General features: G+C 28.9%; 74 protein-coding genes, 1 pseudogene and 2 riboswitches (1 of these 77 running past the window's edge). Of the genes and pseudogenes, 38 read left to right on the forward strand and 37 right to left on the reverse strand.

The window, feature by feature from the left end:
- Nucleotides 1-486: the 3' end of a methyl-accepting chemotaxis protein gene (locus OIO11_RS03145; RefSeq protein WP_268069905.1), read on the forward strand. It extends 897 nt beyond the left edge of the window; 486 of the gene's 1,383 nt are visible here — the last part of the coding sequence; the start codon falls outside the window, past its left edge; the stop codon is at nucleotides 484-486.
- 61 nt (nucleotides 487-547) lie between these two features.
- Here OIO11_RS03145 and OIO11_RS03150 read toward each other — a convergent pair whose 3' ends face one another.
- A complete protein-coding gene (locus tag OIO11_RS03150) occupies nucleotides 548-1,228 on the reverse strand; it encodes a FusB/FusC family EF-G-binding protein (RefSeq protein WP_268069906.1) in 681 nt (226 codons plus the stop codon).
- A gap of 279 nt (nucleotides 1,229-1,507) precedes the next feature.
- A complete protein-coding gene (locus OIO11_RS03155) occupies nucleotides 1,508-1,786 on the reverse strand; it encodes a CD3324 family protein (protein ID WP_268069907.1) in 279 nt (92 codons plus the stop codon).
- A 336-nt stretch (nucleotides 1,787-2,122) separates the two neighbouring features.
- Between OIO11_RS03155 and OIO11_RS03160 the strand changes: the two genes are divergently transcribed.
- The gene (locus tag OIO11_RS03160) at nucleotides 2,123-4,042 is read left to right on the forward strand and encodes an OPT family oligopeptide transporter (protein WP_268069908.1); all 1,920 of its coding nucleotides are present in this window, start codon (nucleotides 2,123-2,125) and stop codon (nucleotides 4,040-4,042) included.
- Nucleotides 4,043-4,216: 174 nt separating this feature from the next.
- Here the strand turns inward: OIO11_RS03160 and OIO11_RS03165 are convergent, their stop codons facing one another.
- Complete coding sequence (locus OIO11_RS03165; RefSeq protein ID WP_268069909.1) at nucleotides 4,217-5,761, reverse strand: thiol-activated cytolysin family protein; 1,545 nt, start codon at nucleotides 5,759-5,761, stop codon at nucleotides 4,217-4,219.
- Nucleotides 5,762-6,309: 548 nt separating this feature from the next.
- Here OIO11_RS03165 and OIO11_RS03170 point away from each other — a divergent pair.
- Nucleotides 6,310-8,424 (forward strand): methyl-accepting chemotaxis protein, encoded by a 2,115-nt coding sequence (locus OIO11_RS03170; protein WP_268069910.1) that lies wholly within the window; start codon nucleotides 6,310-6,312, stop codon nucleotides 8,422-8,424.
- Between the two features lie 451 nt (nucleotides 8,425-8,875).
- Nucleotides 8,876-9,967 carry a fascin domain-containing protein gene (locus tag OIO11_RS03175; protein WP_268069911.1) on the forward strand — a complete coding sequence of 364 codons (1,092 nt, stop codon included), beginning with the start codon at nucleotides 8,876-8,878 and terminating at the stop codon, nucleotides 9,965-9,967.
- Nucleotides 9,968-10,019: 52 nt separating this feature from the next.
- Here the strand turns inward: OIO11_RS03175 and OIO11_RS03180 are convergent, their stop codons facing one another.
- Together OIO11_RS03180 and OIO11_RS03185 are read right to left on the reverse strand one after the other, a co-directional pair.
- Nucleotides 10,020-11,618: a sensor domain-containing diguanylate cyclase gene (locus OIO11_RS03180; protein WP_268069912.1), complete on the reverse strand. Its 1,599-nt coding sequence runs from the start codon at nucleotides 11,616-11,618 to the stop codon at nucleotides 10,020-10,022.
- A 203-nt stretch (nucleotides 11,619-11,821) separates the two neighbouring features.
- Nucleotides 11,822-12,418 (reverse strand): TlpA family protein disulfide reductase, encoded by a 597-nt coding sequence (locus OIO11_RS03185; protein WP_268069913.1) that lies wholly within the window; start codon nucleotides 12,416-12,418, stop codon nucleotides 11,822-11,824.
- 405 nt (nucleotides 12,419-12,823) lie between these two features.
- On the opposite strand from OIO11_RS03185, the gene OIO11_RS03190 reads away from it, so the two are divergent.
- The 3 genes from OIO11_RS03190 to OIO11_RS03200 all read left to right on the forward strand — a co-directional run bounded on the left by OIO11_RS03190 (nucleotide 12,824) and on the right by OIO11_RS03200 (nucleotide 17,435).
- On the forward strand, nucleotides 12,824-14,287 hold the full coding sequence (locus OIO11_RS03190) for a SulP family inorganic anion transporter (RefSeq protein WP_268069914.1): 1,464 nt from the start codon (nucleotides 12,824-12,826) through the stop codon (nucleotides 14,285-14,287).
- Between the two features lie 272 nt (nucleotides 14,288-14,559).
- Complete coding sequence (locus OIO11_RS03195; RefSeq protein ID WP_268069915.1) at nucleotides 14,560-15,465, forward strand: MBL fold metallo-hydrolase; 906 nt, start codon at nucleotides 14,560-14,562, stop codon at nucleotides 15,463-15,465.
- A gap of 38 nt (nucleotides 15,466-15,503) precedes the next feature.
- Nucleotides 15,504-17,435 carry an FUSC family protein gene (locus tag OIO11_RS03200; protein WP_268069916.1) on the forward strand — a complete coding sequence of 644 codons (1,932 nt, stop codon included), beginning with the start codon at nucleotides 15,504-15,506 and terminating at the stop codon, nucleotides 17,433-17,435.
- A gap of 352 nt (nucleotides 17,436-17,787) precedes the next feature.
- Here OIO11_RS03200 and OIO11_RS03205 read toward each other — a convergent pair whose 3' ends face one another.
- Together OIO11_RS03205 and OIO11_RS03210 are read right to left on the reverse strand one after the other, a co-directional pair.
- On the reverse strand, nucleotides 17,788-18,150 hold the full coding sequence (locus tag OIO11_RS03205; RefSeq protein WP_326497911.1) for a P-II family nitrogen regulator: 363 nt from the start codon (nucleotides 18,148-18,150) through the stop codon (nucleotides 17,788-17,790).
- A 204-nt stretch (nucleotides 18,151-18,354) separates the two neighbouring features.
- On the reverse strand, nucleotides 18,355-19,599 hold the full coding sequence (locus OIO11_RS03210; RefSeq protein WP_268069917.1) for an ammonium transporter: 1,245 nt from the start codon (nucleotides 19,597-19,599) through the stop codon (nucleotides 18,355-18,357).
- Between the two features lie 346 nt (nucleotides 19,600-19,945).
- Here OIO11_RS03210 and OIO11_RS03215 point away from each other — a divergent pair, with 346 nt between their 5' ends.
- Nucleotides 19,946-21,112 (forward strand): amidohydrolase, encoded by a 1,167-nt coding sequence (locus tag OIO11_RS03215; protein WP_268069918.1) that lies wholly within the window; start codon nucleotides 19,946-19,948, stop codon nucleotides 21,110-21,112.
- Between the two features lie 41 nt (nucleotides 21,113-21,153).
- Here the strand turns inward: OIO11_RS03215 and OIO11_RS03220 are convergent, their stop codons facing one another.
- Together OIO11_RS03220 and OIO11_RS03225 are read right to left on the reverse strand one after the other, a co-directional pair.
- Nucleotides 21,154-24,036, reverse strand: coding sequence for an alpha-amylase family glycosyl hydrolase (locus tag OIO11_RS03220; protein ID WP_268069919.1), 2,883 nt, complete (start codon nucleotides 24,034-24,036; stop codon nucleotides 21,154-21,156).
- A gap of 124 nt (nucleotides 24,037-24,160) precedes the next feature.
- A complete protein-coding gene (locus OIO11_RS03225; RefSeq protein ID WP_268069920.1) occupies nucleotides 24,161-24,352 on the reverse strand; it encodes a LysM peptidoglycan-binding domain-containing protein in 192 nt (63 codons plus the stop codon).
- Nucleotides 24,353-24,618: 266 nt separating this feature from the next.
- On the opposite strand from OIO11_RS03225, the gene OIO11_RS03230 reads away from it, so the two are divergent.
- The 4 genes from OIO11_RS03230 (at nucleotide 24,619) to OIO11_RS03245 (ending at nucleotide 28,742) form a co-directional block, all read left to right on the forward strand.
- A complete protein-coding gene (locus OIO11_RS03230; protein WP_268069921.1) occupies nucleotides 24,619-25,086 on the forward strand; it encodes a PilZ domain-containing protein in 468 nt (155 codons plus the stop codon).
- Nucleotides 25,087-25,232: 146 nt separating this feature from the next.
- A complete protein-coding gene (locus OIO11_RS03235; RefSeq protein ID WP_268069922.1) occupies nucleotides 25,233-25,583 on the forward strand; it encodes a hypothetical protein in 351 nt (116 codons plus the stop codon).
- 207 nt (nucleotides 25,584-25,790) lie between these two features.
- Complete coding sequence (locus OIO11_RS03240) at nucleotides 25,791-27,524, forward strand: methyl-accepting chemotaxis protein (protein WP_268069923.1); 1,734 nt, start codon at nucleotides 25,791-25,793, stop codon at nucleotides 27,522-27,524.
- Nucleotides 27,525-27,902: 378 nt separating this feature from the next.
- Nucleotides 27,903-28,742 (forward strand): BglG family transcription antiterminator, encoded by an 840-nt coding sequence (locus OIO11_RS03245; protein WP_268069924.1) that lies wholly within the window; start codon nucleotides 27,903-27,905, stop codon nucleotides 28,740-28,742.
- Between the two features lie 374 nt (nucleotides 28,743-29,116).
- On the opposite strand, the gene OIO11_RS03250 is transcribed toward OIO11_RS03245, so the two are convergent.
- Complete coding sequence (locus OIO11_RS03250) at nucleotides 29,117-29,617, reverse strand: trimeric intracellular cation channel family protein (RefSeq protein WP_268069925.1); 501 nt, start codon at nucleotides 29,615-29,617, stop codon at nucleotides 29,117-29,119.
- Nucleotides 29,618-29,723: 106 nt separating this feature from the next.
- A riboswitch (glycine riboswitch) is annotated at nucleotides 29,724-29,829 on the reverse strand.
- Nucleotides 29,830-30,444: 615 nt separating this feature from the next.
- Here OIO11_RS03250 and OIO11_RS03255 point away from each other — a divergent pair.
- Nucleotides 30,445-30,714, forward strand: a complete 270-nt coding sequence (locus OIO11_RS03255) for a hypothetical protein (RefSeq protein WP_268069926.1) — start codon at nucleotides 30,445-30,447, stop codon at nucleotides 30,712-30,714.
- A gap of 216 nt (nucleotides 30,715-30,930) precedes the next feature.
- Nucleotides 30,931-31,611 (forward strand): pseudouridine synthase, encoded by a 681-nt coding sequence (locus OIO11_RS03260; protein ID WP_268069927.1) that lies wholly within the window; start codon nucleotides 30,931-30,933, stop codon nucleotides 31,609-31,611.
- A 157-nt stretch (nucleotides 31,612-31,768) separates the two neighbouring features.
- Here the strand turns inward: OIO11_RS03260 and OIO11_RS03265 are convergent, their stop codons facing one another.
- Nucleotides 31,769-31,981, reverse strand: a complete 213-nt coding sequence (locus OIO11_RS03265) for a TOBE domain-containing protein (protein ID WP_268069928.1) — start codon at nucleotides 31,979-31,981, stop codon at nucleotides 31,769-31,771.
- A gap of 276 nt (nucleotides 31,982-32,257) precedes the next feature.
- Between OIO11_RS03265 and OIO11_RS03270 the strand changes: the two genes are divergently transcribed.
- Nucleotides 32,258-33,184 (forward strand): vgrg protein, encoded by a 927-nt coding sequence (locus tag OIO11_RS03270; RefSeq protein ID WP_268069929.1) that lies wholly within the window; start codon nucleotides 32,258-32,260, stop codon nucleotides 33,182-33,184.
- A gap of 112 nt (nucleotides 33,185-33,296) precedes the next feature.
- Here the strand turns inward: OIO11_RS03270 and OIO11_RS03275 are convergent, their stop codons facing one another.
- Nucleotides 33,297-34,733 carry a family 14 glycosylhydrolase gene (locus OIO11_RS03275; RefSeq protein WP_268069930.1) on the reverse strand — a complete coding sequence of 479 codons (1,437 nt, stop codon included), beginning with the start codon at nucleotides 34,731-34,733 and terminating at the stop codon, nucleotides 33,297-33,299.
- A 310-nt stretch (nucleotides 34,734-35,043) separates the two neighbouring features.
- Nucleotides 35,044-36,264, reverse strand: a complete 1,221-nt coding sequence (locus OIO11_RS03280) for an alanyl-tRNA editing protein (protein WP_268069931.1) — start codon at nucleotides 36,262-36,264, stop codon at nucleotides 35,044-35,046.
- Nucleotides 36,265-37,053: 789 nt separating this feature from the next.
- On the opposite strand from OIO11_RS03280, the gene OIO11_RS03285 reads away from it, so the two are divergent.
- Complete coding sequence (locus tag OIO11_RS03285; RefSeq protein ID WP_268069932.1) at nucleotides 37,054-38,718, forward strand: ribonuclease J; 1,665 nt, start codon at nucleotides 37,054-37,056, stop codon at nucleotides 38,716-38,718.
- Nucleotides 38,719-38,864: 146 nt separating this feature from the next.
- Here the strand turns inward: OIO11_RS03285 and OIO11_RS03290 are convergent, their stop codons facing one another.
- From OIO11_RS03290 to OIO11_RS03300, 3 genes are all read right to left on the reverse strand, one after another.
- A complete protein-coding gene (locus OIO11_RS03290) occupies nucleotides 38,865-39,656 on the reverse strand; it encodes a CAP domain-containing protein (RefSeq protein WP_268069933.1) in 792 nt (263 codons plus the stop codon).
- A gap of 521 nt (nucleotides 39,657-40,177) precedes the next feature.
- A complete protein-coding gene (locus OIO11_RS03295) occupies nucleotides 40,178-40,666 on the reverse strand; it encodes a hypothetical protein (RefSeq protein WP_268069934.1) in 489 nt (162 codons plus the stop codon).
- Nucleotides 40,667-40,870: 204 nt separating this feature from the next.
- Nucleotides 40,871-42,175, reverse strand: a complete 1,305-nt coding sequence (locus OIO11_RS03300) for an MFS transporter (protein WP_268069935.1) — start codon at nucleotides 42,173-42,175, stop codon at nucleotides 40,871-40,873.
- Nucleotides 42,176-42,549: 374 nt separating this feature from the next.
- Between OIO11_RS03300 and OIO11_RS03305 the strand changes: the two genes are divergently transcribed.
- The 4 genes from OIO11_RS03305 to OIO11_RS03320 all read left to right on the forward strand — a co-directional run bounded on the left by OIO11_RS03305 (nucleotide 42,550) and on the right by OIO11_RS03320 (nucleotide 50,706).
- The gene (locus OIO11_RS03305; RefSeq protein WP_268069936.1) at nucleotides 42,550-45,930 is read left to right on the forward strand and encodes an insulinase family protein; all 3,381 of its coding nucleotides are present in this window, start codon (nucleotides 42,550-42,552) and stop codon (nucleotides 45,928-45,930) included.
- A 265-nt stretch (nucleotides 45,931-46,195) separates the two neighbouring features.
- Nucleotides 46,196-47,233, forward strand: coding sequence for a ketoacyl-ACP synthase III (locus OIO11_RS03310; RefSeq protein WP_268069937.1), 1,038 nt, complete (start codon nucleotides 46,196-46,198; stop codon nucleotides 47,231-47,233).
- Between the two features lie 22 nt (nucleotides 47,234-47,255).
- Complete coding sequence (locus OIO11_RS03315) at nucleotides 47,256-48,788, forward strand: methyl-accepting chemotaxis protein (protein WP_268069938.1); 1,533 nt, start codon at nucleotides 47,256-47,258, stop codon at nucleotides 48,786-48,788.
- A 253-nt stretch (nucleotides 48,789-49,041) separates the two neighbouring features.
- Nucleotides 49,042-50,706 (forward strand): glycoside hydrolase family 13 protein, encoded by a 1,665-nt coding sequence (locus OIO11_RS03320; RefSeq protein WP_268069939.1) that lies wholly within the window; start codon nucleotides 49,042-49,044, stop codon nucleotides 50,704-50,706.
- Nucleotides 50,707-50,794: 88 nt separating this feature from the next.
- On the opposite strand, the gene OIO11_RS03325 is transcribed toward OIO11_RS03320, so the two are convergent.
- Complete coding sequence (locus OIO11_RS03325; RefSeq protein WP_268069940.1) at nucleotides 50,795-51,121, reverse strand: hypothetical protein; 327 nt, start codon at nucleotides 51,119-51,121, stop codon at nucleotides 50,795-50,797.
- A 515-nt stretch (nucleotides 51,122-51,636) separates the two neighbouring features.
- Between OIO11_RS03325 and OIO11_RS03330 the strand changes: the two genes are divergently transcribed.
- A complete protein-coding gene (locus tag OIO11_RS03330) occupies nucleotides 51,637-52,539 on the forward strand; it encodes a PDC sensor domain-containing protein (protein ID WP_268069941.1) in 903 nt (300 codons plus the stop codon).
- Nucleotides 52,469-53,617: a methyl-accepting chemotaxis protein gene (locus OIO11_RS03335; RefSeq protein WP_268069942.1), complete on the forward strand. Its 1,149-nt coding sequence runs from the start codon at nucleotides 52,469-52,471 to the stop codon at nucleotides 53,615-53,617. Before OIO11_RS03330 ends, OIO11_RS03335 begins: the two co-directional genes overlap by 71 nt.
- 114 nt (nucleotides 53,618-53,731) lie before the next feature.
- On the opposite strand, the gene OIO11_RS03340 is transcribed toward OIO11_RS03335, so the two are convergent.
- The 7 genes from OIO11_RS03340 to OIO11_RS03370 all read right to left on the reverse strand — a co-directional run bounded on the left by OIO11_RS03340 (nucleotide 53,732) and on the right by OIO11_RS03370 (nucleotide 60,887).
- Nucleotides 53,732-54,562: a carbohydrate ABC transporter permease gene (locus OIO11_RS03340; protein ID WP_268069943.1), complete on the reverse strand. Its 831-nt coding sequence runs from the start codon at nucleotides 54,560-54,562 to the stop codon at nucleotides 53,732-53,734.
- Entirely contained in the window at nucleotides 54,562-55,425 is an 864-nt protein-coding gene (locus tag OIO11_RS03345) for a carbohydrate ABC transporter permease (protein WP_268069944.1), read from the reverse strand. The genes OIO11_RS03340 and OIO11_RS03345 overlap by 1 nt, the downstream gene beginning before the upstream one ends.
- 118 nt (nucleotides 55,426-55,543) lie before the next feature.
- Nucleotides 55,544-56,863, reverse strand: a complete 1,320-nt coding sequence (locus OIO11_RS03350; protein WP_268069945.1) for an ABC transporter substrate-binding protein — start codon at nucleotides 56,861-56,863, stop codon at nucleotides 55,544-55,546.
- A 380-nt stretch (nucleotides 56,864-57,243) separates the two neighbouring features.
- Nucleotides 57,244-58,503 carry a glutamate 2,3-aminomutase gene (eam, locus tag OIO11_RS03355; protein WP_268069946.1) on the reverse strand — a complete coding sequence of 420 codons (1,260 nt, stop codon included), beginning with the start codon at nucleotides 58,501-58,503 and terminating at the stop codon, nucleotides 57,244-57,246.
- 414 nt (nucleotides 58,504-58,917) lie between these two features.
- Nucleotides 58,918-59,298, reverse strand: coding sequence for a L,D-transpeptidase (locus OIO11_RS03360; RefSeq protein ID WP_268069947.1), 381 nt, complete (start codon nucleotides 59,296-59,298; stop codon nucleotides 58,918-58,920).
- 128 nt (nucleotides 59,299-59,426) lie between these two features.
- Nucleotides 59,427-60,353 (reverse strand): L,D-transpeptidase family protein, encoded by a 927-nt coding sequence (locus OIO11_RS03365; RefSeq protein ID WP_268069948.1) that lies wholly within the window; start codon nucleotides 60,351-60,353, stop codon nucleotides 59,427-59,429.
- Nucleotides 60,354-60,563: 210 nt separating this feature from the next.
- Nucleotides 60,564-60,887, reverse strand: coding sequence for a hypothetical protein (locus tag OIO11_RS03370; protein WP_268069949.1), 324 nt, complete (start codon nucleotides 60,885-60,887; stop codon nucleotides 60,564-60,566).
- 381 nt (nucleotides 60,888-61,268) lie between these two features.
- On the opposite strand from OIO11_RS03370, the pseudogene OIO11_RS03375 reads away from it, so the two are divergent.
- The 4 genes and pseudogenes from OIO11_RS03375 to add all read left to right on the forward strand — a co-directional run.
- Nucleotides 61,269-61,884, forward strand: a pseudogene (locus tag OIO11_RS03375) (ABC transporter ATP-binding protein); the annotation flags it as partial.
- 4 nt (nucleotides 61,885-61,888) lie between these two features.
- Nucleotides 61,889-62,611: a hypothetical protein gene (locus OIO11_RS03380; protein WP_268069950.1), complete on the forward strand. Its 723-nt coding sequence runs from the start codon at nucleotides 61,889-61,891 to the stop codon at nucleotides 62,609-62,611.
- 252 nt (nucleotides 62,612-62,863) lie between these two features.
- Nucleotides 62,864-64,045, forward strand: coding sequence for a pyridoxal phosphate-dependent aminotransferase (locus OIO11_RS03385; protein WP_268069951.1), 1,182 nt, complete (start codon nucleotides 62,864-62,866; stop codon nucleotides 64,043-64,045).
- Nucleotides 64,046-64,164: 119 nt separating this feature from the next.
- A riboswitch (purine riboswitch) is annotated at nucleotides 64,165-64,264 on the forward strand.
- Nucleotides 64,265-64,337: 73 nt separating this feature from the next.
- A complete protein-coding gene (gene add / locus OIO11_RS03390) occupies nucleotides 64,338-65,333 on the forward strand; it encodes an adenosine deaminase (RefSeq protein ID WP_268069952.1) in 996 nt (331 codons plus the stop codon).
- Between the two features lie 76 nt (nucleotides 65,334-65,409).
- Here the strand turns inward: add and OIO11_RS03395 are convergent, their stop codons facing one another.
- A complete protein-coding gene (locus OIO11_RS03395; protein ID WP_268069953.1) occupies nucleotides 65,410-67,101 on the reverse strand; it encodes a BCCT family transporter in 1,692 nt (563 codons plus the stop codon).
- Between the two features lie 576 nt (nucleotides 67,102-67,677).
- Here OIO11_RS03395 and OIO11_RS03400 point away from each other — a divergent pair.
- The gene (locus OIO11_RS03400) at nucleotides 67,678-68,562 is read left to right on the forward strand and encodes a diacylglycerol/lipid kinase family protein (protein ID WP_268069954.1); all 885 of its coding nucleotides are present in this window, start codon (nucleotides 67,678-67,680) and stop codon (nucleotides 68,560-68,562) included.
- Between the two features lie 38 nt (nucleotides 68,563-68,600).
- Nucleotides 68,601-69,311, forward strand: coding sequence for a lysophospholipid acyltransferase family protein (locus OIO11_RS03405; RefSeq protein ID WP_268069955.1), 711 nt, complete (start codon nucleotides 68,601-68,603; stop codon nucleotides 69,309-69,311).
- 27 nt (nucleotides 69,312-69,338) lie between these two features.
- Here the strand turns inward: OIO11_RS03405 and OIO11_RS03410 are convergent, their stop codons facing one another.
- Nucleotides 69,339-70,127 carry an endonuclease/exonuclease/phosphatase family protein gene (locus OIO11_RS03410; protein ID WP_268069956.1) on the reverse strand — a complete coding sequence of 263 codons (789 nt, stop codon included), beginning with the start codon at nucleotides 70,125-70,127 and terminating at the stop codon, nucleotides 69,339-69,341.
- A 3-nt stretch (nucleotides 70,128-70,130) separates the two neighbouring features.
- Nucleotides 70,131-71,804, reverse strand: coding sequence for a PTS transporter subunit IIBC (locus OIO11_RS03415; RefSeq protein ID WP_268069957.1), 1,674 nt, complete (start codon nucleotides 71,802-71,804; stop codon nucleotides 70,131-70,133).
- Between the two features lie 660 nt (nucleotides 71,805-72,464).
- On the opposite strand from OIO11_RS03415, the gene OIO11_RS03420 reads away from it, so the two are divergent.
- Complete coding sequence (locus OIO11_RS03420; RefSeq protein ID WP_268069958.1) at nucleotides 72,465-74,210, forward strand: sensor domain-containing diguanylate cyclase; 1,746 nt, start codon at nucleotides 72,465-72,467, stop codon at nucleotides 74,208-74,210.
- A 176-nt stretch (nucleotides 74,211-74,386) separates the two neighbouring features.
- Here OIO11_RS03420 and OIO11_RS03425 read toward each other — a convergent pair whose 3' ends face one another.
- The 3 genes from OIO11_RS03425 to OIO11_RS03435 form a co-directional block, all read right to left on the reverse strand.
- On the reverse strand, nucleotides 74,387-76,162 hold the full coding sequence (locus tag OIO11_RS03425) for a methyl-accepting chemotaxis protein (RefSeq protein WP_268069959.1): 1,776 nt from the start codon (nucleotides 76,160-76,162) through the stop codon (nucleotides 74,387-74,389).
- A gap of 63 nt (nucleotides 76,163-76,225) precedes the next feature.
- Nucleotides 76,226-76,558, reverse strand: a complete 333-nt coding sequence (locus OIO11_RS03430) for a LapA family protein (protein WP_268069960.1) — start codon at nucleotides 76,556-76,558, stop codon at nucleotides 76,226-76,228.
- 209 nt (nucleotides 76,559-76,767) lie between these two features.
- Entirely contained in the window at nucleotides 76,768-77,205 is a 438-nt protein-coding gene (locus OIO11_RS03435) for a DMT family transporter (RefSeq protein WP_268069961.1), read from the reverse strand.
- A gap of 285 nt (nucleotides 77,206-77,490) precedes the next feature.
- On the opposite strand from OIO11_RS03435, the gene OIO11_RS03440 reads away from it, so the two are divergent.
- From OIO11_RS03440 to OIO11_RS03455, 4 genes are all read left to right on the forward strand, one after another.
- Entirely contained in the window at nucleotides 77,491-78,978 is a 1,488-nt protein-coding gene (locus OIO11_RS03440; RefSeq protein ID WP_268069962.1) for a LexA family protein, read from the forward strand.
- A 252-nt stretch (nucleotides 78,979-79,230) separates the two neighbouring features.
- Entirely contained in the window at nucleotides 79,231-79,695 is a 465-nt protein-coding gene (locus tag OIO11_RS03445) for a DUF4342 domain-containing protein (RefSeq protein ID WP_268069963.1), read from the forward strand.
- A 145-nt stretch (nucleotides 79,696-79,840) separates the two neighbouring features.
- Entirely contained in the window at nucleotides 79,841-80,524 is a 684-nt protein-coding gene (locus OIO11_RS03450; protein WP_268069964.1) for a response regulator transcription factor, read from the forward strand.
- On the forward strand, nucleotides 80,517-81,743 hold the full coding sequence (locus tag OIO11_RS03455; RefSeq protein ID WP_268069965.1) for a sensor histidine kinase: 1,227 nt from the start codon (nucleotides 80,517-80,519) through the stop codon (nucleotides 81,741-81,743). The genes OIO11_RS03450 and OIO11_RS03455 overlap by 8 nt, the downstream gene beginning before the upstream one ends.
- 76 nt (nucleotides 81,744-81,819) lie before the next feature.
- Here the strand turns inward: OIO11_RS03455 and OIO11_RS03460 are convergent, their stop codons facing one another.
- Nucleotides 81,820-82,710: a sensor domain-containing diguanylate cyclase gene (locus tag OIO11_RS03460; RefSeq protein WP_268069966.1), complete on the reverse strand. Its 891-nt coding sequence runs from the start codon at nucleotides 82,708-82,710 to the stop codon at nucleotides 81,820-81,822.
- Nucleotides 82,711-83,124: 414 nt separating this feature from the next.
- On the opposite strand from OIO11_RS03460, the gene hypF reads away from it, so the two are divergent.
- Nucleotides 83,125-85,389 (forward strand): carbamoyltransferase HypF, encoded by a 2,265-nt coding sequence (gene hypF, locus OIO11_RS03465; protein WP_268069967.1) that lies wholly within the window; start codon nucleotides 83,125-83,127, stop codon nucleotides 85,387-85,389.
- Between the two features lie 127 nt (nucleotides 85,390-85,516).
- Here the strand turns inward: hypF and panD are convergent, their stop codons facing one another.
- The 5 genes from panD to modA all read right to left on the reverse strand — a co-directional run bounded on the left by panD (nucleotide 85,517) and on the right by modA (nucleotide 89,854).
- Entirely contained in the window at nucleotides 85,517-85,900 is a 384-nt protein-coding gene (panD, locus tag OIO11_RS03470) for an aspartate 1-decarboxylase (protein WP_268069968.1), read from the reverse strand.
- Nucleotides 85,900-86,763, reverse strand: a complete 864-nt coding sequence (gene panC / locus OIO11_RS03475) for a pantoate--beta-alanine ligase (RefSeq protein ID WP_268069969.1) — start codon at nucleotides 86,761-86,763, stop codon at nucleotides 85,900-85,902. Before panC ends, panD begins: the two co-directional genes overlap by 1 nt.
- 891 nt (nucleotides 86,764-87,654) lie before the next feature.
- Nucleotides 87,655-88,320, reverse strand: coding sequence for an ATP-binding cassette domain-containing protein (locus OIO11_RS03480; protein WP_268069970.1), 666 nt, complete (start codon nucleotides 88,318-88,320; stop codon nucleotides 87,655-87,657).
- A gap of 47 nt (nucleotides 88,321-88,367) precedes the next feature.
- Entirely contained in the window at nucleotides 88,368-89,042 is a 675-nt protein-coding gene (gene modB / locus OIO11_RS03485; protein WP_268069971.1) for a molybdate ABC transporter permease subunit, read from the reverse strand.
- 8 nt (nucleotides 89,043-89,050) lie between these two features.
- Nucleotides 89,051-89,854 carry a molybdate ABC transporter substrate-binding protein gene (gene modA, locus OIO11_RS03490; RefSeq protein WP_268069972.1) on the reverse strand — a complete coding sequence of 268 codons (804 nt, stop codon included), beginning with the start codon at nucleotides 89,852-89,854 and terminating at the stop codon, nucleotides 89,051-89,053.
- 353 nt (nucleotides 89,855-90,207) lie between these two features.
- On the opposite strand from modA, the gene nadA reads away from it, so the two are divergent.
- The 3 genes from nadA to nadC are packed head-to-tail and all read left to right on the forward strand — an operon-like array spanning nucleotide 90,208 to nucleotide 93,239.
- Nucleotides 90,208-91,113, forward strand: coding sequence for a quinolinate synthase NadA (gene nadA, locus OIO11_RS03495; RefSeq protein ID WP_442781210.1), 906 nt, complete (start codon nucleotides 90,208-90,210; stop codon nucleotides 91,111-91,113).
- A 4-nt stretch (nucleotides 91,114-91,117) separates the two neighbouring features.
- The gene (locus OIO11_RS03500) at nucleotides 91,118-92,419 is read left to right on the forward strand and encodes an L-aspartate oxidase (RefSeq protein WP_268069973.1); all 1,302 of its coding nucleotides are present in this window, start codon (nucleotides 91,118-91,120) and stop codon (nucleotides 92,417-92,419) included.
- A complete protein-coding gene (nadC, locus tag OIO11_RS03505) occupies nucleotides 92,400-93,239 on the forward strand; it encodes a carboxylating nicotinate-nucleotide diphosphorylase (protein ID WP_268069974.1) in 840 nt (279 codons plus the stop codon). Before OIO11_RS03500 ends, nadC begins: the two co-directional genes overlap by 20 nt.
- A 47-nt stretch (nucleotides 93,240-93,286) precedes the next feature.
- Here nadC and OIO11_RS03510 read toward each other — a convergent pair whose 3' ends face one another.
- Nucleotides 93,287-95,623 (reverse strand): EAL domain-containing protein, encoded by a 2,337-nt coding sequence (locus OIO11_RS03510; RefSeq protein WP_268069975.1) that lies wholly within the window; start codon nucleotides 95,621-95,623, stop codon nucleotides 93,287-93,289.
- A 165-nt stretch (nucleotides 95,624-95,788) separates the two neighbouring features.
- Here OIO11_RS03510 and OIO11_RS03515 point away from each other — a divergent pair.
- Nucleotides 95,789-96,372, forward strand: a 584-nt coding sequence (locus OIO11_RS03515) for a transposase (RefSeq protein ID WP_268069976.1), incomplete at its 3' end; no start/stop codon positions are given.

Consider the following 96,372-nt stretch of genomic DNA (forward strand, 5'->3'; position numbering starts at 1 on the left):
ATTACAAGAGAAATTACTAATTTAAGTGGGCGTACAGATAATTTACTAAATGAATGTGACAGGACTGGAAGAGCTATTTTTGATGTTAGTAAAATTGTGAATGATTTAAGGTTAAGCATTATTGACAATGGATTATGTTTTGAAGATAAAGAATTATTAGAAATTTGTATTGCAGATCATTTAATATGGAAGTGGCGTGTATATAATATGATTTTAGGGTATGACACAATTGATATTAACAGGATTGGAACTCATAAGGAGTGTCGTTTAGGTAGATGGTATTATGGTGAAGATAGTAAACATTATAAAAATGATAGAAATTTTATAGCTCTTGAAGAAGACCATATAAAATTGCATGAATTAGCAAAAGAAGCTGCAGTTGCCTATAGTGAAAATAATATTGATAGAGCTGAAAGAGCTTTAGAAGAAATGGGTAAGTGTTCAGAACAAGTCATAAAAGGTTTAAGAGGTTTGAAAAATAAGTAAAATTAGAGTTAATTGAGAGTGTAAGTAGATTTGTGTAAAAGCAAATATACTTACACTCTCTTTACTTTATATTGTTAACATCCTTTAAAATTTTCTCAAGCTTTTCCACAGATACAATTCGCTCATTACACTTCGCGCTATCTAAGCATATATCAAAGCCTATTGATCTATAGCCGTCCTTAGTATTACCTGTTTTACAGATAGGTGAAACAAAGGCTACTTCATTTTGCTGACCTACATGATTGCAAAGTGCACATATATGAGTACTGTTGGAATTATAATTTTGAATTCTACATGCCATACCTATGAGTTTATCATTCATATTATAAACTACAAATAATTTTCTAATAGATTCATCAATCCAACCTAAATATACATTCTTTGAATCCTGTGCATTTGGAGTCGGTAATTTAAGTTTCTTTTCCTTTTTAAACAATTTACTAATTTGTGCATTTGTAATCTCTGGCATTCCATATACATATTCATTTAATGCAGATAAATAATTATCAATTTGCAAGGGGTCATTTATTTTACTAATATCAAGAAGTTCTTTTTCTTCCTCAGATAAATTTGTAAAAAGACGTAATATTTTCTCGTATAGATATGCTTTAGTTGCTTCAATAATATTAATATCTACACAATTTCTGAAAGTATTATTTAAATCCTTTAAACATTTTTTTATATAATTATACTCATGTTTTTTTATATAATTATACTCATGTTTTTTTATAAAAGCATTCATAAAATCTAGCACCTCTTTTCTAAATATGTTGTTTTTATATATTATATGACCTTGCTTACAGATTTATTTTACAATTAGCCACTAACAAAAAGATGATTATTATTACTCCAACTGAAAGTAACAATAATCATCCTGATTTAAAACATACTATATATTCATAATCATTTTACTTCTGAATCTTGTCTTAAATTAGAAATGATAACTCTCATTGGATTGCTACAATGAAATCATAACATGGTTTAAAATAAGGATTCAATCTAATAAATAATTCTGTAATGATTATGAGCATAGAAGTTTTTCTTTACGTATTATTCTTCTTATACTTTTTTCTGACAGGTAATACTCTTGAGTTAGTTCACTAATAGTAGCACCATCAATGTATTTTTTATAAATCTCATTATTTCTTACCTTAAGGCTGTTTTTTATACCACTCTTTTCTCCCCAGGCTTTATGATTTTTATTTTTTCTGGGTACATAAAGATAATCACCGTCTACATATTCTTGTATTATTTTAACAATTTCCTCTGGTAACACATCTAGTGCTTTTATATATTTCATTTCCTTACTCCTCCACTCTAATTATAGTATTAAAGCAAAGAATACTAAAAAGCTATGTGTTATAGAGCCTAAAACATGTACGCATTTCAGCTAATTTAACAGCTTAGGCTCCAAACAAAGCATAGCTGACTTTGTTGTAGTCTTTGCAAGGAGCAAGCTGATTTGGAGCTGAATGTATCAATGACCTTCATAAAAACACCTCCAATACATTACTCTTATTATATCATATATAATCACCCCTGTTATTCCTTCCATTTTAAAAAAATAAAAAAAATGTAGTTTTTTTGAATTTTGTGTTATTATTAGAATTATGACATAAAAAAGGGAGGAAATATTATGGATAAAAAGTTATCTAAAGATGCATATGGTGGCGTAGCAGGTAAAGACTATGATCCTTACATTTCCAGTGGTTCCAAATCTGGTGGAAACGTTGCTGTATTAATAATTGGTATTATTTTAGCTGTGTTATTCGCAGCATCTACTGCCTATTCAGGTATGAAATCAGGACTTACGGTTGCTGCTGGTATACCTGGATCTATAATAGGTTCAGCATTTATAGCTGCATTTGCTAAGTCAAAAGGTATACTTGGTAAAAACTTAGTACAAGGTATGGCAAGTGGTGGAGAGTCTGTTGCTAGTGGTATAATATTTGTTTTACCAGCAATTCTTTTAGTAGGTTCTAAAATTACTTTCGTAGAAGGGCTTGTTGTTGGTGTAGGTGGGGTTTTATTTGGTATAGGAATAGCCTCTCTTGTTCATAATTACTTAATTGTTGAAGAACATGGTAAATTAATCTACCCTGAGTCAATGGCCATATCTGAAACACTTGTTGCTTCAGAAGGTGCTGGAGATTCAATGAAGTACATGGGAATTGGATTCGGAATAGGCGGTATTATAACAGTTATAACTAGTTCGTTTTTAAATGTAGCTAATAATGTTATAAGCTATGTAAATGAATCTTTCTATAAGTGGAAATTTGAAGTTGAAGTTAATCCTCTATTATTAGGTATAGGATTTATAGTTGGTATAGATGTTTCTTTAACTATGTTCGCTGGTTCTATATTATCTAACTTTGCTATTACGCCTTTAATAGGTTATTTTGTTACGCTTGGAAAAGATGGTGCAACTGTATGGAATAATCCGAATGTTGCTATAAATGCCATGCAAGTTAAACATATAGCTGGTAGTTATGTAAAATATATCGGAGCTGGTATGATGCTTTCTGGTGGTTTAATAGGTGCTATAAAGCTTATACCTACTATAATATCTTCTATAAAAGAAACTCTTAATGCTAAATCTTCAAATGACGTGGGTGATTCATCTACTGGAAATATGATATTATTTGCTGGTATAGTAATAGGTTTTATAGCAGGTTTCGTGGCATCTGGGGGCAATATAGTTATGGCAATAACTGCTTCTATTTTGTCATTATTTTTATCACTATTATTTGTTATAGTTTCTGGTCGCTTAACTGGTACTATAGGAACTTCAAACCTTCCTGTATCTGGTATGACTATAGCTTCTATAGTTATAGTAACATTATTATTTGTTGTAATGGGATGGAAAAATCCTGACAGTAACAAATCATTACTTTTATTTGGTACATTTATAGTTACTGCTATATCTGTAGCTGGCGGTTACGCTCAATCACAAAAGGTTACTTTCATAATAGGTGGTAATAAAAGTGAAATGCAAAAATATTTTACAATAGCTGGTACAGTGGGTGTTGTAGTAGTTGTTGCTACTATATTATTACTTTCTAATAAGCTTGCAATGACTGGTGATAATGTTCCATTTGCATTACCACAAGCTAATTTAATCGCAACATTAACTGCTGGTATAATGTCAGGTAAATTACCTTGGGTTATGATAATTGTTGGGACTGTTATGGGAGTTGTTTTATTCTTATTAAATCTTCCGGTAATGACAATTGCTATAGGGTTCTATTTACCAATATCTACAACTTCTATAATATTAATAGGTGCATTAGTTCGTGAATTTATAGAAAAAACTTCTAAATCTGAAAAAGAAAAAGAAGCTAAAATTTCTAATGGTATAAGCTTATCTTCTGGCCTTGTTGCTGGTGGTTCTATATTGGGACTTGTAGGGATAATACTTCAAGTATCAGGTGTTATAAAAGGAATTCAACCAAGTGGATTTGCTGCTTCTAATGGAATGGCATTTATAATATTATTAGGTTTAATAATAGCTACTATAATACCTATACTGAACAGTAAGGTAAAACATGCTAAATAATAACGAAGAGGTTTTAAATATAATATTTAAAATCTCTAACAATTTAGAATATAAAGTAGATAAAGGAAATATTGTGACTATAATAAGCTGGTGTTTTTATTTATGTCCGCCTAGGCGCACATAAAAAGACTGTAGACTAGTGTGTCTACAGTCTACAGCTATTTAAATGAGAGTTTATTTACAGGTAATACTACCTGATGGATATAGAGTAGTTCCTCCAATAGATACCTTTATTTCACCTGCTAAAGGAACATTATATTCATTTATAACATCTCTCCACCATTCCCAAGCAAGCCCTGTACATTCTTTTGCATAGATTCTTATATTTTTTGCATTAGGTGGAAGTGGTATTGTTGTAGAGTAGTGAGCTGTCTTATCTTTCCAACTTCCATTCCATGTTTTATGTGTTAGTATTTCTTTTCCATTTTTATCATATGAAAACTCATCCCATGATATTTCAAATTGAGCTACATAAGCACCAGTATGATCAATTACTATCTTGCCTTTAGAATATTCTGTAGATTTTGTTTCAATATATTCTGTTCTGTTTTTTACAGAAGCAATTGAATTATCTTTTAAGAAAACACTTGTATATGAAATAGGGTAACCAGGATTTTTACTGCTAAACTCTGAATTTTCTTTAATTATATTACGAATTTCATCAAAATCTTTTGTGATTACTTTATTATGTTCTTTTGAGTCGCCTCCTAGTACAACAGCTGTAAATGAACTTTCGTCAAAAATATGTTTGTATTTAGCACTAGCACTTGCATCTGCATTTTTTAATAGAGCTTTAAAGGCAGCTTGTACATCTGCACTATTAGAATTGGTTTCTAACTTTACATAAATTGTTCTACCGTATGATACATTAGATACCATAAGCGGTGGGTTTTCATCATTAATCCCTTTACGAGATAACTCTTCAAAAGTAACACTTTCATCAAAGAGGTCTGATGGGTTATTTGGAAGTTCAGCACTTACTGTATAAAAAATTTGCTTATATGCTGCAATCATAACTTTTTTCTCACCATTTTTTATGGCATTAAAGTCTATGCCTAGTGAACCATCTAGCATTTTAGCATTCACATTAAGTGCCGCTGCTATTTGAGATTTGCTATAAACCATAGACTCTGAATATTGCGTTCTTGTTGGTAATGTATGTGTTGATGAATATTTTGAGTTCCAATCAGATACTAAGGAATCTATTGCACCTGATATATTACTATATGTGGGGTTGTCCACTGTAATGGTATTTTCATTTCTCATTCCTGGTAAATCAATACTAATATTTAAAGGTTTCCTTTTGCACATCAATATATCAGGATGATTTTCAACAAAAGCATCGTTTGCCAGTTGTAATGCACCTGGATATGTGCGGTCGGTAATAGAATCAATAATAGAAATGTCTACAGGAGACGTAGTAAGTGATTTTTTTTCATGTTCAACAACTATAAATTTATCTCCTGAGTTTGTACCTTGCTTTGGAACAAAGTTTTCTATCATATCACCATTTGTTGCTAAGATTTCATGTCGATTATAGTTTAAATTACCTATACCATAATCAATACTATTAATATTCCTACTTTCAATAGGGGGTTCACTTGTTGTATCAATTGTAGTTGGTGCCGCCAAAACACTGAGTGTTTGCGAAGTCATACATAAACTGATACCTAAACTTACGAGTAACTTTGAGACTTTTAGATTTTTAAAATTTTTCATGAAAACAACTCCTTCTATTATATTTTAATATAAACTATTGGAGGATATTTAATGATTTTTAAAATAAAATCAAATAAAATACTTAAATGGTATGTTTAGTATATTATACTATGAATTTACATAAATTGCACGTTGTTTTGCCGCTAGGAGTTTTAAACTTATACCATTGTAATGTTGTTGTTAGAAAGAAATTTATGGAAGAATAAAAGAAGTTAAAATGAGTTGTAAGATTAAGCGAGGATAAAAATTAGATATTTATAATTCGATATGTTTTACCACCAAATATTATAATTATATAAAAAATGTCAATTATAATAATTATTTGACAATATAGTAATTTAAAGGTATAATATAGGTGTGACGGATAGAATGCTCTTGATAGAAATAAAAAGCTATTAGAGAAACCGTTTAATTTATGATGAAAATTAAATATAACGGTCTGATAAGACTTCAAAGAAAATTTTAAAAATTAAGCTTTGAAGAAGTCAGTATAAAAAAAATGAGTTTTTTTGTGCTGACTTCTTTTTATTTTGAAGGAGGAAGATAAAATGAAAATTAAGTTTAAAAGTTTTTCATTTAAAGTAATGATGGTAGTATCCATTGTAATACTCATATTTTCTATTAGTGTAAGCGTTTTTATAAGTGATGAAATAAGTAAAATAACTGAAGATAAGGCTTACGCGGAAGCATCAAACTTAGCTTATAAATATGTTACGTTTATTAAACAAAGAATGGAAAGTACATTACAAACTACAGCTACATTAGCATCAGCAATAGATGGAATTATGGATTATGGTAATGTAGATAGAACTCAATTAGATGATGTACAGATAGCTGCTTTAAAAGGAAATAAAGATGTAAATAGTATATATGTAACTGCTGATAATAACGGTATTGATGAAAATGATGCTAAATTTGCTAGAAAAAAAGGTGAAATGAATGATGGAAGATATGTAACTTTTTTTGTAAGAAATGCAGAAAAAATTATTGATGAACCAATTGAACCAGATTTTGTACCAGGGAAACATATGGATATTATGAGAAGAGACAAGCAACCGATACTGTTTAATCCTTATTTTGATACTGTAGCTGGAAAAAAGATTTTATTTACAAGTGTATTATCACCTATAGTGCATAAAGGTAAATTTTGTGGATTAATAGGAGCAGACATAGCATTGGAATCATTTCAAAACTATATTATGGAGCTTACAAAAGATAATCCAGATATAAGTGTTAGGTTAGTTGCTTATAATGGGACTTATATTACAAATCCTAATACGGAGTTGTTAGGAAAACCAGTGTTTAAGGATAATAGTAAAGAAAAAGAACGTATTATGAGCATAATTCAACAAGGGGAAAAAAAAGAGGAATTTGTGTATTCTGAATATTTGAATGAAGAGGCATATAGAATTTATGCACCTGTTTTTGTTGGAAATGTTAAGACACCATGGTCTCTTATTGTAGATACTCCAGTATCTAAAATTAAAAAAGAAACAAACACAGTGAAAAAATATACTGTAATTATTACGATAATTTTATTAGTATTCCTTTTAACACTTATATATATTGTTTTAAATAAAGTAACTAAGCCGTTAATGAAAGTTGCTGATCATTTAAAATGTTTATCAACAGGTAATTTTACGGAAGAAATACCTGAAGAAATTATAAAAAGAAATGATGAGTTTAAAGTTTTAGGAGAATCTATTAGCAAGATGCAGTGCAATATAAAAAATATTTTAATTAAGATAAATACATCCTTTAAGGAAGTAGACGAAGCTTTTGAAGGGGTAGCACATATGGCTGAGCAATCAAATAAAACTGTGTGCGAAGTATCAAAAAATATAGATGAAATTTCAAGCAGTATAGTGGATGAATCTAAGAGTATTGAAAGTATATCAGAAAAAGCGAATAGTTTGGGAGATAAAATTAATGATTCTAATGAGCTAGTTTTTGATGTGGTTAATATTTCTTCTGACACAAGCCAATTAACTAAAGATGGAATAGAAATTATGAAATTACTAGATGTTAGAACCCAAGAAAGTAATGAAAAAACTTTAGAAATAGCAAGTGTGATACAAGATACTAATGAATATGCCAATAGTGCAGGAGAGATTATAGGATTAATTAATAGTATAGCTACACAAACTAATTTATTAGCTTTAAATGCAAGTATTGAAGCAGCTAGAGCTGGAAATGCAGGAAAAGGCTTTGCTGTTGTTGCGGAGGAAATAAGAAAATTATCAGAAGAAACATCTAAAGCAACAAATGATATAAAAGTTTTACTTGATAATATACAAGGAAAATCTAATGAAGCAACATTTACGATGAATGAATTCAGTGAAATAATAAAAGAACAAAATAAAACAATTATCAACACAAATGAAATATTTAACAGTACTTCTAAATTGCTGGAAAATTTTGTTGATAAAATTAACAAGCTAAAGGAATACACAATGGAAGTCAAAAATAACAAAGATGAAATATTAGATTCTATTTGTAATATGTCAGCAACAACTCAACAAGCAGTAGCAAATACAGAACAAATAACATCATCATCTGAAGAACAACTGGCAGGACTAGAAGAAATATGTACGTATACTGAAAGCACAAAGATTTTAATTGAAACTCTTAAAAAAGAGATTGAGAAATTTAAAGTAAGCTAAAAATAACTAGTGGCTTAATATTTGTATGAGTTCATTCAAGTTTTACTATGGAGTTCTATATATAAAATATCCTTTATTAAAAATAGAAAAAAACTTTTTAAGAATTTTTAGACTTAAAGTTCTTAAGAAGTTTTTTATTATTGGGAGTATATTTCATAATGGTATATTAATTAAAAATGGGGAAAATGTCGAAAAAAGAGGAACAATATGTATAAAAATAAGGAAAAATATGTTGAAAAATTGTGAAAAATATGGTATAAATTTATTAAATATTCAAATAATACATCACATTACAATAAAGTTAACTTATTTAATTTAAATAAGTCACTATTCGAAAGAATTATCTGAATTATTTGTGATGTGATGTTGTTTGGTTGAAAAATTTCAAAAAGGGGGCAGAGATTATATTAAAATTTTTGAAAGTATCAAATTATTTAAAGGGGTGGAAGGTATGAAAAAAGTATCTATTATATCAATTGTTGTATTTTTATTTAGTCTTATGGCTAATATGTTTTGTTTCACTAGTGTTAAAGCAGCAACAGATCCAAACTTGATGTATGATTCATTAGGGAGACCTTTGAAAACTAATACTATGTATTATTTGGCTTATGCTGCAAATGAACAAAATGCATTTGTAAGTAGTGGTAAGTTCATTAAATCAAATGGTGTAAATAAAGGAATACCAATTAAATTTCATTTAATAGATTATCCAAATTATGAAACAGAAATTCATAGCGATGATAGACTATATATCGAAATGGATGGAAAGTATTTTTATTCTAATGGTGGTCAATATGTAAAGTTAGGAAATTATAATGATAAAAAACCATTTAAAATAAATGCTAAAACTTTAGCATCTGGTTATACAAAAGAAAATGGATATTTTAATATGATTACTGATGAAGAGTGGATTATTGGTGCTAATAATCCTTTAAAACAAATGGAGGTAGTTTGGGTATATACGAGACATGATGCACCAAGTGTTGGAATTATTGATGGTTTAATTGATGCAGTTACAGATTCTGGAACTAGACGCTTTAAACAATCAGAGTGTAAGGAACATTTGAGTAAATTTGAAACTTTCCGTGTAACTCCAGTAATAACAGATGAATCTTTTGTTCAAACTTCAATGAAAGTAAATGGTAGACAGTTTGTAAGAGCAAATTATCCCAGTGGAGACATTAATGCTACAGCAACAAACGAGCATGTATCAAATTTGATAGAGCTTCGTGCTGTTGAGAGAAATTCAGATAAAGTGTGTGTTTATTTTCCAATGACAAATGCATATTTATCCTATGATTCAACTGGAAAAGCTATATGTAATTCTAATTTAGGAATGAGAGAATTATGGACATTGGTTAATTTAGGAAATGGAAAATTTGCTTTAAAGAATAAGGATGGCAAATATCTTTCTGCTGAATCAGGTAGAGGAAGAACGTTGATAGCAAATAAAACTAGAATAGGCCAATGGGAAACATTTGAAAGTGATACTGAATTTCTTTTTAATGATTGGCTAAGTCAATTTTATCCAGGAATGAATTAGAATTTAAAAAACTTCTTAAGAATTTAGAAATTTAAGTTCTTAAGAAGTTTTATTATATTTTTTTTATAATTCTTAAATCTTTTTTTATAAGTCTTTTTTCGTTGTACATTTTCTCATCAGCTGAATTTATAATGTTATCGATATATTCATTAGAATTGAATTTAAATTCCTCTATCCCATGGCTTACACTGACTATATATTTTCTGTTTTCTGTTTTATTTATTTTTTTATATTCATTAATAATTTCGTTCCAAATATTTTCTGATTGATGTTGATCTGCATTAATAAAAATTATTAGAAATTCATCTCCGCCAAGTCTTGTTATAAAGTCTGATTGTCTTAGACATTTTTTTATTCCACTAACTACACTTAAAATAAGCTCATCACCAGCTTCATGCCCCAAATTATCATTAACTTCTTTTAGTCCATTTATATCAACAAAACAAACAGATATTTTTTCACCGTATTTTATGGAATTTCGGTATATTTTATTTAGTAGTTCGAATCCTGCACGCCTATTATAAACTCCTGTCATTGCATCATACTCAGAAAAATATTTTATTCTTTTCCTTGATATCTTATTTATTGTCATCAATATGCCAAAACTTAGAGATATCATAAAGAACAATAGAAAAATAGGATTTTTACTTTTTAACACATACAAAATATTTTGGCATAAATCTATAAAAAATAGTTCACCAATTTTACTATCCTTAGGTATAAATGAAACTACGATCCAATTACCTTCACCTAACACTATTGAATTACTAACTTTACTTATTACATTACTATGTGGAATTATATTGGCATATGTATAATAACCATTTGATGTAATTATAGTACCTTGTTCATTGGTGTTTATACTATCCCACTCTTTAGAAAATTCATTTTTAAAACTTATATTTTTTTTGTTTTCATACATAAATGACCATTCTTTGGTCTTATTTTTATCGTTAAAAATCCAATATCCATTAGAATCTAATAAAAATACATTTCCTAGGCTTGTTGATGCTAGATTTTGAAAATCTTGCAACCAATTTTTTGCATAATAATTTAGAATAACAATTCCTTTCAAAGCGCCATCTTGTCCAAAAACGGGTGTGGATAATCGAAGCATGGGCTTGATTGGTTCCTCTATTTTACCATTTTCTATATTTAAGTCTAGTTTTGAAATATAAACCTGATTTTTTTTCAAGCCAATAGTATCTTTAAAATAATATCTGTCTTTCTTATTTTGGAGATTTCCTTTATTAACAGCAATTGAACCATTTTCTGAATAGTTTATCCTTACTTTTTCATTTCCTTCAAGGTCTATATAGCGTATTTGATCATAAATCTTTTTTCTATCAGAAAATGCTTTCCATTCAACTTCAATATCTTTAAAGTTATTAGCATTAAAGTTATTAAAATTTAAATTATCAGAGATATATAAAACATCTGAAATTAAGCCATCTATCTTATTTGAAAGTATATTTGTTTCTATACTTACCAAGCGTTCTTCATTTTTTGCTATTTCTGTTATCTTCACTTTATTTGTATTAAGTTGCAATAAAATTGATATTGTTAAATATGCAAGGGTTGATGTTATATATATAATCAAAGTGTACAATAATATGGTTTTTCTTTCTTTTATTAATTCGCTTATGTTCATTTTAACTCATCCCACCAATTCAAAGTTATCTATGTGTAAATTTTAGAAATTTAATTTTAATTTTCTATGCAAAACTAAAGGTGAGTTATAAAATTCTAAAACTTAAAATTCATCCATATATATAATATCATAAAATAGTGGCAAGGATGACAGGTATTTGTCGATTTGGGGTGGCAAGTAACTTTACAAGCTTCTATATTATATTATTTTTTGTTTTGTACTATTTGAAGTCTTTGTATTATCCCTTTTCTATAGTCTTCTTCAGTATGTCTGCTAGAATGAATATCTCCTACGATATTGCCATTGCTATCTATGTATATTGTAGTAGGATACATATTAACTAAATTCAATAATCTTTTCTTCAATACTTCATCAGGAATTAAAACATTAAAGTTAGCATTTGATTTTTTCATAATTTTTTGTGCAAGCTTTAAAGTATCATCATCATCACCAGCATCAACACAAATTCCTATGATGTTTGAGTTCTCAGGCAGATTAGTGTGAAGTTTTGCTATATCTGGCATTTCTTCTATACAAGGATTACACCAAGTTGTAAAAATATTTACCATAGTAATTTTATTGTTTTTAAGAATATCTGAGGTTATTTTTTCACCATTTAGATTTTTGGCTTCAAAACCAGAGATGTTTATAGTGCTAAATTTATTGTTGTATTCTGCTAGTTTTTCTTTTGTAATTACTCCTGGTTCAGATGGGCCTATGATAATTATTAGTGCAAATAACGATACAACAACTGCTAAAATTGCTAACAATATTTTTTTTATACTAAATTTCTTTTTCATTGTATAAACCTCACTTTTTTATAATTTATGATTAAATAATAAATAAAAAATTATTGTTTGTCAATAAAAATATATTCCAAAACACAAAAAGATTGAATTTCAAATAGTCATCTTAGTGACAAGCTTTTTAACTAAGGGAGAAGAACCAAGAGATAGTAACAATTTGTAAAGTAAAAAAATAGGAATGCACCTTAGGTGTCTTTATATAATCCTTATAAATGAAAAGATACTATAGGTAAGTTATTAGACGTATTGATGAATATTATAGTTTGACTTAATAATATATATATGGTAGCATATCAAAGTATTGCTTTGAGTAAAAAGTGCTCAAAGTTTTTTATTTGTAAAAGATATTGATTTTTTAGATTAAAATAAATATAAAAAACAAAAGAAGGAAGTGAATAAATGAAACAATTGAAACAAGAGTGGTTAGGAAATGCAAAAGGAGATTTATTAGCTGGTATAGTAGTATGTATGGCTTTAATACCGGAAGCTATAGGATTTTCTATAGTAGCTGGTGTTGATCCTATGGTTGGGGTATATTCTTCATTCTGTATTTCTGTAATTATTTCTATTTTTGGGGGAAGAACAGGAATGATTTCAGCTGCGGCAGGAGCTATGGCATTAGTTTTAGCAAGCTTAGTAAGAGATCATGGAATACAATATATGCTTGCAGCAACAATACTTACAGGAATTATACAAGTTATATTAGGTTATTTAAAGATAGGTAAATTACTAAAGTTTATACCAAAACCAGTTATGATAGGTTTTGTTAATGCATTAGGAATAATGATGTTTACATCACAATTACCGCATTTTAAAGGGGCTTATGTTTTATTGATTTTAGGGGGAATAGGAATTGCTATAATATATCTATTACCTAAATTAACAAAAACAATACCATCTCCAATAGTATCGATTATAGTGGTTTCAATAATTGTATTCATATTTAAAATTGATGTAGCTACTTTAGGAGATATGGGTAGAATAACAACAGATTTACCTAAATTCTTAATACCAAATGTACCATTTAATATGGAAACATTAAGAATAATATTACCTTATGCAGTGTCTCTTTCAATAGTAGGACTAGTAGAATCATTATTAACAGCACAGTTAGTTGATGATTTAACAGGTACTCCAAGTAATAAGAATAGAGAATGTGTAGGTCAAGGACTAGGTAATGTAGTGGCAGGCTTCTTCGGAGGAATTGCTGGGTGTGGTATGATTGGACAAACTGTTATCAACCAAAGCTATGGTGGAAGAGGACGACTTTCAACACTTGTTGCAGGAGTATCAATGTTAACTTCTGTAATTGTACTTAATAAATTTGTTTCTCAAATTCCAGTAGTTGCACTAGGTGCAGTTATGGTAGTTGTAGCTTTTAGTACATTTAATTGGGGATCTATTAAGAGAATAAGAAAAGTACCAATAGCGGATACAATTGTAATGATTTCAACGGTTATAGTAGTATTGCTAACTCATAATTTAGCTTATGGAGTTATAGTAGGAGTTGTTTTAAGTGCGTTATTCTTTGCGGCTAAGATATCAGAGATTAATGTTGAAAAAATAAAGCAAGATAGTAGAGTAGTGTATGTAGTTAAGGGGCAGTTATTTTTTGCATCTACATTAAAATTTATTAATAGTTTCGATTATACAGAAAATATTGATTCAGTAGATATAGATTTTTCAAAGGTAAGAATTTGGGATGAATCTGCAGTTGATGCAATAGACAAGGTAGTAATTAAATTCCATAAAAATGGAGTAAAAACTAATTTAATTGGCATGAGTGAACAATGTGTAGCATTAGTTGATAAAATAGCTATACATAATAAAGAAGGTGGATTAGAAGCGGTTGCTAGCCACTAATTAAAAATATATCACTAAGGGTCATATTGTAAGGAAAAATACAAGGAACCTGAGATGTATAAAACTTATTAAGAATTTAGGAATTTAAGTTCTTAGGAAGTTAGGAATTTACCAATTTAACAAAAACCTTCTTAAGAATTTTGGAATAAAAGTTCTTAAGAAGGTTTTTGTTATATAATTAAACAAATCAATTATGATATAATACTAATAGGTCAGATGACCTGATGAGATGTTACTAAAGTTAATTATGAACTAATGAAGTGGAGGATTATATGTATATACAAAAAGTTAAAGGAAGTACGTTTTGCATTGATACTGGAATGACATACGTACCTTTTTATAAAATTAATGATCAAGAAATAATTATGTTAGATTCAGGATGGGCACAAGAAGAGAAAGAAGGAATAGAGGCACTTCTGGAAGAAAACAACCTTAAAGTAGTTGGTATAATATGCAGTCATGCTCATGTAGATCATATAGGAAATATTAATCACTTGAAGGAGAAATATAATTGTATTATTGCTATGTCAGCTTATGAAGCTTTAGTTTGTAGTTCTAATGTTAATCTTAAGGCTTATTGTAGTAGTAGTCAGACCTTATCTGATGTAACAGATTATTTTGGACATATGGTTTGTGAAACAGACATTAAGATTTCAGACAATCAAGAAAGTGTATATGTATCTGGTATTAAATTTAAAATTTTTCATACACCAGGACATAGTCCTGCACATATATGTATTGTTACGCCTGATGATGTTGGATATGTTGCAGACGCTCTTATAAGTTATGAAGTTATGGAGAATGCAAAAATTCCGTACAGTTTTATACTTAAAAAGGATTTGGAAAGTAAAAAAAAGCTTTATGATTTTAAATGCAGCAGATATATAGTGGCGCATAAAGCCATATATGATGACATTACAAAGCTTATAACTGATAATATAGATTTCTATAAGGATAGAGCCTTACAAATATGTAATTTTATAAATAGTCCTATGACAATGGAAGATATTATAAAAAATGTTATTGAGAAATTTAATATTAGAATAGGAAGTGCGCATAAATATGCTTTAATAGAAACTATAGTAAGATTTTATGTTGAGTATTTAAAGGAAATTGGAATGATTGATTCAATTATAGAAGAAAGAATGTTAAAATACGTAAAAATGGAAGCTTATTGATTTAAGTAATGAAAATAATCATAAGGGTGTGACTTAAGATGAAAATTAGTATGAAAAACAAAGTAATTTTAATGAGAATAAGAATGTTTTTAATAGCACTAGCAGCTATTTTCATATTTTATATATTTGGTCCAGAGAATCTGATGGTTGGAATAGGGGCAGTTCTTGTAGCGGCAACTATGTTTGGAGAAGATTATACTGCTAACACAACAACTACTACTATAGTACTTGCTGTAATCAATGTCCTTATAGGAGTTTTTGCATATATTGCAGGTCTAAACTCTTTTTTTGCATTAATTTCTACATTTTTTACAAGCTTTATTGTTTACTATTTATCTAGTTACGATGCAAAACCATCAAAAAGCATTGGATTTATGCTAACCTATTTATTTTTAACATATGCTCCAGTTCCCTTAAGTGGTATGCCTAAAAGGTTAGTTGCTCTTGCATTCTCGGGAATAGTAATAATGTCGTTATATTATATTTTATCTAAGTATAATTTTAATGAGACTATAAATAAACAAATTATAAATGTTATAAATTTAATGAAAGAAGAGATAGATTCAATTTTCGATGATGAAGCAATAAATGATAAAAATAAACTCATAAATATTACGTTGAAAAACATAGAACTGAAAATATATGAAAGAATGGAGATTTCCAAAAATGACTTAGATAGTATTTACATAAAAGATGTAATAATAGTTTTATTAAAAAAAATCAATACAAATCTTCCTCTTGTAAAAAGAAAAGAAAGTAACATAGTTATACTGGAAAATATAAAAAAAATGCTTGAAGATATAAATTTATATATATCAGGTGAAGATAGTTTAGAGAAGTTAAAAGATAACTTGAAAAAGTATTATAACAACATGGAAATAGATAAAACAGAAGATGATTTATATAAGTACAAATACTATACTTTAAAAACTTCAATAGAGGAAATCTATGAATGTATAGAAGACATGGAAGATATTAAATCTATTTATGTAAATCAAAGAATTAAATTATTAGAATTGATTAAAGATAATATGTATGGGTTTAAAAATAATTTTAAAATGACTTCATTAAGATTTAATTTAGCAATAAAAGCATCCATATTAATTTCTTTATCTGCTTTTGTAGTAAATTATTTCAATATATACCAAGGCCAATGGGCTATATATACAATAGCAATAGTATTATTACCATATGCTGAACATGGTAAGAAAAAAGCTAGGGATAGGGTAATAGGCACCATTATAGGAGCTGTTTTATTTAATATAATAAACTTGTTCATAAATGGCAATGTAGTTTTGATGATAATTGTACTGCTTATATCTGCATACTTTTCAGCGTTTATAGTTAGTTATAATATAAGATGTATATTTATAACATTCAATGCTATATTAGGTGTTACAATAATGAATCCTGGCAATGCAGTTTTTATGTTATCTGGATATAGAGTACTGTTTACTTTAACAGGTGCAATTGTTGCAGCGATAATAATGACTACTTTCTTCCCTTATAAGTTAAAAGATGATATTAAAAATACCATAATAGAATATTTGGATTTAAATAAAAGAATTTTAGATGAATTAGAGGCCGATAATATAGATAAGCATAAGTTAGAGCTTATGCTGCTTACTAGTAATTATTTTTGGAGAAGACTAAATTATAATAATAAAGAATTAAAATATGATGATATTGAAAGTCTGTTAAGTGAACAAAATGACTTTATTACTGATGTAAGCTTTTTATTCAAAACAAGTAAGTACCTGGATAATAATGCTGTTTTGGTAAAATCACTAGCAAAGAAATTCAAGACAAGCATTAATGAGTGTGATTTTGAGGAAAAAGCAAGAGAGATTTTTAATTCATCAAGTAGTGATACAGAAACATTAATAGTAATAAATATGTATAAAGTTTACTTAGAAGTTAAAAACATAAATTCATTGGGTGAAAAAGTTATTGCTAATTTAAATAATTAAAAATGATAGATTACACATGGTTATAAGTTAAAAGAAGCAAAAATCAATTAGTAAGATTGAGTAGTGATAAACTTCTTAAGAATTTTTAGATTTAAAGTTCTTGAGAAGTTTTTTTATTGGTGTGCTTAGTATAGACGACATTTTTAGGTCAAAGTTGGAAACTTATCCACAAGTTATTAACAATCTGTGGATTAAATGGTAAAAATATACAAAAACAGCTTGTAGAAAGGAAAAATACTATAGTATGGATTTCTCAAATATACAAAGAGTAATTTGGAAATTAATAAGTCACAGTAATATTAAGGTATAAGTGAAAAACTGCTGAAAAAAGTGGTTTTTTCAGCAGTTTTTACTATTCTCTATCTTGTAAGGCATCTCTGCCTTCTTCTCCAGTTCTTACACGTATAACATTGGATATATCATATATAAATATTTTTCCATCGCCAATTTCACCAGTTTTAAGTACCTTTTTTGTAGTTTCTATAACTAAATCTATAGGAACTTCACAAACTACAATTTCTACTTTTACTTTAGGCAGCAAGTTAATATCAACAGGTACGCCGCGATAATATTCTGTATATCCCTTTTGAGTTCCGCAGCCTAAAACCTTAGAAACAGTCATACCTGTAATTCCTATATCTTTTAGTGCGTCTTTTAACTCTTCAAACTTATTTGGACGGGTAATAATATCAATTTTAGTTATTTTTTCATTCATATATATGCCCCCTTTTGTATTTGAATATATTATGCATATAATAGCATATAATAAACACAAAATCCATATATAATAATATCTAAAGCAGAAGGAACTGTTTCAAAATAAAAGAATAGCAAAATATATTGAGTGATTTTTACATTAAAACTTTAATATATTTTGCATGAAATTTGTTTTGAGACAAGCCCCGTTACAGTTTAAAAATTATAGATTTAGATTAGTATAAGCTTCTTCCCCATGTAATGCAATATCTAATCCTATACTTTCTTCTTGTTCATCTGTTCTTAATTTTGTAAATAAGCTAATGAACTTTAATATTAAGAATGTTACTACGGCTGCATAAAGTGCACAAGATACAGCTGATATTAAATGAACCTTCAGTAATCCCCAATTACCATATAAAACTCCATTTTCACCAGCAGGATTTATTGCTTTACTAGCAAATATTGCAGTAGCAATAGAACCCCAAATACCTGAAATTCCATGACATCCAAAGGCATCTAAAGCATCATCATAGCCAAGCTTTGATTTCATAACAACTATGGCAAAGAAGCTCACGATTCCCGCTACAAGACCAATAATTATAGCAGACATAGGACTTACATATCCTGCACCTTGTGTAATAGCAACAAGTCCTGCTATTGCTCCACTTATTGTTCCTAATGCTGTTGGTTTTTTATGAATTATCCATTCACAAGCAGCCCATGAAATAGCTCCTGCTGCAGCAGAAGTATTAGTAGTTAAAAAAGCATTGATTGCAACTCCATTCATTGCTAGTGCACTTCCTGCATTGAAACCAAACCAGCCGAACCAAAGTATTCCTCCTCCTAAAATTGCCATAGGAATATGATGAGGTGATGGAGTTGTTTTCTTTCTTTTTCCTAACATTAATGCGGCTACCAGTCCAGAAATTCCTGAGTTAATTTCTACTACATTTCCACCAGCAAAATCTAAAACTCCTAATTTCTTTAACCAGCCTATATTGTTTCCAGCACCGCCCCATACCCAATGAGCAATAGGATCATATACCAATGTGCTCCATAAAAGAATAAAAATTAAGAATGCTGGAAATCTCATACGTTCTGCAAAAGACCCTGATATAACAGCAGCAGTTATAATAGCAAACATCATTTGAAAAATAACAAATAATAAATGTGGAATTGTACTTGAATAAGCTGTATTAGCTTGCATTCCGACATTTTGCAAGAAAGACCAGTCTAATCCCCCAATAAAGCCTTTTACATCTGGTCCAAAAGCTAAAGTATACCCTATAAATATCCATTGAATAGAAACAATTATCATTGCAGCATAACTGTGCATAGTGGTACTTAACACATTTTTACTCTTTACCATTCCACCATAGAATAATGCCAAGCCAGGCACCATTAACATTACTAATGCTGCAGAAAAAACTACGAATGACATATCTGCACCGTTTAGTCCATTCATTTATTATTCCTCCCCCATATAAAAAATTCACCGTTTCATTTTAATTGATGGTTAACAATTTATCATTAAAATAAAATCTTTAATGTTTACAATGTATATAATACTACTGATTTATTAACAGTTTGTCAATAAAATTCGACAAAAAATTTAAAATTAACAATAAAACACTTGCGTTTTGTGTAAGTTTAAAAATTCATTAGATTAAATTTATCTATGATAAATGCAAAAATAATTGAATTTGTGGTAGGAGTTAGGTTTATGGAAAAAGCTATAGAACAAACTGGATTATGGTATAATAAAGTGAATTTTAATCCATGCTATAGATTTAGGAATAGGGGGAAGAAATATGATTTTAATTAAAAATGCTAATATATATACCATGGCCGTGGAAAATTACGAAAATGGAATGATATTAATTGAAGATGGAAAAATAAAGGATATTGGAGTTAATATAGATATTTCTGAAAATGTTGAAGTTATTGATATGAAAGGGAAGTTCCTTATGCCGGGAATGATAGATGCACACTGTCATCTTGGTATGTGGGAAGATGGAATGGGATTTGAAGGTGCTGATGGAAATGAGATTGTTGATCCAGTTACACCTCATTTAAGAGCCATAGATGCTATAAATCCTATGGATGTATGTTTTAAAGATGCCTTAGAAGGAGGAATAACAACTGTAGCAACAGGACCAGGCAGCGCTAATGTTATAGGAGGACAATTTGCAGTTATCAAAACGTATGGTGATAGAATTGACGATATGATATTAGAGCAGTGTGCCGCTATGAAGTGTGCTTTTGGAGAGAATCCTAAGAGATGCTATAACAATTTAAAGAAAAGTCCAAGTACAAGAATGGCAACAGCAGCCATATTAAGGGAAAGTCTGATTAAAGCACAAAGATATGTTGAAAAACAGGAAAAGGCGAATAATGGGGGAGACAAGGCCCCAGAATTTGATATGAAAATGGAGGCTCTTTCAAAGGTTATAAGGAAGGAAATTCCTTTAAAAGCACATGCACACAGAGCTGACGATATTTTAACAGCTCTTAGAATTGCTAAGGAATTTGATGTTGATATTACTCTTGATCACTGTACAGAAGGACATCTTATAGGTGATTATCTAAAAGAGGGTTATCAAAAGGGAATTATTATAGGGCCAACATTATCTAACAGATCAAAGGTAGAGCTTAGAAATCTTACTTTTGAAACATCTGGAATACTTAAAGATAAAGGAATTAAAGTTGCTATAATGACAGACCATCCTGTAATTCCTCTGCAATACCTGCCAGTTTGTGCAGCTATTGCAGCAAGAGAAGGATTAGGGGAGGAAGAAGCACTTAGAGCTATAACTATTAATCCTGCTGAAATTCTTGGAATAGATGGCAGAGTAGGAAGTTTGGAAAAGGGAAAAGATGCAGATATAGTTGCTTTTACTGGTCATCCATTTGACTTAAGAAGTAAGGTTGAAATGGTGATGATAAATGGGAAAATAGTGAAAAAGCCAGAAGTATAAAATTAGAGAAGTTATGTGGATATCCACATAACTTCTCTAGTTTATTTAACTATATAATTTTTTTCATATGCATCTTTTAATGCATTATAATTTACTTTAACTGATTTAACATTTTTAACAAGGATTAAACCATTGTATTTAGGTACTTTTACATTTATTTTATCATTTGAAACAATATATTCTTTACCTGTTAAAATATCAGTTAATTTTGTACCATTTTTAATATCTTTATCAACTTTAATATTTAATGTTTTATCTATATTTGCTCTATTGACACAAACTACTGAGATGTTACTGCTATCTTTTCTTATATAAGATAACACATCTGAATCTTCTGTATTAATAAAGTCTATACTTCCTGTTCTTAAGACTTTATAAGCGTGTCTTATATTTCCAAGTTTAGCATACCACTCTACTAACTCCTTGTTACCTTTTCCCCAAATCATGCCGCGGCGATTATCTGGATCATCAGCGCCTGGTGCACCTGCTTCATCACCATAATAAGTACATGGTGCTCCAGGGTATGTCATTTGGATTAATGGTATAAGTTTCATTTTTTCAAAGGCTTCTTTTGAAGGTGCCTTTGCTATAGCTGCTTCACTTTTTTTATAGCCATCCAAAGCTGAAATTGCTCTTTGAGTATCATGAGAACCAACTAAATTCAACATAACTTCAAAAGCTTCTTTTGGATACTGTTCTCTTACTGTTTCTAAGATATTTACCACCTCATCTGAAGTAATGTCTTTTCCGTTAACAAAGCCTAAAACAGCATCTCTAAATCTGTAATTCATAACTGAATCGTACATATCTCCTAATAAATATTCACTAGCATCATTCCAAATTTCGCCTATTAGAACATTATCGCCTTCTTCTTTTGCTGCTTTTCTAAAGTTTCTCCAAGTTTCTTTTGAAACTTCGTTTGCAACATCTAATCTCCATCCACTGGTACCTTTTTTCAACCAATATCTTGAATTTGCATCTTTTCCATCTATTATTTCATCTGACCATGATTTAAGGTTATATTCTGAGCCGTCTATAGATTTTATAACTGGCATAGAATCATATCCCCACCAGCCTTCATATTTGTAATGTTCAGTTGATTTGCCTTTATCAATTTTTTCATTTTCAACTACAAACCAGTCCTTATAATGCAAGTCTGTAATTCCTTTATTTTCAAAATATTTAACTGTTTCTTCTTCAGCTTTTTTCTGAGTATAACCTTTTTCATTCATAAGATTATACACTTTAGCCCAGTATTGATAAGCACCTAAAGGTTTTCCTTTTTTAACAAATTTACCATATCTGTCAAAATAAATAGAGTCATCTGATACATGATTAAATACACCATCTAAAACTATTTTAATATTTCTTTTTTTTGCTTCTTTAACAAGACTTTCGAAGTCTTTCATATCTCCAAGAAGAGGATCTATGGTCCTGTAATCAGTTGTATCATATCTATGATTGGAAACTGAATGTGCAATTGGATTCAAATAAAGAACATTTACTCCTAAAGTCTTTAAATAATCTAATTTTTTTTCGATTCCTTTTAAATCTCCACCGTACATTTCATCAGAATATTCACCATCACCTTTTGTACCGCTATAATCCGGATTTTCTTCTAACTTTGGATTTTCAGGTATAGAATACCAGTCTTTATAAAATTCATATTTTAATGGACCTCTTGAATATTTTTGAGCCTCATCATTTCTTTTATCTCCGTTGAAAAATCTATCCGGGAAAATTTGATAAACAATTCCATTCTTCATCCAGTCAGGAGTTTTAAAATCTTTTTTATATACATTAAAGGTATAATCTTTAGTTGTACCTAAATCGCCCGCTTTCCCAGAACCTAAATAACCATCGTCATCTCCATAAATTTTCACTTGTGAACCATTAGAAAGCATAAAATAATATTTATTAATACCTATTTTTTTAGGAGTATATTTAACAGTCCATTTGTCAAATTTATTATTTTTATCATAATCGAATTTACCGTTTTTAGTCATATTAATAACTTCTTTACCCTCTGGTCCAATAACTACAAATTTTGCAGTAGTTACATCATCTTTTCTAGTTTGAAGATTAAAGGTTACTTCAGTTCCTTCTTTTACAGCACCATAAGGTTTTTTATATTCTTCCATTCTGGAATTATAATATATGTCTTGTGTTTGTATATCTTTTTCGGAAGCATTGCAAAATACTGTTTCTGTTTCAGGATGAAAACTAAATTTAATTAACTTATCTGTATTTAATTTAAAAGCATTTACAGTATAACTTTTACCTTTAAACTTTACTTTTATATTTTTATAATCTCCTTTTTTGAGATTAACAGAAGCACTATAAATATTTACCAAACCTTCATCTTTTAACTTTATAGAGGTTTCACTTATTCCTGCTAGATAAATATCTAGCTTTTTATAACTTAAAGAATCTCTTACCATGTGGGTAGCATCACTATACCAAAATGTAATGTCCTGTTTTTTATCAACATCTAATTTGATATTTTCTCCACCTTTTATACCGTCAGCACCATAATTTTCTGGATCCCAAGATCCCATAGCCACTTTATATTGATAACTTCCTGCAGGTATGTCTTTTAAAGTCAAACTGTACATTCCATTGCCGTCATATTTAAATCTAGTTTTTTCTGATGCTGGATTCCAGTTTGTTTCGCCTACTAAGTTCTGAAGTGATCCTGCCAAAACAACCTTTCTTTCTTCAAATTTTTTAAAGTCAGTATTTGCGGCAATCGTTTGCACAGAAGCCTTTAGTGAATCCTTAGATTGTACTTCCAAACTAGTAAACTGTTTTAAATTATTACTTTTGTTTTCAAAGCCATATGTAGGTATAATTGAAACAGATGACACAATCACTGCAATAGCAGCACTAGATAGTACTCTTGATACTTTCTTTTGGTTATTCATAGTAAATCCCCCTCTATATTCAATTAATGCAAACGTTTTACTTAATTATATAGAAAAAAATGGACAATGTTAATATATGGACATTGTTGTTTTTTTACATAAGGGGGCGTTAAGTGCACATTGCTCAAATATCCTTTGATTTTTTTATGAATGCTACGTTATTTATCATTAACTTATTTTTAAAATGAAAGGAGGTACATATGGGTATTCCATAATCAATACTAATTGACCACATAGTATCACCTGATTTAACACTATGAGTTATATAAGAAATAGTAGGGTCACTGCTGTCTACATTAGCAGTTAATTTTAGCATTTGACCGACATAAAGAGTATCAGTAGTTAAATTATTTTTTATTGAATTTAGTTTTTTAATGTAGCTGAATATTAAAAAAAATTAAAAATATAACAAAAGATATTAATAAAGTAGGAATTTGTAATAAAATGTTGAAATTTGAATAAAAATGTATGTATAATATATTTGATAATATAATAAATGATATGTAAGAGGCGGATTTTTATGTATAGATATAAGTTAAGTAGCATTTATAAAGCAGATAAATTATCAAATGAAGATATAATATGGAATATATGCATAATATATATAACTATAAAAAATTAAAATTGATTAATCTAAATTTCAATAGGCGTAAATTTTTTCGCTTAGAACTTAGAAATACAGAATATTCAAAGCTAAGCATAGTAGAGATTAATGGCAAAAAAATTGAGACTAAATATGCAAATATAAGAATTAAGGATATAGGACCTTCAGGATTAGCATTTATATCTAAGTTAGACTTTCCTAACGATGAAAATATTTTATTTAAATTTGTTACTAAAATACTAAACAAAACTATAGAAGTAAAAGGTAATATTGTACGAAAAAATAAATATGAAGATAGTGTGATTTTTCAATATGGAGTAAAATTTAAATTAGATAAAAACGAGGAAATTAGATACCAAGAGTTATTAAAGAATATATTAATCGAATCAAGAAGGCTTAATAAATATAATTATTATTATACTCCTTTAAACAAATTACAAATATAAGTAGTTAGCATGATGATAAGAGAGATAAATAATGAATCAATATATTAATTATTTTAAAATATTAACTGATAGTTTTTATTATTTTCCAAAGGAAGGTTTAAAAATATATACAAATTTAACATAAAATAAGACCATATTTAACTTAAATGGAATATAATAGTATTAAAGAGAAAAAAGGATGTGGTTTATTGATAATTTTAATTGATAGTGATTACTGCATAAAGAAAAGTAAACGTGCATATGTAGTAATAAATTTGAAAGGAGATTATAAAAATCACAGTCACTTTAAGAATGCTGAATCAGCGAAGAAATGTATATATTTAACTAAAAACAAAATAGTTCCAAAATCAATCTATATGATGGTAGCATGCATAAGATTATCTACCGACGAGTTATATATAAAAAAAATACAAAAGGTTAAAGAAGTAAAAGAAAATAAGCAAAAGATTAAATATAAAAACAGAAGGACATCAAGAAATAGTTATGCTTTGGCATAACTATTTTTGATTAGGAGGATATTTAATTTATAAAAATTACAAACTTTCCCCAGTAGGTAAGTTGCAATTACATAAGAGTACCATATATATGTAAAATTTAAGTGAAAAATGTAGTTTTGTGATGAAAAAAAAGTTATAATAAAATAAAACTCTTTTGCTAATGAAAGCAAGCTTTTATAAATTTATAATATGAGGGGGAGTATAGTAGTGAAAAGTATAAAAAATAAGCTTATATTGATTTTTTGTAGTCTATTTATCATAGGATGTATTACAATAGGATTTTTTGGCTTTTCTAAGGCTTCCAGTGGAATGCAGGAAATTGAACAAGAAATATTAACCATGAAACTTTCAGCTGATATTAATGTGGTTAATAAATATGTTAAAGATTATTTTGGAAGTTTGAGTTTAAAGAATGGTAAGTTTGTAGATGAAAAAGGAAATACCATAGAAGAACATTATGAGATGGTAGATGCAATAAAAAATGACTTGGGTGATGTTGCTACTATATTTTCAAAAAGTGATGATGATTTTGTAAGAGTTATTACTAATATAAAAAAAGAAGATGGAAGTAGGGCTGTTGGAACCTTATTGGGAAAAGATAGTGAAGCATATTCCAGTATATCTAGTGGAAAACAATACATAGGACAGGCTACTATATTAAATAAGTCTTATTTGACTGTCTATGACCCTATAAAGGATTCGGAAGGCAAGGTCACAGGTATTCTATTTGTTGGTATTTCTATGTCAGATATTGAAGCTCTAATACAGGATAATTTGAATAGGATAAGAAGTATATTTCTATTGGTTACAATCAGTGTAGTCCTAATTGCTGGAATAGTTACTTATTTTGTTAGCAATAGTATTGTTAATCCTCTTAAATTAGCAGTAGCTCATACTAATGAAATTGCAAACTACAATATTTCAACAGATGTGCCTGCTGCATTTATGTGTAGAAAAGATGAAATCGGTGATTTGGCAAGAGGAATACAAGCTATTGAGGAGAACTTGAGAAAAATAATAAGACAAGTGAATGATGCATCTGAGAAGATGACATCTTCCTCAGAAGAACTTACAGCAACTTCACAACAATCAGCTACGGCTGCAGAAGAAGTAGCAAAAACAATTAGTGATATAGCACAAGGTGCAACAGATCAGGCACAAAGTACAACTGAAGGATTAGAAAAACTGATGGAGTTAGGAGAACTCATTGAAGAGGAGAAATATAATTTAAGACAAGTAACTCAATCATCAGATGAAGTAAGAGAATTAGTGAATTATGGTCTTAATATTATTAATAATCTTTCAGAAAAGACAAAAGAGAGCAGCAAAGCTACAGATGAAGTTTATAATAGCATTATAAAAACAAATGAAAGTTCTAATAAAATTAGCGAAGCAAGCAATCTTATTTTCTCGATAGCAGAGCAAACAAATTTATTAGCATTGAATGCTGCAATAGAAGCAGCAAGAGCAGGTGAACATGGGAAAGGATTTGCAGTTGTAGCAGACGAAATCGGAAAACTTGCAGAGCAATCAACTAATTCAACAAAGGTTATTGATGAAATGGTTAAAACTCTTCAAAATAATGCCTCAGTGGCTGTAAGAACAATGGATCAGGTTGAAGGAATTTTAAAAGAACAAGTACAAAATGTTAAAACAACTGAAGAAAAGTATAAAGAAATTGCAGAAGCAATGGAGAAATCAGAAAAATCAGTAGAAGTGCTAAATGAATCGGGACTTAAAATGGAACAAAAGAAAAACGAAGTATATACTACAATTGAAACATTGTCAGCAGTAGCACAGGAAAATGCAGCAGGTACAGAAGAAACATCTGCTTCTATGGAAGAGCAGTCTGCTTCAATTGAAGAAATTGCTAATACAAGTGAAGAACTATCACAGCTTGCTCAAGTTTTACAGGAATTAATAAATCGCTTTAATATTTAGATTTATAGTATTAATTTATTAATAAGGGTATCTTTTATCATCGCCATAATTATGTGTTTTAAGTATGAACAGTATCAAAAATGTGCACAAGAATACCGCACATGTGCAGATGAATGCAGAAAAATGGCTAGAATTTAATAATCTAAATCAAGTAGTAAGTAATATAATTATATTATTTACTACTTATTTTTTTTAGGTGTATAACATGTTTTACAATTATATAAATATTTTAAAAGAAAAACTAAAGTTATGGTAAAATAATAAATGATTAAATAGAAGTTTTGGAATAGTCTAACAATTTCCTTCGGCAAGGGAAGTTATTAGACTATTCTCTGGTATAGGGTATTTGCTAAAATAAAATTAAGATGAGGTGAGAAAATGCTTAATGAAAGAGAACTAAAAATAATAAATTTTTTGATTGATAAAGATCATTACATTACTGGAGAGGAAATTTCATCTTTTATAGGGATCTCATCTAAAACCTTAAGAGTAGATATAAAAAACATAAATCAAAAGTTAAAAGCAGTAAATACAGAAATAGCTTGTGTAAAAGGAAGAGGATATATATTAGATACTTTAGATAAAAATGCCTTTAATAAAGAACTAATTAAACTATATGAACAAAAGGTTAAGAATAAAAACTTTATTCCAACTACAGCTAGCGGGAGGAATGCCTATATTATAAAAAGATTATTGATATTAGAGCTTAAAGAAAACAAAGGTATAACTCATGGTGAGTTATGTGATGAATTATATATAAGCTTAACTACATTAAAAAGTGATTTGATAAATGTAAAAAAAAAGCTGCATAAATTTAATATAGAAATACTGAAAGATGGTTTGAAAGGGATTGCTTTAAGAGGTAGTGAAGATGATATTAGAAGCTGTATAAGCTATTTTATTTTCCGACGGGATGAAAACGATATTTTGGATTTTAAAAATGTGCAGGATATATTTAATAAAGATAAGGCTAAAGAAATAGAAGAGATATTAATAAAAGCTATAAATAGAAATAGTATAACAATTACAGATATAAGCTTTTATAACCTATTAATTCATATTCTTATAGCAATTAAAAGAATTGAAAATAAAAACATGGTACAAGTAATTGAGTTCATAGATGAACTGAAAAATACCTTTGAATTTCAAGTGGCTGAGAGTATCGCAAATAGTATATTTGAAGCTACAAAAATAGAGAGTGTAAGTAGATTTGTGTAAAAACAAATCTACTTACACTCTTATTTCTATTGAATGTTTGTCACTTATTCAATATTAAATGCTTTTTTAAATCCTTCTTCTAATTTATTATCAATTGTAAGCATGTGACCACCTTCATCAGATATAATAACAGCATTTTTTGATTTTAAAAAATCTATTTCCTTATCATTTACTTTTCAAAAATGATCAATAATTAACCACTATAAGGTAAATTTTCCGTAAATACTGTTTTTATCACTAGTATCAATATTTAAAGTGGGAAGATTTAGATTATACTTTAAGGATAAAACACGTAAAGCAAAAGTTATAAAAAAGCATATGTAAAGAGAAGCTATCTCAGGAATATAGCCGTATGAATAATACATAACTACAGCTCATGCAGCGGAGGCTGAAGCATAGATTTCTTGTTTTAGTATTAAAGGAATATCTCTAATAAATACATCTCGTAATACTCCACCACCTACACCAGTGAGTACTCCCATGCAGACTATACTAAATAAATCAGTTAAATTATGAGTAATTGCAATTTTAGCTCCGAATGCTGTAAATGCACCTAAACCTACAGCATCAAGAATAACAAACAAGTTTAATTTATTTTTATCGTTTAAAACAAGTGAAGATCTCATTAATACGGGATATAGAAAAAAAGTGAATAATGCTGTAAGGATACTTACAACAAAATACTTGGGATCTATAAAAAGAGTTGGAGGAACATTTCCAATAAAAATATCTCTAAATAGCCCTCCGCCACATGCTGTAACAATAGATAAAGTGATAATTCCAAATAAGTCTAACTTTTTGCGTATTCCTGCTAAAGCGCCAGATATTGCAAATACAATAGTTCCTACAATGTCAAAAATATTTAACCAAATCATATTATTCTCTCCTTTGTTATATTATTTTCATATGTAAAATTTAATACATCTATTTATAGTTTTGCGTAAAACTATAAAGACAGGGAATAAAGAGCATAGCTACTGCTTTTTATTCCCTGTCTTTTTATCTGAAAGATTCCTCATATTAACTAAGTTTACTATAAGTTGCCTCGTTGATGTCCCACTTAAGGGAGCTCTCCAGGGGTGTGTCTGATTATTGTGCAAGAACTGAAAGCTTCGAAATAAACCCAAAGTGTTGCTTATTTCTTTCTTCTACGGTTATCCAGAAGGATATCTCCAATAATCATCATCCACAAATATTAAAATTTACATTTTTTATTTTATGTACTGAATGTAAAATTGTCAACAAAAATTTGCATCTTCACTGTTAAAAGAAACTTTAAGAGATGCAGGATTCTTAATAAAAGAAGTAGAAGGTATTCCAACAGCATTTGTTGCAGAATATGGAAGTAGTTCTCCTGTAATTGGTATTCTAGGAGAATATGATGCTCTTCCAGAGCTTTCACAAAAAGTAAATACTGTTAAAGAATCTGTAACTGAGAAAGGAAATGGACATGGATGTGGTCATAACCTACTTGGCGTAGGTGGTGTTGGTGCATGCCTTGCTGTAAAAGAAATGATTGAAAAAGGTGAACTTTCAGGAACTGTATTAAGTATTTGTTTTCGTATTTATTCGTGAGTTGATTGAAAAAAATACTAATAATACGATAAGATACGTAATGAAAATATAATTTTAATTATTATAAATTGAATTACACTATATTATATTGAAAATCAGTGATTTATATAGAAATAGGAGAATTAATATGGTAGATAAAAAATTGACTAAAAGGGATATACAGGCAATAAATACAAGAAAAAAAATATATGACATAGCTATGGAATTAATAAAAAAAGAGGAATTTTATAATGTAAGTATCAATCAAATATGTAAAGAAGCAGAAGATATTACGAGAAGTATAGTAATATTTGGTAGAGGTATTATATATGATTGGTGTTTACATAATGGAGAGTATGATTTAGAAAAAGAAATGAGAAAAAGGTTGAGTGTGTTTGTTAAGTGTTTTAAATTATAAAAACAATTATAAAGAGTGAGTTACTTAGAACTTATTTAAGAAGTTAATTATGGCACCTTAAATAAGCTTTTTTTATATTGTTTATCCGAATATGAAAATAAGAATCTATTATAAAGATTTTTCAATATAGTAAAAGGGCAGCGTAATTTAAGATATAATAAAATAATAGATAATTATAGTTCAAGTAGATATAAGTGAAAGGATAAAGATTTGAAAATGAGAATAAATAAACTTTTTAGTAATTTCGGTATATGTTCAAGAAAAGAAACCAATAGACTTATTGAGGAAAATAGAATAATAGTAAATGGGCAACTTTGTGAACCAGGACAGTGGGTAGAAGAGACGGATATTATTCTTATTGATAATGAGCCTATTCAAGTGAAAGATAAAATTTATATTGCATTAAATAAACCAGTAGGAATTACTTGCACTGCAGCGAAAGAAGTGGAAAGCAATATAATTGATTTTATGAATTATCCAGAATATATTTTTCCAGTTGGAAGATTAGATAAAGCATCTCAAGGATTAATATTAATGACAAATGATGGAGATTTGGCAAATAAAATTTTAAAATCAGAAAATGAACATGAGAAGGAATATATAGTAACTGTTGATAAACCTTTTGATGATTTTTTTATGAAAGCAATGTCCAAAGGAGTGGAAATTTGTGAAGTTAGGACAAAGCCCTGCAAAGTGAGTAGAGTTAGTGAAGATACTTTTCGTATTATTCTTACCCAAGGACTTAACAGACAAATTCGCAGAATGAGCAGATATTTTGGATATACAGTTGTTCAACTGGAACGTATCAGAATTATGAATATAAATATTGATGGGATAGATATTGGCAAGTGGCGTAATCTTACAGAGAAAGAGGTAATAGGATTAAGCGATGTATAGAAAAGTATATCCATTAGGGGTAGGAAGGTTTTTGTGGGGATGATAACAAATTATAAATAACAGTAAATAGAAATTTAAAGAAGTTATATATTTAACAATAAAACTTCTTAAGTTATCTCAAAGTAGAAACTGCTTTGAGATAACTTATCAAAAGTAATTAGTCTTCTTTCATAAACATTACAGATGTTGCTTTGATTAAAGCTGTAATTTCCTCACCAACTTTAATATCCATATCTTCTAATGAACTTTTAGTAATAACACCAACTATTCTTTGTCCATTTCCAATTTCTAATTCAACTTCAGAATTAACCATACCTTTTGTTACATTTACAACTTTTCCTGTAATTTTATTTCTTCCACTAATTTTCATATATGTATCTCCTTTTCTAAAAGTAAAATATGACACAATTATATAATATTTTTTAATATTATGCAATAATTTACATGGAATTTTTTAAAAATTAAACATATTATTACATCATATGTTTAAATGCTTATATTAATATAAGAAAATATAGATAATAATATTTAATTCTGTAATAGAAGAAACTAATCGTAAATATATTAAGGTTGGTTATAAACTTTTGTTGTTATCATACGATAACAATATCATTGGAAAATTTTTATATAAAGTGGTGAGAGAATAATGACGATATCTGCAAATGATGTTAATAATATATTTTTGAAAAACTACATGTCACAGATGAAAGATAATATTAACAATAATGCAACAATAGAAAATAATGATAAAAATTTAAATAAAGCAGTAGAAAAGTTTGCTTTTGAAGTAATGTTAAATGAAATGATGGAGAATACAGGGAATCCAATGATGAAAGATTTTGTATCAGCTGCCTTGAATGATGTGGACGGTAATTCACTAGAAAATTTAAGTGATTTTAATTCAGCTATGAGAAGTGCAAGTTATCAACAGGCATCTTTGGTAGGTTACAGTAACGGAACACATGATACCTTTAGTGGATTGGGTTTAAAAGCTTCTAAGTATGAGTCAAATTTAAATCCTGGAGCAATAAGCAATACTTCAGGGGATTATGGTGAAAAGTCCTATGGAGCATGGCAGTTTTCTTCAAAAACAGGTTCTTTGGATTCTTTCGTAAAGTGGCTTAAAAGCAAGGATGGAGAGTTTTATTCTAAACTTTCAGAAGCTAAGAGTAGAGATGAAAATAAATTTGGTAAAAATTTTGATGCTGAATGGATAACCATAGCTTTGACTAATAAGGATAAGTTTATGAAACTTCAGCAGGATTATGTAAAACAATCTTATTATGATACGGCTGCACAAACTTTAAAATCCAAATTTGGTTTCGATATAAATCAAAGAAGTGATGCTTTAAAGGAAAGCCTATGGTCTACGGTAGTTCAGCATGGGGTAAGAGGAACTGAAGACATATTTTCAAAGTTAAATTTAAGCAAGGATGATAGTGGTATTATAAATGATTTATATAATGAACGTCAGAAGGTTAATATCTATTTTAGGAGCAGTTCTGAACAAGTAAAACGAAGTGTATACAATAGATTTACTAGAGAAAAGCAAGATATGCTTAATATGCTGTAGAAAAATTTTTATTAATTAAGGAATTTATATTTAACAATAAAAATTATCAAGATGAAGTCAGTTTTACAAACATAAAGAGTCTTGCAACTTTTGCAAGACTCTTTATAATCTACTAATGCTTATTAATTAAGTCACGATAATATCTATTTGATTCTCCATAAACAGCATCATTTATTCTCAAAATAGTAAGTCCATTATAATAATGATTGTCTATAGCGTCATTAATATTGTTCCAAAACCATGCATCATCATTTCCACCATTTAAACCATTTTCACCTTTAATCTCTAATCCAACATTATGAGCGGCATCTCCTACCCAACCAACTAATGTTTTTGGGGCTGATGTAGGTTCAGAGTTTCCATCACTCATTTCTAAACAAGTAAAATGTAGTGTAACTTTACCATTAAATTCTTTTGCCATTTTAAGAATAGGGTTATATCCATATCCATTTGATTGGCTGAAATCTGTATTGACAAGTCCTGCATTAATTTCTGCAGTTCTTGGATAACTATCATTATTAATCTGCCAATGAACACCTGGAATTTTAATTCCTAATTGTACATTAGATAACTGATTATCAAAAGCTTGCTCAGCATAGTTAATCATATTTCTTCCGTGATTAACCAATTCTTTGTTATACCACTCAATAAAATCCCTTCCATATTGTGAATCTAAATAGGCTCTACCAGAACTATAAAAGAAGTTTTCGCCATCCATAGGAGGTCTTATTTCAGAAATATCTGTTAGAGTTATTCCCCAAGCTTTATTTATTCCTTGTAAGTCATTATATTTTTCCAACATAGAATTTCTAAAATCATCTTGTGCTACATTAGAGTAACATTGTAAATATCCTTTGTTTGGATATCCACTGAATTTATTTCCTGCATCATGTGAGTTATATGAAGGATAACGAAGTTCACCAGATGCACCACAGCTTATATTTAATTCAAGGAAATCGTTTGCAAATGAACTATAATGGTTTTCAAAATCGTTCATAAAATCAACATATTCATTTTTTATTAAATCATCTATCCATAATGATAAATATTCAGCACTTGCGTTACCTAATTCGCTTTTATATTTTAAATCATCCCAATCTAAAGTTTTTCCTAAATAGTTTTTACCATGATATTTGCTCCATACCCATTTTGGAAGGTAGGAAGTATATGTATCTCCTACATTACCACCACATTGATGAAAGGACATAATAGGAACAATTTTCAAACCAGAATCTTTGATTGCTTTAAATACACTATCATAATAAGTCCAATCAAATTGATTATCTACATCTTTTTCTACATCTCCCCACCAAACATCTACACTTACTGCATCTACACTCATATCTTTTGCCATATTCAATTCGTTTTTAAATTCATTCCAGTCATTAACATGAAGCGGTGCCATTACATTTGAAGTGAAAGAACTACTGGTTTGTGCATAAGCATTTACAGGCTTGCCTGCAACAAAAAGACTTGAAAACATTAAAATAGAAGCAATAAAGCAACCTGTTTTTTTTAGTATCAATTTTGACAATTTGACTTTAACCATAAGGTTCATCTCCTTTTTTAAATAAGTATCATTTTAAAACATAGTTTTACTTTTAATAACTAACTGGATAAAAAGACAATACTTTTGCAAACGTTTGCAAATACTTTTAATTTATTATATCATAAAATATTAAAAATGGAAATAAATTGATAAAAAATCATTTGATTGTCAAAATAAACGATATATAATTAAGTTTGTATATTGGTTGGAGATTCATAATAAATTTATAGGTTCGTATGATAAGATATTGAAATAATAAAACTAACAGAATGTATATCACATTTTGTTAGTTTTATTTTGACAAGAAAAATTAACAATTTTTAGAGCTAGATAGTATATAGTCTTTAACTTTATTATAGGCATATTCTATTGATGAATCTAGATTATTGTTATTTTTCCCACCGCCTTGTGCAGAAAAATCACTTCCGCCGCCTTTTCCGTCAATTAAGGTTATAGCATCCTTTAGAAGGTGATTCATGCTGAGGATATGTAAGTCTTTTGAACGCATGAACAAAAGTTGTGCCTTATCTTCAGATTTTACTGCAAATAAAACTATAACATTTGGAAAGGATACTAATTTTGATGCCAAGTTATTAATATATTTTAAATCAGCATTTTCATATATAGACTTAAGTATCTTTATATCTTTTATACTTTCACAGGAATTTAGCATATTTTGAACTTCATATCTAGCAACCTCTTCGTTTAAATCCCTTTTTTCAGCAAGGGCTCTATTAAGTTCTTTTTTTAGTCTTTCTACTTCACATAATACATTACTATCACTGCAGGACAAAAGATTTGACATCTTTTCTATTGATTCATGCTTGTAAAAATAGTCGGAAACTGCTCTTGAGCCACAAACAAAATGAATTCTTATACCATTTTTGTATTTTTCAAACTTAATAATTTTAATTAACTGAACTTCAATTGTTGAATTAGGATGTGTTCCGCAACAAGCATTTATATCAATATTTTCAATTTTAACTATTCTAATTTTTTCATCAGTTTTTGGTGGAGCTTTTCTAAGGCGTAATTTTTTAAGTTCAGCTTTGCTTGGATATAATATTTCTACATTAATATTGCTAAAAATTATTTTATTAGCATCTTCTTCAGCTTTTTTAATTTCATCTTTTCCAATAAGTTTATCAATATCAATAGTTGAAGATTCTTTCCCAAGATGAAAACCAATAGTATTAGAATTAAATGATTCAACAAGACAAGCAGAAAGTAAATGCTGACCAAGGTGTTGCTGCATATGGTCATATCTTTTCTCCCAATCTATGCTGCATTTAACTCTATGAATTTTCATAGGATTTCTTTCAGTTACATGATATATTCTCCCATTTTCTTCGTATACATAGGTTACTGGAATAGAATTTATGTAACCAGTATCACTTGGCTGCCCTCCACCTTCTGGGTAAAAGCAGGTTTTATCAAGTTCAATATGATATGTATTATCTTTCTCAAGTATATTTATGATCTCAGCTGTAAATTCTTTTTGATATGGATTTTCATAATAAAGTTTTTGCAAAGTTAAACAACTCCTTCTGTTGATTATGCTGTCTATAGCAATACATAACTACATTTTAACATAAAAAATTTTAAAGTCACACTAATGTGATTGGTAATATTCTAAAGGGTTGTAGATTTATATTTAAAAAAATATAAAAAATATACTGAAAATTCAGAAAAATATCTTTTAATTTTTGTTAAGACATGTTATAATATAAACAAGAAGAATAAAAAAATTCTTCTAGCAAACCCTAATTAATTAAGTCAAAAGGTTAGTTTTAAAGTAAAGAAGTATATGTAGTCAAAAATTAAAAATTAAGAATTAAGAATTAAGAATTAAGAATTAAGAATTAAGAATTAAGAATTAAGAATTAAGAATTAAGAATTAAGAATTAAGAATTAAGAATTAAGAATTAAGAATTAAGAATTAAGAATTAAGAATTAAGTATTAAGTATTAAGTATTAAGTATTAAGTATTAAGTATTAAGTATTAAGTACCAAAAGTAAGTGTAAAGTGTTTTAAAAAGTAAGATTTTAGATTTACCCAGAAATCAATTAAAGTGTAAGCAAATGTAATTGGAACAGAGGTAATTAGGAAGGAAAGTTTTGTGAACAAGGAAACATGGAATCAGTTTAAAAATGAATTAGGGTTTGCGTAGCAGTCAGTTTATAGTTTTTATATATAAGCTGGCTGCTATTATTTTTGTTCAAATTTACTAAAGAAAAAAGAATTAAATTTAACACTATAAGGCAAAATAAAATAAATGAAGTTAACAATATAATTCGTAATAATAAGGGAGAGGATTTGATGAAAAATCAGGATAGTGTAAAGATTATTCCTTTAGGTGGACTTGGAGAAATTGGCAAGAATATAACAGCTTTTGAATACAAAGATGAAATCATAGTTATAGATTGCGGCATAGCTTTTCCAGATGAGGAGATGTATGGTGTAGATTTGGTAATTCCTGACATAACTTACTTATTAAATAATGCAGATAAGGTAAAAGGTATTTTTTTAACCCATGGACATGAAGATCATATAGGATCATTACCTTATATTCTAAAGCAATTGAATGTACCTGTTTATGGTACAAAGTTAACACTAGGGATAGTTGAAAATAAATTAAAAGAGGATAATATGCTTTCTTACTGTGAATTGTATGGAGTAAATGCTGGAGATATAGTAGAACTACAAAATTTGAAAATTGAATTCATAAGAGTTACTCACAGCATAGCAGATTCCTGTGCTATTGCTATCCATACACCCATTGGTACAATATTACATACCGGTGATTTTAAAATAGACTATACACCTATTGATGGGTTGGTCATGGATTTAGAACGTATCTCAAATCTAGGGAAACAGGGAGTATTGCTGCTTATGGCTGATAGTACCAATGTAGAACGTTTAGGGCATACAATTTCAGAAAAAGCTATAGGAGAAACTTTAACTAGAATTTTTTCTAATGCTGAAGGAAGAGTTATTGTGGCAACTTTTGCTTCAAACATTCATAGAATGCAGCAGATAGTGAATTCTTCTGTAAAATATGGAAGGAAAATAGCCTTCAGTGGAAGAAGTATGGAGAATATATCACAGGTAGCTATGGAGTTGGGATATCTTCATATACCAGAAGGTTATCTTATAAGTGTGGATGAAGTACGACATTACGCTAATGAACAGGTAACAATAATAACTACTGGAAGTCAAGGAGAACCTATGGCAGCCCTTGCTAGGATAGCTTTTTCTACTCACAAAAAATTTAGGATTGAACCAAAGGATTTGTTTATTATTTCTGCATCCCCTATTCCGGGAAATGAAAAACTTATATCTAGAGTAATTAATGAATTATTTAAAAAAGGGGCAGATGTGATTTATGATGATTTAGAAGAAGTACACGTATCAGGTCATGCCTACCAAGAAGAGCTAAAGTTAATTCATACATTAGTTCATCCTAAATATTTTATGCCAGTTCATGGAGAACACAGGCATTTGAAACACCATGCTGACTTAGCAAAGAAGTTAGGGATGAAAGTTGAAAATATATTTACTTTACAGATGGGTCAGGTTTTAGAGTTATCAGATAAGGAAGCTAAGATAGCTGGAAGAGTTCCTGTTGGTTCTGTATTTGTAGATGGACTTGGAGTAGGAGATGTGGGAAATATAGTGCTTAGAGACAGGAAACACTTAGCAGAAGATGGTATGCTTACTGTAGTTGTCACTTTGGAAAGAGAATCTTATAGTATTATAGCAGGCCCCGACATAATCACCAGAGGATTTGTATATGCAAAGGAATCAGAAAAGTTGATTTATGGAGTAAAAGAAATTGTTAGAAAAGAGCTTGAAAGCTGTTTAGAAAATAAAATTATTGAGTGGTATGTATTAAAAACTAACATGAAAAAAGCTGTAGAAAGATTTTTGTATGAAAAGACAAAACGAAGACCAATAGTTCTTCCTATTATTATGGAAATTTAGAAAAAGGTTTTGCGATTAAGGAAACAGACAATCAATTTAAACAAGAATTAGGGGAAGCACCCAACTTATGGTTTATATATAAACTATAAGCTGGATGCTGTTATTTTTTGTACACTACAACATTTTTTTATATAATACTGAAATTTTTACTGAGGTTTACTAACAAACATTTGTGTAAACATATTTCCGTACGGACCGCCTTTTTTAATTCCTATTCCTATATGTGTATAGTCAGGACTTAATATGTTTTTTCTATGACCAGGAGAATTCATCAATGAATTGTGAGCATTCTGAACATTTTGATTGCCGGCTATATTTTCACCAGCTTGAATATATTTTATTCCAAAAGCTTTTAACATATCAAAAGGATTTCCGTATTTTGGAGAATTGTGACTGAAATAATTATTATCTATCATATCTTGTGCTTTAATTCGAGCAACATTACATACTTTCATATCTACTTTTAAAGGTGGCAAATTATTTTGAGAACGAGCTTCGTTTACTAATTTTAACATTTGTTGTTCTACATCAGTTAATGTATTAGCATTTGTCTTTTCATCTGGTGTTTTAGGTGTTGTTGTTCCCTGAGGTGTTGTTTGAGAAGGTGCAGGTACCTCTGTCTTTTTATCCTCAACTACTATTGGTTTGCATTGTGTTTTGGGAACAAAACCAATTTTATTATTAGGAAGTTTTACTGCATACCAATCAGCTACTTCATTTATTACATCAAAGGTAGTATTTTTATTTGATGTCTGAAGGACAGGATTTTCAGCAGAACAACCTGTCCTTACGGTTCCTTTAGCAGCAGTAATTTTTATTTTTTCAATATCACCAGTTTCAGAAACAGAAGATTCTACTCCTCCAACAGCTTTTTGTCCACATGAAATTGTAAAAATTGATAATAAAACTAACATTAAAGAAAAAAGTCTTTTTTTCATAAGTAACCTCCTTAAGCTTATTAATAAGTATATAAATAGTATTAGAAAATAGAGTGAATTTTATTAGCTGAACTTTTGTTTTTAGGTAGAAAGTTCAAACTACTGATATAAATAAAAAGTCAAAATAAAAAACTATGAATATGTATTAAATTTACATATTCATAGTTTTTATTTTGACTTTAGAATTTTTAAATAAGTATTATTTTGAATACCTGTTTTCAATTAATCTGCACATTCTAGAAAAAGATACTTTTCCATATGTGATACTTTTAATAACATTTACCTCTCATTTAAATTATGTGAGATAGTTATAAAAAATATGCATTTTTATTGATTATTATACTTAGTATATTATATATATTACTGTTGAGAAAAATTTTAAAAAATATTAATGAGAGGACATATATATAATGAAAATTATAGGAGTAAACATTCGATAATGTGGATACAGGACTAAAAATTTGAATTTTTTCAGTCTACTATATTCACATAAGTTCAGGATTTATTATAAAGAATAATATTTATTTTTTGTTTTCTGCACGTGAAATCATTCCTTGAGTAATAGCTAAATATTCTTCAGATACCTCAGGACATACTGTTAATATACTATCTATTACATAGTCAATATTGTTATCGTCTATTTTTTTTGAGTTAATACCTAAATCAGAAATCATATCTTCACTATTTAAAGAAGTATATATGGTATTTACAATTGGTGACTGCATAACTTCAGCACTTTCTGTACATATTTCTGAAAAATATAATGTTTCATCTATTACTACAAGTTGACCATAGGCATATTCCTTTTGATATTTGCCTGAATTACAATCATATTGCGTGTGCTCTACGTGTTTTATATCAAGTCTATAATTATCTTCGTTTCTTGTTAAAACACATCTTACTTCTAATTTCAATAATTTTTCCTTTGTATGCTTAGAAAAATTTTCACCGAATTCCGAAATGAATCGCTTCATGGATATTGTTTTTTTCATTTTATAATTTCTTTTCATTATAATTACGCTCCTTTAAAACTCAGCTAGAATAAAAACTTTAGCTGAATTAAGTTTCAATTTATATCAATAGTGTTTTGTGCTAATTATATTAGTATATCATAATAAATAAAAATTAGCAAAAATTGTGCCAACTTAAGTAGGTTAATACAAATGAACTATTTCCTTTTGATATATTGGTTTACAGTAGTATAATAACAGAAATTATATATTCCTTATATCTTTATTAAATCCCATATATAATGTGAAAATTAATAAAACTACACCAGCACTAATTGGTAATATATATGAAGGTAAAAGATCCAGTAGTACCCCAGATAAAATCATAGCAAAAGGAGTTAAAATACCAGAAATTGTTTCTATAAGTGACTGAATTCTCCCACGTAAATCATCAGGTGTTTCTCGCTGTATCATTACAGTTAATGGAATATTTACAATTGCAATAGCTATACCTAATATAAAAAAATCAATCATGTAAAATATAAAATATGTTAACGTATTAAAAACCATAAGATTTGGTATAATGGGTATTCCAATAAAAAGTATACATATTTCTGTAATTAAAAGACTGAAAATTAATGTTTTAAATTTTTTTTCTCTTTCTGGGAGTATAGATAAAATAGCTGCACCTAAAAGCATTCCTACTGGAAATATAGCTTCTAGTATTCCAAATTGAGATTCTGAAACACCAACTACTTTAACAAGTATATAAGAATAAGGGACTATGCTTCCTAGTACAAATAAAAAATTTAAAATTACTAAGAACATACTTAGTATAAAAAGAGCCTTTTTGAATTTAAGAAATCTCAATCCTTCATTGAACTGACTAAAAAAAGAACCCCTTATTAAATTTGTTGTTTCGTTTTCCATATCATTATTTTTTTCTTTCTCTTGTTTTGGTTTATTAAAATTAAAGTCGATAAATACTTCTGTAATACCTGAGATTATAAAAGATATACTATTGACAAGCAAGAATAACTTAATATCAATAAGGGAAAATACTAATCCTCCTAAAAAAGGTCCTCCTATTTGTGCGATAGATGAAATAGCATCACTTAAGGAGTTTATTCGCATTAAATTTTTATCATCTACAATGTTTGGTATAGATGCTCTAAAAGGTATATCAAAGAATGTACTGCAGGTTGATAACAAAAATGAAGCTGCGTATATATATGGTAATCTTAAAGTATCTACGGCTGCGGCTGTAAATAAAGATATAACTATGATTCCGCTCAAAATATCCATAACAACTACCATTTTCTTTCTATCAAGCTTATCTGCAATTACACCTGCAATTGGTCCGAAAATAATTCGAGGTACTGTCCCAAAAACCATTGCAGTTGCAAAAGTAGTTCCGCTTCCCGTAGTTTTTAATACATAAAGACTTATAGCAAAGTTATAAATATAAGAACCGAATAACGATACTAATCGTCCGAATAAGAGTAATAGCATATTACATATTAATTTATTTTGTCTTTTACTTTTTCTGCGTAAATTTAAGTTTTGCATACTAGTCCCCCTTTATGCTTTTAATTCATATAAATCACTATTATACCATAAAGAGGAATGCAAACAAGTTATCTGAAGCTTAGAAATCTTTATTCAGGGTTGGCAGCTATGCTTAACTTTCCATCCGCAGAGATAACAGTATTAGTAGCGGTAGACATGGGATAAATTATATTATTAAGCTAAAAATTCGTTCATATTTTTTATATAAGTAAAAATAGAATAAACAATTTAACATAGGGGGAATTTATAAAGTATATACTTGAAATCTTAACTAAACCTTAATTAAGTCTTAAAATTTTCCTAAAAATGAATAAAATTTATGATTATATGATAATATGGAGTAAAAGTTAAAATTTACAAAAGGGGAGTTAATAATGAATAAAAAATTAAAATCTACAGTTGTTTTAACTTTAGCTGCAGTTATGACTTCTCAAACTTTAGTGTTGGGAAGTTTGAATAAAGTTAAAGCTTTGGATTTATCTTCACAAGTCTCCTATGCAGTCATAGAGAATAAGGCTTTAGGAGGATTTGAACTAGTATCTAAAAAATGGATTCAAGATTTAAAATGTAATGCTTATGAGTATAAGCACACTAAAAGTGGAGCACGTCTTATATATTTGGACAATAAGAATGAGGATAAAATGTTTTCAGTAGCTTTCCGTACTCCAGCTAAGGATGATACAGGAATAAATCATATTATAGAGCATTCTGTACTTCAAGGTTCTAAAAAATACCCTGTTAAGGACCCATTTATAGAAATGAGTAAACGTTCATTAAACACTTTTTTAAATGCATTAACAGGTCCAGATTATACTATGTATCCAGTATCAAGTAAAAATAATAAGGATTTCGAAAATTTAATGAGCATATATTTGGATGCTGTTTTCTATCCTAACATGAGTAAAGATAAAAGGATCTTTCAAGAAGAAGGATGGAGATATGAACTAAACTCTCCTAATGATGAGTTAAAATATAATGGTATAGTTTATAATGAAATGAAGGGAAATTATTCTTCGCCTGAAACATTATTGAATAGAGCTGTTGAACAGTCTCTTTTTCCAGAGACTTCATATAAATATGAATCAGGTGGATATCCAGAAAAAATGCCTAATTTAACTTATGAGAAGTTTGTTAATACATATAAAGAATACTATACTCCTTCAAACAGCTATTTTTACTTGTCAGGAAATTTAAATATTGAAAAGACATTAAAATTTATAGGAGAAAATTATTTAAATAATTTTGATAAAAAAGAAGTAAATACTAAAATACAGATTCAAAAGCCATTTGATAAAAGAAAAATAAAGACAGTTGAATATTCAGTACAAAAGGGGACACCTACTGAAAATAAAACTTATTTAAGTTCAAACTATGTGGTAGATAAAATTACAAATAAAGATACAGCATTGGGATTCGTACTGCTTCAAACATTACTTGGAGGAATGCCATCTTCACCTGTTTCAAAGGCATTGAAGGAAAATGGTTTTGGTGAAAATGTTAGTGCTAGATATAATATGCAGTATCAGCAGCCAGTGTTTTCTATAAATGCAGAAAATACAGATGAAAGTAAAAAAGAAAAATTCCAAAAGGTAATTGATGAAACGCTTAAGAATATAGTTAAAAATGGTTTTGATAAAGACTTATTAAATTCTGTACTTAATGTATATGAGCTTTCTAATCGTACTATAAAAGGTGATTTTGCTCTTATGTACAACAATCTGATAATGAGAAGCTGGATATATGATGGAGATCCAACTTTATATTTGAATATAAATTCCGATATGGCTAATATCAAGGATAAGATAAAAAAAGGATATTTAGAAGGATTGATACAGAAATATCTACTAGATAATAAACATTCCTCATTAGTGGTTTTAAAACCTGTACCTGGGCTAGAAGAAAAGAAAGAAGCAGAATCAAAGGCAAAATTAGCAAAAATCAAAGCTTCTCTTTCAAAGGAAGAGATAAATAAGCTTATAAAGGAAACTAAAGAACTTAAAAAATGGCAGGAAACACCAAATTCAAAGGAAACTTTAAAAACACTTCCAAGTCTTACTCGTGGAGATATAAACATTAAAGCTAAAAAATACACTACTATAGAAAAAAATGAAAACGGAGTAAAGATACTGTACCATCCTATCTTTACTAATGGAGTAGATTATATAAGAATATATTTTGATACAACTAAAGTACCTCAGGAAAAGCTAGGATACTTATACTTGTTAGAAGAAGTTTTAGGCAATGTGGATACAAAAAATTATACTAAGGAAGAGTTAGTAGAAGAAATATTAAACAATTCAGGTGGAATCAGTATTGGAGGCAGTACTTTTGTAAAAAGTGGAGACAATAATGTTTATTATCCTAAGATGGTAGCAAATATAATGTCCCTAAAGGAGAAAACCCCTAAAAGCTTTGAACTTTTAAAAGAAATCATATATGACAGCAAATTAAATGATAAGGCAAGATTGAAGGAAATAGTAGGCAACATGAAGAGGGATAAAGAAGCAGAGTTAATGTCAAGCGGTAGTTATATGGCAATGCAAAAAGTATTATCTTATATGTCACAATCAGGAAAATACAATGATTATATGAATGAAGAGTTTTACAAGTTCTTGTGTGATTTAGATAAGAATTTTGACAGTAAAGGCAATGAAATAGTAAAGAACTTAGAAGAAGTTAGGAATCTTGTGTTTAATAAGCAGGATATGATAGCAAGTTATACTGGAGAAGAGGCAGATTATTCTACTTTCAGTGAAAACTTTAAAAACTTTTCAAAGAACTTAAGAAATGAAAAACTTCAAAGTCAAAGATACAATTTTGATAGCTCTGATATTAATGAAGGAATAATGACATCCTCAAAGGTTCAATATGTAGTAAAAGGTGGAGATTTGAAAAAAACAGGGTACGAGGCAAATGGAAAGCTTCAGGTTCTTGCTAATATATTGCAGGGTGGTTATTTGTGGAATAACATAAGAATAAAAGGCGGAGCCTATGGTGCTAATGTATCAATAAATAACTCTAATGTGATTTTTTCATCTTACAGAGATCCAAACTTAAAGGAAACCTTAGACACTATTGATAGAATTCCAGAATATCTTAAAAATTTCAATGCGAGTGAAGATGAAATGACTGACTATGTAATAGGAACTATTGGAAAACTTGATAATGCAAATGACATGTTAGCTAAGTTTATGGGACCTGCTGCTGATGGAATTATAGCAGATAGCTTTTATATAAGCGGAACTAAGCAAGAAGATATTCAAAAAGAAAGAGAAGAGATTATAGCTACTAAGGCAGAGGACATAAGAAATCTTGCCCCTGTTATAGATGCTTTATTAAAACAAGATTATTTATGTGTTGTAGGTGGAGAAACAAAGATAAAAGAAAATAAGAAAAACTTTGTGGTTATAAAAGATGGTTTAAATTCTAAGGAAGAAAAAGTATCAACTTTAGATATGGAAAAAAAGGAAAATGTACCTGTAGATAAAAATTGGAGTGTTAACTTTTCGCAAGAACTTGATGAATTAACAGTAAATACATCAAATGTTTATGTTCTAGATGAAAAAAATCATCAAGTAAAAGTAAAGGTAAGTTATGATAAAAAGAATAAAGCTATTAAAGTAGCACCAGAGACTTTGTATGAAAAAGGGAAAAAATATACTCTATTTATTAAGGGTATTCAAGCTGTAAAAGGAAATGAAAAAGTAGATAAGTTACAAGTTCCTATTGAGATGGAATTTGTAACTCAAAAATAAAAAAATAAATTAAATAGTATATAGTATTTCTAACAATGGAAACACCTATGGGTCTTTTAAGATAACTAACAGACCAGTAGGTGTTATTGTTATGTTGTGTTAAAATTTGATTTATGTGTTGAAACATAAAAAATAATGAAGAAATATATGCTATATTATATATGATATGCGATATAGAAGATGATTCAATTTGTGGTAAAACAAAATAAAAATGCATATTTTATTAATTATATGTAAAGTTCTGGTTGAAATAGTCGACGATTGTATGATAATATTTATATTAATGGAAGGTGATAAAATGACTTATAGAAATATTAACATTAAAGGTATAGAAATATATCATCCTAAAAATAAAGTGCACAATTCATTTTTTACCAATCACTTTGAAAAACAAGCTGAAGAAGTAGGTAAATTAATGGAGCATTTAGGTAGAAAATACAGATATTTAGGAAATACGGACGAAGAAAATTCATTAACGTTAGCAATTGAAGCATCTAAAAAAGCTATAAAAGATGCCAATATATCTCCAGAAGATATTGATATGATAGTATTTACTTCAGATACACCTGAATATACTTTTCCATGTAATGCATTAAAGATAAATAATGCAATTGGAGCGAAGAATGCACATATTGTATATGATTCAAATTCAAATTGTATTGGTATGTTAACAGCTATGGATGTGGTATGTAGATATATGAAAAGTAATGAAACCGTTAAAACAGCATTAGTTGTAGGCTCATTAATGATAAGTTCCGTAGTAAATCATAATGATACATTGACTTATCCTACTTTTGCTGATGGCAGTGCAGCAATTATACTGGAAACAGTTGAAGAAAATGAACTTAGAGGATTTATAGATTCTAATACATTTACAAACAGTAATTATCACGAAGTATTTTTAAGCCCTGTATGTGGCTTATCTAAACTACATAAAGAAAATGTACAGTTAACAGATAAATACTTGCGCTGGACAGCAGTTGATTTTAGTTTTTTAGCTGATAACTGGAAAATGATTATTGATGATATGCTTGGAAAATATGATTTAACACCACAGGACATAGGTCATTTCTTGTTTTCACAATTTTCAAAACCTGATGCAGAAGAAACTTTAAGAAAAATGAATGTGGAATTGGACAAATACACATTTGTAGGAGATGAATATGGATATACTGGAGTAACAAGTCCATTTTTTGCATTACATAGAGCTTTAAAAAATAACAAGATAAAAGAAAATGATTATGTAGTATTTTGTTCAGTAGGAGCAGGATATACAATGACATCAATATTGTACAAATTTTAATACAATAATTGGGGGAATAGTAATGAATACCAATATTGACACGATTATGGAATATCAGAGAAAAACTTATAAGTTAATTATTAATATTTATATTTTAAGTATTATTGGAGCTATAGTTGCATTTATGGGTCTAAAAACTTTAGGATTATATCCAGAAATTAAATGGAAGTATATAGTGGGCTTTATTATATTAGGTTTATCAGAAATCATACTATTTATGAGTACAAAAGATAATGTTTTAGATAGAACAAGAGCAAATGATAAAACATTCTCTAAATTTAAGGCTTTAGTAGGGTTGGGCTGTTTTGTAAATTATGTTTATATAGCAATTATGATACCTTCTAAAGAAATATGGGTGTGTGTATTTTACTTTGTACTACTAAGTGCATTATTTTTAGATAAGAAATTAACTATACAAGCTATTGCTTTAAGTGTTATTTGTGAAATAGTAGTTTTCAAAATTAATTCTTCAGTTATGCCATCACAAGATGTATTATTGAGAGAAGGGTTTATGAGACTTATTGTTATAGTTCTCATATCTTTTGGTATATATTTCTTTATGAATCTTTCAGCTAATTTATTAGAAAAAGTTGATGATAAAATGAAAATAGAAATTGAAAACAATGCAAAAACCTCAAAGTTATTTAATAAAATATCAGAATTCGCACAAACTTTATTAAGTTCAAGTGAAACTTTAACTTCTATCATAGAAGAAGAATACGGTTCTATTCAAGAAATAGCAAGTACTAGCACTGAAGTTAATAAGGACAGTAATGAAATACTGTTAAAGACTAAAAAAAATAAAGATAGATTAGATACATTGTTAAAATTGAATAAAACAGTATCTATAAAAGCTATGGATACAGAAACTTCATCCTCAGATTTGATAAATATAGCTAATGAAAATAAAAGTTCAATAAATAAATCACTGAATATTATAGACAATATAAAGGGGAGTATAGAAAATACTCTCAATGTAGCAAAAATATTAAATGAAAAATCTGATCAACTAGACAGTATTTTCAAGATTTTATCAGATATTTCAGAGAAAACTAATTTATTAGCATTAAATGCATCCATTGAAGCGGCAAGAGTTGGAGATAGTGGAAAGGGATTTGCAGTAGTTGCTAATGAGATTAAAAAATTATCAGAGAATACAAAGCAATCTTTAGATCAGGTAGGTTGTATTACGGATGAATTTAAAGATAAGATTAGTAAAGTAGAAAAACTTATGATAGACAATAATGGAAAAGTATTAGAAAGCAATAATATGCTAAACATGGTATCAGATAATGTAGAAGAGATGATGACAGTGCTAAATACTTCTGTAGGAAATATCAAGGATATTAATACGTCTACTGAAATGTTATTAACAGAAGTAAATAGTGTTGTAGATTTTAATTCTAATATATATGAAACAACTAGAGAGACCATAAATAAATTTAAAACTGTAAGTGAAGAGATTAAGCAAAATGTGAATTTAATAGAAGAAATATCAATTAATACAGAGAACTTGAAGGATGTAGCAATTGAAATGAATAGTCTTATTGAATAAAGAGTCTTATTGAATAAAGAGAAACTTAATTAAGAGGACAAAATATTAATAAATGCTTAATTCTAGAAGTAAAAAATAGTAGAATATATAAGTATATTTTGCTATTTTTTATTTTGATAAAAATAAAGTTGACTTACTAGTAAATTTATATTAGGATGATAGTGAATATAAGTGTTAGTTATTTAAAATAATAATTTTTTTTTTGCATACTTTACGCAAACGATTGCATTAATTCGGAAAGGAAAGATCTTATATGAAAAAAATATGGTGGAAAGAAGCTGTTGCTTATCAAATATACCCAAAAAGTTTTATGGATTCAAATGGTGATGGAATAGGTGACATACAAGGTATAATTGCTAAATTAGATTATTTAAAAGAGTTAGGTATTGATGTAATCTGGGTTTGCCCTATTTATAAATCACCAAATGATGATAATGGTTATGATATTAGTAATTATCAAGATATTATGGATGAATTTGGAGCAATGAGTGATTTTAATCAGCTGCTGCAAGAAGTTCATAACCGTAATATGAAGCTTATTATCGATTTAGTTATTAATCATACAAGTGATGAACACCCTTGGTTTATTGAAGCACGATCTTCAAATAATAATCCTAAACGTGATTGGTATATATGGCGTGATGGTAAAAATGGAGAAGAACCAAATAACTGGGAAAGTATTTTCGGAGATTCTGCATGGGAATACGATAGAATCACTAATCAATATTTCTTGCATTTGTTTTCAAGAAAACAGCCAGATTTAAACTGGGAGAATAGTGATATGCGTCAATCTCTTTATGACATGATTAATTGGTGGTTAGATAAAGGAATTGATGGTTTCCGTATAGATGCCATAAGTCATATAAAAAAAGAAGAAGGCTTAAAAGACATGCCTAATCTAAAAGGAATGAAATATGTTCCTTCATTTGATAAGCATATGAATGTACAAGGAATTCATATGTATCTTGAAGAATTAAAAATGAATACTTTTGCTAAATACGATATTATGACAGTTGGTGAAGCAAATGGAGTTAAGGTGGAGGATGCACCACTTTGGGTTGGAGAAGAAAAAGGAAAATTTAATATGGTATTTCAGTTTGAGCATTTAGACTTATGGAATTCTGATGCTAACAGTAAACTGGATGTTGTAGCATTGAAAAAGATATTGTCCAAGTGGCAAAAAGGATTAGAAGGCAAAGGTTGGAATGCATTATATATTGAAAATCATGATATTCCTCGTGTAGTTTCTACTTGGGGAAATGATAAAGAATACTGGCGTGAGAGTGCAACATCATTAGGTGTTATGTATTTTATGATGCAGGGAACACCATTTATATATCAAGGACAAGAGATTGGCATGACTAATGTTAAGTTTAAAACAATTAATGAATATGATGATATAAGAACTAGAAATATGTATGAAATTAAGAGAGAAGAAGGGATGCCGCCTGAAGAAATAGTCAAAATGATATGGAAGACATCCAGAGATAATTCTCGTACTCCTATGCAGTGGAACGAATCGCCAAAGGCAGGATTTACCACTGGAACACCATGGATTGGAATTAATGAGAATTATAAAGAAATTAATGTAGCAAAACAGGAAAAAGATCCAAGCTCTGTGCTTAATTTTTATAAAAAAATGATCTCTGTCAAGAAGGAAAATCAAGTGTTCACATATGGTAAATATGATTTGATTTTAGAAAATAATGAGCAAATATATGCATACACACGTACATTAGACAATGAAAAAGTCGTTGTGATTTGTAATTTAACAGATTCGGAGGCTGTATATGAATATACACCTTTAAAACTTACACATGATGAATTGCTGTTATGTAATTATAATGTTGAGGAACATGATGATATGACAGGTTTTATATTAAAACCATATGAAGCAAGAGTTTACAGAGTTATATAATAAAAATTTTAGAGGGTTAAACAAAAACTCATCCTTTCGTCAATTTAAGAGGTAATATGGCGAAAGGATGAGTTTAAATGCTTGGACTTTATTTAAGTCCCTTTATTTTACCCTTAAGGGCTTTTAGACGTGAATTTACATAATTAAGCAGCTCAGAATCATTGTTTTTTATATAATCTGGAGCTTTAGAAACTATAGAAAGAATGTCTAATTTATTTCCCTTTACTGTTTTAGAAATATTATAAGCTAAACATTCATTTTTTACTTTCCAATAGGTAGTATTGAATTCAGCTACGTGATTTTTAGTATAGTATCCTTTTTCAATACCAAACTCAAATAAATCTGCTGCTGATTCTAATTCGTCTAAGTCGGTAACTTGTAAAGTTTCGTTAATAAGATTTTCAAATGTTTTCATTATAGCACCACTTTCTAATGTTATAATAATATTTTAAGCTTATATTATAGTTTATATACTGGAGCATATAAACTATAATGCAATATAATGTTTTATTATGCAAAATAAACCAGTGTATAAATTTATTTTACAAAACAAGTCAGAGTTAATTGTAATACTCTATGTGGAAATTGTAAAGATATTATTTATTAATATTTTGATTTTTCGTTTTCAATTAAAAAATAATCCAGTAAAAATCTTTAATTAATTAGATTTATAAGTATTTTATCATATATTTTAACAAAAAAGGTTTGATTTTCATTATATATCTATCAAGAGTGGCATTGTAGTATACGATATTATATTATATTAAGAAAGTAAATTTATTTTACTAAACTATGTAAGTGAGAATAACCTTTTAGATAGTAGAACGGAAAAATAATATATGTTGACATATATGTACGTATCTTTAACTTAAGAGAAATAAATTCTGCAGACATTCTTTAGAGTACATAGACTAATAAGGAGGCATATTTATGAGAAAAATAAGTTCAAAGATAATAATAACAATTACAGTATGCTGTTTAATCATTTCTACTGTTATAGGAAGCATAAGTGTATATGAGAGTTCTAAACATTTAAAACAAGAATCAAAGGGTAAATTATTATTTATGGCTCAAAGTTATTGCAATGAATTTGATAAAACCTTAAATAGTGCAGAAAGTTCGGTAGATACTTTTTCAGCTAATGTGGCTGCTGCATTTGATTTACAAAAATTCAAATCAAATCCTAAAAAATATATAAAAGAGTATGAAATTATCATGGATTCTATAATTAAGAAAACAGTTGAGACTTTAAATGGAGTACAGGGATATTATTTAACTATTAATCCAAAATTAACGGGTGAGGCACGTGAAATTTGGTATGTAGACGAAATGGGGAATGGGTCATTTAATAGAAAAGATTCAGATCCAGATGGAGATTATATAACCTATTTTACAGAGGATAATGAATATATGGGATGGTATTATAATCCTATAAAAGAAAGAAAAGGAATATGGAGTGAACCATATGAGGAAGAAGATTTAAATAATTTAACTATTGTTTCATATACAAAAGCAATAGAAAAAGATGGGATATTAATAGGAGTAGTAGGAATTGATGTCAAGATTGATGACTTGAAGAAAAGTTTACAAGAAATGAAAGTATATGATACTGGTTATGCATTTTTACTTAATGATGATTATGATATACTAATTCACCCAAATTACAAACAAGGGGATAATCTTAAAACTGTAAATAATGGAGCATTTAAAGTTATAACTGAGGAAATGGATAGGAAGGATTTAGGATCCATAGAGTATAAATATGATAGCAATTGTTATTGTAGCAACGATCTTATTTTTTTTAGTCGCTTTAATAGTTGGAAAAGCTATTAGTGATCCTATTGCGAAGGTAACAGACTTGATAAGAAAAACAGAAGAATTAGATTTGGAGTATGACACAAGATATGAATTTTTGTTAAAGTATAAAGATGAAACAGCAATTATGGCTAGGGCTATGATTAATACGAGGAGTGTATTAAGAACATTAATAGAAACTATAATAAAGAGTTCTAGAGATATAGATAATCAATCAGGAAATTTAGCTTCAGTAGCACATGAACTGACTGCTTCATCTGAAAATGTATCCAGAGGCATACAAAATACATCCAAAGGAGCGGGTTCACAAGTAGAAGAATTACTAAATATTAATAGTATATTAGATGAATTTAGTAAAAAGCTTGGTAATACTATAGAAGAAATAAGAGAAGTTGATTTAAATGCCAGAGAAGTTGAAATCATGGCTAATGCAAGTAGTAAGGATATGCAGGTTTTAGCAGAATCTGTGGATAAAGTAAATATAGTGTTTAATGATTTTTCTAATAAGATTTTAAGCTTTGGTGAAAATATAAAGCAAATAAATGAAATAACAGGTATTATACATAGCATTGCAGATCAAACAAATTTATTAGCATTAAATGCTTCTATTGAATCAGCCAGAGCAGGAGAAGCAGGAAAAGGATTTGCAGTAGTTGCTTCAGAAATTAGAAAGCTTGCAGAGCAGTCAAAGAATTCAGCTGAAAATATAAATTCTTTAATTAATGCTGTCTCTGATGACTCAAACCAAATGCTTGAAACTACGGATAATATGGAAAAACAACTTATTGATCAGGTTAGAGTTATAAGTTCTTCAATGAATTCATTTACAAATATAATAAATGGAATAGAAAAGACTGTTCCTAAAATTGAAGAAATTAATATTTCAGCTTCAAGTATAGATAAAGAAAAAGATTCTATTATACAGAAGATAGAAGCAATTTCTACAGTTGCAGAAGAAATTGCCGAATCATCTGAACGAATATCATCATCTTCAGAAGAAATGAATGCTTCTACTGAAGAATTATCTACAGCAGCAGAAGTTTTAAGTAACATGACAGAAGAAATGATGGAACAGATAAATAAGTTTAAAGTATGATTGTAAATAAAAGGGGACAGTTCTGTAAAATTAGTTATTTCAAAATAACTAATTTTACAGAACTGTCCCTGTTTTATATTATAGTTCATATGCTTGTCCTGAACTATTTTTTTCTTATTTAATACTTCCGGCTGTAATAGATTTAATAATATGTTTTTGAGCACAGAAGTAGAAGATGATTACAGGAATAATAGCTAAGATTAATCCTGCTAAGGCAAGGTGCCATTGTTTTGTATATTCACCAAAGAAGAAGAATGTTTTTAATGGTATAGTTTGAGTATCTGGTTTGTTTACAACCAATGATGGCAATAAGAAGTCATTCCATATCCAGACAGTGTTTAAAATAGCTACAGTTATTGATATTGGCTTTAACAATGGGAAAATTATATACCAGAAAGTTTGAAATTTTCCACAGCCATCTATCATTGCTGCCTCATCTAATTCTTTTGGAATACTCTTTAAAAAACCATGGTACAGGAATACGGATAGTGAAGTACCAAATCCAAGATACATAAAAATTAATCCACCGATATTCAATAAACCAAGTTTTCCCATTACTCTAACTAATGGCAGCATAACTGCTTGAAATGGAACTAACATTGATGAAATAAACAAGAAGAAAACAAATCCACTGGTTTTAGTTTTTGTTCTTTCAAGCATCCAAGCAGCCATAGATGCAAATAGTACTATGACTATAACGCTGCCTACAGTTATCAATAATGAATTAGTAAGTGCGCTGAAAAAATCCAGTCTTTCAAAAGCCTCTTTGAAATTATCGAAATTCCAAGCAGCAGGCCTTGATAATGTACTTTGGAATAATTCTTTTTTTGTTTTAAAGGCATTTACAATTATGATGTAGAAAGGGGATAAGTATAATAACCCTACCAAAATACTTACAATGCTTACTAATATTGCAGCAATATTAAATTTCTTCTTAAGTTCCATTATGCTTCCACCTCGCTTTTTTTAGAAAAATATACTTGAGTTAGAGTAATACCGCCAACTATCAAGAAGAAAACAACTGCTTTTGCTTGAGCAACGCCCATTAAGTTAAATTTGAATGCAGTATTATAAATGTTCATAGCTAACATTTGAGTAGAATTAGCTGGTCCTCCAGCTGTTAGTGATAAGTTTTGATCATATAGTTTAAATGAATTTGATAATGTTAAGAATAAACTCACTGTAAATGCTGGTCTAACTAAAGGTAATACGATGTGTTTAATCTTTTGCCATGCATTAGCACCATCAATTTGTGCTGCTTCAAGCAATTCTGGTGAAATGTTTTGCAGTGAAGAAATATAAATAACCATTATATATCCTGCCATCTGCCAAGCCATTAATATTATAAGTCCATAAAAACCTGTTTTACCATCAGACAGCCAACCTAATAACCATTTTTGACCAGTAGCATTACCTATTGCTGAAAATACCTGAGTGAAAACAAATTGCCAAATAAATCCTAAAATAAGTCCTCCAATTAAGTTTGGCATAAAAAATATTGTTCTAAGAGTATTACTTAACTTTGATTTTCTTATAGCAATTATAGCTAGAAGAAATCCTAAAACATTTAATACTATAACTGACAATATTGTAAATTTAAGTGTAAACCAGAAAGATTGTGCAAAACTTGGATCATTAAAGGCTGTAATGTAGTTTTTAAATCCAATCCATTTGACATCTGATTTTATACCATTCCAGTCTGTAAAGGAATAATAAATTCCAAGTAATAAGGGTATAAGTTGTACTAGAGTAAATGCAATGAGAACTGGTCCTACAAAAAGCCAAAATGATGATTTATTTTTCTTCATAACCCTCTCTCCTTTTTGATATAGCTTAATCTTAGTTAGTGAAAATCCTGGAATAGTTTGGAAAAACTTTTCCAGGATTATTTTTTATATACATTTAGTGAAAAAGTTTCAAGTTCAATTATTTTCTAGACTCAGCCCAAGTCTTTTTAGCATTTTCAACTAGTTTATCCCAAGTTATATCTCCAGCGATATATTTTTGAATATCAGTACCTAGCTTATCCATTCCCCAGCCAGTTGGATATCCCATGAATACCCATGGCATTGTGTTACCTTCGTTAGAGTATCTTAATACTTCTTTAGCTAAAGGATCGCCTGGTTGTAAGTTGTCGCCTTCATATCCTTTGAATGCTGGTATGAATTTAAAGTCTTTTATAATCATTTCTTTACCTTTATCAGAAGTATATAACCAATTTAAGAAATCTTTAGCAGCTGTTTTAGTTGCAGCGTCTTTAGTGCTGTTAATAGCCCAATACATTGGTACTCCAACTGGAATTGCACCTTCTTTAATGCCATCTAAAGGCATTGGAAGTATTCCCATATTTCCAGCTAGTTCTTTATCTACACCTTCAACTGAACCATATGCCCAGTTACCTTGTTGAATTACAGCAACTTTTCCTAATGCAAATTTTTGTTCAACTTGAGTTGAATAGTCAACGACATTGATCGTTTTGTTTGATCCATCTGGTTTATAACCGTATTTAATTTGTAAATCTAAAAGTTTCTTTAGACCTGCATTATGTTTAAAAGCAATTGTTTTAGCATTAAATGTGTCAACAACATTTTTAAATTCATTTGCAAATGCAACATTTGATAGATGTAAGCCTGTTACCCAAGTTTCTTTACCAGGTAATGCAAATACTGCTTCCAAACCTAGAACTTTTTTCTTTGAATCTAGTGTTTGAACTGCTTTTTCTAAATCAGCATATGTTTTTATAGAATTAGGATCTATACCTGCTTTTTTGAATAAGTTTTTATTGTAGATGAATCCATAACCTTCTTGGTTAAATGGCATACCATATAATTTTCCATCAAGTTTAACTGCTTCCAATGTTCCATCGTAAGCTTTGGAAACCCATGGTTGGTCTGATAAATCTTCAAGTTTTTCCTTCCAGTCAAGTGTATCTTGAGTACCACCTATATTGTATATTACTGGTTCTTGACCAGATGCAAATTTTGATTTTAATGCTGCACCATAATCATCTCCACCACCAACTGTTTGCAGGTTGATAGTAACATTTTTATGTTCATTCATATATTCCTTTGTTGCTTTTTCTAGAGCGTCTTTAGCTTCAACTTTGAATTGAAAAATATCAACCGTTACTTTTTTTTCTCCTGAATCTTTTGCAGTATCATTGCCAGTTTTTCCACAACCGGCCATAATTCCGCCTGTTAATGCTAAAGCGCAAGCTAAAGCTAAAAGTTTTTTAATGTTTTTCATAAAATCTCCTCCCTATTTATTATACGTATTTAATAGTTAACATGGGAAAACGTTTGCACAAATTAATTGTAATACTATTAAGAAAATTTGTCAATTACATTTTATTAATTTTGTAATAAAAATCCATATATTTTTTCATAAAATATACATAACAAGTAAAAATATTACTTTATGTAATTGAGAAGAATTATAAGTTATTCAAATAATTTCAAAAATACATACAAAATAATAGGGACAGTACTTAAAATCAGTTATATAAAAACAAATGATTTTAAATACTATCCCTAATTGAACATAAAATCAAAAACCTATATCATTAAATGAAGTTGTATCTTTAGAGCTATAATATCTTATATATTTAAGTTTTAAAGCTTTTTCTTTTAAGATAACATAGCTTTTAAATCTACTGAAGGATGATTTGGATAATCTACAACATTGCCTTCCCAAGTTCTGATTTTTACTGAATCTTTTCCTCTAGATATCAAATATTGAGGTAAAATAGGGGTTTTGCCTTTACCTTTTGGTGCATTAACTATATAAGTTGGAATAGCCATTCCAGAAGTATACCCTCTTAAATATTCCATAATTTCTATTCCATCATCTATTGAGGTGTTGAAATGGGTTGTACCAATTACATGTTTGGCATGAAAAATATAATAAGGTCTAACTCTACATTTTAATAATTCTTGATTTAACAGTCTCATTACATATTTATCGTTATTTATTCCATTTAGCAGTACACATTGATTTCCAAGAGGGATACCTGCATTTGCAAGTTTTTCGCAAGCAGCTTTTGATTCTTCTGTTATCTCCAGTGGGTGATTAAAGTGAGTATTAATATAAAGTGGATGATATTTTTTGAGAATATTAACCAAATTATCAGTGATTCTTTGAGGCATTGTAACCAAGGTTCTTGTTCCAAGTCTTATTATTTCAACAGTAGGAATTGAACGCAGTTCAGAAAGCAGCCAATCAATCATGTTGTCAGATAAAGCAAATGAATCCCCGCCTGTAATTAATACATCTCTGATTTCTGGAGTGTTTCTTATATATTCTATGGATTCTTGGAGTGTTTCTTTGCTTTTATGACAATCAGAAGAACTTATATTCCTTCTTCTTTGACAATGTCTGCAGTACATGGCACATTCATTTGTAACATTTATTATAAGTCTATCTGGATATCTTCTTGTGATTGAACCAGCTGGGTTAGTAAATTCTTCTCCCATAGGGTCTGTATCGCCTTCAGCTACAAGTTCTAAACCAGTTGGTATTGATTGCAATTTTACTGCATTAAATTTATCTTCATCTATTAAAGAAAGATAATAAGGTGATACTGCCCATCTGTATTTTTCACCTACTTTTTTTATGTTTTCGATTTCATTATCATCAAGGTCAATTAGTTTTGCTAATGTATCTATATCAGTTATTCTATTTTTTAACTGCCACTTCCAATCATTCCAATTATCTTCTGTTGCATTAAAGTAAGATAATATTTTATCTTTTTTAGCAGCAATTTTCTTTTTTTGTTCGGTGCTAGTACCTTTCTTTAAAGTGTCTTTGATTTGAAGATAATCATCAATCCTAGATTTTAATTCCTCAGCTCTTTTTAATGAAATTTCTCTTTTGTCGATATTATTCATATATCCGCCTCCTTTTGAGTTTTATTGAAGTGTTTATAATTTTAACTTGTATACCTTAGAAAATGGTCTATAAGGAATGTATACAAAAATATTTGAAAAGTACTGAAATTTTTGTTCGAATTATTGAAAGGTTAAGAAGTAAACCTATAAAAGTTGGTTACCATTATGCGTCTTATTTATAAAGTGAAATAAATCCTGCAATATTTATTTTAATATATTATAAAGAAATATACAAGGAAAATTTGATACATTCGTTCTAAAAGGCATGTTTAGGGGAATATAAGGGATAAGAAAAAAGTTGTTTTAAATAAAATATTCCAATATATGAAGGAATAGGTTCATATATTGGAAACTCAGAAAATATATAATGTTTTGCAAAGTAAAAATCTTTGTCTGATGTATGCAATTATTTGATTAGACAATCTTCACTGATGTACCTATTGAAACCAGATTATAGAGCTCAATAATATTAGAATTGTTTAAGCGAATACATCCATTCGATATAGCCTTACCGATAGAAGAGGGATTATTAGTTCCATGGATACCATAGCCAGAAATAGATAGTCCTAACCATCTTGCGCCAAAAGGACCACCAGGCTTGAATGCTTTGTTAACAATTTTAAAGTTTCCCTTTGGTGTAGGAGTAGAAGGTTTCCCAACTGCTGCAAGATAGGTTCTATATATTTTCCCATTTTTATATAAAGTGAGTGTACGAGCAGAAGTGTTGATTAAAATACTGTATTTACTTGCAGGAAAGCGAAGTAAATATGGATTAGTATAAGTGTATAAACACATAGTAACCTCCTTGTAGTTTACAGTTTAAAGACGACAGTTTACAATAAAAGGTGCTAGGTGCTAGGTGCTAGGTGCTAGGTGCTAGGTGCTAGGTGCTAGGTGCTAGGTGCTAGGTGCTAGGTGCTAGGTTAATTTATATAGATAGTTGTACCTTTTGGTATATTGTTATATATATACTTAGCATTAGCAATAGAAAGTCTTATGCATCCATGAGAGAGTTTGGAGCCTAAAGTTCCATTTGCAATTGTTCCATTTCTATATAATAAAACTGTATGGAATAGATAGTTTCCACTTATTTGAGTATAATATTTACACATAAGTTTAGGATTATCTTTAACTATAAAGCTGTTGCCTTTGTTTCCTACGTGAAAAGTTCCTTTTATTGTTGGAGTGGAAGGTTTGCCCACAGTACAGAGCATATTTTTTATCAACTTCCAATTACCATTAAAGCATTCAAATATATAAACTTTGGGACTCTTAGTATTTACCCATATATAGTATTGAGTTGGGCTATTTGAGTCTCTATCATTTATAAACTTTTCAGGGTAATTTGATGAACTTGCAGTAGATTTATCAATGTTCTTTTGAGGAGTATACATAGTCTTCTTAGTAGGAGGTAAATCAAGCTTTGCCAGAGTTCTTTCTCCTGCAATGCCGTCAATTGTTATGTTATTTCTTCGTTGAAAATCATAAACAGCATTTTCGGTTGCAATACCAAATATACCATCCACCATAAGATTATATCCAAACTTGTTCAATTTTTCTTGAATAGTTTTTACACTTTCGCCTTTTGATCCTATTTTAAAAATATTAGGTTCTTCATTTTCAACTTTAGATGGCTGCTTTTCTAATACTTTATTCTGGGGCTTTTTAGTGTTTTCTTGTTTTATCTCTGGAACAGTTTTGTTAATTATTTTTATGTTTTCTTTTGGATGTGTATTTTCATGATTTGTATTTTTGTTTAGCTTCTCTTGTGGAATTGGGTTGATTGTACAGGCTGCAAAGAAAAATATTACTATAAAAGATAAGGTTACAGATAATTTTTTAATTTTCATAATACTCCCCCTGACTCATCTACAAGGCTATATGCAAATCATTTTAAGGGTGTTTTAATTGAATAATTCATTATCAATATATGAAAGGGGAGAAAATGTGTGAAGTTTATTAAGATATGATTTTATCTATTTACAAAAAAAGAAGGGACATTTTTTAAAAAATATCTTTTTAAAAAATGTTCCTAAACTACTATTTATTTTCGTTAGATTTTATTTCAAGCCTAATGTAACAAGGGTTTTTAAATCATAAACATGATATTCTATAGGTAAAGAATCAGTGACGATTTTGCCTAAAATTGTTTGGCCTTTTTTTACTTTTAGTTTTAAACTTTTAAAATCTACATCAGAGAGTGCTACATGACCTTCTATGTGATCTGAACTATTGACAATTAATTCTTGTTTACCAGTTGTTTCACATTGAAGTGTAATGGTACCTTCATCATTCAATAAGATTTCACCAAGTATATTTTTTTCTTCGCCCATAACTTTACCGTTGAATAGACTTCCATCTTGTAATAATAAATACCCCTTCATTTTATTACCTCCTGTTATTTTTGTCTCACTGGACAAATTTAATACTTGATAGTAAATAATTATACAAGAACATTAATATTTACTTTCTAAAAAAAATTATAACATATTTTACTCTTTTTTCAATAAAAAAGATAAAATTAGTAGAGAATCAAAAAGATGGAGTTTGTGATTTCCAAGCTGTTCAAAGAATAATAGGACGTGCTAATGCTGATACTTTGGGATATGTATAGAATACATTCTGGTAGTTTTTATTTTATAAAAATATAGATTAGCTAAATGACAGTAGCTTATTGAAAATATGTAATTAATATTAAATTATGGTAAAATGAGAATGGTTAAATGGAAGATAAATATATAATATGGGGGGATTTTATGCAATTCGAGGGCTACACTGGAGAAATTAAAATTTTAGGACAGAATATTTCAACAGGAGATGTGGAGTATAAAAGGAAAATAGGATATATTCCTGAAGTAGCAGAAATATATGATAATCTTACAGCTAAGGAATATTTAACTTTTATTGGAGAATTATATGGACTTCAGTATGATAAAGTTGATAGAAAGGCAAAAAAGCTTATGGAGCTGTTTGCTATAGAAGAAGCTTATGAATCAAGAATTTCGTCTTATTCTAAAGGAATGAAGCAAAAAAATTTTAATAATATCAAGCTTGCTGCACAATCCTGATATATTATTTTTAGATGAACCTTTGAGTGGATTAGATGCTAATAGTGTAATGGTATTTAAGGAAATATTATCAGAATTGGCATTGCAGGGGAAAACTATATTTTATTCTTCACATATTATGGATGTAGTAGAGAAAATTAGTCATAGAATTATTTTATTAAATGATGGACAAATAGCAGCTGATGGGAGTTTTCAAGAACTTAAGAATAAATGTAGTGAAGGGTCTTTGGAAGATATTTTCAATCAACTTACAGGATTCAATGAATACAAAAGTATAGCAGAAGATTTTGTATCCGCAGTTAAAGAGGTGTAGCAATATGAAGGAATTTAAAGTTTTAAAATTTCTAGATAAATTTAAAGTTTTATTTGAAAAATTTGGTGTAGATTATGAAATAATGAGAAAGATTCTTCAAATGAAGTTAGTTATGGATGGAAGAAGAATTCCTACAATTATGAATAAGTCAAATAAAGAAAAAGAAGAGGAGAATAGTTTTTTTAAGTCATTGGGTTTATACGCTCTTTTTGGATTAATTATAGTGGTTTTAATAATACCAAAAACCAATTTGATTTTTCAAATGAGCTGTGTTTTTGGTATATTGATGTTTATGATTATGACAACATTAATCTCAGATTTTTCATCTGTACTTTTAGATGTCAGAGATAAGAATATAATATTTTCAAAGCCCGTTAATAATAAGACTATAAATGCAGCAAAGTTTATTCATGTGTTTATTTATATGTTTTCTTTAACTATAATACTGGAGAATTCACGTAATACCTATTATATAATTTTTTCGATACTTGCAGCAGCTGTACCTGTAATTTCAATACTGATTTACATTAAGCTTGTTCCTTCCTTTGAGAGAAATTTACAAAAATTAAATGTTAATAGTGGTAAAACAGATAAGAGAAAAAAGAAGCTATTTTACAAATTATCTAATGTATTTTGCTCAAACAAACAAGAACAAATATTTTTCAGATTTACTTATTATATGATTAAAAATGAGAAGAGTTTAAGCTTAAAGTATATCCATCTTTAGGGATGGCATTTATATTTCCATTTTTGTTTATATTCATGGAGCGTGGAGAAGGAAAAGGATTTAGCGAATGGCTGAGTTATATGGCTGTTATGTTTATAGTTGATATTTTTTTATGGAAGAAGTCCTTTAATATATCATGGGAAAAGGTTGAGAAAAGTTACACAGTGTGATAGTGTAAAAGGAAAAAGAACAAAGGGTTGGAAATTACAAAATTTTATAATTTTCTAGTAAATAAAAAAAAGGGGCGATTTTATGTTTTCTGAAAAAGTAGTAAACAATTTGAGTAGGTCTTCATGGATAAGGGCAATGTTTGAGGAAGGTGCAAGACTTGTTGAAAAATATGGGGCAGATAAGGTTTATGATTATAGTCTTGGCAATCCTTATGCAGAACCTCCAGCAGAGGTGGTTGAGTCATTAAAAAAGCATGTTTTAAGTGATGAAAAAGGATTACATAGATATATGAATAATGCTGGTTTTACAGAAGTCCGTGAAAAAGTTGCAAAATCTTTAGAAAAGGAAAGTGGAGTTGAACTTTCCAGTGAAAATATAATAATGACAGTTGGTGCTGCAGGAGGTTTGAATGTTGTTTTAAAAGCACTGCTTAATCATGGAGAAGAAGTTATTGTATTTGCACCTTATTTTGTGGAATATAATTTTTATACAGACAACCATGGTGGAAAAATAGTAGTAGTTCCTTCTGATACTTCAACTTTTGAACCAGATTTGAATGCACTGGAAGAAAGCATTACACCAAACACAAAAGCAATGATTATTAATACTCCTAATAATCCAACTGGAGTTGTGTATAGTGAAGAAAAGTTAAAACATATTGCAGAAGTTATTTCAAGAAAAGAAAAGGAATATGGTACAACAATATTTGTAATTTCAGATCAGCCTTATAGTGAAATAATTTACGATAACGTTAAGCTTCCAAGTATACTTTCTACTTTTAATAACTCTATTATTGTAAATTCATTTAGTAAGTCACTAGGGCTTGCAGGAGAAAGAATAGGGTATATTGCAGCAAGCAGTAGAATTAATGATATAAATATATTTATGAATGCTTTAAGTTTTTGCAATCGTACTTTAGGATTTGTAAATGCGCCTGCATTATTTCAAAAAGTTGTTGGAGATGCAATTGATGCTAAAGTAGATATTGAAGAATATAAGATTAGAAGGGATTTTTTATATGAAAATCTTACAAGACTTGGATTTGAATGTGTAAAGCCGCAAGGAGCCTTTTATCTTTTCCCTAAAGCTCTTATTGATGATGATGTAGAATTTGCGAAGAGGGCAATAAAATACAATTTGCTTCTGGTACCTGGCAGTGGATTTGGATGTCCAGGATATTTTAGAATGTCCTACTGTGTAGATTTTGATATGATTAAAAACTCTATTTCTGCTTTTGAAAATTTGGTTAAAGAATTTAAATAAACAACTAAAATTATAATGGAAACAAACATTCTAGTATATGTTTATTAATTACAATAATTTTATATTAAAAAAGACTACCGCACTTGACACGTAGAATAAGATTGATTAAAATAATATAAAAAGTTATTTAAGATTAACTTCGTATAACCCCAATAATATGGTTTGGGGGTGTCTACCAGGGACCAATAATTCCTGATTACGAAGAAAATACATTTATGTGTATTTTCTTTGTAGTCAGGATTTTTTTATTTAAATAGAATATAAAATAGTGTGTAAAGAGGAGGTTATTATCATGAATTTATCAACTTTACCTAAAATCGAATTACACTGCCATTTAGATGGCAGCGTCAGACCTGAAACAATCATTGATATAGCAGTAAATGAAAACATCAGTATTCCAACTTATGATATTGAACAAATAAAAAATATGTTAATTGCACCAGAGGAATGTAAATCATTAGATGAATATCTGGAAAGATTTATTATGCCATTATCGGTAATGCAGTCAAAGGAGAGTCTTAGAAGAATAGCTTATGAACTTCTTGAGGATGCGGCAGAGGAAAATGTAAAATACATTGAAGTGAGATTTGCTCCGCTGCTTCACATTGAAAAAGGATTAAGCATTGAAGAAGTAATTGAAAGTGTGTTAAAAGGAATTAAAGAAGCAGAAGAGAACTTTGATATCAAAGGAAATCTAATACTTTCATGTTTAAGAAATATGCCTGCTGAAACTGCTTTTGATGTGGTTGAAAAGGGGAAAAAATTCCTTGGAAAAGGAGTTGTAGCAGTAGATTTAGCTTCAAGTGAAGATGAAGGGTTTTGTGCAAGATTTATAGAACCTATTGCATTGGCAAGAAAATATGGATATAGAGTAACTATTCATGCTGGTGAAACTGGAATAGGTAAAAATGTTCTTGAAGCAGTTGAACTTCTAGGTGCTGAGAGAATAGGGCATGGAGTATATATCAAGAACTGTGATGAAGCATATAAGGTTGTAAAGAATAAAGGAATTGCTCTGGAAATGTGCCCTAAAAGTAATGTTCAAACTAAAGCAGTAGGCAGTTTAAGAGAACATCCAATTTATGATTTTCATAGGGCTGGAATCAAAGTAACAATTAATACGGACAATAGAACGGTATCAGATACAACTATGAGCAATGAATGCAGTATAGTATCTGAAGAGTTTGATATTACCTATGAAGACTATAAACAGATTTACTATAACAGTGTAGAGGCATCTTTTGCTGATGAGGAAACAAAGGAAAAATTAAGAAAATATTTTCAGTAGTAAAGTTATTTAAAGAAAAATAGCCAATAGAAAAATTGAAAGTTCTATTGGCTATTTTTCTCTATATAAAATTATTTTAAACAGATGTTTCAGGAGCTTGTGAAGGGTATTCTATAACCGGTTCAGAAGCATGTTCAGCAGCCGGTTTGGAAGTATATTCTACAACTTTTTTATATCGTTTTATATCTTTAAGTTTTTTCTGTTTTGTATAAGAGTGTTTTATGCTGTCTATAAGTAATATAGACATAACTACAAGTATAATTGCAAATGGGAGTCCTGCAGTGATTACAGCCGTTTGTAATGCTAAAAGTGCTTTTTCGCCACCAATTAACAGCAATACTGCAGCTACAAATCCTTCCATTAAAGCCCAAAATACTCTTTGAGGTATTGGAGAATCTAGTTTTCCACCAGAGGTAAGATTATCTACAACTAGGGAACCAGAGTCACTTGATGTAACAAAGAATGAAACAACTAATATTGTACCTAAAGTTGATAAGATAACTTTTATAATACCCGACAATATAGGTATATTTAAGTGGTTTATCATTTCAAATAAGGCTACTGGAAGATTGTTTTGTACTACTTCAAATAATTTTCCACCAAGTGCATTATTTATATATATAGCACTGCCACCAAATACTGATAACCATATAAAAGATAAAATAGAAGGAACAATTAATACTGCCAATACGAACTCTCTAATTGTTCTTCCTTTAGATACTCTTGCAATGAACATTCCAACAAATGGAGACCAAGATATCCACCATGCAAGATAAAATACAGACCAACTGCCTTGCCAAGAAGTATCTTTGATTGATATGAAAAAGGAAGATTTAATAAAATTATTTAAGTAAAGCCCTAATGAATTAGAAAATGTTTTAAATATATATGATGTTGGGCCAAGAATAAAGATAGCAAACATAAATACAAAAGCAATTTTTATATTTAATTCAGAGAGTATCTTAACTCCTTTATCTAGTCCGGAAACAACAGACCAAGTTGCCATCAAAGTAATAACAGCAATTAATACAACCTGTACTTTAACATCAAAATTTATACCTAATAAAAAGTTTAAACCGCTGTTAATTTGCTGTACTCCAAGACCTAATGAAGTAGCTAATCCGAATAAACATGACACAACAGCAAGTACATCTATGATATCGCCTATAACTCCAAAAATTTTGTCTTTTAATAGTGGGTAAAACACTGATCTTAAAGAAAGTGGTAAGTTTTTATTGTAAGCGAAAAATGCTAGAGCTAAAGATATCAATGCATAGATTCCCCAAGGGTGCAGTCCCCAATGAAAAAAAGTAGTTGCCATAGCTGATGTAGCTGTGTTTGAACTCAGGAAAATTGGAGGCTTGTTCACAGAATGATACAAAGGTTCTCCTACTGACCAGAACATTAATCCAATTCCCATGCCAGCAGATATCAACATTGAATACCATGAAAAATTTGAAAAATCAGGTTTAGCATTAAGTCCTCCAATTCTTACATCACCTAATTTTGAAAATGCCAGTAACAAGCAAACTAAAATAAAAAAGTTGCTAGACAATATAAAAAGCCAATCACCTTTAGAAATAATTGCGTTTTTAACGCTCTCAAAAACTCTATTTGCATTTTCTAAATCATGAAGTGCATACCCTGAAAAAGCCAATATGATTAGTCCAGCAACAATAGATACAACTGGATTCATATCTAAGCCAAATTTAGTAAAATTTCTGCTATATAATTTTTCTTCTAATTGTTTACTAATATCGTTATCCATATAAAAACCTCTCTTTCTATTTATTTTATATAACAAAAAGCACTCTAATTCTATGTTTAAACATAGAATTAGAGTGCCTAAGTTTCGCCAAAAAAATGACTCGCTTTATACCACAAAACATAGTATAGTTTAGACCCTCTTGGACCTAAACAGACCACAGTTCTATAAAAAAATATTTTTCAACAATAGTCTCACTATATAATAGCCAGTTTACTTAAATCTGTAAAAATACATATTTAAGCTCACAAGCCGAGCTACTACTAAAGCCTACTTCATATATATATATATATATTAAAAATAAAATAGTCTATATAATTTCTTTTGAAAAATAAGATAATTAATTAAAATTAAAAAGAAAATAAGAATTTATTTAAAGAAAAAACAATGTAAAATAGAATAACAAACTCCTCAACGATTGTAACATGGAAAATTTAAAAAGTCAATTGAAAAATATAAAATTCACATTCTTAATTAAAAAAGTAGATTACATAATGGAAACTAGGCGTTATTAGATGTATAATTAATAGGATTTTTGATATAATGGAAAAATGAATAACTAAAGAATGAGGTAAAAGTATGAAACACTTATTTATTATCAATCCAAAGGCTGGAAAAGGAAAAACGTTGGAAATTATACCTAAAATCAAGAAAATATTTAAAGAAATAAAAGAGGAGTTCATTATTGAGATAACTGAAAGGCCAGGACATGCTACTGAATTAGTTAGAAATTATGTAAAGAAAGAAAGTTATAGAGTTTACGCAGTTGGAGGAGATGGAACTCTAAATGAAGTTTTAAATGGCATGGTAAATAGTGGGAGTTGCCTTGGCGTTATACCTAATGGCAGTGGAAATGATTTTGTTAGAAGTATATATGAAAAAACAGTGTTTGAGAATATATTAAAAAATACTATACTTGGAGAAACGAAGGAAATAGATTTGGTAGAGATTAATAATAGATGTTTTATAAATATTTCTTCAATAGGCATAGATGCAGAAGTAACATATAATGCTAGAAAATTAAAACGCCTTCCGTTTATTTCAGGAGGATTGGCATATATATTAAGCGTCTTTATTACAATATTCAAATACAAATGCAGGTATATTCAATTAAAAATAGATGACAAAGAAATAGAATCAACTATAACTTTATTAACACTGGCAAATGGAAAATATTATGGTGGTGGTATGAAAGTAGCTCCATATGCAGATTTGCAGGATGGTATTCTTGATTTATGTATTATTGATAAATTAAGCAGAATTAGAATGTTAACATTATTTCCAAAGCTTATTAAAGGAAAACATGAGGAGATTAAAGAGGTTTCTTTTCATAAAGGTAGGAAAATAACTTTAGCGGCAGAAGAAGAAATTGCTGTAAATATTGATGGAGAAATAATAAAATCTCAGCAAATACAGTGTAATATAATTCCTAAAGGTATAAACGTTATTATTCCACAAACATAGTAAAGACAGAATATTAAGGACAAAAGGAGAATTAAAAAATGATTAAATTGTTATGGTATATTTATTTTGCAATGTATCTTTTATTAAACAGCATAACAGGAGAAATAAAATTATTTTTCTTAAGAAAGAAATCAATTAAACTGGCTGATGAATATGTACATGAAAAGGTTAAAAAGATATCGGATCATGTTTTAAAAAAATCTAAAACAAAAACTAATGTATTAGGATTGGAAAATATTCCGGATGAGCCTTGTGTTTTCATATGTAATCATCAGGCAATTTTTGATGGTTTTCTTTTAACTTCAAATATAAACAGACTTACAGGGTTTATCGCAAAAAAAGAGATAAAAAAGATTCCACTGGTTCGAAGTTGGTTAAGTGCAATGCATACTATATATATCGATAGAAAAAATATTAGAGAAGGTGTAAAAGCTATCAATGAAGGGGTAGAAAACCTGAAAAATGGATATTCTATGATTATATTTCCAGAGGGAACAAGAAGTTTAAAATCAGAAATGGCAGAATTTAAAAGGGGAAGTATGAAACTGGCTCTTAAAGCAAACGTACCTATAGTTCCTGTTACTATTGATGGTACGTATAAAGTTTTAGAAGTAGGTAATAAAGTGCAAGGGCATAGTGTGAAAATGATAGTTCACAAACCGATATATTTGGAAACACTATCTGAGTCAGAAAAAAAGAACTTGTCAAAAATTACTCATGATATAATTGAAAATGCATTGCTAGGGTAAGTTAACTACTCTGGCAATGCATTTTTATTATTTTATTTCAATTTCTACACCATAGTGATCGGAAACCACTTCGTTATTTTTACCATTAAAAATAACATAGGATGAATCAATATTCATTTTTTGATTTGTTAAAATTAAATCAAGACGCATATCATTTTTATTTAGATCCCAACCATCAATTTTACCTTTTACAGTAATACCGTTATCCTTTTGTTTTGCAAGATAAAAGGTGTCATAAAGTCCTTTATTTATCAAATAGTCATATCCTGCATTTTTAATGAAGGCATTATTGTTAAAGTCTCCCATGAAAAAGGTTGGTTTGTCAAATAGAATGTTTTTAAAAAGACAATCCACTTGATATTTAAAAGGTTCTTCAGTATCATCCCACCATCCTAAGTGGCATGAATAAAAGTCCATTAATTGACCATCTATATCAATAGATGCTCCAACGATTTTGCGAGTTTTCCAGTAGTTTATATCTTTGCTTTGGGATATGAAGAAAGAATGGTTATTTACAATATTGTGTTTTGTTAAAATGGCAATGCCTTCTTCATATATATCATATCCTATATGTGAAAAATCCCATACCATTTTATAGTCGCTGATGCCTAATTCATTTAGTTCATTTAATAAAATTAAGGCAAAATTATTTGCCTTAATTTTATCATTTACTAAACTTTCATCTATCAACTGACTTACTTCTTGAAGGGCAATCACATCATAGGATTTTTCTTTAATTACCTCTGCAATAATTCTAATTTTCTCAAGTTGATTTTCTTCCTGCCAAGAGTGACAGTTTAATGTTAAAAGCTTCATAAATTACACTCCTAAAATATCTTGAATTTCAGATTTTAATATATCCGCTTTTGGACCATATACTGCTTGAACCCCTTTGTCTTTAACAATAAGACCTAAAGCGCCATTTGCTTTCCACTTATTTTGTGGTGCAACATTATTTATATCATTAACTGTTACACGAAGACGTGTCATGCAGGCATCTATATCTACAATATTACTTCTTCCACCAAGTAAGCCAATTACTTTTTCAGCCATACTGTATTCAGTTTTGCTGGCAGCAACTTCTTTTTGTGCTTGTACTGGCTGTTGTGAAGCAGATGATTCAGTCATCTCAATATCATTTCCTGCACGTCCAGGGGTTGGAATATTAAACTTTTTAATAAGAAACTTAAATGTAAAGAAGTTTAATCCAAACCAAACTACTGCAACAACTATAAAGTTTACAAGGTCTTTTAAAAGTCCGGCATTTATAATCATCGGAGTACGAGTTAAAAGCTCGATTATACCAAAAGCATGAATACGAAGGTTTATTAGGTCTGCAACTGCAAATCCAAGACCAGTTAAAACAGCGTAAACAATATATAAAATTGGTGAAGTAAACATAAACATAAATTCAAGAGGTTCTGTAACTCCTGTCAAGAATACAGCAAGTGCAGCTGACAAGTACATAGATTTATATTTTGAACGTTTTTCTTTATCAACATTTAGATACATTGCAGCTGCTGCACCGATTAATGATGCAGATGATGTAATAATTTGTCCTACTTTGAAACGTGCAGGATGTACGGACGTAAGTAGTTGATTGTATGTATTCATATCTCCAAGTGATTTTAAGTTGTTTAGGTCTGTAATCCATGCAAGCCAAAGAGGGTCTTGTCCAGATACGATTTGACCTATTTTATCACCTGTTAAAATGTGATATACTCCACCAAGTTCTGTATAGTTCATAGGAATTGTAATCATATGATGAAGACCAAATGGTAACAATAAACGTTCAAGTGAACCATATATAAAGGTTGAAACAAATGGAGCACTATCCTTTGATGTTGCAATCCATTTACCAAAGCTATTTATAGCTGTTTGAGCAAAAGGCCAAAGGATTGAAAGAACAATTGCAGAAACTGCTGAACCTAATATAACAACAAATGGTACAAATCGTTTTCCATTAAAGAATGAAAGAGCATCTGGTAATTTGGAATAGTTATAATATTTATTATATAAAGATGCTCCAAGAAAACCTGATATAATACCAACGAACACTCCCATATTTAATGCTGGAGCTCCAAGAACGGATGTAAAATAATCTTTAACTAAAAGATTTCCACCTGTAAAAGAGTGTATTGTTGCATTTGGGTCTGCAAGCATAGCGCCACTTACACCAAATATAGCTCCTGTAATACGGTTGGTCAAAATGAATGCAATAAGTGCTGCAAATGCTCCACCAGCACGTTCTTTAGCCCAAGAACCTCCAATAGCTACAGCGAAAAGTACATTTAGGTTACAAATAATTGCCCATCCTATATCTTCCACAACATGAGCCAAGATTTGAAGAGCAGCCACATCATGAGCGGACATTCCAATTAGTTTACCAAGAGAAATCATTAATCCAGCAGCTGGCATAACTGCAACAACAACTAACAATGCTTTACCAAATTTTTGCCAAAAGTCAAATGAAACAAGTTTTGAATTTTTCAAGATTTTACCCCCTTATTCTTTTTATATGAGTAGTATTAAATTTTTAAAACAGTGGATATTATAATTATTAATAACAGTATCAGTGTTAAAGAGCAAACGTTTGCATGAATTACATTTTAGTAAGCTGATTACAATATCAGCTTACTAAAATGTAATATTTGTAAAATGACCTTAAGGTAATAAATACTTACTATAAGGCAAACGTTTGCGCATAGGCTAAAAAAGTACACTGATTTTTTAATCAGCTTCTTAGTGAAACTATTGATTTTACAACACTAATTGTGTATTATTTTTACCACCCAAAATGAATATTGATATAGTTAGTATAAAATATTAGAAGGCATATGTCAATAAAATTTATAAATTAATATTTTTTCAAAAATTTCCATATAGTTGTATTACATAAGGATTAATAAATAAAAAAGTTATTTTTATCTACTTTACACATATATTTTTTAGTATACTAAAAGTATACAGTAATAGCAAATTGGTTAATACATATTCATAAAAGTACTAATAATCATTTTATTGATAATATATTGCAATTATTAATAATCAATTTATGAAAAAAACTTGGACGAAGCTTTAATACAATGAATAGCATTTATTGTAACTTATATATTTAATAATTTTATTATAAAGAAGCAGGGGAGAAGGTTTATGGAATATAAAGTGAAAAACATATGTGTTATAGTCATAATTTTATTTTCTATGCTTTTACTATGTTCAGATATTTTTTTAAATGAAACTACTTTAAATTTTCCTAAAGCAGAAAAAGGGGAAATTAATCTTACACAATGGGATTTTCAAAATAATGGTATTGTATGTTTGAACGGTCAGTGGGAATTATATTTTAATGAATTATTGCAATTAGAAGATATTAAATATAAAAAAACTAAACAGTACTTTAATATACCTGGAGAGTTAATAGAACAATTAGATGGAAAATCTCAAGGGTATATGACACTTAGACTAAAAATATCACTTCCTGATAATAAGAATGTTTATGGGCTTAGAATTGATAGTATGCTGACAGCTTCAAAAGTTTGGGTAAATGGAGTTCTTCAAGGTTCACATGGTAAGGTAGGAAAAAATAAAAAAGAAGAAAAAGCAATTTACCTTCCAGTTTATGCTTACTTTACACCTGTAAATGGCATTGTGGACATAGTTATACAAACTTCTACCTATAGAGATATAGAACCCATAATTAGAGAAATGTATTTTGGAACAAAAAAGCAAATTATGAATATTTGTTTCAAAAATACAATAATGGATGTATTAGTTATAGGAAGCTTATTAATTATGGGGTTACATTATTTGGTTCTGTATCTATTAAGAAGAAAAGAAAGAAGTTGCTTTTATTTTTCAATTTTATGTTTACTGATTCAACTGAGAATTTTTATATTGAATGAAAGAATTTTGGTGAGAATCTATCCTGATATGCCCTATGAAGTATTAAGTAAAATAGCAGCAATTACCTATTATTTATGGACTGTAGTTTATATATTATTTTTAAAGGAGCAATTTGAGGATTTATCGGATAAAATTGTGAAAGTCACTATTGCGTTTGGAACTATATTCACAGTAATTTGTCTTTTTACAAGCAGTCGAATTTACGATGATTTAGGAATTAAAAGTCAAGTTATTTTAGTTTTTATTTTAATATATTTATTATTTTTCTTGATTAAAAAAGCTTCAAAAGGTAATAATAAGGCTCAAATGTCATTGCTATCCTTTGTTATCTTACTAATTACAGGTGTCAATGATATTTTGGTAAATGACAATATGATAAATAATATGTATGTTTTTCATATTGGAATGTTTATATTTGCACTTTTGGAAGCATATGTACTAGCAGTAAGCTATTCTAATAATTTTCATAACTTAGAACAATTAGTTATTGAGAATAAAAAAAATTATCAAAGATCTATTAGAGATAGCTTAACAAATTTGTACAATCATAGTTATATTGAGAACGTATTAATATCGGCAGTAGATAGATTTAATAAAACAGAGGAAATATTTTCGGTATTGATGATAGATATAGATTATTTTAAAAATCTTAATGATAAATATGGACATCCTTTTGGAGATGAGGTTTTAGTTAATTTGAGCAAATTATTCAAAGAGAATGTTAGAAATAGTGATTTTGCAGGAAGATATGGAGGGGAAGAATTCCTTATTATATTGCCTAATACAAATATAAAAGATGCCGAAAAAATTGCAGAAAGAATTAGAAAAGAAGTACAAGAAAGTAGTTGGTCTAGAGAAAATATAGAGGTTACTATTAGTATAGGAGTGTATCAAAATAGAAAGTTTACTAAACAGGAATGCATAGAAACAGTAGATAATCTTTTATATTTAGCAAAACACAATGGTAGAAATCGTATAGAAAAAATGCTGTAGCAAGTTGATTATCAAATTATTTCTTCCTAAAAAGAGTTTACAGGAAAATTTAATATTAACAGAATTATTATAAGGCAAGCAATTAATAAACTTGTAAAAGAAGAAAAGTATAATAAAATCATAAAAATATAAAACTAAGCCGAATGTATATTCAGCTTAGTTTTATATTTTTAGTATTAAATATTAAATTTCTCTACTACTAAATTTAGTTGTTTAACAATATTGCCAAGTTCTTCAGCAGTTTCAGCTACGATTTCCATTGCACTTGATTGTTCTTCCATGGATGCAGATACCTCTTCAGTAGAAGCTGCTGATTCTTGAGATATAGCAGATATTCCCTGGATAGAGCTTAATACTAAATCTTTATCTTCATTTACTTTATCAATATTAAGAACAAGATTGTTTGTTTGGCTTATCATATCTTCAATAGCTTTTTCAATAGTTTTAAAGGATTTTTCAGCTTCGCTCATTGAAGCATTAGCTTCACCAATTGTAGCTTGTCCTTTATTCATGTTAAGTTTAGTAGTTTCTATTTCATTTTGAATTTGCTCAATCATATTTTTAATTTCATAAGTAGAATTTGCAGTTTGTTCAGAAAGCTTTCGTATTTCATCAGCAACAACTGAGAAACCTTTACCTGATTCTCCAGCTCTAGCTGCTTCTATAGCAGCATTTAATGCTAAGAGGTTTGTTTGCTCTGCTATTGACTGAATAGTATTTACAATTTCATTAATAGAACTAGATTTATCAGAAAGCATATTTATATTTTCTGCAATTTGTGAAACTGCTTCATTGTTTTCTTCTAATTTATTAACTAATAATTCCATAGCTTGAATTCCTTGAGTATTAACTATTTTAGTGTTATTTGAAGATACTTTGAGCAAGTTGGCGTTATTATTAGCAGTATTTATTTCATCTGCAAGGTTTATAAGTTTTTCTGTTCCTTCTTGGGAATCGGTAGCTTGTTCTGTGGCACCTTTTGCTAGTTCTTCTATAGTTCTTGTTACGGCATCAATGGATTGTACTATTTCATTAATAGATGTTGAAAGAGATTGAGAATTATTGTTTACATTAGTTGAGGTTTGTTTTATATGCCCTACTATATTTCTTAGTTCTTCTCTTAAATTTACAACTGATTTTCCCATAATTCCTGTTTCATCGTTATATTTGGATATAACCTCAAAGTTAGTATCATATTTTAAATCCAGTTGAGAAGTTTTATTTATAAGTTTAGTTATGAATAAAATAGGATTACTTATTTTTTTGCTGAAATATATTGCCGAAATAATAGAAAGTACAAGAGCTACTATTATGAAAATAATCATAGCAAGTATAGTATTATATAGATACTTTTGTAAAACAGTTTTTTCTTGAAGAATTATGTTATTTATGTCATCAACATAGTTTCCAGTTCCAACTACCCAATCAAAAGGTTTGAAGTAAAGAGAATATGCTCTTTTAGGAAGAGGTTCAGTTTCACCGTTTTTAGGAAACCAATAGTCTGTATATCCGCCGCCCTCTTTCATACCATTGTTAATTAGTTCTTGAATCATATATTTACCTTTTGTATCTTGAAGATTATACCTGTTTTTACCTTCTGAATCTTTTCCGAGTAAAACTACGTTGATACCTTTACTAGTATCAACCCAGAAATAGCCATCTTTTCCGTATCTGACTTTTCTAAGTACATCAGCAGCTAGAGTTTTAGCCTGTTCAAGGGTCATTTCACCATTTTGATACTTGTCATAATAAATTTGAAGGATACTTACCATAGTTGATACTTCATTTTTAATATTTTCATCATAGTCATGTTTCAAAGTGGTTTCAAGTTCTTGAATATTTTTTGAATTTTGCTGTTTCATATTGATAATACTAAAAATTCCAATGCCAGAACCAGCGATAATGCAAGTAATAATTACTAGAAGTGTTATTTTTGTGCTTATTTTTTTCATTTGATTCACCTCATATTTATTATTTAATATATATATCGATAAAATACAAAAAGAACTATAGAGTTAAATTTTATTATCTAAACTTTCAATAGATGAATCAGATGATGTAATTTTCTTAGGAGATTCAAGTTTAGCTTTACATTGTGAAAGTTCATTTTGTAATTCAGATATTATTTTAGTTTGTTGTCTGACCTTAAGCTTCATACGAAGTTCTCTATAAAGTCCTAATAAGGTTATAATTAATGCTCCAGAAATTGCTGATATGAAAATTACAAGTGCTTGTGATATTTCAACACTAATAGAGAAAAAGTTGATCGAAACAGTTTTAGCATTTTGCACAGCAAAAATTGTGACTAGAGCTCCAAAAAATAATGATAAGATAAATCCAATTCTCATATAATCCCTCCTTATAAATGGTAATTAACGATAAAATACTTAATAGTATTATATAATAACATTAAGTATATATAAATAAATTTTAAGAAAATTGTCAAAATTTATTTAAATTTATGCAAAATATAAATAAAAAACTGAAAAAAGAATAAAAATATAAAAATTAAAAGTAGTATCAAATTGAAGATACTACTTTGGTTTTAAACATAGTATTATTTCATTATGAGTCTAAGTCCACAAATCAAAAATATTATTCCTATTATTTTATGCAGAGTGATTGGTGAAGGAGTAACTCCAAGCCATCCAAAATGATTAATAAATGCGCCTATTATAAGTTGTACAGATACAAAAATTGAAAATGACGTAAGTGTTCCTAAAGTTGGAATCACTAAAATACTTCCGAATACTACAATAATTCCAAGTAATCCACCTATCCAATAGTAAGGTGGCACTTTTGTAATATTTGAATATTCTTTAATATTACCTGTCAGTAATATAATAATAAGCATAGTTGTAGAACTTACTAGCACACTATTTAAAGCGGCATTTTTAGCATTAATTACTTTACCTAAATGAGCATTTAAAGGTGGTTGTACTGCCAAAAATATTCCTATAAATACTGCTAAAATTATATATGAAATTTTATTCATTTCTGGTACACCTCCAGTTTATGTATATTATTTTTCTTTATTTTTATTCTCAGTTGCTTTTGTATACAGTAAATAAGTGTATATTCATAATATAGTTGTAAAAGTGCAAATGTCAAATATAATAGATGAAATAGGTATAAGATTTTACTACAATGAAATATGGTTTTATTTTCATATGCTTAGATAGCCTTTTGTTATGATATAATTGAATTAAGAGATTGAATTTGCAAAATTTTCATAAATCCTGTATGTAAGATAAATAGATTTTGATGGTGGGGAGAAGATATGCAGGCAAATAAAGAGCAACTAAAATTAATTAATAGTAAACCAAATGAATACAGCGTAATAAAAGGATTAAAGAGATGCGGTAAAACTACGGCAGCAGTATATAGAGCGTTATATATAAAAAACAATTACTCTTTTTGTCAAGATGATAAAATTTTGATGTTATCATGTAGTAAAGAGCATTGTAAATACATAAATGATATTTACAACAAGCTTGAAAAGACTACAAAATACGATTATTATACTTTATTTTCAAATCTGGAAAATAAACCACATATAACTAAATTAGATGATATTATAAAGGAATATTTTAAGAAATATATTAAAAATAATAAATTAAATTATCAGCTTATTTTAAATGAGGATATAAAAATAAATATTATAAAACAATGTCTTTTAGAAATTAAAAGTTTATATCCAAAACTTAAAATATTAAAAGAAGCGTATATTAAATTCTTTATTGAAGAAATAAAGTGGATTAAAAGCTTTAACTATGAGAAAGTTGAAGATTATCAGATTGCTAAAAGAGGATGCAGAAAATATAAAAAAGGAGAAGGTCCAGCAGCGCTTAGAAAAAACAGTACAGCCAGAGAAGCAGTATTTGTATTAATGAAAACTTACAATGAAAAACTTAGACAGCAGGACTTTGTAGATTATGAAGACATGGTGTTATTTGCATTACAAGAAGCTAAAAGAAAAAAGGATGCAAAATATGCTCATATATTTATTGATGAAGGTGAAAAATATACAAAATTACAAATAGAATTTATCAAAAGTCTATATAATGAGAAGCCTTATTCTGGTATTACATTTATTGTAGATGTGGATGGAGAAGAAAGTCCTTATTCTGCTTTTGTAAGAAAGGGTAAAGTATATGTTAAAGATTTAGGTATAAAGATAAAAAGATTTAATTTTAAAAGCAGTTATAAATTTGATAAAGTATCAGATAAAAAGGACAACAAAACAGCTATGATCAATTCTATACAAAAGTTTGAGTATTTTGACTTAAGGCATAATAAAAAGTTTGACATGATGAAAGATTACAGTAATCTAAATGAGATAATTGTAAATAATGGTGATGGGGATGTGGAATATAAGGAAGAAGAATTGAGACAAGTTCCTGTATTCAGCAATATTGCAGCAGGTGAGCCTATATTAATAGATCCTGAACAGCAGGATAATTTTTATATTCCACAGTATTGGTTAAAAGGATTAAAAGATTGCTTTATTCTTAAAGTTAAAGGAGATAGTATGAAAAATGCTAATATTCATGATGGTGATTATGTAGTGATTCAAAAGCAATATAGTGCCAATCATAATGATATAGTAGCTGTGAATTTACAAGGAAGTGCAACATTAAAAAGACTTCATATGGGAAAAGAAGAAGTGTTACTTATGCCAGAAAATGAGAAATATGAACCTATTCCAGTAAAGGAAGAAGGAATATATTTAATTGGAAAAGCGGTAGGAATAATAAAACATAATTAAGGCTATTTTTAAAGAATAGCTTTATTTTTATATCTGTAAATATATTTAAAAACAAAGTTAAAATTTTTTTAACAAAATAAGGCTAATCAAAAACAAAAATGCCAGAGCAAAAAAGAATTCAAAAATCCAATAATTTTCTAATCAAATTTTAATCTTTGGTTCAGCAAACTTTAATTTTCATAGAATACAATATAAATATAAAGCGAACCGAGACATCGCATAACAAAATAAAAATTATTTGGAGGGATTCATATGGCAGTGTCATTAGAACAAATTGATTTATTGAGAAAGAGAGCAAATGTAAATTATCAGGAGGCAAAAGAAGCTTTAGAAATGTGCAATGGTGAAATTGTAGAAGCCTTGGTATATCTTGAAAAGAACAAGAAAGCTAAAGAAAACAAAATAAATGAATGTCAAGGTAAGGTTTGTGGTACAGTAAAGAATCTTATAAAAAAAGGAAATGAAACAAGAGTTGTAATAAAAAAACAAGAGGATAATGTATTAAATGTATCACTTAATGTAGCTGCTTTGTTTACGATTTTTGCTGCACCAGTTACTCTAGCTGCTTTTGCACTTGCAATGTTTACAAAACATAAAATTAGAATAGAAAAAAACAATAATGACAATTGTGCAGTGAATAAGGTTTTGAATAAAATGTCAGAGAAGGTGACTAATATAGTAGATGACATAACTGCAGAAGATAAACATACTAAATAAAAATGTTTATAATATAAGACATTATTGACATATATCTGGCCTTAAAAGGTAAGGTATATGTCAGTTTTGTTTTTATTTAATATTGTTTACAAACATTTCAATAGGATATAATTTAAAAAAGAAGATTATTTTAGGGGGAGTCAAATTGAAAGGTGAGAAAATTCTTGTAGTGGAAGATGAAGTGAAAATTGCTCGCTTTATTGAATTGGAATTGAAATATGAAGGTTATATAGTTGAGCAAGCTAATGATGGAAGAACGGGGCTTGAAAAATCTTTAAATGGAGAATATGATTTAATTTTACTGGATGTAATGCTTCCAGGATTAAATGGGATGGAAGTTTGCCGCAGAATACGTCAAGTTTCAGAAATACCTGTTATTATGCTAACTGCAAAGGATGAAACTACAGATATTGTAATGGGACTTGATACAGGAGCAGACGACTATATTACAAAGCCCTTTGTTATTGAAGAACTTTTGGCAAGAATCAGGGTGGCATTAAAAAGAAAAAAATCAGAAGATAAATCATCTGAAGTTCTTTCAATAAAAGGATTAAATTTAGATTCCAATAAGTATACGGTAACTTTTAATGGGGATAATATTGATTTGACAAAAACAGAATTTGATTTATTAAAATATCTTATGGAAAATCAAAATATAGCTTTAACAAGAGAGCGAATATTAGACAAGATTTGGGGTTTTGATTATGTAGGGGATACCAATGTGGTAGATGTATATATACGATATTTAAGAACTAAGATTGATAATAAATATAATGAAAAGTTTATTTACACAATTCGAGGGGTGGGGTACCTTGTAAAAAATGAATAAAAAAATAAATTTATTAACAAAAGCAATAAAAACTATTTTTCACTATATATTCCTTATAACAAAGAAGATTATATCGATTATACGTGGAGTTTTTAAAATTATAAAATTAATTGTTGGAGGTATAGTTCAGCGTTTTAAAAGACTTTTACGATTTTCTATAACCTTTAAAATAACTTTTGTATATACAGTCATACTGTCACTCCTTCTTTTTTTAGTAAGTATGGCAATTTTATTTGGATTTAAATTTTTTCTAATAGAACAAATGCGTCAGGATATTCAAAACAATAGCGAAATATATTTTTTTATACTCCTTGGTATATTAGTAGTTATAAATATTATTATAATATTTATAACTATGATAATAGGTTCAAGTGTAAGTAAAAAAATAATCAGTCCTATAGATGATATGACAGAAACTGTAAGGGCTATTAATATTCAAAAGTTAGATACTCGTCTTAATGTGAAAGGTTCCCATGATGAGTTGAAGGAGCTGGCACAAACCTTTAATGATATGTTTGACAGGGTTCAAGAGTCTTATGAAAGACAAAATCAGTTTGTATCAGATGCTTCCCATGAGCTTAGAACGCCTATTGCTGTGATTCAAGGATATGTTAACTTACTTGACAGATGGGGAAAAAATGATAAAGAAGTTTTGGAAGAATCTATAGAAGCAATAAAAAGTGAATCCGAGAATATGAAGGAGTTAGTTGAAAAATTATTATTCTTGGCAAGAGCAGATAAGAAAACTCAAAAAGTAGAGAAAACCCAATTTTATTTAGATGAGCTGATTGATGAGGTTGTTAAAGAGACAAAATTAATTGATACAAAGCATGAAATTGTAAATAAAACATATGAAAAAATCTTGATTTTTGCAGACCGTAAACTATTAAAGCAGACATTGAGAATATTTATAGATAACAGTATGAAATTTACCCCTGAAAATGGAAGTATAGCCATAGAAGGAGCGTATTCTTCAAAGGATAAGGCTGTGCTCATAATTGAAGATACTGGTATAGGTATCCCAAAAGAAGATATTTCTTATATTTTTAATAGATTCTATCGTTCAGATAAATCCCGATCTAAAGACAAAGGTGGAACCGGTCTTGGGTTATCCATTGCAAAGTGGATCATATCTCAGCATAAAGGGATAGTAGAGGTTAAGAGTGCTGTTGATGTTGGTACAAAAATTAGTATTTTTCTAGCGCTAAAAGGTAGTTGATTAATCAATTGCAAAATCATACAAATAAAGTTAATTAAAAGTGATAGGCTATTAAATATTTAATAGCCTATGTTTATTATACAGCATATCTTCTCTTTGCTTTTAATTTCTGCTTTTCATCATACATTCTTTTATCAGCAGTATTTATAAAATCATCAACAGATTTTTCTGGTATTTCATTAAATTCTGCCAGACCATAACTAATACTTATATTATAAGGTTTTAAATTTAGTTCATTTAGTTTTGTTACTTCATAGTTTAGTCTATAACAGATTTCATGTGCTTTTCTTTTATTGCAATTCTTAAAAATAATTAAGAATTCATCTCCACCTAACCTACATGCTATATCTTTTTCACCAATGAATTGTTTAATCAAGTCAGCTACAGTTTTAATTAAATAATCTCCTGTATTATGTCCGTAGGTATCATTTACATTTTTTAGTCCGTCAATATCTATAAAACAAATAGTTAAATCTTGTTTTCCAAGTACAGCTTGTCTGCATTCTTTTTCCAAAAACTCAAGTCCTACTCTGCGATTGAATAAATCAGTCATATGATCTTTTGTGGCATATTTCTCTAAGGTTTCTTCTGCAAGCTTTCTTCTTGTAATGTCTATTATCTCTGCAATTACAAATGACTTTTCTTCAATTGATGTTTTTTGAAGAAATATTTCAGCTGGAAATTGTTGTCCATTTACTTTTTGAAGCCATTTTACAGGAATATGAACTCTTTCATTGCGTGAGAACTCATTTAAAAGGACTTTTTGATCCATAGAATTTGAAAAAAGCTGCATTAAGTTAAAGCAAATAGAATCTTGATCAATATATCCAAATAGCTTAAAGAATAATTCATTGCCAAATACAATTTCAGACCTTTGCAAATCAATCACAATAATTGGAAGAGGTATATGTTGTAAAATTTTTTTGAAAAAATTTTCAGCTTCATTTATAAAGTTGTTTTTATACATTTCATCACACCCTTAAATTAAAAAATATATTAAATATGTAAATATAGAAATGTCAATTTAATTTGATTTTTAAGTTCAAAATTTTATATTAAAAGCTTAATAATTGTAATATTGTATATAAATTAAGTTTCACTTTGTTTTGTCATGACTATATACGTAGAATTGTGATAAAAAGAGGGGGGCATTTAAAAAAATCATAATGTATATATATTCCAATTATCAATATTCATTGTTCAATAATCGATTTATTAAAAAACTTCAATGAAGTTTTAATAGGATGAATAGTATTTCTTATAACTATGTATTAAATATGCTTTCTTAAGTATAAATCATAAATATACAAATGAGGTAATAATAATAGTTTATGGATAATATGATTACAAAATAAGGTTTTTGGAAGAAGGAAAAATATAAATGAAGAAGTTATTTAGAAAGTATATTTTGGTTAAAGGAATAGTTCAAGGAGTGGGATTCAGACCATTTGTTTATAAGATAGCAAATGAAAAAAGTTTGAAGGGATGGGTAAAAAATACTTCAGAAGGGGTTTATATAGATATCGAAGGTAAAGAAGAAAGCATTGAATTATTTTTATACAAATTAATTCACCAAGCACCACCTCTTTCAAAAATAAATGATATTAGTATTGAGGATAAAGAAGTTAAGAATTTTAAAGAATTTATTATTAAACAGAGTGATGGAAATAAAACACCTATTACATTAATATCTCCTGATATTGCTATTTGTGAAGAGTGTGAAAAAGAAATAAAAGATAATAAAAATAAAAGATATAAATATCCTTTTACTAATTGTACAAATTGCGGGCCAAGATTTTCTATAATAAAAAAATTACCTTATGACAGACCTATGACTACTATGAATGAGTTTGAAATGTGTTCAGAATGTAGTTTTGAATATAAAAATCCACTGGATAGAAGATTCCATGCTCAACCTAATGCTTGTGGAAAATGTGGGCCTAAGGTTTGGCTTACAGATAGATATGGAAATATAGAGAAAGTAGAAAACCCCATAGAAGAAGCAAAAAAATTAATTAAGCAGGGCAAAATTATAGCTGTAAAAGGATTAGGTGGTTTTCATCTTGTATGTGATGCTGAAAATGAAAAAGCTATTCAAACTTTAAGAGATAGAAAAATAAGACCATCAAAACCTTTTGCTCTTATGATGAAAGATATATACACTATAAAGCAATATTGCAATGTTAATAAAAAAGAAGAAAATATACTTAAAGGTATTAGAAGACCAATATTATTATTAGATAAAAAAGTTAATATATTACCAGATAATATAGCTCCAAATAATAAAAAAATAGGAGTTATGCTTCCATATACTCCACTGCACCACCTTTTATTTGATGATAATATAAAGGTTTTGATTATGACTAGTGCAAATGCAAGTGGACTTCCAATAGTATATAAAAATGATGAAGCATTAGAAAAATTAAAAGATATTGTAGATTGTTTTTTATTGCATAATAGAGAAATACATATACCAGTAGATGATTCCGTAGCTAGAGTAATATTAGGAGAAGAGAGGTTAATCAGACGTTCAAGAGGATATGCCCCTTTGCCTATATCAATTAGTGGAATAACAGAAACTTTTGCTTATGGCTCTCATTTAAAAAATACTTTTTGCATATCTAAAGGGGAATTCGCATTCATGAGTCAGCATATGGGGGATATGGACAACTTAGAGGCATATGAAAATTATGAGAAGAACGTAGAGCATTTCAGAAGTTTATATAATATTAAACCTAAGTTATTAGCTTATGATATGCATCCTGATTTTTTATTGTCAAAATCAGCACAAAAAGAAGAGATAAAGAAATTTGCTGTACAGCATCATCATGCACACATAGCAAGCTGTATGGTAGAGAATAAAATTAATAAAGAAATTATAGGAATTGCATTTGATGGAACAGGATTAGGAATAGACGGTAAAGTATGGGGAGGAGAGTTTCTAGTTTGTAATTATACCGATTTTAAAAGAGTTGGACATTTAAATTACGTGAAAATGCCAGGGGGAGATACTGCGGTTAAAGAACCTTGGAGAATGGGAATTAGCTTTCTATATAAGACCTATGGAGATAAATTGGATACCAATATCTTTAGTAATCTACCTGATAATAATATAAAAAATATAATTATGATGTTAAAAAATGATTTGAATTCTATTGAAACTTCAAGTATGGGAAGATTCTTTGATGCTGTTTCTACATTGCTTGGATTAAAAAATAGAATTACTTATGAAGGTGAAGCTTCAATTTATTTAGAAGTCATTGCAAAAGATAATGAGGGAGGAAGATATGATTATAGCATTGATAGTATAAATGAAACTTATGTAATAAATACAGATAACATTATAAAAGGCATTATAACGGATATAAAAAAGGAGATAAATAAAAGCGTTATATCTAAAAAATTTCATGATACGGTAATAGCTTTTTCCATAGAAATGTGTAAGCTTATACGAAATAAGACAGGTATAAATGTTGTAGCGTTAAGTGGTGGAGTATTTCAAAATGAAATTATTTTAAAGGGGATATACAGAGGACTAATGAAGAATGATTTTCAGGTATATATTCATGGAGAAGTACCTTGTAATGATGGTGGAATATCAATTGGACAATTGGCTATTGCAAACTATAAAGCAAAGAATGAATAACTAAGGATAGAGAAGTTATGTGCAGTCATCATGGAGATCACCATCATAAAAAAAGAATTGAATAAAAGTAAGCCAGCATGACAATGAAATAAATGTTTTGCTGGCTTACATTCAAATTTATAGTGAACTAACGAATTTCACCATGTCTCTCATAATTTGTTATTTCAGCTATTGAGTTATCTTCATTTACAAAAACTACTTTAGGTTTATGTTCTCTATATTCTTCTTCATCAATTTCACAGTAGCACATAATTATAATCTTATCTTGGGGTTGTACACATCTTGCAGCAGCTCCATTTAAACATATTACCTTACTTCCAGGCTCACCAGCTATGACATAGGTTTGAAATCTGTTACCATTATCGATATCTACTATATCAACCTTTTCATATTCCAATATATTTGCAGCCTCCATTAATTCTTTATCTATTGTTATGCTTCCTACATAATTCAAGTCGGCTTGTGTTACTACCGCTCTGTGTATTTTTGATTTTAATATATTTAACTTCATTATTTTTCCTCCTTTGTAAATGTGAAATTATCTATAAGACGAGTCTTACCTATATAAACTGCAAGTGCTATAAGTATTGATTTTTCAATTTTTTCTACAGGCTTTAATGATGAACTATCTACAATTTCAATATAATCTATTTTTGAAGAAGGTACCTTAGTTATTTTTTCTTTAATAGCTTCTCTTATTTTAGAAGAAACTGTTTCACCTTTTTCTAATAGTTCTTTTGCTTTCTTAAGACTTTTGGTTAAACATAAAGCTTCTTCTCTTTCTTCTGGTGAAAGGTAAGTATTTCTTGAACTTTTAGCAAGTCCATCTTCTTCTCTTACAATTGGGCAGCCTACAATTTCTATATCGAAATTTAAATCTCTAACCATTCTTTTGATAACAGCTAGCTGCTGAGCATCTTTTTCACCAAAATAAGCTCTATCAGGAGTTATAATATTAAATAATTTTGAAACTACTGTACACACTCCTGTAAAATGTCCTGGTCTTTTAGCTCCACATAATTCATCTGTAAGGCCCTCTACATTTACATAAGTTGCTGCATCCTCAAAATACATTTCCTTTGGTTCAGGATTAAATACTAAATTAGCCCCAGCTCCTTCGCAAAGTTTTGCATCTCTGTCCATATCCCTTGGATATGTAGCTAAATCCTCATTTGGTCCAAATTGAATAGGATTTACAAAAACACTTACTACTACCTTATCATTCTCTGCTACTGCTCTATCAATAAGACTTTTATGTCCTTCGTGGAGATAGCCCATAGTAGGTACAAGCCCTACAGATAATCCTTCTTTTCTCCATTCTTTTATACATTGTCTAACTTCATTTATAGTATGAGCTATTTTAAAGTTGTGCATTTAAATACATCCTCCCTTAAGCTAATATCTTTATTTTAATTTTAAAATTTTTGAATTTAGTAATAAAGGCTTTAAATATTTGAATTATTTCATTTTGAATAAAAGGAAATATAGGGTGGATGAAATACCCGAAGGAACCTGAATTGTCTATATTCGAAAAGACTTTAGCGGATAATAAGTCACTAGTGTGACATATAATTTTAGTCTTTAAGTTATACTTTTGCATATTCTGCTTTATGCTATTAAATAGAGTTGTAATAAAGATTATATCGCTATCCGTAATAAGATTTTTTAATGATATGTTTTTAAGTTCATAGATTTTGATATTTTTAATGCAGTCTGGTAGGTACTGCTATAATATTCTTTAAGCTTTCTAGTATTGATAGAAAAATATTTCTTTAAAGAAAAGCCTACTTGTACAACTATAGCTGTCTCATTCTAATGATATGAGCAGAATAAATATTAAATTTGAATACGACAAACTGGTGCAGTTCCATAGGATACTACCCATTTTGCATTATTTTAACACATAAATTGCATTATTTCAAAATATTTATTTTGTTTTGGCAGTGTAATTATCATGAAACAGTACAAATATGTCTTAAATTTGAGTTTATTTGTATTAAATAGATTTATTTTCAATGGAGCAATTCTGTATAATTTCAACTAAGTCAAAAGGATTATTTAACTTATAATTTGGTGAAATATTTTTCATTTGGTCATCCAAATGCTTGCCTAGAACTGCAATTAAATCGTCATGCTCTACTTTCTTATCTAATATTTTTTCTACGGAAATTTATATTTTTTATAAACTATGTTCTTATTAGTCATTTTAAATAAATAGCAACAAAGGAGTAAAAATCTACAATTTTTTACTCCTTTGTATATTGGTTAAATAGATAATTTAAATTTGTTTTCAGAGTTATTAATACATATACCATTCTTGATGGATATTATTCTATCTGCCAGCATTTCTGATTCATAAGGGTCATGAGTAACTAAAATGACACTTATCTTGAATTCTTTTTTATATTGTAGAAATTCTTTATATACTATTCCTTTTGTATCTTTATCTAATGCTGAAAAAGGTTCATCAAGCAGCAGTATGTTAGGTTTCACAGCTAATGCCCTTGCCAGGGCAACTCTTTGTTTTTCTCCACCAGATATATGATTGGGCTTTCGGTTTTTTAGATGTTCAATTTTAAAAGTTTCAGTTATATACTTAATGTAATCCATATTATAGCTCTTTAGATTTTTTACTCCAAACAAAATATTTTCTTCTACTGTCATATGAGGAAAGAGGGCATAATTTTGAAATAAATATCCTATATGTCTATTTCTTATTGGTAAATTTATATTATCAGAAGACGAAAATACTATTTTATCATCTATTTTAATAAGCCCTTTATCTGGAGTTTTAATGCCAGAAATACAATCTAGAATTGTGGTTTTGCCTGACCCAGATGAACCCTGTAGAGCAACTACTTCATTATCGATGGTGAAGCTGCAATTTAAATCAAAATAATGTAATTTTTTTACTATATCTAATTCAATCATCTAATCTCCCTCGTTTGGTTATTAATATATGGAATTATTTCAAAGTATTAAGAGTGCAGCTTATTATAATCTTTCTTTTTTAACCAGGTATTTAGTCCAAATACTAAAATAAAACTAAAGACTACAACTACTGCCAAAAGAGTATTGGCCACTTCTGTATACCCATTATCCACTGCGAAATATATTGCAGTAGGAATAGTTTGAGTTTTCCCAGGAATATTTCCTGCAACCATTAGAGTTGCGCCAAATTCTCCAAGAGCTCTTGCAAAAGACAATATAATTCCACTTACTATTCCAGGCCATGCTAGAGGAAATGTTATTTTCCAAAAAATACGCCATTCACCTGAGCCCAAGGTTCGTGCTGCATTTTCATATGTATGGTCAACATTTAAGAAGGCAGCCTTGCAGCTTTGATACATCAGCGGCAGTGCAACTACCGATGCAGCAATACAAGCAGCTGCTGGGGTAAAGATAAGAGTTATACCAAAGATATTGTATAAAAATTTCCCTAAAAATGATCTTTTGCTTAACAAAATAAGCAATCCATAACCTGTAATAGTTGGAGGAAGAACCATTGGCATTATAATTAAGGATTCAAGTATATCTTTTGCTTTAAAATTATACTTAGTAAATATTCTACTCAAAAACATCCCAATTATAAATGTAAAAATTGTAGATATAAAAGCTATTTTTAATGAAAGAATAATTGGTGATAATATCATAATTTTACCTATTTCCCAGCAGAATTAAATCCATATTTTTTAAATACATTTTGAGCATCAGTACTAGTTAGATATTCCATAAATTTTTTTGCACCTTCCTTGTTTTTACTGCTTTTAACCAATGCCATTGGATATACGATAGGCTTATGTGATTTTTCATCAAAGCTTTCTGCTATATAACTTTTTTTCAAGGTATAAGTATCACTGTTATAAACAATTCCAGCAGCAGCTTCACCACTTTCTACATACTGAGCAACCTGTTTAACTGTTTTTCCATACACAAGTTTATCAGCAAGAGGCTCCCACAATTTATAATATTCCATAGTTTGTTTTCCATATTTTCCAGCAGGAACAGATTCAGGTTCCCCAATACTAAGTTTTACATCAATACCTTTAATATCAGAAAGTTTTTTTATTTTTTCTTTATATTCCTTGGATACAATTAAAACAAGTGAGTTTTTTAATAAATCAACTCTAGTGTCTGTGTCAATAAAATTCTTTTCCTGAAGTGAATCCATTTTACTTTTTGAAGCTGATAAGAATAAATCTGTTGGTGCCCCTTGTTCGATCTGTTTTTGTAAAGCACCAGAAGATCCAAAGTTTAATGTTACTTTTGCACCAGTTTTTTCTTCATACATTTTTTTAATTTCAGTCAATGATTCTGTTAAGCTTGCTGCAGCTGATACTGTTATATCTAAAGTTTTGGTATCAGTAGTTTTTTTAGCTTCGTTTTCGTTTACTTTGGAATTTCCACATCCAAATAAACCTAAAATCAAAGTACATGAAATTAAAATACTAAAAATTTTTTTCATAGTAAATCCCTCCTGAATTTTTATCCCATGACCAGCGTAAAGTCTCAGGATTTTAGTTGAACTGTATGTCTACTATCAATATAAAATTAATAATTGTTTTAGGCAAGTTAAAAATACCACAATGTAGGTAAAAAATGTATTAAATTCTAATAAATTGTCATAAATACTTCATAAATCTTACTTTATGTAACTTTATAATAGTATTTTAGTATGAAATAGATAATGATTGCTAATCCCATGAATATATCAATACTAAAAATTGATATATTGATTAGTTTTAAATAAAGTGATATAGTATTTACGACAGTGTATATACAGATGCATACTCATTGATGAAACGAGGTGTAAAGATAATGAGAAATATTAGAGATGAAATTATAAAATTAAAAAAAGAAAGAAATGCAGTTATATTGGCGCATTATTATCAAGAGCCTGAAATTCAGGAAATAGCTGATTATACAGGAGATTCTTATTATTTAAGCAAAGTGGGAAGAGAATGCACAGAAGAAACAATTGTCTTCTGTGGTGTAAAATTCATGGCTGAAAGTGCAAAAATCCTTTCACCAGATAAAAGGGTTCTTTTACCTAACAAGGATGCTTTATGCTGTATGGTTTATATGGCTGATGCAGAGCAAGTTGGAAAAGTAAAACGAGAATATCCAAATGCAAAAGTAGTTTGCTATGTGAATTCGTCTACTGAGGTTAAGTCAGTATCAGATGTATGCTGTACATCTTCCAGTGCCATTAATATAATCAAGAATATAGACAGCGATGAAATAATTTTTGTACCAGACAGAAATTTAGGCAGTTATGTGCAGGAAAAAATACCTGAAAAGAAGATTATATTATGGAATGGATGCTGTAATGTCCACGACGTTATAGATGCGGAAGAAATTGAAGATGCAAAAGAAAAATATGGACAGGATGTTAAAGTGTTAGTCCATCCTGAATGTAAGAAAGAAGTTAGAGATTTGGCTGATTTTATAGGAAGCACAGGAGAAATAATAAAATTTGCTTCTTCTGATGATTCACTTAAGTATCTCATTGTAACAGAAGTAGGAATTCTTCATGAGCTTAAAAAGAGAAATCCTAATAAGGAATTTTATACTCTGGATATGGTTTGCAGAAGTATGAAGATAACTACTCTGGAGGATGTATATAATTGTCTTAAGGATTTAAACAATGAAATACAGCTTGATGAAGATATGAGAAACTCTGCACATAAAGCGCTTCAAAATATGCACATTCTTGGAGGCTGATAATATGAATATTTATGCAGATGTGCTTATAGTAGGAACAGGAATTGCAGGTATGTACAGTGCCTTAAACTTAAGAAAAGATTTAAATATAGTTATGATAACTAAATCAACCATTGAAGAGAGTAATTCTTATCTTGCTCAAGGGGGGATATCTACTGCCAAAAATGAGAAAGATAAAGCTGTATTTATTCAAGATACTTTAAAGGCAGGTATATATATAAATGATATAACAGCAGTAGAATTGCTTGCCGCTGAGTCAAGGGAAAATATAAAAAATCTTACTGACTTTGGGGTAGAATTTGATAAGGCTAAAGATGGTTTTGATTACACAAAAGAAGGGGCTCATAGTATAAATAGAATTGTTCACTGTGCTGATGAAACAGGAAGAAAGGTTTCACAGGTTTTAATAGAACAAGTTAAGGTAAGAGAAAATATAAAAATATATGAAAATACTTGCTGTATAGATATATTAAAAGAAAGTAATAACTGTAAAGGTGCAGTTGTTTTAAAAGGGGGCAATTTAATAAATATATATGCAAAGACTACAATACTGGCATGTGGAGGCATTGGAGGATTATTTAAAAATTCTACTAATCAAAGAAGTTTAATAGGTAGTGGTCTAGGTATTGCAATTAGAAATAATATTGCAGTTAAAGATATGAATTATATTCAATTTCATCCTACTGCATTATATGAAGGAGAAACTGAAGGAAAAAGATTTCTAATTTCAGAATCTTTAAGAGGCGAAGGGGCAATATTAGTTAATAAATATGGGGATAGATTTGTGGACGAACTTCTTCCGAGAAATGTGGTTGCAGAAGCTATACTGGAAGAACAAAAAAAAACAAATTCCAGATATGTATATTTAGATATAACTCATATGCCAGCACAATTTATTATAAATAGATTTCCATGTATATATAAGGAATGTAAAAAAAGAGGATTGGATATAATAAAAGAGAGGATACCGGTAACTCCTGCTCAACATTACTTTATGGGAGGAATAAAAGTAGATAATAACTCAAAAACTTCTATGAAGAATTTGTTCGCTTGTGGGGAAGCTAGTTGTACTGGGGTACATGGGGCAAATAGACTTGCTAGCAATTCGCTTTTGGAAGCATTAGTATTTTCGAGAAGGGCGGCTATTTTTATAAATAAAGTTATTGATGGTATTAATGTAAATTTTGTTTCAAACTATATACATTATAATCAGGCATTAGAGATTAATACATTAAATAAAAAAATAGTAATAAATGAATTTATGAGAATTAGAGGGGATATAAAGGATGAACTGGTTAGTTGTTGATGAGATATTAAAGACTGCACTTAAAGAAGATGCTGCAAATGGGGATATAACTACAAGTTCAATTGTGGATAAAGATAGCGTTTGTTCCGTTGATATAATAGCAAAAGAAGATGGTATTATTGCTGGAACTGACGTATTTAGAAGAATTTTTACTCTTTTAGGAGAAGTTCAAGTTGAATTTAATGTAAGTGATGGAGAGAAAGTTAAAAAAACGCAGGTATTAGGTAAAATCCAAGGCAATACTTATAATGTGTTATTAGGTGAGAGATTAGCACTTAATCTTCTTCAGCGAATGAGTGGTATTGCTACTATTACCAGAATGCTTGTGAAAAAGATAGAAGGTACAAAAGCAAGACTTTTAGACACCAGAAAAACTACTCCTAATCTTAGAGTACTTGAAAAATATGCAGCAAAGATTGGCGGGGCGTGTAATCATAGATTTAATTTATCTGATGGGGTTTTGATAAAGGATAATCATATAGGTGCTGCAGGAGGAATAAAAGAAGCTGTAGGTATGGTAAGAAACAATGTGTCTTTTGTAAGAAAAATAGAGGTTGAAGTGGAGAGTTTGCAGCAGGTTAGAGAAGCATTGGAATCAGGGGCAGATATAATAATGTTGGATAATATGGATACAGAAACAATGAAAAAAGCTGTAGAAATTATAGCTGGAAAAGCTTTAACAGAAGCTTCAGGAAATGTGAATTTAAACAGAATAAGAGATATTGCCGCTACTGGAGTGGATTTTATATCCGCAGGAATGATTACTCATTCTGTAAAAGCTTTGGATATAAGCATGAAAAATTTAAAAATAACTTATTAAAATGACTTGTTTTAAATAAAGAGATTGAAAAAACTAGTCCAGTGGGTTTACTCCACTAGACTAGTTTTTTGGTTTAAAAATGAGTTCTCAAATTCAGCAGCTTCAACAGGTTTTCCAATTAAATAACCCTGTATGGAATCACACTTTAATTCTTTTAAAATATTAAGGTGTTCATTAGTTTCTATACCTTCAGCAACCACCTTTAGATTTAAACTATGAGCCATCATTATTGTTATTTTAATTATTTCAAGATTTTTAGTGTTCTTATCGATATCTGTAATAAGAGACTTATCTATCTTTAAGGTGTTAATTGGCAAGCTGCTTACATAGCTTAAAGAAGAATAGCCTGTTCCAAAATCATCTAGAGAGATAGTTACTCCTAATTCTCTCAAGGTTTTTAAAGTATTTATAGTTAAGGAAACATCCTCCATAGCTTCATCTTCAGTAATTTCTAAGTTAAGATAAGATGGAGAGAGTTTTGAGTGATTTAAGGCATCAGTTACTATATCTATAAAGTTTTCCTGCTTTAGTTGATTAAAAGAAATATTTACAGAAATATAGAAGTCTCTATAGCCTTTTTCATGCCACTTTTTACACTGTTTACAGGCATTGAACAGAACCCAGTTATCTATATGAACAATTTCACCTATATCTTTAGCCTTTTGAATAAAGTCATTAGGATAGATAAGCTTATCTTCAAATTTCCATCTTATTAAAGCTTCAGCGCCCAATAAATTCAATTGGTTTATATTGTTTATTGGTTGAAAATGAAGTATAAATTCATTGTTTTTTAGTGCTTTTCTCAGGTTATTTTCCATAACCAGCTCAGTTAAAGCTTGAGAATTCATGTTTTCAGAATAAATTTTATAAGTATATCCACCACTATTTTTAGCTACATACATTGCAGAATCAGCATTTTTCATTAATGTTGGTAAATCATCACCATTATCAGGATAAAAGCTTATACCTATGCTGCAACCAACATAAATTTCATGATTTTGATAATTAATAGGAGATTTTAAAACATTACAAATTTTTTCAGCCAGATTTTTAGTTTCATGAGGAAAGCAGATATTATTTTGAACTATAATAAATTCATCTCCACCTAGTCGACCGAGCAAGTAGTTTTCATTTAGTATGAATTGCAGCTTGTCAGCTACCTTTTCCAGTATATAGTCTCCGGCATTGTGACCTAAGCTGTCATTAATATTTTTAAAATTATCTAAATCAATAAAGAAGAGAGCAAACTTGGTTTTGTTTTCTTTTATTATTAGTTCTATATTTTCCATTATATTTTTGCGATTTGAGAGTCCTGTTAGTGTATCATAATAGGCAAGTTGGATTAATTTACTCTCAGATTTTTGGAGTGTTTCAAACATAGTGTTAATTTCTTTGTTCAGTTCAGTTATTTCATCATTGCCTTTTAATTCTAGTCTATGTGATAAATCGCCTGTATTAGTAATTTCATCAACTGTAGTTTTAATAGACAATATTTTTTTTATTATTGTTTTATTTAAAAATGTTATCACCAATATAATACATAAAAGGGATATTACAAATAAAATAACAAGATATAAAGTAAGGCTGTTTTCAGCAGTTTTGTAAATATCTCTTGGCATATCTACAGTAATTATTAAAGCAGGAGCGGAGAATATATCATTAATCAAAGCATATCCTGTTATAGTATTTTTATCCTTGATTTTTACATAGGTGTTATTGGAAGGATTATAAGTAATAGTATTTTCCAATATATTTTTATCATAGTTCTGTACTTTTATATTAAGGTCTAAATCAGCTGAAAGGGTTTTAAGTGCCTGATTATCAAAATATTTTACTAAAATAAAAGTACCTTTTACTGGACCACTACTGTCATTTTTCACCACAGGCTGTGCACTAATGAAAATAGGTAGATTATTATGTATCAATATCCCAGTAAATCTTTTAGAATTAGTAAATGAATTAACTCTAGATATAATATCCCTTTGAACATTATGGTCTAAATCAGATGAAGTGTATAAAGTACTGGTTATAGTTTTATTAAATATAATTTCACCTGAATTATTTATAAAGGCTAAAAAGGATATATTTAAATTTTTGAAGCTGTTTAAATCATCGCTAAAATTAGAATCTATAAAATGTTTATTGTGATTTTCCATGAATTCATAAGTCTCATCCCACTGAGAATATTCCAAATTAAGTGAAGTGAGAGCTTGCATGTCTTTTTTTATAAAGTGTAAAACTCTTGTAGTATTTGATAAAGTTTTTGAAAATTCTATTTCATTAACATTTCTTATTAAAAGTATTTTAGAAAAAAAATATATCAAACAAATTGCAGTAAAAATAGATACTATTGTTAGTTTTATAATTTTTGTATATAATTTCATTTTTTATATACACTCCTCTGTAAGTTAAAGTTTTAGTCGCTTGCAGAATTCCACAAGCATTGATTTGCCTAACTTTTAAGCCGGTAGGCTTTTATATTTTCCTCCACTGCGACATAATAGAATTACACCACATAAAACCAAACACCACAGAGGAGGAGAACAAACATGTTTTGTCTTAATAAAAATAAACAATTTAATTTTTTTGAAAAGGTATCTGATTTAAAAGCTTTGGCTTCAAAGCAACCCGTAGGGTTCATAACTTTGCTTTCTGACAATTTTGATATTGAAAGCTTTATTCCTAGTTCTTTTACAGAACATTATTATGCCGATTTAGGCAGGAATAGAGAATATGCACTTTCTTCCGTATTATCAGCTCTAATTTTAATGCAAATTTTTCATATACCTACTACCGTATTGTTAAATCTATTTCTTGTATTTTCTACTCAAATAAGAGAATTTTGTGGCTTCTATAATTCGGTACCAGATGAGTCTTTTTTTAGTAGATTTAAAACTACCTTTGAAACTGATATTGCTAATTTATTTGATTCCATGGTTCCTAAAATTATTAATATCTGTGAAGAAATTAATAATAATCTTCCAGATAATTCTCCCTATAAAAGTTTTAATTCTATGCTTATATATGATACTTCTGGCTTAAAACCAAGAGTTAAAGAAAATAATCCAAAAACACTGGTATCCGAAATTAATAGACAGAAAGCTTATGCTAAAGCCAAAAATAAAAAAAGTTT

This window comes from Clostridium sp. ZS2-4, from assembly GCF_026719745.1.
Taxonomy (GTDB): Bacteria; Bacillota; Clostridia; order Clostridiales; family Clostridiaceae; genus Clostridium_H.

Excerpts from the sequence above, each read along its gene's own strand:
- OIO11_RS03195 (WP_268069915.1), top strand. The coding sequence starts at position 14,560 with ATGTATATACAAAAAGTTAAAGGAAGTACGTTTTGCATTGATACTGGA.
- OIO11_RS03500 (WP_268069973.1), top strand. The coding sequence starts at position 91,118 with ATGAATATTTATGCAGATGTGCTTATAGTAGGAACAGGAATTGCAGGT.
- OIO11_RS03180 (WP_268069912.1), bottom strand. The coding sequence starts at position 11,618 with ATGAACATAAGCGAATTAATAAAAGAAAGAAAAACCATATTATTGTAC.
- OIO11_RS03260 (WP_268069927.1), top strand. The coding sequence starts at position 30,931 with ATGAGAATAAATAAACTTTTTAGTAATTTCGGTATATGTTCAAGAAAA.
- OIO11_RS03420 (WP_268069958.1), top strand. The coding sequence starts at position 72,465 with ATGGAATATAAAGTGAAAAACATATGTGTTATAGTCATAATTTTATTT.
- OIO11_RS03155 (WP_268069907.1), bottom strand. The coding sequence starts at position 1,786 with ATGAAATATATAAAAGCACTAGATGTGTTACCAGAGGAAATTGTTAAA.
- hypF (WP_268069967.1), top strand. The coding sequence starts at position 83,125 with ATGAAGAAGTTATTTAGAAAGTATATTTTGGTTAAAGGAATAGTTCAA.
- OIO11_RS03150 (WP_268069906.1), bottom strand. The coding sequence starts at position 1,228 with ATGAATGCTTTTATAAAAAAACATGAGTATAATTATATAAAAAAACAT.
- OIO11_RS03330 (WP_268069941.1), top strand. The coding sequence starts at position 51,637 with ATGAGAAAAATAAGTTCAAAGATAATAATAACAATTACAGTATGCTGT.
- OIO11_RS03340 (WP_268069943.1), bottom strand. The coding sequence starts at position 54,562 with ATGGAACTTAAGAAGAAATTTAATATTGCTGCAATATTAGTAAGCATT.
- OIO11_RS03425 (WP_268069959.1), bottom strand. The coding sequence starts at position 76,162 with ATGAAAAAAATAAGCACAAAAATAACACTTCTAGTAATTATTACTTGC.
- OIO11_RS03210 (WP_268069917.1), bottom strand. The coding sequence starts at position 19,599 with ATGAATGGACTAAACGGTGCAGATATGTCATTCGTAGTTTTTTCTGCA.
- OIO11_RS03225 (WP_268069920.1), bottom strand. The coding sequence starts at position 24,352 with ATGCTAAAATTAACTGCTAATGTAGACAGCAGTGACCCTACTATTTCT.
- OIO11_RS03230 (WP_268069921.1), top strand. The coding sequence starts at position 24,619 with ATGGAATATATGCATAATATATATAACTATAAAAAATTAAAATTGATT.
- OIO11_RS03295 (WP_268069934.1), bottom strand. The coding sequence starts at position 40,666 with ATGAAAAGAAATTATAAAATGAAAAAAACAATATCCATGAAGCGATTC.
- OIO11_RS03480 (WP_268069970.1), bottom strand. The coding sequence starts at position 88,320 with ATGATTGAATTAGATATAGTAAAAAAATTACATTATTTTGATTTAAAT.
- OIO11_RS03305 (WP_268069936.1), top strand. The coding sequence starts at position 42,550 with ATGAATAAAAAATTAAAATCTACAGTTGTTTTAACTTTAGCTGCAGTT.
- OIO11_RS03265 (WP_268069928.1), bottom strand. The coding sequence starts at position 31,981 with ATGAAAATTAGTGGAAGAAATAAAATTACAGGAAAAGTTGTAAATGTA.
- panD (WP_268069968.1), bottom strand. The coding sequence starts at position 85,900 with ATGAAGTTAAATATATTAAAATCAAAAATACACAGAGCGGTAGTAACA.
- add (WP_268069952.1), top strand. The coding sequence starts at position 64,338 with ATGAATTTATCAACTTTACCTAAAATCGAATTACACTGCCATTTAGAT.
- OIO11_RS03170 (WP_268069910.1), top strand. The coding sequence starts at position 6,310 with ATGAAAATTAAGTTTAAAAGTTTTTCATTTAAAGTAATGATGGTAGTA.
- OIO11_RS03365 (WP_268069948.1), bottom strand. The coding sequence starts at position 60,353 with ATGAAAATTAAAAAATTATCTGTAACCTTATCTTTTATAGTAATATTT.
- OIO11_RS03285 (WP_268069932.1), top strand. The coding sequence starts at position 37,054 with ATGAAAAATCAGGATAGTGTAAAGATTATTCCTTTAGGTGGACTTGGA.
- OIO11_RS03160 (WP_268069908.1), top strand. The coding sequence starts at position 2,123 with ATGGATAAAAAGTTATCTAAAGATGCATATGGTGGCGTAGCAGGTAAA.
- OIO11_RS03205 (WP_326497911.1), bottom strand. The coding sequence starts at position 18,150 with ATGAATGAAAAAATAACTAAAATTGATATTATTACCCGTCCAAATAAG.
- modA (WP_268069972.1), bottom strand. The coding sequence starts at position 89,854 with ATGAAAAAAATTTTTAGTATTTTAATTTCATGTACTTTGATTTTAGGT.
- OIO11_RS03460 (WP_268069966.1), bottom strand. The coding sequence starts at position 82,710 with ATGTATAAAAACAACTTTATAAATGAAGCTGAAAATTTTTTCAAAAAA.
- OIO11_RS03200 (WP_268069916.1), top strand. The coding sequence starts at position 15,504 with ATGAAAATTAGTATGAAAAACAAAGTAATTTTAATGAGAATAAGAATG.
- OIO11_RS03175 (WP_268069911.1), top strand. The coding sequence starts at position 8,876 with ATGAAAAAAGTATCTATTATATCAATTGTTGTATTTTTATTTAGTCTT.
- eam (WP_268069946.1), bottom strand. The coding sequence starts at position 58,503 with ATGAATAATATCGACAAAAGAGAAATTTCATTAAAAAGAGCTGAGGAA.
- OIO11_RS03250 (WP_268069925.1), bottom strand. The coding sequence starts at position 29,617 with ATGATTTGGTTAAATATTTTTGACATTGTAGGAACTATTGTATTTGCA.
- OIO11_RS03350 (WP_268069945.1), bottom strand. The coding sequence starts at position 56,863 with ATGAAAAACATTAAAAAACTTTTAGCTTTAGCTTGCGCTTTAGCATTA.
- OIO11_RS03325 (WP_268069940.1), bottom strand. The coding sequence starts at position 51,121 with ATGAAAACATTTGAAAATCTTATTAACGAAACTTTACAAGTTACCGAC.
- OIO11_RS03410 (WP_268069956.1), bottom strand. The coding sequence starts at position 70,127 with ATGAAGCTTTTAACATTAAACTGTCACTCTTGGCAGGAAGAAAATCAA.
- OIO11_RS03445 (WP_268069963.1), top strand. The coding sequence starts at position 79,231 with ATGGCAGTGTCATTAGAACAAATTGATTTATTGAGAAAGAGAGCAAAT.
- OIO11_RS03185 (WP_268069913.1), bottom strand. The coding sequence starts at position 12,418 with ATGAAAAAGAAATTTAGTATAAAAAAAATATTGTTAGCAATTTTAGCA.
- OIO11_RS03190 (WP_268069914.1), top strand. The coding sequence starts at position 12,824 with ATGAAACAATTGAAACAAGAGTGGTTAGGAAATGCAAAAGGAGATTTA.
- OIO11_RS03290 (WP_268069933.1), bottom strand. The coding sequence starts at position 39,656 with ATGAAAAAAAGACTTTTTTCTTTAATGTTAGTTTTATTATCAATTTTT.
- OIO11_RS03315 (WP_268069938.1), top strand. The coding sequence starts at position 47,256 with ATGAATACCAATATTGACACGATTATGGAATATCAGAGAAAAACTTAT.
- OIO11_RS03165 (WP_268069909.1), bottom strand. The coding sequence starts at position 5,761 with ATGAAAAATTTTAAAAATCTAAAAGTCTCAAAGTTACTCGTAAGTTTA.
- nadC (WP_268069974.1), top strand. The coding sequence starts at position 92,400 with ATGAACTGGTTAGTTGTTGATGAGATATTAAAGACTGCACTTAAAGAA.
- OIO11_RS03220 (WP_268069919.1), bottom strand. The coding sequence starts at position 24,036 with ATGAATAACCAAAAGAAAGTATCAAGAGTACTATCTAGTGCTGCTATT.
- OIO11_RS03345 (WP_268069944.1), bottom strand. The coding sequence starts at position 55,425 with ATGAAGAAAAATAAATCATCATTTTGGCTTTTTGTAGGACCAGTTCTC.
- OIO11_RS03380 (WP_268069950.1), top strand. The coding sequence starts at position 61,889 with ATGAAGGAATTTAAAGTTTTAAAATTTCTAGATAAATTTAAAGTTTTA.
- nadA (WP_442781210.1), top strand. The coding sequence starts at position 90,208 with ATGAGAAATATTAGAGATGAAATTATAAAATTAAAAAAAGAAAGAAAT.
- OIO11_RS03455 (WP_268069965.1), top strand. The coding sequence starts at position 80,517 with ATGAATAAAAAAATAAATTTATTAACAAAAGCAATAAAAACTATTTTT.
- modB (WP_268069971.1), bottom strand. The coding sequence starts at position 89,042 with ATGATATTATCACCAATTATTCTTTCATTAAAAATAGCTTTTATATCT.
- OIO11_RS03320 (WP_268069939.1), top strand. The coding sequence starts at position 49,042 with ATGAAAAAAATATGGTGGAAAGAAGCTGTTGCTTATCAAATATACCCA.
- OIO11_RS03300 (WP_268069935.1), bottom strand. The coding sequence starts at position 42,175 with ATGCAAAACTTAAATTTACGCAGAAAAAGTAAAAGACAAAATAAATTA.
- OIO11_RS03370 (WP_268069949.1), bottom strand. The coding sequence starts at position 60,887 with ATGAAGGGGTATTTATTATTACAAGATGGAAGTCTATTCAACGGTAAA.
- OIO11_RS03215 (WP_268069918.1), top strand. The coding sequence starts at position 19,946 with ATGATTTTAATTAAAAATGCTAATATATATACCATGGCCGTGGAAAAT.
- OIO11_RS03385 (WP_268069951.1), top strand. The coding sequence starts at position 62,864 with ATGTTTTCTGAAAAAGTAGTAAACAATTTGAGTAGGTCTTCATGGATA.
- OIO11_RS03440 (WP_268069962.1), top strand. The coding sequence starts at position 77,491 with ATGCAGGCAAATAAAGAGCAACTAAAATTAATTAATAGTAAACCAAAT.
- panC (WP_268069969.1), bottom strand. The coding sequence starts at position 86,763 with ATGCACAACTTTAAAATAGCTCATACTATAAATGAAGTTAGACAATGT.
- OIO11_RS03430 (WP_268069960.1), bottom strand. The coding sequence starts at position 76,558 with ATGAGAATTGGATTTATCTTATCATTATTTTTTGGAGCTCTAGTCACA.
- OIO11_RS03400 (WP_268069954.1), top strand. The coding sequence starts at position 67,678 with ATGAAACACTTATTTATTATCAATCCAAAGGCTGGAAAAGGAAAAACG.
- OIO11_RS03270 (WP_268069929.1), top strand. The coding sequence starts at position 32,258 with ATGACGATATCTGCAAATGATGTTAATAATATATTTTTGAAAAACTAC.
- OIO11_RS03335 (WP_268069942.1), top strand. The coding sequence starts at position 52,469 with ATGATAGCAATTGTTATTGTAGCAACGATCTTATTTTTTTTAGTCGCT.
- OIO11_RS03395 (WP_268069953.1), bottom strand. The coding sequence starts at position 67,101 with ATGGATAACGATATTAGTAAACAATTAGAAGAAAAATTATATAGCAGA.
- OIO11_RS03310 (WP_268069937.1), top strand. The coding sequence starts at position 46,196 with ATGATAATATTTATATTAATGGAAGGTGATAAAATGACTTATAGAAAT.
- OIO11_RS03275 (WP_268069930.1), bottom strand. The coding sequence starts at position 34,733 with ATGGTTAAAGTCAAATTGTCAAAATTGATACTAAAAAAAACAGGTTGC.
- OIO11_RS03235 (WP_268069922.1), top strand. The coding sequence starts at position 25,233 with ATGGAATATAATAGTATTAAAGAGAAAAAAGGATGTGGTTTATTGATA.
- OIO11_RS03510 (WP_268069975.1), bottom strand. The coding sequence starts at position 95,623 with ATGAAATTATATACAAAAATTATAAAACTAACAATAGTATCTATTTTT.
- OIO11_RS03360 (WP_268069947.1), bottom strand. The coding sequence starts at position 59,298 with ATGTGTTTATACACTTATACTAATCCATATTTACTTCGCTTTCCTGCA.
- OIO11_RS03435 (WP_268069961.1), bottom strand. The coding sequence starts at position 77,205 with ATGAATAAAATTTCATATATAATTTTAGCAGTATTTATAGGAATATTT.
- OIO11_RS03245 (WP_268069924.1), top strand. The coding sequence starts at position 27,903 with ATGCTTAATGAAAGAGAACTAAAAATAATAAATTTTTTGATTGATAAA.
- OIO11_RS03405 (WP_268069955.1), top strand. The coding sequence starts at position 68,601 with ATGATTAAATTGTTATGGTATATTTATTTTGCAATGTATCTTTTATTA.
- OIO11_RS03255 (WP_268069926.1), top strand. The coding sequence starts at position 30,445 with ATGGTAGATAAAAAATTGACTAAAAGGGATATACAGGCAATAAATACA.